Source organism: Nocardia sp. NPDC005745 (assembly GCF_040630775.1).
GTDB lineage: Bacteria > Actinomycetota > Actinomycetes > Mycobacteriales > Mycobacteriaceae > Nocardia.
On the sequence record NZ_JBEXYF010000008.1, the window covers coordinates 115,082 to 227,384 of the forward strand.

Annotated in this window: 107 protein-coding genes and 2 pseudogenes (2 of these 109 cut by a window edge); 56 read left to right on the plus strand and 53 right to left on the minus strand. The window is 69.1% G+C overall.

Annotation, left to right across the window (positions count from 1 at the left end):
- The 5 genes in view from ABZ420_RS11215 to ABZ420_RS11235 are tightly spaced (at most 21 nt apart) and all read left to right on the plus strand, a layout consistent with a single transcriptional unit that may run on beyond the window.
- Positions 1-241, plus strand: partial view of a form I ribulose bisphosphate carboxylase large subunit gene (locus tag ABZ420_RS11215; protein WP_357031017.1) — the end only. It extends 1,202 nt beyond the left edge of the window; only the last 241 of its 1,443 coding nucleotides appear in the window; the start codon falls outside the window, past its left edge; its stop codon occupies positions 239-241.
- A gap of 21 nt (positions 242-262) precedes the next feature.
- Positions 263-685 carry a ribulose bisphosphate carboxylase small subunit gene (locus ABZ420_RS11220; RefSeq protein WP_357120267.1) on the plus strand — a complete coding sequence of 141 codons (423 nt, stop codon included), beginning with the start codon at positions 263-265 and terminating at the stop codon, positions 683-685.
- Positions 675-1,679, plus strand: a complete 1,005-nt coding sequence (locus tag ABZ420_RS11225) for an AAA family ATPase (protein ID WP_357120270.1) — start codon at positions 675-677, stop codon at positions 1,677-1,679. The genes ABZ420_RS11220 and ABZ420_RS11225 overlap by 11 nt, the downstream gene beginning before the upstream one ends.
- Before the next feature lie 15 nt (positions 1,680-1,694).
- A complete protein-coding gene (locus ABZ420_RS11230; protein ID WP_357120273.1) occupies positions 1,695-2,783 on the plus strand; it encodes a class 1 fructose-bisphosphatase in 1,089 nt (362 codons plus the stop codon).
- 11 nt (positions 2,784-2,794) lie between these two features.
- On the plus strand, positions 2,795-3,673 hold the full coding sequence (locus ABZ420_RS11235; protein WP_040866760.1) for a phosphoribulokinase: 879 nt from the start codon (positions 2,795-2,797) through the stop codon (positions 3,671-3,673).
- Between the two features lie 42 nt (positions 3,674-3,715).
- On the opposite strand, the gene dinB is transcribed toward ABZ420_RS11235, so the two are convergent.
- Positions 3,716-4,951 carry a DNA polymerase IV gene (gene dinB / locus ABZ420_RS11240; RefSeq protein WP_357120277.1) on the minus strand — a complete coding sequence of 412 codons (1,236 nt, stop codon included), beginning with the start codon at positions 4,949-4,951 and terminating at the stop codon, positions 3,716-3,718.
- Between the two features lie 100 nt (positions 4,952-5,051).
- Positions 5,052-6,269 (minus strand): erythromycin esterase family protein, encoded by a 1,218-nt coding sequence (locus tag ABZ420_RS11245; RefSeq protein ID WP_357120280.1) that lies wholly within the window; start codon positions 6,267-6,269, stop codon positions 5,052-5,054.
- A gap of 113 nt (positions 6,270-6,382) precedes the next feature.
- On the opposite strand from ABZ420_RS11245, the gene ABZ420_RS11250 reads away from it, so the two are divergent.
- The 4 genes from ABZ420_RS11250 to ABZ420_RS11265 all read left to right on the plus strand — a co-directional run bounded on the left by ABZ420_RS11250 (position 6,383) and on the right by ABZ420_RS11265 (position 9,688).
- Positions 6,383-7,093, plus strand: a complete 711-nt coding sequence (locus ABZ420_RS11250) for a MerR family transcriptional regulator (RefSeq protein ID WP_357120528.1) — start codon at positions 6,383-6,385, stop codon at positions 7,091-7,093.
- Positions 7,094-7,232: 139 nt separating this feature from the next.
- Positions 7,233-7,613 (plus strand): BlaI/MecI/CopY family transcriptional regulator, encoded by a 381-nt coding sequence (locus ABZ420_RS11255; protein ID WP_040866763.1) that lies wholly within the window; start codon positions 7,233-7,235, stop codon positions 7,611-7,613.
- Positions 7,610-8,560, plus strand: a complete 951-nt coding sequence (locus tag ABZ420_RS11260; RefSeq protein ID WP_040866764.1) for a M56 family metallopeptidase — start codon at positions 7,610-7,612, stop codon at positions 8,558-8,560. The genes ABZ420_RS11255 and ABZ420_RS11260 overlap by 4 nt, the downstream gene beginning before the upstream one ends.
- An 18-nt stretch (positions 8,561-8,578) precedes the next feature.
- Positions 8,579-9,688 carry a crosslink repair DNA glycosylase YcaQ family protein gene (locus ABZ420_RS11265; RefSeq protein ID WP_357120284.1) on the plus strand — a complete coding sequence of 370 codons (1,110 nt, stop codon included), beginning with the start codon at positions 8,579-8,581 and terminating at the stop codon, positions 9,686-9,688.
- Between the two features lie 265 nt (positions 9,689-9,953).
- Here ABZ420_RS11265 and ABZ420_RS11270 read toward each other — a convergent pair whose 3' ends face one another.
- Both ABZ420_RS11270 and ABZ420_RS11275 read right to left on the minus strand, forming a co-directional pair.
- Entirely contained in the window at positions 9,954-11,384 is a 1,431-nt protein-coding gene (locus tag ABZ420_RS11270) for an MFS transporter (protein WP_357120287.1), read from the minus strand.
- Positions 11,385-11,397: 13 nt separating this feature from the next.
- Positions 11,398-12,198, minus strand: a complete 801-nt coding sequence (locus ABZ420_RS11275) for a thioesterase family protein (RefSeq protein WP_357120290.1) — start codon at positions 12,196-12,198, stop codon at positions 11,398-11,400.
- A gap of 54 nt (positions 12,199-12,252) precedes the next feature.
- On the opposite strand from ABZ420_RS11275, the gene ABZ420_RS11280 reads away from it, so the two are divergent.
- From ABZ420_RS11280 to ABZ420_RS11290, 3 genes are read left to right on the plus strand one after another with little or no spacing between them, the layout of a single operon-like run.
- Complete coding sequence (locus ABZ420_RS11280) at positions 12,253-12,726, plus strand: helix-turn-helix domain-containing protein (protein ID WP_357120293.1); 474 nt, start codon at positions 12,253-12,255, stop codon at positions 12,724-12,726.
- A 53-nt stretch (positions 12,727-12,779) separates the two neighbouring features.
- The gene (locus ABZ420_RS11285) at positions 12,780-13,193 is read left to right on the plus strand and encodes an NUDIX domain-containing protein (protein ID WP_357120296.1); all 414 of its coding nucleotides are present in this window, start codon (positions 12,780-12,782) and stop codon (positions 13,191-13,193) included.
- A 32-nt stretch (positions 13,194-13,225) separates the two neighbouring features.
- Positions 13,226-13,723 (plus strand): hypothetical protein, encoded by a 498-nt coding sequence (locus tag ABZ420_RS11290; protein ID WP_357120299.1) that lies wholly within the window; start codon positions 13,226-13,228, stop codon positions 13,721-13,723.
- Between the two features lie 39 nt (positions 13,724-13,762).
- Here the strand turns inward: ABZ420_RS11290 and ABZ420_RS11295 are convergent, their stop codons facing one another.
- Genes ABZ420_RS11295 through ABZ420_RS11310 form a run of 4 tightly spaced genes read right to left on the minus strand, consistent with a single transcriptional unit; the run spans position 13,763 to position 17,499 of the window.
- Positions 13,763-14,362: an ATP/GTP-binding protein gene (locus ABZ420_RS11295; RefSeq protein WP_040866767.1), complete on the minus strand. Its 600-nt coding sequence runs from the start codon at positions 14,360-14,362 to the stop codon at positions 13,763-13,765.
- On the minus strand, positions 14,343-14,717 hold the full coding sequence (locus ABZ420_RS11300; protein WP_040866768.1) for a DUF742 domain-containing protein: 375 nt from the start codon (positions 14,715-14,717) through the stop codon (positions 14,343-14,345). Before ABZ420_RS11300 ends, ABZ420_RS11295 begins: the two co-directional genes overlap by 20 nt.
- An 8-nt stretch (positions 14,718-14,725) precedes the next feature.
- The gene (locus ABZ420_RS11305) at positions 14,726-15,139 is read right to left on the minus strand and encodes a roadblock/LC7 domain-containing protein (RefSeq protein WP_040866769.1); all 414 of its coding nucleotides are present in this window, start codon (positions 15,137-15,139) and stop codon (positions 14,726-14,728) included.
- A gap of 2 nt (positions 15,140-15,141) precedes the next feature.
- On the minus strand, positions 15,142-17,499 hold the full coding sequence (locus ABZ420_RS11310; protein ID WP_357120302.1) for a nitrate- and nitrite sensing domain-containing protein: 2,358 nt from the start codon (positions 17,497-17,499) through the stop codon (positions 15,142-15,144).
- Positions 17,500-17,749: 250 nt separating this feature from the next.
- Between ABZ420_RS11310 and ABZ420_RS11315 the strand changes: the two genes are divergently transcribed.
- On the plus strand, positions 17,750-19,303 hold the full coding sequence (locus tag ABZ420_RS11315; RefSeq protein ID WP_357120305.1) for a succinic semialdehyde dehydrogenase: 1,554 nt from the start codon (positions 17,750-17,752) through the stop codon (positions 19,301-19,303).
- A gap of 64 nt (positions 19,304-19,367) precedes the next feature.
- Here ABZ420_RS11315 and ABZ420_RS11320 read toward each other — a convergent pair whose 3' ends face one another.
- Positions 19,368-19,772 carry a DUF779 domain-containing protein gene (locus tag ABZ420_RS11320; protein WP_357120308.1) on the minus strand — a complete coding sequence of 135 codons (405 nt, stop codon included), beginning with the start codon at positions 19,770-19,772 and terminating at the stop codon, positions 19,368-19,370.
- A gap of 158 nt (positions 19,773-19,930) precedes the next feature.
- A complete protein-coding gene (locus ABZ420_RS11325) occupies positions 19,931-21,145 on the minus strand; it encodes a transcriptional regulator (protein ID WP_357120311.1) in 1,215 nt (404 codons plus the stop codon).
- A 142-nt stretch (positions 21,146-21,287) separates the two neighbouring features.
- On the opposite strand from ABZ420_RS11325, the pseudogene ABZ420_RS11330 reads away from it, so the two are divergent.
- A pseudogene (locus ABZ420_RS11330) lies at positions 21,288-21,470 on the plus strand (hypothetical protein); the annotation flags it as partial.
- A gap of 28 nt (positions 21,471-21,498) precedes the next feature.
- Here ABZ420_RS11330 and ABZ420_RS11335 read toward each other — a convergent pair.
- The 4 genes from ABZ420_RS11335 to ABZ420_RS11350 all read right to left on the minus strand — a co-directional run bounded on the left by ABZ420_RS11335 (position 21,499) and on the right by ABZ420_RS11350 (position 24,084).
- Positions 21,499-21,822 carry a hypothetical protein gene (locus tag ABZ420_RS11335; RefSeq protein WP_062969045.1) on the minus strand — a complete coding sequence of 108 codons (324 nt, stop codon included), beginning with the start codon at positions 21,820-21,822 and terminating at the stop codon, positions 21,499-21,501.
- Between the two features lie 79 nt (positions 21,823-21,901).
- The gene (locus tag ABZ420_RS11340; RefSeq protein ID WP_357120314.1) at positions 21,902-23,041 is read right to left on the minus strand and encodes an alkaline phosphatase family protein; all 1,140 of its coding nucleotides are present in this window, start codon (positions 23,039-23,041) and stop codon (positions 21,902-21,904) included.
- Positions 23,042-23,084: 43 nt separating this feature from the next.
- Positions 23,085-23,396 carry a nuclear transport factor 2 family protein gene (locus ABZ420_RS11345; protein ID WP_357120317.1) on the minus strand — a complete coding sequence of 104 codons (312 nt, stop codon included), beginning with the start codon at positions 23,394-23,396 and terminating at the stop codon, positions 23,085-23,087.
- A 58-nt stretch (positions 23,397-23,454) separates the two neighbouring features.
- A complete protein-coding gene (locus ABZ420_RS11350; protein ID WP_357120320.1) occupies positions 23,455-24,084 on the minus strand; it encodes a TetR/AcrR family transcriptional regulator in 630 nt (209 codons plus the stop codon).
- A 108-nt stretch (positions 24,085-24,192) separates the two neighbouring features.
- Here ABZ420_RS11350 and ABZ420_RS11355 point away from each other — a divergent pair, with 108 nt between their 5' ends.
- The 3 genes from ABZ420_RS11355 to ABZ420_RS11365 are packed head-to-tail and all read left to right on the plus strand — an operon-like array spanning position 24,193 to position 26,413.
- Positions 24,193-25,269, plus strand: a complete 1,077-nt coding sequence (locus ABZ420_RS11355; protein ID WP_357120322.1) for an aldehyde reductase — start codon at positions 24,193-24,195, stop codon at positions 25,267-25,269.
- A gap of 10 nt (positions 25,270-25,279) precedes the next feature.
- Positions 25,280-25,480: a hypothetical protein gene (locus ABZ420_RS11360; RefSeq protein WP_357120325.1), complete on the plus strand. Its 201-nt coding sequence runs from the start codon at positions 25,280-25,282 to the stop codon at positions 25,478-25,480.
- A 48-nt stretch (positions 25,481-25,528) separates the two neighbouring features.
- Positions 25,529-26,413, plus strand: a complete 885-nt coding sequence (locus ABZ420_RS11365) for an LLM class F420-dependent oxidoreductase (RefSeq protein ID WP_357120328.1) — start codon at positions 25,529-25,531, stop codon at positions 26,411-26,413.
- A gap of 15 nt (positions 26,414-26,428) precedes the next feature.
- Here ABZ420_RS11365 and ABZ420_RS11370 read toward each other — a convergent pair whose 3' ends face one another.
- Positions 26,429-26,821 carry a hypothetical protein gene (locus ABZ420_RS11370; protein ID WP_357120331.1) on the minus strand — a complete coding sequence of 131 codons (393 nt, stop codon included), beginning with the start codon at positions 26,819-26,821 and terminating at the stop codon, positions 26,429-26,431.
- Positions 26,822-27,376: 555 nt separating this feature from the next.
- Between ABZ420_RS11370 and ABZ420_RS11375 the strand changes: the two genes are divergently transcribed.
- Complete coding sequence (locus ABZ420_RS11375; RefSeq protein WP_357120334.1) at positions 27,377-29,662, plus strand: excinuclease ABC subunit UvrA; 2,286 nt, start codon at positions 27,377-27,379, stop codon at positions 29,660-29,662.
- Here ABZ420_RS11375 and ABZ420_RS11380 read toward each other — a convergent pair.
- The 3 genes from ABZ420_RS11380 to ABZ420_RS11390 form a co-directional block, all read right to left on the minus strand.
- Positions 29,659-30,516 carry a helix-turn-helix transcriptional regulator gene (locus ABZ420_RS11380; protein WP_357120337.1) on the minus strand — a complete coding sequence of 286 codons (858 nt, stop codon included), beginning with the start codon at positions 30,514-30,516 and terminating at the stop codon, positions 29,659-29,661. The two genes, ABZ420_RS11375 and ABZ420_RS11380, sit on opposite strands and share 4 nt — an antisense overlap.
- A gap of 227 nt (positions 30,517-30,743) precedes the next feature.
- Positions 30,744-31,361 carry an HAD hydrolase-like protein gene (locus ABZ420_RS11385; protein WP_357120340.1) on the minus strand — a complete coding sequence of 206 codons (618 nt, stop codon included), beginning with the start codon at positions 31,359-31,361 and terminating at the stop codon, positions 30,744-30,746.
- Positions 31,362-31,563: 202 nt separating this feature from the next.
- A complete protein-coding gene (locus ABZ420_RS11390) occupies positions 31,564-32,514 on the minus strand; it encodes an Lrp/AsnC family transcriptional regulator (protein ID WP_357120343.1) in 951 nt (316 codons plus the stop codon).
- 85 nt (positions 32,515-32,599) lie between these two features.
- Between ABZ420_RS11390 and ABZ420_RS11395 the strand changes: the two genes are divergently transcribed.
- The gene (locus tag ABZ420_RS11395; protein WP_357120346.1) at positions 32,600-33,475 is read left to right on the plus strand and encodes a VOC family protein; all 876 of its coding nucleotides are present in this window, start codon (positions 32,600-32,602) and stop codon (positions 33,473-33,475) included.
- A gap of 1 nt (position 33,476) precedes the next feature.
- On the opposite strand, the gene ABZ420_RS11400 is transcribed toward ABZ420_RS11395, so the two are convergent.
- Positions 33,477-34,898, minus strand: coding sequence for an amino acid permease (locus ABZ420_RS11400; RefSeq protein WP_357120349.1), 1,422 nt, complete (start codon positions 34,896-34,898; stop codon positions 33,477-33,479).
- 100 nt (positions 34,899-34,998) lie between these two features.
- On the minus strand, positions 34,999-36,144 hold the full coding sequence (locus tag ABZ420_RS11405) for an LLM class flavin-dependent oxidoreductase (RefSeq protein ID WP_357120352.1): 1,146 nt from the start codon (positions 36,142-36,144) through the stop codon (positions 34,999-35,001).
- Positions 36,145-36,391: 247 nt separating this feature from the next.
- Between ABZ420_RS11405 and ABZ420_RS11410 the strand changes: the two genes are divergently transcribed.
- Positions 36,392-37,900 (plus strand): NAD(P)/FAD-dependent oxidoreductase, encoded by a 1,509-nt coding sequence (locus tag ABZ420_RS11410; protein ID WP_357120355.1) that lies wholly within the window; start codon positions 36,392-36,394, stop codon positions 37,898-37,900.
- 84 nt (positions 37,901-37,984) lie between these two features.
- Here the strand turns inward: ABZ420_RS11410 and ABZ420_RS11415 are convergent, their stop codons facing one another.
- Entirely contained in the window at positions 37,985-38,593 is a 609-nt protein-coding gene (locus tag ABZ420_RS11415; RefSeq protein WP_357120358.1) for a helix-turn-helix domain-containing protein, read from the minus strand.
- A gap of 35 nt (positions 38,594-38,628) precedes the next feature.
- Here ABZ420_RS11415 and ABZ420_RS11420 point away from each other — a divergent pair, with 35 nt between their 5' ends.
- Positions 38,629-41,835, plus strand: a complete 3,207-nt coding sequence (locus ABZ420_RS11420; protein ID WP_357120361.1) for a carboxyl transferase domain-containing protein — start codon at positions 38,629-38,631, stop codon at positions 41,833-41,835.
- A 117-nt stretch (positions 41,836-41,952) separates the two neighbouring features.
- Here ABZ420_RS11420 and ABZ420_RS11425 read toward each other — a convergent pair whose 3' ends face one another.
- The 3 genes from ABZ420_RS11425 to ABZ420_RS11435 form a co-directional block, all read right to left on the minus strand.
- Positions 41,953-43,116 carry a serine hydrolase domain-containing protein gene (locus ABZ420_RS11425; protein ID WP_357120364.1) on the minus strand — a complete coding sequence of 388 codons (1,164 nt, stop codon included), beginning with the start codon at positions 43,114-43,116 and terminating at the stop codon, positions 41,953-41,955.
- 128 nt (positions 43,117-43,244) lie between these two features.
- On the minus strand, positions 43,245-44,579 hold the full coding sequence (locus tag ABZ420_RS11430) for a lipase family protein (RefSeq protein ID WP_357120367.1): 1,335 nt from the start codon (positions 44,577-44,579) through the stop codon (positions 43,245-43,247).
- 153 nt (positions 44,580-44,732) lie between these two features.
- Complete coding sequence (locus tag ABZ420_RS11435; RefSeq protein WP_357120370.1) at positions 44,733-45,263, minus strand: phenolic acid decarboxylase; 531 nt, start codon at positions 45,261-45,263, stop codon at positions 44,733-44,735.
- Positions 45,264-45,371: 108 nt separating this feature from the next.
- On the opposite strand from ABZ420_RS11435, the gene ABZ420_RS11440 reads away from it, so the two are divergent.
- From ABZ420_RS11440 to ABZ420_RS11470, 7 genes are all read left to right on the plus strand, one after another.
- Positions 45,372-45,857, plus strand: a complete 486-nt coding sequence (locus ABZ420_RS11440; protein WP_357120373.1) for a MarR family transcriptional regulator — start codon at positions 45,372-45,374, stop codon at positions 45,855-45,857.
- A gap of 135 nt (positions 45,858-45,992) precedes the next feature.
- Entirely contained in the window at positions 45,993-47,615 is a 1,623-nt protein-coding gene (locus tag ABZ420_RS11445) for a carboxylesterase family protein (RefSeq protein WP_357120376.1), read from the plus strand.
- 132 nt (positions 47,616-47,747) lie between these two features.
- Positions 47,748-48,392 (plus strand): pentapeptide repeat-containing protein, encoded by a 645-nt coding sequence (locus tag ABZ420_RS11450; RefSeq protein ID WP_357120379.1) that lies wholly within the window; start codon positions 47,748-47,750, stop codon positions 48,390-48,392.
- A gap of 156 nt (positions 48,393-48,548) precedes the next feature.
- Positions 48,549-49,589, plus strand: a complete 1,041-nt coding sequence (locus ABZ420_RS11455) for an AraC family transcriptional regulator (RefSeq protein WP_357120382.1) — start codon at positions 48,549-48,551, stop codon at positions 49,587-49,589.
- Between the two features lie 287 nt (positions 49,590-49,876).
- A complete protein-coding gene (locus ABZ420_RS11460; RefSeq protein ID WP_357120385.1) occupies positions 49,877-50,914 on the plus strand; it encodes a protein phosphatase 2C domain-containing protein in 1,038 nt (345 codons plus the stop codon).
- A gap of 35 nt (positions 50,915-50,949) precedes the next feature.
- Positions 50,950-51,810 (plus strand): SDR family oxidoreductase, encoded by an 861-nt coding sequence (locus tag ABZ420_RS11465; RefSeq protein ID WP_357120388.1) that lies wholly within the window; start codon positions 50,950-50,952, stop codon positions 51,808-51,810.
- 53 nt (positions 51,811-51,863) lie between these two features.
- Positions 51,864-52,391, plus strand: a complete 528-nt coding sequence (locus ABZ420_RS11470; RefSeq protein ID WP_357120391.1) for an AAA family ATPase — start codon at positions 51,864-51,866, stop codon at positions 52,389-52,391.
- A gap of 36 nt (positions 52,392-52,427) precedes the next feature.
- Here ABZ420_RS11470 and ABZ420_RS11475 read toward each other — a convergent pair whose 3' ends face one another.
- From ABZ420_RS11475 to ABZ420_RS11495, 5 genes are all read right to left on the minus strand, one after another.
- Positions 52,428-53,933 (minus strand): FAD-dependent oxidoreductase, encoded by a 1,506-nt coding sequence (locus ABZ420_RS11475; RefSeq protein WP_357120394.1) that lies wholly within the window; start codon positions 53,931-53,933, stop codon positions 52,428-52,430.
- A gap of 52 nt (positions 53,934-53,985) precedes the next feature.
- Entirely contained in the window at positions 53,986-54,921 is a 936-nt protein-coding gene (locus ABZ420_RS11480; RefSeq protein WP_357120397.1) for a glycosyltransferase family 9 protein, read from the minus strand.
- Positions 54,922-55,223: 302 nt separating this feature from the next.
- Positions 55,224-55,541: a hypothetical protein gene (locus ABZ420_RS11485; RefSeq protein ID WP_062969099.1), complete on the minus strand. Its 318-nt coding sequence runs from the start codon at positions 55,539-55,541 to the stop codon at positions 55,224-55,226.
- On the minus strand, positions 55,538-55,996 hold the full coding sequence (locus ABZ420_RS11490) for a hypothetical protein (RefSeq protein WP_357120400.1): 459 nt from the start codon (positions 55,994-55,996) through the stop codon (positions 55,538-55,540). The genes ABZ420_RS11485 and ABZ420_RS11490 overlap by 4 nt, the downstream gene beginning before the upstream one ends.
- An 85-nt stretch (positions 55,997-56,081) precedes the next feature.
- Positions 56,082-56,423, minus strand: coding sequence for a hypothetical protein (locus ABZ420_RS11495; RefSeq protein WP_357120403.1), 342 nt, complete (start codon positions 56,421-56,423; stop codon positions 56,082-56,084).
- 196 nt (positions 56,424-56,619) lie between these two features.
- Here ABZ420_RS11495 and ABZ420_RS11500 point away from each other — a divergent pair, with 196 nt between their 5' ends.
- A complete protein-coding gene (locus ABZ420_RS11500) occupies positions 56,620-57,039 on the plus strand; it encodes a CBS domain-containing protein (protein ID WP_357120406.1) in 420 nt (139 codons plus the stop codon).
- 13 nt (positions 57,040-57,052) lie between these two features.
- Here ABZ420_RS11500 and ABZ420_RS11505 read toward each other — a convergent pair whose 3' ends face one another.
- The 3 genes from ABZ420_RS11505 to ABZ420_RS11515 are packed head-to-tail and all read right to left on the minus strand — an operon-like array spanning position 57,053 to position 58,611.
- The gene (locus tag ABZ420_RS11505) at positions 57,053-57,772 is read right to left on the minus strand and encodes a metallophosphoesterase (protein WP_357120409.1); all 720 of its coding nucleotides are present in this window, start codon (positions 57,770-57,772) and stop codon (positions 57,053-57,055) included.
- 5 nt (positions 57,773-57,777) lie between these two features.
- A complete protein-coding gene (locus tag ABZ420_RS11510) occupies positions 57,778-58,047 on the minus strand; it encodes a BON domain-containing protein (RefSeq protein WP_357120412.1) in 270 nt (89 codons plus the stop codon).
- Positions 58,048-58,611 carry a nucleotidyltransferase gene (locus tag ABZ420_RS11515; RefSeq protein ID WP_357030856.1) on the minus strand — a complete coding sequence of 188 codons (564 nt, stop codon included), beginning with the start codon at positions 58,609-58,611 and terminating at the stop codon, positions 58,048-58,050. It abuts the gene before it with no gap.
- 143 nt (positions 58,612-58,754) lie between these two features.
- Here ABZ420_RS11515 and ABZ420_RS11520 point away from each other — a divergent pair, with 143 nt between their 5' ends.
- Positions 58,755-59,180 carry a ChaB family protein gene (locus ABZ420_RS11520; protein WP_357120415.1) on the plus strand — a complete coding sequence of 142 codons (426 nt, stop codon included), beginning with the start codon at positions 58,755-58,757 and terminating at the stop codon, positions 59,178-59,180.
- Complete coding sequence (locus ABZ420_RS11525) at positions 59,167-59,679, plus strand: DUF6328 family protein (protein WP_357120418.1); 513 nt, start codon at positions 59,167-59,169, stop codon at positions 59,677-59,679. Before ABZ420_RS11520 ends, ABZ420_RS11525 begins: the two co-directional genes overlap by 14 nt.
- 28 nt (positions 59,680-59,707) lie before the next feature.
- On the opposite strand, the gene ABZ420_RS11530 is transcribed toward ABZ420_RS11525, so the two are convergent.
- The gene (locus tag ABZ420_RS11530; protein ID WP_357120421.1) at positions 59,708-60,919 is read right to left on the minus strand and encodes a glycosyltransferase; all 1,212 of its coding nucleotides are present in this window, start codon (positions 60,917-60,919) and stop codon (positions 59,708-59,710) included.
- A gap of 391 nt (positions 60,920-61,310) precedes the next feature.
- On the opposite strand from ABZ420_RS11530, the gene ABZ420_RS11535 reads away from it, so the two are divergent.
- The 4 genes from ABZ420_RS11535 (at position 61,311) to ABZ420_RS11550 (ending at position 63,867) form a co-directional block, all read left to right on the plus strand.
- Complete coding sequence (locus tag ABZ420_RS11535) at positions 61,311-61,727, plus strand: STAS domain-containing protein (protein WP_062969118.1); 417 nt, start codon at positions 61,311-61,313, stop codon at positions 61,725-61,727.
- 84 nt (positions 61,728-61,811) lie between these two features.
- Positions 61,812-62,495: a PAS and ANTAR domain-containing protein gene (locus ABZ420_RS11540; RefSeq protein WP_040866803.1), complete on the plus strand. Its 684-nt coding sequence runs from the start codon at positions 61,812-61,814 to the stop codon at positions 62,493-62,495.
- A gap of 219 nt (positions 62,496-62,714) precedes the next feature.
- Positions 62,715-63,092, plus strand: coding sequence for an ATP-binding protein (locus tag ABZ420_RS11545; RefSeq protein ID WP_245659811.1), 378 nt, complete (start codon positions 62,715-62,717; stop codon positions 63,090-63,092).
- Positions 63,082-63,867, plus strand: a complete 786-nt coding sequence (locus ABZ420_RS11550; RefSeq protein ID WP_357120425.1) for an RNA polymerase sigma factor SigF — start codon at positions 63,082-63,084, stop codon at positions 63,865-63,867. The genes ABZ420_RS11545 and ABZ420_RS11550 overlap by 11 nt, the downstream gene beginning before the upstream one ends.
- 12 nt (positions 63,868-63,879) lie before the next feature.
- On the opposite strand, the gene ABZ420_RS11555 is transcribed toward ABZ420_RS11550, so the two are convergent.
- A complete protein-coding gene (locus tag ABZ420_RS11555; RefSeq protein WP_357120428.1) occupies positions 63,880-64,176 on the minus strand; it encodes a hypothetical protein in 297 nt (98 codons plus the stop codon).
- A 168-nt stretch (positions 64,177-64,344) separates the two neighbouring features.
- Between ABZ420_RS11555 and ABZ420_RS11560 the strand changes: the two genes are divergently transcribed.
- The 7 genes from ABZ420_RS11560 to thpD all read left to right on the plus strand — a co-directional run bounded on the left by ABZ420_RS11560 (position 64,345) and on the right by thpD (position 70,213).
- A complete protein-coding gene (locus tag ABZ420_RS11560) occupies positions 64,345-64,692 on the plus strand; it encodes a hypothetical protein (protein ID WP_357120431.1) in 348 nt (115 codons plus the stop codon).
- A gap of 445 nt (positions 64,693-65,137) precedes the next feature.
- Positions 65,138-65,848: a response regulator transcription factor gene (locus ABZ420_RS11565; protein ID WP_040866806.1), complete on the plus strand. Its 711-nt coding sequence runs from the start codon at positions 65,138-65,140 to the stop codon at positions 65,846-65,848.
- Entirely contained in the window at positions 65,835-66,944 is a 1,110-nt protein-coding gene (locus ABZ420_RS11570; RefSeq protein ID WP_357120434.1) for an ATP-binding protein, read from the plus strand. Before ABZ420_RS11565 ends, ABZ420_RS11570 begins: the two co-directional genes overlap by 14 nt.
- A gap of 83 nt (positions 66,945-67,027) precedes the next feature.
- Positions 67,028-67,630 carry a diaminobutyrate acetyltransferase gene (gene ectA, locus ABZ420_RS11575; protein ID WP_357120437.1) on the plus strand — a complete coding sequence of 201 codons (603 nt, stop codon included), beginning with the start codon at positions 67,028-67,030 and terminating at the stop codon, positions 67,628-67,630.
- A complete protein-coding gene (gene ectB / locus ABZ420_RS11580; RefSeq protein ID WP_357120440.1) occupies positions 67,627-68,904 on the plus strand; it encodes a diaminobutyrate--2-oxoglutarate transaminase in 1,278 nt (425 codons plus the stop codon). The genes ectA and ectB overlap by 4 nt, the downstream gene beginning before the upstream one ends.
- Positions 68,901-69,299, plus strand: coding sequence for an ectoine synthase (locus ABZ420_RS11585; protein ID WP_040866808.1), 399 nt, complete (start codon positions 68,901-68,903; stop codon positions 69,297-69,299). Before ectB ends, ABZ420_RS11585 begins: the two co-directional genes overlap by 4 nt.
- Positions 69,300-69,307: 8 nt before the next feature.
- Positions 69,308-70,213 carry an ectoine hydroxylase gene (thpD, locus tag ABZ420_RS11590; protein WP_357120443.1) on the plus strand — a complete coding sequence of 302 codons (906 nt, stop codon included), beginning with the start codon at positions 69,308-69,310 and terminating at the stop codon, positions 70,211-70,213.
- 98 nt (positions 70,214-70,311) lie between these two features.
- On the opposite strand, the gene ABZ420_RS11595 is transcribed toward thpD, so the two are convergent.
- The 3 genes from ABZ420_RS11595 to ABZ420_RS11605 form a co-directional block, all read right to left on the minus strand.
- Positions 70,312-71,475 (minus strand): lactate 2-monooxygenase, encoded by a 1,164-nt coding sequence (locus ABZ420_RS11595; RefSeq protein ID WP_357120446.1) that lies wholly within the window; start codon positions 71,473-71,475, stop codon positions 70,312-70,314.
- A gap of 62 nt (positions 71,476-71,537) precedes the next feature.
- Entirely contained in the window at positions 71,538-72,350 is an 813-nt protein-coding gene (gene erm, locus ABZ420_RS11600) for a 23S ribosomal RNA methyltransferase Erm (protein ID WP_357120449.1), read from the minus strand.
- Positions 72,351-72,654: 304 nt separating this feature from the next.
- Positions 72,655-74,724, minus strand: coding sequence for a hypothetical protein (locus tag ABZ420_RS11605; protein ID WP_357120452.1), 2,070 nt, complete (start codon positions 74,722-74,724; stop codon positions 72,655-72,657).
- A 225-nt stretch (positions 74,725-74,949) separates the two neighbouring features.
- Between ABZ420_RS11605 and ABZ420_RS11610 the strand changes: the two genes are divergently transcribed.
- The gene (locus tag ABZ420_RS11610) at positions 74,950-76,032 is read left to right on the plus strand and encodes a dihydrodipicolinate reductase (RefSeq protein ID WP_357120455.1); all 1,083 of its coding nucleotides are present in this window, start codon (positions 74,950-74,952) and stop codon (positions 76,030-76,032) included.
- Entirely contained in the window at positions 76,029-76,520 is a 492-nt protein-coding gene (locus ABZ420_RS11615; protein WP_357120458.1) for a carboxymuconolactone decarboxylase family protein, read from the plus strand. Before ABZ420_RS11610 ends, ABZ420_RS11615 begins: the two co-directional genes overlap by 4 nt.
- 16 nt (positions 76,521-76,536) lie before the next feature.
- Here ABZ420_RS11615 and ABZ420_RS11620 read toward each other — a convergent pair whose 3' ends face one another.
- A complete protein-coding gene (locus ABZ420_RS11620) occupies positions 76,537-77,244 on the minus strand; it encodes a hypothetical protein (protein ID WP_051175207.1) in 708 nt (235 codons plus the stop codon).
- Between the two features lie 77 nt (positions 77,245-77,321).
- Positions 77,322-78,884 (minus strand): amino acid permease, encoded by a 1,563-nt coding sequence (locus ABZ420_RS11625; RefSeq protein ID WP_357120461.1) that lies wholly within the window; start codon positions 78,882-78,884, stop codon positions 77,322-77,324.
- Positions 78,885-79,036: 152 nt separating this feature from the next.
- On the opposite strand from ABZ420_RS11625, the gene ABZ420_RS11630 reads away from it, so the two are divergent.
- Positions 79,037-80,410 (plus strand): FAD-dependent oxidoreductase, encoded by a 1,374-nt coding sequence (locus ABZ420_RS11630; RefSeq protein ID WP_357120464.1) that lies wholly within the window; start codon positions 79,037-79,039, stop codon positions 80,408-80,410.
- Between the two features lie 5 nt (positions 80,411-80,415).
- On the opposite strand, the gene ABZ420_RS11635 is transcribed toward ABZ420_RS11630, so the two are convergent.
- Complete coding sequence (locus ABZ420_RS11635; protein ID WP_357120467.1) at positions 80,416-80,808, minus strand: ankyrin repeat domain-containing protein; 393 nt, start codon at positions 80,806-80,808, stop codon at positions 80,416-80,418.
- Between the two features lie 31 nt (positions 80,809-80,839).
- A complete protein-coding gene (locus tag ABZ420_RS11640) occupies positions 80,840-81,469 on the minus strand; it encodes a UdgX family uracil-DNA binding protein (RefSeq protein ID WP_357120470.1) in 630 nt (209 codons plus the stop codon).
- A 167-nt stretch (positions 81,470-81,636) separates the two neighbouring features.
- Between ABZ420_RS11640 and ABZ420_RS11645 the strand changes: the two genes are divergently transcribed.
- A complete protein-coding gene (locus tag ABZ420_RS11645; RefSeq protein WP_357120473.1) occupies positions 81,637-82,944 on the plus strand; it encodes a glycosyltransferase 87 family protein in 1,308 nt (435 codons plus the stop codon).
- 30 nt (positions 82,945-82,974) lie between these two features.
- On the opposite strand, the gene ABZ420_RS11650 is transcribed toward ABZ420_RS11645, so the two are convergent.
- Both ABZ420_RS11650 and ABZ420_RS11655 read right to left on the minus strand, forming a co-directional pair.
- Positions 82,975-83,421, minus strand: a complete 447-nt coding sequence (locus ABZ420_RS11650; protein WP_357120476.1) for a nuclear transport factor 2 family protein — start codon at positions 83,419-83,421, stop codon at positions 82,975-82,977.
- A 73-nt stretch (positions 83,422-83,494) separates the two neighbouring features.
- Complete coding sequence (locus tag ABZ420_RS11655) at positions 83,495-83,686, minus strand: hypothetical protein (RefSeq protein WP_040866818.1); 192 nt, start codon at positions 83,684-83,686, stop codon at positions 83,495-83,497.
- Positions 83,687-83,842: 156 nt separating this feature from the next.
- On the opposite strand from ABZ420_RS11655, the gene ABZ420_RS11660 reads away from it, so the two are divergent.
- Positions 83,843-84,607, plus strand: coding sequence for a trans-aconitate 2-methyltransferase (locus ABZ420_RS11660; protein ID WP_357120479.1), 765 nt, complete (start codon positions 83,843-83,845; stop codon positions 84,605-84,607).
- A 452-nt stretch (positions 84,608-85,059) separates the two neighbouring features.
- Positions 85,060-85,338 carry a hypothetical protein gene (locus ABZ420_RS11665; protein ID WP_040866913.1) on the plus strand — a complete coding sequence of 93 codons (279 nt, stop codon included), beginning with the start codon at positions 85,060-85,062 and terminating at the stop codon, positions 85,336-85,338.
- A 48-nt stretch (positions 85,339-85,386) separates the two neighbouring features.
- Here ABZ420_RS11665 and ABZ420_RS11670 read toward each other — a convergent pair whose 3' ends face one another.
- The 5 genes from ABZ420_RS11670 to ABZ420_RS11690 form a co-directional block, all read right to left on the minus strand.
- Complete coding sequence (locus ABZ420_RS11670) at positions 85,387-85,587, minus strand: hypothetical protein (protein ID WP_040866820.1); 201 nt, start codon at positions 85,585-85,587, stop codon at positions 85,387-85,389.
- A gap of 173 nt (positions 85,588-85,760) precedes the next feature.
- Positions 85,761-86,186: a MerR family transcriptional regulator gene (locus tag ABZ420_RS11675; RefSeq protein WP_357120482.1), complete on the minus strand. Its 426-nt coding sequence runs from the start codon at positions 86,184-86,186 to the stop codon at positions 85,761-85,763.
- 9 nt (positions 86,187-86,195) lie between these two features.
- Complete coding sequence (locus ABZ420_RS11680) at positions 86,196-86,750, minus strand: class I SAM-dependent methyltransferase (RefSeq protein WP_357120485.1); 555 nt, start codon at positions 86,748-86,750, stop codon at positions 86,196-86,198.
- Positions 86,751-86,837: 87 nt separating this feature from the next.
- Entirely contained in the window at positions 86,838-87,596 is a 759-nt protein-coding gene (locus ABZ420_RS11685) for an NAD(P)H-binding protein (RefSeq protein WP_357120488.1), read from the minus strand.
- Between the two features lie 247 nt (positions 87,597-87,843).
- Positions 87,844-88,011, minus strand: coding sequence for a hypothetical protein (locus ABZ420_RS11690; RefSeq protein WP_169332575.1), 168 nt, complete (start codon positions 88,009-88,011; stop codon positions 87,844-87,846).
- Between the two features lie 552 nt (positions 88,012-88,563).
- Here ABZ420_RS11690 and ABZ420_RS11695 point away from each other — a divergent pair.
- Both ABZ420_RS11695 and ABZ420_RS11700 read left to right on the plus strand, forming a co-directional pair.
- Positions 88,564-89,322 (plus strand): hypothetical protein, encoded by a 759-nt coding sequence (locus tag ABZ420_RS11695; RefSeq protein WP_357120490.1) that lies wholly within the window; start codon positions 88,564-88,566, stop codon positions 89,320-89,322.
- A gap of 91 nt (positions 89,323-89,413) precedes the next feature.
- A pseudogene (locus tag ABZ420_RS11700) lies at positions 89,414-90,085 on the plus strand (phosphoribosyltransferase); the annotation flags it as partial.
- Here ABZ420_RS11700 and ABZ420_RS11705 read toward each other — a convergent pair.
- The 3 genes from ABZ420_RS11705 to ABZ420_RS11715 all read right to left on the minus strand — a co-directional run bounded on the left by ABZ420_RS11705 (position 90,066) and on the right by ABZ420_RS11715 (position 92,986).
- Complete coding sequence (locus tag ABZ420_RS11705; protein WP_357120493.1) at positions 90,066-91,169, minus strand: CapA family protein; 1,104 nt, start codon at positions 91,167-91,169, stop codon at positions 90,066-90,068. The pseudogene ABZ420_RS11700 and the gene ABZ420_RS11705 sit on opposite strands and share 20 nt — an antisense overlap.
- 126 nt (positions 91,170-91,295) lie before the next feature.
- Positions 91,296-91,826, minus strand: a complete 531-nt coding sequence (locus ABZ420_RS11710) for a hypothetical protein (RefSeq protein WP_040866827.1) — start codon at positions 91,824-91,826, stop codon at positions 91,296-91,298.
- A gap of 443 nt (positions 91,827-92,269) precedes the next feature.
- Positions 92,270-92,986 (minus strand): MBL fold metallo-hydrolase, encoded by a 717-nt coding sequence (locus tag ABZ420_RS11715; RefSeq protein ID WP_357120496.1) that lies wholly within the window; start codon positions 92,984-92,986, stop codon positions 92,270-92,272.
- Positions 92,987-93,404: 418 nt separating this feature from the next.
- On the opposite strand from ABZ420_RS11715, the gene ABZ420_RS11720 reads away from it, so the two are divergent.
- Positions 93,405-94,181 (plus strand): MHYT domain-containing protein, encoded by a 777-nt coding sequence (locus ABZ420_RS11720; RefSeq protein ID WP_357120499.1) that lies wholly within the window; start codon positions 93,405-93,407, stop codon positions 94,179-94,181.
- Positions 94,182-94,353: 172 nt separating this feature from the next.
- Positions 94,354-95,322, plus strand: coding sequence for a TIGR03557 family F420-dependent LLM class oxidoreductase (locus ABZ420_RS11725; protein WP_357120531.1), 969 nt, complete (start codon positions 94,354-94,356; stop codon positions 95,320-95,322).
- 105 nt (positions 95,323-95,427) lie between these two features.
- Here the strand turns inward: ABZ420_RS11725 and ABZ420_RS11730 are convergent, their stop codons facing one another.
- Both ABZ420_RS11730 and ABZ420_RS11735 read right to left on the minus strand, forming a co-directional pair.
- Positions 95,428-97,059: an FAD-binding oxidoreductase gene (locus ABZ420_RS11730; protein ID WP_357120502.1), complete on the minus strand. Its 1,632-nt coding sequence runs from the start codon at positions 97,057-97,059 to the stop codon at positions 95,428-95,430.
- A 32-nt stretch (positions 97,060-97,091) separates the two neighbouring features.
- A complete protein-coding gene (locus tag ABZ420_RS11735) occupies positions 97,092-98,174 on the minus strand; it encodes a cupin domain-containing protein (RefSeq protein ID WP_357120505.1) in 1,083 nt (360 codons plus the stop codon).
- Positions 98,175-98,479: 305 nt separating this feature from the next.
- Here ABZ420_RS11735 and ABZ420_RS11740 point away from each other — a divergent pair, with 305 nt between their 5' ends.
- The 4 genes from ABZ420_RS11740 to ABZ420_RS11755 form a co-directional block, all read left to right on the plus strand.
- The gene (locus ABZ420_RS11740; RefSeq protein ID WP_357120508.1) at positions 98,480-107,587 is read left to right on the plus strand and encodes an amino acid adenylation domain-containing protein; all 9,108 of its coding nucleotides are present in this window, start codon (positions 98,480-98,482) and stop codon (positions 107,585-107,587) included.
- A 160-nt stretch (positions 107,588-107,747) separates the two neighbouring features.
- Positions 107,748-109,115 carry a wax ester/triacylglycerol synthase family O-acyltransferase gene (locus ABZ420_RS11745; RefSeq protein WP_357120511.1) on the plus strand — a complete coding sequence of 456 codons (1,368 nt, stop codon included), beginning with the start codon at positions 107,748-107,750 and terminating at the stop codon, positions 109,113-109,115.
- A 186-nt stretch (positions 109,116-109,301) separates the two neighbouring features.
- A complete protein-coding gene (locus ABZ420_RS11750; protein WP_357120533.1) occupies positions 109,302-109,754 on the plus strand; it encodes a pyridoxamine 5'-phosphate oxidase family protein in 453 nt (150 codons plus the stop codon).
- A 1,166-nt stretch (positions 109,755-110,920) separates the two neighbouring features.
- Positions 110,921-112,303 carry the start of a non-ribosomal peptide synthase/polyketide synthase gene (locus tag ABZ420_RS11755; protein WP_357120514.1) on the plus strand. 23,079 nt of this gene lie beyond the right edge of the window, so the window shows 1,383 of its 24,462 coding nt (coding positions 1-1,383); its start codon is at positions 110,921-110,923; its stop codon lies beyond the right edge, outside the window.

The following is a 112,303-nucleotide window of genomic DNA, read 5'->3' on the forward strand; positions in this document are numbered from 1 at the left end:
TGGCACGATCGGGCATCCGCTCGGCATCGCCGCGGGCGCGGAGGCGAACCGGGTCGCGCTGGAGGCGGTGGTACAGGCCCGAAACGAGGGCCGTGACCTGCTGAAGGAGGGACCCGAGGTGTTGCGCAAGGCGGCCGAGATCTGCCGCCCGCTCGACGTCGCCCTCGCTACCTGGGGCGATGTCACCTTCGATTACACCTCCACCGACGCGCCGGACGCCGTGCCGACGGCCAGCCGCTGACCATCCCGGAAGGACAAACCGATGTATCTACGGCACGGAACGTTCTGCTACCTGCCGCCGCTGACCGATGAGCAGATCGCCGCCCAGGTGCGCTACGCGCTGCTCAACAGCTGGCCGGTATCCATCGAATACACCGACGATCCGCATCCGCGCAACGCCTACTGGGAGATGTGGGGACTGCCGCTGTTCGACCTGGACGAGCCCGACGGTGTCTTGGCCGAGATCAACGCCTGCCGAGCCACTTTCCCGCGGCATTACGTGCGGGTGCTGGCCTACGACGCCCGCTACACCAGGCAGACGACAGCACTGAGTTTCCTGGTGCAGCGGCCGCCCGACGAGCCAGGCTTCGCGCTGACCCGCACCGAGGGCCCGGACCGCAGGCAGACCTACGGCCTGCACTCGTATGCCACGACCGTCCGCCCGGGAGACCGGTATGGCGGCTGAGCCCAACGGCTCGGGATTCCGTCTGCACCGGCCGGGGACCGACGTTCCCGGCGCGGTGCGGACGGCGCCCGCCGAAACGGAGGCGCCGGAGATCCTGGGCGAGGACGCGGTGCTGGATCTGTCGGCCGACCTCGCAGGCCACGACGTCGAGGAGACGCTGCGCAGACTGGACGCGGAACTGATCGGCCTGGCCCCGGTGAAGCGGCGGGTGCGCGAGATCGCGGCGCTGCTGCTGATCGACCGCGCGCGGCAGCGATTCGGGCTGACTTCGTCGCGGCCGACCATGCACATGAGCTTCACCGGCGGGCCGGGCACGGGCAAGACGACGGTGGCATTGCGGATGGCGCAGATGCTGCACGCGCTCGGCTACATCCGCAAACCCAAAGTGCACACCGTCACTCGGGACGACCTGGTGGGCCAGTTCATCGGGCACACCGCGCCCAAGACGAAGGAGGCGCTGGCCAAGGCGGCCGGCGGCGTGCTGTTCATCGATGAGGCCTACTACCTGTTCCGGCCGGAGAACGAACGCGACTACGGGCAGGAGGTGATCGAGATCCTGTTGCAGGAGATGGAGAACGAGCGCGCCAGCCTGGTGGTGATCTTCGCGGGTTACCCGGACCGGATGGATCGCTTCTTCTCCGCCAATCCCGGCCTGTCCTCGCGGGTGGCCCACCACTTGGAGTTCGCCGACTACACCCACGCCGAGCTGCTGGACATCGCCGGACTCATGGTGGCCGGGGAGAACTTCCATTTCGACGACGCGGCGCGCAGCGCGTTCGGGGAGTACCTGGAACGCCGGATGGCCCGTCCGCGCTTCTCCAACGCGCGCAGCGTCCGCAACGCGCTGGACCGCTGCCGGTTGCGGCAGGCCAAGCGGCTCGTCGAGCTGCGTAGACCACTGACCAAGACCGATTTGATCACGCTCACCGATCAGGATGTGTACGGCAGCAGCGTGTTCACCGACCCCGGGCCCACCGCAGGAGCCCCCCGGTGACGAGATCGAGGCGCCATGCCAGAAGGACTGAAGACCCTCACCCGTTACACCATCGAGCAGGAGCATCGGCATCCCGGCTCGTCCGGTGAGTTCTCCGCCCTGGTGAACGTGATCGCGACCGCGACGAAGATCATCGCCAATCAGGTCACCCGCGGCGCGATCGTCGGATCGCTCGGCCCCTCGGGGCCGGATAATCCCCCGCCGACGGTGCACCGCGAATTGGACGCGATCGCCAACGACATCATGGTCGCCGAAACCCAGTGGACCGGCCATCTTTCGGCGTTGCTCTCCGAACAGATCACCGAGATCCATCCGGTGCCCGCCACCCATCGGCGCGGGAAATACCTGCTCGCGTTCGATCCCCTGGACGGTTCGTCGAACATCGACGTGAACCTTCCGGTGGGCACGATCTTCAGCGTGCTGCGCGCGCCCGCGCGGGACACGGGGTCGCAGGACGGTCCGGTCGCGGATGACTTCCTGCAGTCCGGTGTCGAGCAGGTGTGCGCGGGGTTCACGCTGTACGGGCCCGCGACCATGCTGGTGCTGACCACCGGTAGCGGCGTGGACGGGTTCACCCTGGACCGGGAGATCGGCGCGTTCGTGCTGACTCACCCGCGGATGCGCATTCCCGAGGACACCTCCGGTTTCGCGATCAACGCGGCCAACGAGCGCTTCTGGGAGCGACCCGTGCGCCGCTATGTGCACGAGTGCCTGGACGGCGTGGACGGGCCACGCGAGCGGGATTTCAACATGCGCTGGGTGGCATCGCTGGTCGCCGACACCTTCCACATCCTCACGCGCGGCGGGGTGTACCTGTATCCGCGCGACACCCGCCCGCCCGCGCGTCCGGGGCGGGTGGCGTTGCTCTACGGCGCCAACCCGATCGCGTTCATCGTCGAACAGGCCGGCGGCGCGGCGACCACCGGCAGCGAGCGGGTGCTGGAAGTGCTGCCCGGGGAGGTCCACCAGCGGGTACCGCTGATCTTCGGCTCCCGCAACGAAGTGGAGCGCATCGAGCGGTATCACCGCGAACCCGACGAGGGGCCCAGTTTCGACAGTTCGCTGTTCGGCAGGCGGTCGCTGTTTCGTCCGGCCCAGCGCTGAAGAGGAGAATCATGTCGGTCAAGCACCCGGTCGTCGCGATCACCGGATCCTCCGGGGCGGGGACCTCCAGCGTGACCCGGACCTTCCAGGAGATCTTCCGCCGCGAGGGGATCACCGCGGCCGTTGTCGAGGGCGACGCGTTCCACCGCTACGACCGCAACGAGATGAAACTCGCCATGGCCGAGGCCGAGCAGACCCGCAATCTGCGGTTCTCGCATTTCGGTGAGGAAGCCAACCTGCTGAAAGAACTGGAGACGCTGTTCCGCGACTACGGCGAGACCGGCGTCGGGACCGTGCGCCGATACCTGCACGACGAGACCGAGGCCAAGCCCTACGGCCAGTCGCCGGGGACCTTCACGCCGTGGGAGGAATTGACGCCGGGCAGCGATCTGCTGTTCTACGAAGGCTTGCACGGCGCGGCGGTCACTTCCACGGTCGATGTGGCCCGGTACACCGATCTGCTGGTCGGCGTCGTGCCGATCATCAATCTGGAGTGGATTCAGAAGGTGATCCGGGACAAGACCGAGCGCGGCTACTCCAGCGAGGCCGTGATCGACACGATCCTGCGGCGGATGCCGGACTACGTCACCTACATCTGCCCGCAGTTCTCCCGCACCTACGTCAACTTCCAGCGCGTGCCGACGGTGGACACGTCCAATCCGTTCATCGCGCGCACCATTCCGACGGCGGACGAGAGTTTCGTGGTGATCCGGTTCGCCGACCCGAAGGTGATCGACTTCCCCTATCTGCTGTCGATGCTGCACGACTCGTTCATGTCGCGGTCGAACTGCATCGTCGTCCCCGGCGGCAAGATGGAGCTGGCCATGCAGCTGATCTTCACGCCGCTGATCCTGCGGTTGATGGACAAGCGGCCGAAACGGTCGTACTGAGGGGTGGTGCGGCCGCTGCCCGGTACGCGAGCGCCGTCGGCGTCAGTCGGGGAGGAGCGGGACCGAGAGGCCCTCGCCCCGGTGCAGGAGGGTCGCGCGGGTGACGGCGGCGGAGCCGAAGCGCGTGCGTAAGTCGTCGAGGGTCGCGTCGAGGGTGCCGGTGGCGCGGGACTCGAAGGGCAGCGAGAGCTGGACGGTGTCGGCGTCGTCGAGATTGGTCAGCGCCAGGCCGATCAGGGTGAGGCCGCGTTCCTGGATGAGCGGCATCGCGCCGGTGAGCAGAGCGCGGGCCGCGAACAGGATCGTCTCGGTGTGGTCGGTGGCCTGGGCGAGGGTGTGGGAGCGGGTGGCCCGGGTGAAATCGTCGAAACGCAGCCGCAGCACCACCGTTCGGCACACCCGGTCGGCGGCGCGCAGCCGCCTGCCCAGTCGATCGGTGAGCCCGTGCAGGTAGGCCTCGATCTCGTCGGGAGGACGGCGCTTGCGCCCGAGGGCGCGCTGGGCGCCGATCGAACGCCGCCGCCTGCCGGTCTCGACGCGGCGCGGATCCCGCGCCCAGGACAGGGCATAGAGGTGGCGGGCGGCGGCGGGACCGAGTATCGCCCGCAGCGGGCGCTCGCCGAGTTCGGCCAGCTGACCGACGCGGGTGATGCCGTGCTCGTGCAACGTGCGCGCGGTGACGTCGCCGACACCCCAGAGTCTCTCCACCGGCAGCGGGTGCAGGAACTCCAGTTCGCCGTCCGGCTGGACCAGCCGCAACCCGTCGGGCTTGGCGACGGCGCTGGCCACCTTGGCGAGGAACTTGGTGCGCGCGATGCCCACCGAGATGGGCAAGCCGACTCGGTCGCGGACTTGCGCGCGCAGCCGCGTCGCGATGGCGACCGGCTCGCCGGCGATCCGGCGCAGCCCGCCGACGTCGAGAAAGGCCTCGTCGATGGAGATGCCCTCCACCACTGGCGTGGTGTCGCGGAAGATCTCGAAGACGGCCTTGCTCGCCTCGGCGTAGGCGGACATCCGCGGCGGCACCACGATCGCGTGCGGGCACAACCGGCGCGCCTGCCCTCCGTTCATCGGGGTGCGCACCCCGAACGCCTTCGCCTCATAGCTCGCCGCCAGGACCACGCCGCCGCCGACGATCACCGGCTTGCCGCGCAGCCGCGGGTCGTCACGCTGCTCGACCGAGGCGTAGAACGAGTCGAGGTCGGCATGCAGGATCGATGCCTCCGGCCGCGCGAGTATCCGGGGCCTGCGGGGGACGGACGCATCGGACACGAACATATGTTCGCATAAGCCTCCGTCTGGCGTGTCGAACTCCCCGGGCTGTTCGGAGTACCGCCGAGGCGCCCGCGAATTGGAATCAGAGGTGGGGGGCGAAGGTTTACCAGTACTGATGCCGCTTTCCGTCGGTGTCGGCGATGAAGATGACCGCATCGGCGCCGTCCAAGTCCGCCGGGGTGAGCGGAATGTGGCCGGGCACGAAAGGTGCGCTCGTGCCGATCGACGGAGCGAGCGCGGCGCGCAGGTCTTGGGAGGGGAACAGGGCGCGGCGGGAGGTCGCCTCGGCCAACACGCGCTGGAGGGTGCCCGGCTCACTGTCAGGACTGGCGTCGGTTGCCACGAACACGTACCGCTCGCCGAGGGTGAGTTCGACGAGCGCGCCGGCGCCGCCCCAGTTCGCCTCGTCCCGGCCGATCGGGGTGTGGGACTGCACGCGCTGCAAGTGCGCGTTGTGCGCGAACACCAGGCTCGGTCCGTGTCGCTGCTCCTGCGCGACGATCGCGAGGAGGTTCTCGGCCATCATCTCGGCGCGCACGCTGAGCAGGGTCGCGATGCGACCGGGTGCGGAACCGGCCATGGCCGCGTGGTAGCGCAGCAGGCCCTGGGCGGTGCGCGCGTGCGCGACGGCGTGGTCGTAGCCGGCCGGGTCGGCGCGACGCAGGCCGGGTGCCGCGCGGTGCAGCGCGCAGGCGAGATCGTCCGCGACGACGCGCAGGGCGCGAGCGCGGTCCGAGTCTCCGATGGACGCAGCCGGGTCGTACATGGCCGCCTGGTTCGTCCAGTCCGCGTCCTCGCCGAGTAGTGCGTCGAGGTCGCGGACCGATCCGGGCCGCAGCGCGGCGGGCAGATAGTCGGTGACCGAGAACAGTGCGCGTCGCGGACTCGGCGCGCCGGAGTGCTCCACCGGAGCGTCGAAGCCGTGGAAGCGAACCCGGTCCGACGGCGCGCGGGTGGCGTTGTGCGTGCGGAGCCATTCGACGAGTTCGCGGTTGCCCGGCACCGCGCCGAATCCGTGGCTGAACCCGGTCGCGAGCACCGTGTCGAGGTCCGCGGTGGCCCCCGCCACGTAGTCGTCGACAACGGACGCGGCGAAGACATCGGTCTCCAGCACGATCGACCGGTACCCCCGCTCGACGAGGTGACAGAGGATCTCGTTGCGTAACAACGGGAACGCCTCGACCCCGTGCGTCGGCTCGCCGAGGGCCAGCAGGGCCGTCGGCTCGGTCCGCGCGCCGAGCAGTTCGTCGAGGGCGCGGCCCAGGCTTGCCGGGTCGTCGAGTTGGCGGCCGACGGCTCGCAGTGCTGCGGCAGTGGACATGAGCACCCCTTTCCAGAAGGAACTGCCCTCGACACTATCGTTGAACATTCGAGTGAAACTTTTGTGACCGATCCCTGGTATTCAGAGATCAAAGCCTCAATCGGAGGTGTGAGCTGCGGCCGATCGACCTCGCCCGGGAACACGGGTTGTCCGCACAGGCGATCCGCAACTACGACGACGCGGGCATCCTTCCGCCCGCCGAGCGCAGTGAGGCCGGGTATCGGCGCTATACGGCCCTGCACGCGCAGGCGCTGCGCGCCTTCCTGGCATTGCGCGCGGGCCACGGGCACCGGCAGGCGACGGACATCCTGCGCGCGACCAACCGCGGTGACTCCGAGTCCGCCTACCGGCTCATCGACGCCGCGCACGTCGCGCTGCTCACCGAACGCGACACCCGCAGCGAGGTCGCGACGGCCCTGGGCGGCCTGGCCCGCACGATGCCCACCCCTCTCCACGGCCGACCGCTGACCGTCGGCGAACTCGCGCGCCGGCTCGGCGTGCACGCGGCGACACTGCGCATGTGGGAGTCCCATGGCATCCTGCGCCCCGACCGTGACCGGGCGACGGGCTACCGCCACTACGGACCGGACTGCGTACGCGACGCCGAGATCGCACGACAGCTGCGCCGGGGCGGCTACCGGCTGTCCCAGGTCGCGCGGTTCGTCGAGTCGCTGCGCGCGGCGGGCGGGGCGGACGCGTTGAGCGCCTTCCTCGACTCCTGGCAGGACCGGTTGACCATGCGCAGCCGCAATCTTCTCGCAGGCGCGGCCCAGCTCGATACCTACCTCGCCATGCTCGATCGGACGCCGCGCGACCCGGTGTGAGAGCGCCGCCCCGGTCGTGCGGGGCATCCCGCAGCCCTGATCGGCGCGGACGGATCTACTGGTTGCCTCCGTAGTAACCGGCCGTAACCGGTAACCTGTTCCCACGACGGGGCACAGCGCGGATGAGGGAGTCGGTACGGTGCGTGGATTCGGGGATCTGGAGGCGGTGATCATGGACCGCATCTGGGATCAGGACGCAGAGGACACAACGGTGCGCGAGATCTTCGACGACCTGTCGGCTCAGCGCGACATCGCCTATACGACGGTGATGTCGACCATGGACAACCTGCATCGCAAGGGCTGGCTGGCACGCGAACGCGCCGGTAAGGCCTATCGATATTGGCCGACGCTCACCAGGGAGGAGCACAGCGCCCGGCTCATGCTCGAAGCGCTGGGTTCCGGCGGACGCTCCGATCTGGTGCTCAGTCATTTCGTCGATCGGATCAGCGCCGAGGAGTCGGCCGGGCTGCGTGCCGCGCTGCGCAGACTCGCGGCGCGCAAGTCACCAGAAGTCCCGTGAACCTGGCCATCGCTCTGACGCTGTACGGCAGCGTGGTGGCGACTTTCGGTCCGCCCGTGCTGCGCAGCCTGACCCATCGCGGCATCGCGCCGCGGCTGGGCGTGATCGCCTGGGTCGTCGCGATCGTCGGCGCCCTGAGCGCCTGGGGGATCGCCGCGACGGTGGTGACCATCGAGTTCGCCACCTACTGGGGACATCCGAAGGACGCGCTGCGCTCCTGCGTGTCGTTCCTGTGGACGCCCATGCATGTGCACGGCGCCGCGGCCACCCGGGCGGCCACGTTCGCCGTGGCGGCGCTGGTGGCCACCGGCACGGTGGCGCTCATCGCGCGCGCGGTGGGTGTCGTGGTGGACATGCGCAGGCGCACCAGCGTCCACGCCAGGGCCGTCCGCCTGGTCGGCAGGCCGGTGCCGGGCATCGGTGCGGTCGTGCTCGATTCGCCGGAGCGGCAGGTGTATTGCGTGCCGGGACGGCCCGACACCATCGTGGTCACCACCGCCGCGCTGGACGTGCTGGACGACGACCAGTTGGCCGCGGTGCTCGCGCACGAGCGCGCGCACCTGTCCGGCAGGCACGCGGCGTTGTCGGCGGTGTTGCGCGCGGTGGCCACCACGCTGCCGGGACTGCGCTTGTTCACCGTCGGTGCGGCGGAGATCGCCCGGCTGCTGGAGATGTGCGCCGACGACAAGGCCGCCGACGAACACGGTTCGCTGCCGTTGCTGGGCGGGTTGCTGGCGATCGTCGGCATCGTCGAGCCCGCGCCCCCGGGTGCGCTGGCCGCGGCGGGCACGGCGGTACTGGCCCGCGCCGAGCGGCTGGCCGACCCGGTGGGCGCGATCCGGCGAGCCACCACCCGCACCGCCCTGCTCGGCGTGATCGCGATGACAGTGACCGGGTCGGCGCTGGCGGCCGCGACGGTGGCCGGTGTCGGCGCGCTGCTGAGCTGAGTGGGAGAAGGAGCACGCGTGCGGGCCACCTGGGATCAGGTCTTCGCCTGGCGGCTGGATCGTCAGTATGTCCGGTCCCGCGCGGACGAGGGTGCGGTAGCCATCGCCGGGCGTTTGTGCGGCGTGCAGGCCCAGGTCGCCTCCGCCGCGGAACTGGCGGTCGGGCTGCGCAGCACGAAACCGGAACCGGGCGGGCTGGTTCGCGCGCTCGGGGACGGCACGCTGATGAAGACCTGGGCGATGCGCGGCACCCTGCACGCGCTCACTCCGGAACTGGCCGCCGCCTGCCTCGCGCTCATCGGCTCGGCACGCACCTGGGAGAAGCCCGCCTGGCAGAAGAACTTCGGCGCCTCCCCCGCGGAGGTGGCGGCGCTGGCCGAGGCGGTCGCCGAGGTGCTCGACGACGCGGTGCTCACCCGCGAGGAATTGGTCGAGGCCCTGGTGTCCGAGCCGGGCTTCCACCGGCTCGGCGAGGAATTGCGCTCCGGCTGGGGCGCGCTGCTCAAACCCCTGGCCTGGCAAGGGGTGCTCTGCCACGGTCCGTCGCGGGGCGCCAAGGTGACGTTCGCCCGTCCGGCCCAGCTGGTGCGCGACTGGCCCGGCCTGCCCGAGCCGGAGGCCGCGGCGCCTGCGGCGATCCTCGGCTATCTCGGCGCCTACGGCCCGGCGACGCCGGAGACCTTCGACGCCTGGCTCAGCCGCAGCAGTCTGCGCAAATCAACGGTGCGGCGCTGGTTCGCCGAGCTGGGTGACCTGCTCACCGAAGTCGACGTGGAGGGCCGCCGCGGCTTCCTGCCGACCGATCAGGTCGACGCGCTGGCCGCCGCCGCGCCGAGCGCGACGGTGCACCTGCTCGGCGCCTTCGACCAGTACGTGCTGGGACCGGGCACCGGTGACACCGTCGCGCTGCCCGCCGCCCACCGTGCGAAGGTGAGCCGGACCGCGGGCTGGATCTCACCGATCGTCGTGGTCGGCGGACGTATCGCGGGCACTTGGGAACTCACCGAGGACGCCGTCGAGATCGCCATGTTCGACGATGCGCCGTTGCCGAAGCGGGGGTTGGACGCCGCTGTCGCGCACGTGGCGCTGACCGCAGGGCGCGAAAGCCTCACGGTGCGGGCCGGGTAGTGATGCGGCGGGACCACACAGATTTTCGTCGCGCCCCAGTTGATGCCCGACCAGCTGGGCTTCATCGCGGCGTGGACCGTGGCGGCGGACCTGTGGACTGTCCGGTCCGCCGGTCCGCGGCGGGGATTCCTGGCTGGAGCAGCACTCGTCGCCGATGGCCGTGGTGCGGCCACCGCTCATCACCGCGGAATTCCTGCCGTTCGCGGACCGGCGATTCCAGCGCCGCAGCCGCTGATCCGTCGCCTCACGCGGTCCCGGCGACGGATCAGGCGACGGCCGACTCGGTGGCCGATTCCGGTTGCACCGCGGCGGGTTTCGGCATGCGGGCGGCTACGCCGACCACACCGGCCAGGACGGCGACCGCTGCGGTCACGTACCACCCGCGCCGGAACGCCTCCAGTGTCGCTTCCGGATCGGCGGGCGAGCCGAGCACCGCGACCAGCACCGCGACCCCGACCGCGAGACCGATCTGGCGCGCCATGCTCAACACGGCCGACCCGGTGGCGAACCGCTGTGGCGGCAGTCCGCTGGTGCCGGCCGCGAAGGCGGTCGGCAGGGTGAGGCCGACACCGATGCCGCTGACCACCATGCCGCCGAGCAAGCCGCCGACGTAGTCCGGCGTCAAGGTGATCGCCCGCGCCCACCACAGCATGCCCGCACCGAAGATGATCCCGCCCCCCGCGATGACCGGTCCGGCGCCGATCCGTCCGATCAGCCGCCCCGCCAGGACCGCGATCACCGGCACCATCAGCGGGCCGGGCGCGACGGCCAGACCGGTGCGTATCGCCGACCAGCCCCACACGTTCTGCGCCCACAGCACCACCGACAGCAGCATCGCGCCGAAGGCGACGTTGAAGAAGACGGCGTTGCCGGTCATCCAGGCGAAGTTGGGCGCGCGCAGCAATGCCGGATCCACCACCGGGCTGTGGTGCCGGGCCGAGGAGACCACGAACGCCACAGTCAACAGCGCCGCCACGGCGAACGCGGTGAGTACGCCCGCCGACGACCACCCCCAGTCCGTACCCTTCACCAGTCCGAGCACCAGCCCGGCGATCGCGCCGACCAACAGCACCGCGCCGAACAGGTCGGGCATCCGCCCGCCGTCGCCTTCGGGATCGGGCAGCATCCGCACGCCGATGACCACCGCGATCAAGCCGAACGGCACGTTGACCAGAAACACCCAGCGCCAGCCGAATTCGACGAGCAGCCCGCCCAGCACCGGGCCGAGCGCCGCGCCGAGGCCGCCGAAGGCGACCCACAGCCGCACCGCCGCGGCGCGGCGCTGCGGCGGTGCGGCCGCGAGCACCAAGCCGAGCGAGGCGGGCGTCAGCAGCGCGCCGCCGACGGCCTGCAGGACGCGGAACAGCACCAGCGACCCGACGTCCCATGCGGTCGCGCACAGTGCCGACCCGGCGACGAATATCACCAATCCCAGCAGGAAGGTGGTTCGAATGCTGCGGCGGTCGCCGAGTCGTCCTGCCGGGACCAGCAGTGCGGCGAACACGATCGCATAGGCGTTGAGCACCCAGGACAGCCCGGAGATCCGTGCTCCGCCGAGATCGGCGGACATGTCCAGAAGGGCGACGTTGACGATGAACAGATCCAGGCTCGACAGCAGTACGCCGATCGAGACGACGGCGAGCACGACCCGGAAGTCGGCGGCGGCCCGGTTCGGCGCCGCGGTAGGGGATGGCATGATCTTCTCCGTTTCAGCCGAGCACGCGGCGGGTCTGGCGGGCGGAGGCGAGCAGCAGGCCGCTCCGGTCCCAGATCGAGGTGTCGTCTACCGACCAACCGCCGCCGGTAGAGGCGTTCACCGTGCGAACCAGCACCGGCAGGCCACCGGTGGGCGCGCCGTGCACGTGCATCGACAGCGCCACCGTGGGGATCGCGACGGGCGCGCGCAGCGTGGGAAATATGGCGGGCGGCAGAGCGTCGGCGAGGATCGCGAGGGCCGCCGCGTCCGCGGGCGGCTCGGGGCGGAGTGCGATCCAGGCGCACATCATCGGTTCGTCCGCGCCGGTGAGTGGCAGCGGTCCCGCCGCGGGGCGGATGTCGAAGTGGGCGCCCGCAGGCACGAGTTCGGGCGGGAGGGCGAACCGCGCGCAGGAATCGACATCGGGCACCCGCGGTGCCGGCACGCCCGGGTATTTCGCGATGCCCGATTCCACGGTGCGACCGAGCGTGACGGACGCCGCCGCGACCGGGCTGCCGTCCTGCTCGGCGTGCACGTCCAGCACTACGGTGCTGCGGCCGACCGTGTGCTCGGTCGCGCGAAAGGTCAGTACATCCTCGGTGGGGCGGCCCAGGAACCGCAGGTCCACGGCCCGCACCGGCAATGGTTCGGCAGCCGCCGCGCGAGCCACCTCGATGAGCAGAGCCGCGATCACGCCGCCGTGCGGTCCGGTCCATCCCCGCCAGGACCGGTCGACCCGCGCCTGCCACCGGCCCCCGCCGGTGTCGGCGAGCGCGAACTCCTCGGCGAGCGTCCGCGTAGTGAGTTGCTTCATGCAACGCACACTAGAATAGTGAGTTCTGTCAAGCAACTGAGTATGCTGACGGATATGCGCAGGACGAGCTTCGAGGACATGAACTGCTCGCTGGCCCAGTGCCTCGAGGTGGTGGGGGAATGGTGGACGCTGCTGATCGTGCGCGACGCCCTGTTCGGCGTGACGCGCTTCGACGACTTCCACGCCCGGCTCGGCATCGCGCGCAATGTCCTCACTCAGCGTCTCGAGCATCTGATGGAGCACGGCGTGCTGACCAGAGAGCCCTATCAGGACAATCCGGTTCGCTACGACTACCGGCTCACCACGAAAGGCCGCTCGCTGTGGCTGGTCGTCACCGCGATGCGGCAGTGGGGTGACGAATGGGCCGCGCCGGACGGTCCGCCGGTGCAGACGAGGCACGCCGCGTGCGGGAACCTCGTGACCGTCGAGCCGGTGTGCTCGGAGTGCGGTGAGCGCATCGCGCTGCGCGACCTGCGTCCCGTTCTCGGCCCAGGTGCCAAGGACCCCTACCTCATTCCGGCCGGGTGAGGCGGGCGCCTGCACATTCCGCGTCCGTCGTCGCGCGGCGATAGGCTGCGGCGGTGGCGGACGGGCGAGTGCGGCAGTTGATCGACACGGTGGCATGGGTGCGCATCGAGGACGGACGGATCCTGTGTGCCAGACCGCGCGGCAAGGATGTCTTCTACATCCCGGGCGGCAAGCGTGAAGGCGCCGAGACCGATCTGCAGACGCTGCTGCGCGAGATCGAGGAAGAACTCACGGTCGCGCTGCTGCCGGAGACCGCCGCGCACGTCGGCACCTATGAGGCGCCGCACGGTCCGGCGGACGGGGCGGTGGTGCGGATGAGTTGCTACACCGCGGATTACCGCGGAACGCTCGCCGCGAGCAGCGAGATCGAAGAGGTCGCGTGGTTCTCCTATGCCGACCGGGCCCTCGTCCCTCCGGTCGACCAGATGCTGTTCGACGATCTGGTGCACGCGGGCCTGCTACGGTGAATCGCGGGCCGAGTAGCGCTACCGTCGGCGGTATGTCGTGGTTTCGGGCACTCCTGCGTTACGCCGCCTACGCGCTCTGGGCGCTCCCGCTGGCGGTGCGGCGAATTCCGACCCGGCTGCGCGTGCCGCGGCGACTGCTCGGTGAATCCGTTCTGCCGCACAAATTCGCCGTCACCCGGTCGGTCTCGCACTCGGTGCTCAGTGGCGCGGTCGGCCTGACGGCCTGGTTTCTGGCCTTCCTGGCGGCCGTCGCCGCGTTCCGCGGGATCTTGTTTCCGGTCGTCGCGAGCGACAATCTCGAAGGATCCTGGGGCGGTCCCACTTCGGCGGGTGCGTGGGCGGTGCACGCGGCGCTCGGCGTCGGGCTGCTGCCGATCTGGCTGCTGGTCCTCGCCGGGCTCGGCGCGTTCCAATTGCGGCTCACCCGCGGCCTGCTCGGCCGGAACGGGCCGTGGTGGCCTGCTCCGGCCGCGGTAGTGCTGGCCGCGGGTGGCGCGCTGCTTTTCGTGGCCTGGCTGCGGCAGGTGTGAGGGTTCGCAGGTCCCGACCACCGCGCGGCTGCCGCGCCCTCAGGTGGTGGCGTGTGCGCGTTGTGCCCGCTGGATGAGGTGTTCGACGAGGGTGAGCAGGACGTCCTTGCACGACCCTCGGTCGCGCGCGTCGCAGAGCATGACGGGGGTGGCCGAGTCGAGGTCGAGGGCGTCGCGTACTTCGTCGTTGGTGTAGCGCGGTGCGCCGTCGAAGCAGTTGACGCCCACCATGAACGGCAGACCGCGGCGCTCGAAGAAGTCCACGGACGCGAAAGAGTTGCCGAGCCTGCGGGTATCGGCCAGGACGACGGCGCCGAGCGCACCGCGCGCCAGTTCGTCCCACAGGAACCAGAACCGGTCCTGGCCCGGTGTACCGAACAGGTAGAGCACCAGGTCGCGGTCGATGGTGAGCCTGCCGAAGTCCAGCGCGACCGTGGTCGTGGACTTCTGCTCGACGCCCGACAGATCGTCGATTCCGGTGCTCACCTCGGTGATCAGTTCCTCGGTGCGCAGTGGCGCGACTTCGCTGATCGCCGAGACCATGGTGGTCTTGCCGACGCCGAACCCGCCGGCGACGAGGATCTTGACCGACGCGGCCAGTTGCGGTGTGCCGCTCGGGTCAAAGTTTTCGGATTCCATCCAGTACCGCTCGCAATATGTTGAGGTCATCGGGTCCGGCCTCCGTCGGAACGGGAGCGCGGAAGATCAGTTGCCCGTCGCCGATCAGATCACCGACGAGGATCTTCGTCACCGCCAGCGGCAAACGCAACTGTGCGGAGACTTCCGCGACGGTCTGCGAAACCCGGCACAGGCGAAGGATATCGGCGTACTCGGGTTCGCTGCGTCGCAGTGTGGCCGCGGAGGAGTCCGCGATCACGGTGGTGAGCATATCCAGTTCGGGCCCCGCGCCGCTGGTGCGTCCGCGCGTGACCGCGTAGGGACGCACCAGAGGGCCGGCCGCCTCGTCGAACCAGGGCTCACGCGGATGGGTCATGGCAGGTCTTACTCGACATGTCCGACGAGGTCTTGGCGTGCGGTCGTGGACAGATAGCTGCCGACGCGCTGGACCGTCAGATTCATCTCGTAGGCCACCATGCCGAGATTGGCCGACTCCGCGGCTTGCAGTGCCAGGCAGGCGTTGTCGCCCGCGGAGGTCACGAACAGCACCGCGCGGTCGAGTTCGATGACCGCCTGGCGGACGCCGCCGCCGTCGAACCGGTTGCCCGCGCTGCGCGCCAGCCCGTAGAGCGCCGAGGACATCGCGCCGAAGTGTTCGGCGTCCTCGCGGTTCATGCCGCTGGAGCGGCCGAGTAGTAGCCCGTCGGTGGATAGCACCACCGCGTGGCGCACGCCGGCCAGCCGGTCGACGAGATCGTCGAGCAGCCAATTGAGATCACCTGCGGGAGAAGCGGACACCCCTAGCCTTCCTGTTCGTCGGGGATGGTGGCGCGGCGGCCCTGCCTGGTTCCGTTCTCGATGGCGGACATCAGATCACGGGCCTGCTCGGCGGAGCGGGGAGCCTGCGCGGAGGCGGCTTGCTGCTCCTGGGTCGACTGCGCCAATTGCGGTGCGAGATTGGTCTGTCGGTGGCGTCGCGGCAACGGCGGGCGACCGTCGGAGCCCGGTTGCATCGGAGCCTCGGTGTACGGGCGAGGGGCGTAGCGCGGGGGCGCGGCGGATTCGACCGGCAGGGTCGCGACCGACGACGACGGGGTCTGAGCGGAATTCGCCGTCTCCGTCGCGATCGCGGGCGTGGTGATGAGCTTGCGGCGACTGCCGGGATCGGTGAGCTCCGCCGGTGTCTGCGGCACGCCCGAATCGGCCGCGATGAGGGCGGACGGAACGAGCACGATGGCCTTGATGCCGCCGTAATCGGAGTCCGACAGCCGCACCGCGATGCCGTGGCGCGCCGCCAGCTGCGCGACCACGAACAATCCCAATCGGGAGTCGGCCGACAGGGTGGCCACGCCGAAATCCGGTGGATTGCGCAGCGTCTCGTTCATCTTGGCCAGGTCGGCTTCGGACATGCCCATGCCCTGGTCGCCGATTTCGACCACGACACCTTTGCCGACCACGTTGCCGGTCACCTCGACACGCGACTGCGGCGGCGAGAAGGAGGTGGCGTTGTCCACCAGTTCGGCCAGCAGGTGGATGAGGTCGGCGACCACCGCGCCGAGCACGTGGACTTCGGGCAGCCGGGTCACCCGCACCCGGGCGTAGTCGAGGGTCTCACCGACGGCGCTGCGCACCAGGTCGACCAACGGGACCGGGTTGCGCCACTGCCTGCCCGGCTTGCCGCCGCCGAGGATGGTGAGGTTCTCGGCGTTGCGCCGCTCCCGGGTCGCGAGGTGGTCGAGACGGAACAGGGTGTCGAGCAGGACCGGGTCTTCCTGTCGCTGCTCGGCTTCGTCGAGTATCTCCAGTTGCCGGTGCACCACGATCTGGCTGCGATGCGCGATGTTCAGGAACACCGCCTTCACGCCCTCGCGGGTGCGAGCCTCGGCCACCGCCGCGGAGACGGCGGCGGAATGGGCGTGCTGGAACGCCTTGGCCACTTGGCCGATCTCGTCGCTGCCGTAGTCCAGGTTCGGGGACTCCGCGGCGGGATCGACGGCTTCGCCGTCGCGCAACCTGCGCATCATGTCGGGCAGCCGCTCGTCGGCCAGCGCGAGCGTTTCTCCTCGCAACCGCTTCAGCCTGCGAATGACGCGGTTGGCCAAAGCGACCGCGACGACGAGCACCAGAACGCCGATCACGAGCATGCCGCCACCCGTGACGGCGGATCTGGTCGCCGCCGCGGCGGCCTTGTCTTCGGCGGCCTCCTGGACATCCCTGTTGTACACCGACCAGGCGTCCAGCAACCCGCGGCTGACCTCGGCTGCCGCGCGGTGCCATTCTTCGGCGCTCAGCGGAAGCGGCGGCAGGCTCGATTGCCGTGTGCCGGTGCTCGCGCTGGCCGCGGGGGGCGATGTGGTAGCGGAAGCCGCCGCGGCGCTGACGCGCTGGATGATGGCGTTCTCCATCGCGGTCAGCTGTTGCCACGCCGTGCCGGTGGACAGCGCCTGCAGGCGGGCTTTGATCGGGCCGTCCAATTCGGTGATGAGCATGGCGATCTCGGCGTGGTAGAAGCCGGTCTGGCGGGTGTACTCATCGAGCGGGATGGGCGGGGGAGTGGCGCCGTGGACGTAGACCGCGCCGAGGGCGTTGCTGCGTGACATCGCCTCGCTCACGTAGAACAAGCGGATGCCTGCCACGGTGCCCACGGCGATATCGCTCTCCGGGGCGGTGCGCACGGTGGACTGCGCGCCCGCGGAGATCGGATCGAGCAACCGGTTGTAGAACATGTACGCGTCCGGAATCGGCAGTGCGCCCGCGTCGGCGGCGGAGCGCACCGTCGTCAGGCTCTGCGTCAGCATGACGAGGTCGGCGTCCTTCTCGGTGATCTTCGTGTCGTCGACGTCGCGCAGGTTCGCGGAGGTCGCGAGCAGGTTTCGCACCGACGCGTCCACGCGCATGCGCGCGGGGCCGAGCGCGGACGTGAGAGTGTCGTCGCCGGACAGCTGGGCGAGGGTGAGGTAGCGTTCCTGCTCGATCGCGTCCATGACCTCGCTGGTCACCGCGATGGCCTTCTGGCTCGCCGCGGCCCAGTCCTTCGCCTTGGTTCCTTCGGCTACCAGGTAGCCGGCGGCGCCCATGCCTGCCAACAGCAGAGTCAGACTCGGAATGAGCGCGATAGCCAGAATCCGGGTGCGGACCCCGAGCCTCGCTCTGAACATCGGCATAACGTAAACCACGACCCGGCGATACGGACAGCCGGTCCCGGTGAGTGGGACTGGATTTGACTCGACCGGGAAAACCGTGAGCTACCGGGGGACCGTCACCCGGCCACGCCAGAACCAAGAGGTATTCGGCGCCGAGGCGGCCGCGGACGGTGTGCCGCGCATTCCGTCCGCAGTGGGTTCATGACGGGCGATATCGGGCGTAGATTGTGTGTATCTCAAAGTTACTCACAAGTAGGAGGCACCGATGCCCGCGCCGGAAGCCGATGTATTCGACCGCCTCAGCGCGCTGGCCGCGATCGAGGCGCCCGCGGAACGTCCGCGCAGGACGATCGCCGAGACGTTCACCGGAAACTCCCTGGGCAGCGTGCCGGTCGGCACGCCGGCCGACGTCACCGCCGCCTTCGGCAAAGCCAGGGCCGCGCAGCAGCGCTGGGCGGCCCGTCCGGTCGCCGAACGCGCCGCCGTGCTGGACCGTTACCGCGCTCTGGTGGTGGAGCACCGCGAATTCCTGATGGACGTGGTGCAGGCCGAGACGGGCAAAGCCCGCTGGGCGGCCCAAGAGGAAATCATGGGCCTGATGTTCGCGGCCCGTTATTTCGCCAAGATCGCCCCGAGCGTGCTGGACACCCACCGGGTAGCGGGCGCCTTCCCCGTGCTCAACCGCGCCTCGGTCCGGTATCAGCCCAAAGGCGTGGTCGGTGTCATCGCCCCGTGGAACTATCCGCTGCTGCTGTCGATCGGCGATTCCATTCCGGCGCTCATCGCAGGCAACGCCGTGGTGGTCAAGCCCGACAGTCAGACCCCGTTCTCCACGCTGGCAGGCGCCGAGCTGCTCTACCGAGCAGGCCTGCCGCGCGAGCTGCTCGCGGTCGTCCCCGGGCCGGGCGGCGTGGTCGGCACCGCGATCGTCGAGGACTGCGACTACCTGATGTTCACCGGTTCCTCGGCGACCGGCCGCACCCTGGCCGAGCAGTGCGGCCGCAGGCTGATCGGCTTCTCCGCCGAACTCGGCGGCAAGAACCCGATGATCGTCGCCGCTGGCGCCGACCTGGACAAGGCCGCCAAGGCGGCCGTGCGCGCCTGTTTCTCCAATGCCGGGCAGCTGTGCATCTCCATCGAGCGGCTCTATGTCGAGCGGCAGGTCGCCGCGGCGTTCACCGAGAAATTCGTCGCCGCCGTACACGCCGCGAAACTCGGCGCCGCCTACGACTATTCGGCCGACATCGGCAGCCTCATCTCCGAAGCGCAACTGGAAACGGTGTCCAAGCACGTCGCGGACGCCACCTCGAAGGGAGCGAAAGTGCTCACCGGCGGCAAAGCCCGCCCGGACCTGGGTCCGCTGTTCTTCGAGCCGACCGTGCTCGGCGACGTGACCGACGAGATGGAGTGCGGCCGCAACGAGACCTTCGGCCCGCTGGTGTCGATCTATCCGGTCGACAGTGTCGAGGAGGCGGTGCGCCTGGCCAACGACACCGACTACGGCCTCAACGCTTCGGTGTGGGCGGCGAGCAAGTCCGAAGGCGAGCGGATCGCGGCGCGGCTGCACGCGGGCACGGTCTGTGTGGACGAGGGCTACGCGCCGGCGTGGGGCACCACCGGCGCCCCGATGGGCGGAATGGGCATCTCCGGGGTGGGGCGCCGCCACGGGCCCGACGGCCTGCTCAAGTTCACCGAACCGCAGTCGATCGTGGTCACCCGCTTCATGAATCTCGATGCGCCGAAGCTGTTCCCGAAGGACAAGTGGCAGCCGTTCCTGATGACCGTCGCGCGCAGCCTGCGTTTCCTGCCCGGGCGCTGACACACGACGTCCGCCCGGGTGGTCGTGCCCACCCGGGCGGACGACCCGCCGGTTCGTGCAGGGGTTACGCCAACCGGTCGGCTCCGGTGCGCGGCGGCCCTCCGGCCGCCAGCGCCGCTGCTTCCTCGTCGGTGAGCAGTCGTGATCTGATGACGAAATGTGTGTCCTCGAGAGCGTCGGAAGCACGGCCGCCGGATGCTTCGGCCACATCCACGGTGAGGTGGGTGTGCTTCCAGTGCTCGTACTGCTCGCCGCTGATCCACACTTCGGTGTGCCAGGGCAGATTTCCCAGCAGGACGTCGGCGCGGTCGATACTGGACTCCCGGATGGGCAGGCACCGTGGCGAGTCGCTGTCGCGGTGTCCCGCGGACTGGTGCAGCAGCACGGCTCCGTGCTGATCGATCACGCTGCGCAAGACCGCCCTCGCGCGGTCGGTGATGTCCACCCGGTGCGTTCGATGCGTCCCCATGCCGTTCGACCGGCGTGGAGGACGTGGCCGGGCTGCGTCGGGTAGTCGGCGATGCCGCAGTCCCGCCCCCGGTCTGGTGTAGCTCATGATTCCTCGCAGATATCTCGGACAGAGCCACTATCGTCCGCGGAGGTTGGTGCGAGGTTGGTGTGAAAGTGTCAGTCGCGCAATGCCGTATGCAGCCGAGCCGTGACCGCCGCGCGGCGCACGTCGTCGGGCGGGAGCAATCGCAGCGCGTGCTCGTGTACCGCGACATCACGGGGCGCTCGTTCGCCGAAGGTCACCGCGTGCTCGGCTCGGTCACCGGCGAGCACGGCGGTCCGCACGCCGACATCGAGGTAGTCGCGCCACTGCAGCACGCCGGGCGCCTCCGATCCGGGCAGCAGCGGCCCCCGGTACAGCCACACCGCCGAGGTGGTGTCACCAGCGGTGATGGCGGCGAACAGGTCGACGGCGTCGCAGGACACCGGACCGGTCAGCGCGTAACGGCGATTGCTGATCGCACCGCCGATCGCGCGGCGCAGATGCGAGACATCGGCTTTGAGCGTGCTGCTGGACACCGACCGGTCGCCGTACAGGGCGGCGTGTAATTGCTCCGGGGTGAAGCCGTCCGGCTGCAGCGCCAGCAGGGCGAGGATCTCCAGCTGCCGAGGCGGCAGCGGCAGCGGCACCCCGTCACGTACCAGCCGTGCGGCGCCCAGGCACTCCAGCCGGATCCCCGGCTCGGGCGCGGGCTCTGCGGTGCGCAGCATCGTCTCCACGGCCGTCACCAGCGCGCGCACCGAGGTGAGCACCGCGGGATGCGAGCGGTCCCAGGAACTCGACAGATCCAGCGCGCCGACCTGCCTGCCGTCGGGTCCGTGGATCGGCGCGGAATAGCAGACCCAGCCGTGCAGTGCGGCGATCAGGTGCTCGGCGGAGAACACCGAGGCGGGGCGGTCGGTGTGCAGCGCGAGTGCCAAGCCGGTGGTGCCCATATGACTTTCGTCCCAGCATCCGCCCGGCGCGAGGTTGACCTGCTCGGCCTGCCTGCGCAGCGTGCGGTCACCGCAGGACCACAACACGGTGCCCGCGCTGTCGGTGACCACCGCCAGATACCCGGAATCCTCGGTGATGGCGCGCAGTTCACCCGCCAGTGCCGTCACCGGTTCGCGCAGTGGCGACGCGGCCCAGCGATCACCGATGTCGTCCACCCCCGGCGCGATCGTGCGACCGGGATCGACGGTGTGCAGCGAGCGCCGCCAGGATTGTGCTACGTCGTTGCGCAGGACGGTGTCCCGGGGGCGGGGTACCGCCCGTGGAGCCGTCGCCCAACGCTCCCATTCTCTTTCCAGTTCGACCCGCTGCTGTGTGAGGGCGCGGAAGCGTGCCACGTGGAAGACCCGTCGTCGTGTGAGCTCGAATTCTCCCTCTCATTCTGGCGTACGCCGACCGGCGTGGCGAGCGCCCGGAGCCCTACCGGCCGGTCGCCGGCGCTTTCGAGCGAAGTGGCCCACGACGCCCTAGGCTGCTGGCATGGCGACCGGTTTCGAGCGGGCACGCCTCGCCGATGTGCACGAGGTGGCTTCGGGCATGCCCCATGTGACACGCGCCGACGGACCGCGCGGTAACCCGGTCTATCAGGTCGGGGGCAAGTCGTTCGTGTTCTTCCGCACTCCCCGTCCGGATGCCGTGGACGCGGTGACCGGTGAGCGCTACCTGGCCGCCCATCCGCCGCGCTGAGCGGTCACTTCCGGATGAAGATCCCGGCCACGTCGGCGTTCTTGATGGGGGTATCGGTGTTGGCCTGGGCGCCGCACAGCAGGTCGACCGACACCATCGTCGCGTCCACGACGGTCCCCGCGGGCTCGCGGTCGTCCTGGCTCTGCTGCTTGACGAACTTGGTGATCGTCGTGCGCTTGGTGTCCTGATCCTGCTTGACGTACTCGCTGCACGGGGTGTCGCCACCGCGGTTGAGGGCGCGTTCGATGTCGGTGCAGCCGGTGAGGGCCATGGCGACCATCGCGAACCCGAGGCCGGTCCGACCGGTCCGTGACAGCGTGGCGTTCATGGGCTCCTCCTGAAGGGTCGGCGGCGACACCCGCCGCGATCGGACTCCAGACTAGAGCGCTGTTCACCGAAGACGGGCACTAGGCACGGAAGACGCACAGCGGCACCTCGACTTCCGCCGGAGTGAGCGAACCGTGCTGCCCGACCAGCGACGACTGCAATGGTTCGACGCCGCTGCGGATGACACCACGCCGCCCTCGCGCGAGCACGACCAGATCGCCGATGCGCTGGGCGATCGCAGGGTCGACGGTGGGGCCGAACCAGCCTCGGGCGACGGTCTCCTCCTTGCCGAGCACCTCGAAGTCCGGGCCGAGCGTGGCCTGCCAGGCCGCCGCGACGTCGGATTCGGCGCCCGGCACGGTGTAGACGTGCCGGGCCCGCGCTTCCCCGCCGAGCGCCCGGACTCCTTCTCGCAGGACGGGGGTGGTGTCGAAATCGATGCTGTCGTCCATCTGCACCATGCCGTGGTCGGCGGTGACCAGCAGCGCCGCGCCCGGGGGCAGCTCGGCGGCGAGCGCGGCGGCGAGCCGGTCGGCGTTGGCCAGTTCCAATTCCCAGGCCCGCGACGACGGGCCGCGCACGTGTCCGGTCAGGTCGAGATCGCCGTGGTAGGTGTAGACCAGTGAGCGCGGCCCGGCCCGCAATGCCTCGCTCACACCGGCGACGAGATCGCCGAACGACAGCTGGGGCAGGAACCGGCAACCGCGCAGCACCGCCTCGGTCAGTCCCGATCCGGCCTGATCGCGCGGCGACACCTGTGCGACGGCGATGCCGTCGGCGACGGCGCGCTGGAAAACGGTTGGGCGGGGCTGGAACTCCGCCGGGATCAATTCCTTGCGCAGATCGGACTTCGGCGCACCGTGCAGCCGCCAGGACAGTGGGGTGAACAGCCGGTCATAGCCGGGGACGTGGAACAGATAGCCCACGATCCCGTGCTCGCCCGGCGGAACGCCCACCCCGAGCGAGGCGAGGCTGGTGGCCGTCGTCGTGGGGAAACCGGCCGTGAGCCGGACCGGCGCGAGGCCGGACAGGAATGGCGCCGCAATGGGATCGGCGACGAGATCCCGGTAACCGAGCCCGTCCACCAGCAGAACGCAGACCTGGTCGGCATTCAGGCCCAGGCCTAGGCGGTCTTCCTCGCCCGGCACGCCCAGACCGGCGAGCACGGAGGGGAACACATCGGCCAGGGAACCGGTACCGTAACGCGGCGCGACGAACACGAAGGTCAGAATGTCAATGTCGGCGGCTGCCTGGCAAGGGTATTCACGCCTGTCCGGTCTCGAAACGGCTCACCTTGCCGTCGCGCAGGACGAATCGCCAGGTGGTCCGCATCGAGCCCCATCGCGAATTGGTGTAGTCGGCAACCAGTTCGGTGCCGTTGTCGTCGATGGACTCGATCCGCATGCGGGCGTTGCTGTCGAAGATCTCCGCCCCGGTCCACTGCGTGAGGTTGCGCTCCACACCGTCGTCGGACATGGTGGCATCGTCGGTGAGCACCGCGTAGAACCGGTCCTGATCGTTGGCGTTGAGCGCGTCGACGAACTCCTGCACCGTCGGATCCAGCTGCGCGGTCATCCGTGTCGTCCTCTCGGATCGGTGGGAAGCATCGGACAGCAAATGCCTGGCGTCTACTCTAGGTCAGCGGCGTCGTGCTCGGCTCGATCAGAGCTGCGAAGGCTCGCATGACATCGTCCACCAACGCCGCGGCGTTCGTGCCGAACTGTTCCGCGCGTTTCTCCAGTTGGCCGTCCAGCCACAGCGAGGCCAGCCCGTGGCCGAGCCCCCAGAACATGACCGCCAACGTGTCGGCCTCGGCGGCGGGCAGCGCTCCGGCGCGGACACACTCCGCGATCGCGTCGGTCAGGACGCCGAACGCCGCGTCACCCGCCCCCATGGTGTCGGGATGCTTGTCGGGCTGGGAGAGTTCGGGCCGGAACATCAAGCGGAAGTACGCCGGGTGCTCGCGGGAGAACCGCACGTAGGCGTTCGCCAGTGCGGTCAGTGCGGCCATCGGCGTTTCCGCCTCGGCCCGGGCCGCCGCCAGTCGCGTTCCGAGTAACTGGAAGCCCTGGGTGGACAGCGTCGCGAGCAGGGCGGCCCGGTCGGGGAAGTGGTGGTACGGCGCCGCCGTGCTCACCCCCGCCTCGCGCGCCACCCGGCGCAGGCTGACCGCCGCGAGTCCTTCCGTCTCGATCAATCGCAGGCAGGCGGCCAGCAGCGCGTCGCGCAAGGCGCCGTGGTGGTAACTGGTCCGCGTCACCATCCGAGCGTATGCGACGCGTCCTGGACAACCTAACTATGCGGTGCTTAGATTATCTGAGCGGCGCTCAGATGGCCGCCGCGGTAGTCACTGTAGGAGAGGGATGAGCACATGAGCACACGGGTAACGGTCACCGGCGCAACGGGATTCGTCGCAGGCCACGTCATCGCCGAGTTGCTGGAACACGGTTACGCCGTGCGCGCGACGATCCGCGACCTCGCAGGCGCCGGCAAACGAGCACACCTGGTGGAACTGGCCCGCCGCACCGGCGGCGAACTGGAGTTCGCGCAAGCCGATCTGAACGGCGACGAAGGCTGGGCGGCCGCCGTGGCGGGCAGCGTCGGCGTATTGCACGTCGCCTCTCCGTTCCCCGCCACGCCGCCCGACGACGAGCGCGAACTCGTCGACACCGCGGTCGAAGGAACTCTGCGGGTGCTGCGCGCCTGTGCCGCCGCGGGCACCGTCCGCCGCGTGGTGCTCACCTCCTCGATCGCCGCGATCGCCTACGGTCACACCGACGACGCCCTGCGCACCGAGGCCGACTGGACGGTGGTCGAGCGCAGCCCCGCGTATCAGAAGAGCAAGACGCTCGCCGAACGGGCGGCCTGGGATTTCGTCGCGCAACTCCCGGCCGCCGAGCGATTCGAACTGGTTGTCGTCAATCCGGGCATGGTGCTCGGACCATTGCTGTCGGCGGCGACGAGCACCTCGCACGAGCCCGTGCGGCGGTTGCTGGCCGGAGACGTACCCGGCACGCCCCGGGTGGGCTGGGCGCCGGTGGACGTACGCGATCTTGCCGTGGCGCACCGGCTCGCGCTGGAGACCCCGGCAGCCGCGGGCAACCGCTACATCTGCGCGGGCGAGCACCTGTGGATGGAGGATATGGCGCGCATCCTCGCCGAGGAATACCGCCCGCGTGGATTCCGGGTGCCGACCAGACGGCTGCCGAACTGGGTGGTGCGTTGTGTCGCGCTGTTCGACAGGGGCGTCCGGCTGACACTGCCGAGCCTGGGGCGCACCGAGTCGCTCAGCGCCGACAAAGCCGGGCGCGAACTCGGCTGGACCATGCGTCCGGTGCGGGAATCCGTGGTGGACACCGCGGAAAGCCTGCTACAGCGCGGGATAGTCGCAGCGCCGCGGGGCAGGTCCGGCGCGCCTGCCGCCGCGCCGCGCGCCGCGCGCGTCTGACGGGGCGGGCATGCTGATCGCGACATTGATCATCACCACGGTCGCGATGACGCGGCGCTGGTTCGCCCGCCGGTCCACACGCGGGAACTCCGCCGGGCGCGGCGTCCCCGGCTCGGTCCGGCGGGCGTGGCGCCGCCCGTTGCCGGTGGCCGCCACCCTGCTCGCACTGCTCGGCGTCGCGGTGGTGGCGGGCACGCTGGCCCAGTGCTGAACCGCCCCCGGCGTCCGGCCTTCCGGTGTGATTCGCTAGACAGAACACGTGACTGCGCAGCGCCCCTTCCGGTTCGGTGTCAACATGGTGGTCCCCGAGGGCCGGGCGAATTGGATCGAAAAGTGCCGCCGGGCAGAAGAACTCGGCTTCGACGTGGTCGGCGTCGCCGATCATCTCGGCCTGCCCGCGCCGTTCCCCGCGATGATCCTGGCCGCCGAGGCGACCGAACGGGTGCGGTTGAACACCTTCGTGCTCAACACCGCGTTCTACAACCCGGTCCTGCTGGCCCGCGACGTGGCAGGCGCCGATCAGTTCACCGACGGGCGCGTCGAACTCGGGCTCGGCGCCGGCTACGTGCAGGCGGAATTCGAGGCCGCGGGCATCCCGTTCGAAAGCGGGAGCAAGCGCGTCGAGCACCTGGAGCAGACGGTGATCACATTGCGCCGCCTGTTCTCCGACCCGGAGTATCAGCCGCAGCCCGCCCAACCGTCGGGTCCGCCCGTGCTCATCGGCGGATGGGGTGATCGGTTGCTCGCCGTCGCCGCGCGGCACGCCGACACCATCGCCTTCACCGGGGCCGCCGCCGCGCGCAACGGCGGACCGCTGCAGATGGCCGGGCTCGCCGAGATCGAGGAGCGCGTCGCCTACGTGCGGGAACTGCTCGGTGCGCGGCTGGACAAGGTCGAGTTCAACATCCTGGTGCAGCGGGTGGTCCCGCCGGAGGAACGCGCGAGCGTCCTGGAGGTCTTCGGTCCGGCGCTGCCGCCGGACGTCGCCGACTCCCCGGAGGAGCACCCGATCCTGCTCATGGGCACCCCCGAGGAGATGGCCGACCACCTGCGCGTTCGGCGCGACCGTTACGGCATCAGCTACGTCACCGTCCTCGAGGACAGCATGGAGAAGTTCGCCGCCGTCATCCCGTTGCTGCGCTGATCCGTCGCCCGCGGTTCACGGCAGCCGGTCGACGATGACGCGCGGGTCGATCTGCCGCAGTCTTCTCGGCCTGCTGGTCAGGCAGGGCCACGTGCGTGCGACCGCCTCGCGGGTGACATGACCGGCAGCGACCATGGCGTCGGCGGCAGAGCAGGCACCGCCCGGGTTCACGGTTCGGTCGAACGCCGGGACCACGGTGTGCGGCAGGCCGACCAGCACGGCGAGGATGTCGAGCCGGTCGGCCGGGATGTGCGTGCGCGCCGCCGCGAGCACGGTGCTCGGAACGACGATGGTGTTGCCCGCGTCGACCGTCGCCCAGACGATCGCCTGGGCATAGTCGGCGCGGTTGGCGAACGCGACGACCGCCGCGGCGTCGAAGACGACGCCGCCGAAGGCTCGCAACCTCACGCCGCGCCGGCGTGAGGTGGGTCCACCTCCCGGCCGGATAACGGCGGTGGCCCTGGCGCCGCGACGGATCTCGGCGCGAAAAGCCTGCCGCCGTGCACCTTTCGCGGAACCAGGCCACCCGGTTGCGGCCGCGCGACGATGTCGTCGGGCAGCGTGACGGTGGCCTTTCGCGGTCTGTGCTCCCGAAGCGGCGGCATGCCCCGACTCTAGCCGTGTGTTGCGCCTCTGGGGAGGACGCTCGAGCGGGCTTGCGTCCGGGCGGGTGCGGCGCTGCACAAACCGTCGCCGCATTCGTGACCCGAGCAGGAGATCCGCTGTGGCCGAGCGGATCTCGGAGTGTCCATCGGTGGTTCACGAATGCGCACGCTGGGCCCCGTCGGCCCCCGATGCGGGAAATTCGTCGCTCGGGCGCCGGGTGCCGCCGGTGGGTCGTGGAAGTCATCGCGCAGCGCCACCTTTCAGGCGGCGGGCACGGTGACACCATCAGGCGACAATTGTGATTTAGGTCACATTTACCGGGGTATTTCGTCGGTGCGCAGTGGCAAGGTGTGCGGTATGCCTTTCGCCGAATCCACCGCAACGCTCGACGCCATCCGGGTCCTCGGAGCCAGTGAGCACAATCTGCGCGACGTGTCGCTCGAGATCCCGAAGAACAAGATCACCGTCTTCACCGGCGTCTCCGGCTCGGGCAAATCCTCGATCGTCTTCGACACCATCGCCGTCGAATCGCAGCGCCAGCTCTACGCCACGTTCCCGGCGTTCATCCTCAATTTCCTGCCTCGCTACGAACGCCCGCACGCCGAGGCCATCGAGAATCTCACCGCACCGGTGATCATCGATCAGCAGCCGGTGGGCGGTGGCCCGCGATCCACGGTCGGCACCATGACCGACATCTTCTCGATGGTGCGGGCCATGTTCGCCCGATTCGGTTCGCCCTCGGCCGGATTCGTCTACAACTACTCCTTCAATGTGCCGCAGGGCATGTGCCCGGACTGCGACGGTCTCGGGGTCACCGTGCGCGCCGACCCCGATCGGCTGCTCGACCGGACGAAGTCGCTGAACGAAGGCGCGATACTGCTGCCGGGGTACGGCGTGGGCAGCGGAGATTGGCAACTCTATGGCAAGTCCGGCCGCTTCGACCCGGACAAGAAGCTGACCGACTACACCGGCGAAGAACTCCACGACCTGCTCTACGGCACCGGCGGCAAGGTCGAGCTGACCTTCAGCAAAGGCACCTGGAAGGCGAATTACGAAGGTCTGGCGACGAAATTCACGCGGACCCGGTTGCAGCGCGACACCTCGACGCTGAGCGAGAAGACCCGCGAGCAGATGCGGCAATTCCTCACCGAGGGCGTCTGTCCGACCTGCGCGGGCGCCCGGCTGAACCAGGCGGCCCTGGCCACGAAGATCCACGGGCGCACCATCGCGGACTGGGCGCGCTCGCAGGTCACCGATCTGATCGAGGTGCTCGACGAGATCACCGATCCGGCCGCCGTCGGCCTGGCCCGCGCCATCCGCACCGGGCTGCGGCGGGTGGCCGACATCGGGCTGGGCTATCTGAGTCTGGACCGGCCGACCTCGACCCTCTCCGGCGGCGAAGGGCAGCGGCTGAAGATGATCAAGCATCTGTCCAGCACGCTGATCGGACTGACCTACATCTTCGACGAACCCAGCGTCGGGCTGCATCCACGGGATGTGGGCCGGTTGAACGACCTGCTGAAAGCGCTGCGGGACAAGGGGAACACGGTGATCGTGGTGGAACACGATCCGGATGTCATCCAGATCGCCGACCATGTCGTCGATGTCGGGCCGCGCGCGGGCGTGCACGGCGGGCAGGTGGTGTTCCAGGGCAGTTTCGCCGATCTGCGGACCGCCGACACCCCGACCGGCGCCGGTCTGCGCAGGCCCTTCCGGGTGAAGGACTCCTTCCGCACGGGCACCGGTGAGCTGCTCATCGAGCGCGCGGCGGTGCACAATCTCAAGGACGTGACGGTCGGGATCCCGACCGGCGTCTTGACCTGCGTCACCGGCGTCGCGGGCTCGGGCAAGAGCAGTCTCATCCGGGACGTGTTCGTCAAGGAGTACCCCGAGGCGATCTTCGTGGACCAGTCGCCCATCGCGGCGTCGTCCCGGTCCACGCCCGCGACCTACCTCGGGTTGATGGACCCCATTCGCAAGCTGTTCGCCAAGGCGACGGGGGAGTCCGCGGGCCTGTTCAGCTTCAATTCGGCGGGCGCGTGCGAGCAGTGCGAGGGCCGCGGCGTGATCATCACCGAGATCGCCTACATGGACCCCGTGACCACCCACTGCGACGCCTGCGACGGACGGCGCTTCTCCGATGACGTGCTCGCCCTGACGCTGCGAGGCAAATCCATCGCCGACGTGCTGGAGATGTCGGCGGAGGAGGCGCTCGGATTCTTCGCCGAGAAGGCGCTGCACACCAAGCTGCGCACCATGAACGAGGTGGGCCTGGACTATCTCAGCCTGGGGCAGGCGATGAGCACGCTCTCCGGCGGAGAGCGGCAGCGGATCAAATTGGCGACCCAGTTGCAGAACACCGGCAGCGTCTACGTGCTCGACGAACCCACCACCGGGCTGCACATGTCCGATGTGGACACGCTGCTCGCGCTGATGGACGGTCTGGTCGACCGCGGCAATACCGTCGTGGTGATCGAGCACAATCTCGACGTGGTCGCCCACTCGGACTGGGTGATCGATCTCGGACCCGACGGCGGCAAGAACGGCGGCGAGATCGTCTTCACCGGGACGCCCGCCGAGTTGCTCGCGCATCCGTCCTCGCTCACCGGCGAATACCTGCGCCGCTACAAGGCGGGTAGCTAGCCGGCGGGCTTCGGCACTGTGAACTGCTGAGTCCCGGTCACCCGCAACAGTTCCAGCGCCGAGGCCTCCCGGCTGCCGGGCGCCGCGGAGTAGACCACGACCGCCTGGTCGGTGTCCGGGACCAGCAAGGTGTCGCAGTCCAGCCGCAGCGCGCCGAGATCCGGGTGTTCGATCGTCTTGGTCGCGCTGCGCCACTGGCCGGATCGTCGTGCGGTCCACAGCTGCTCGAAGCGTGGACTGCGGGAACGCAGTTCGGAGACCAAGCGCAGGAGGCCGGGATCGTCGGGATAGCGGGCGCGGGCGCTGCGCAGGCCGGCGACGGAGAACGACGCCGCGTTCTCCGCCTCGGCGGGCGACATAGCGACTCGTCCCGGCTCGGTGCCGAGAAAGCGCTGCCAGATGATGTTGCGCTGGGCGGGCGGCCATGCGGAGAAATCACCGAGCAGCGCGGTCGCCATCGGATTCCAGGCCAGTACGTCGGCTTTGGCCGACAGCACCAGTGCGGGCAGATCCGCCATCCGGTCCAGCAGGCGCAAGACACTCGGACGCACCACCATGTCGATGCGGCTCGCCGGCGGGGGCGCCGCGCCCGCGAGTTGGAACAGCAGCGTGCGGTCCTCGTCGTTGAGCCGCAGCGCGCGGGCGAGCGCGGCCAGCACCGCGGTGGACGGACGGGGACCGCGCCCTTGTTCCAGGCGCACCACATAGTCCACGCTGACGCCGGCGAGCTGGGCGACCTCCTCGCGGCGCAACCCCCGCACCTGCCTGCGGGCGCCCCCGGGCAGCCCGACATCGCCCGGACGCACTTGGTCGCGCGCCTGCCTGAGTAACGCGGCCAGTTCGGTTCGATCCACATGCCGATCATGCCGCAGCCGGTGGTCGCCGGGGTAGGACCGCTGCTCCCGGGAGGCGGCAGCCCTGGTGGACCGGTGCCGCGGTTGCCTGCGGTGCCCCTCGCCGTAGTGGGGCGCTACCGGATTTCCGCGCTCGGTGCCCAGCGAGAACAGCGACGGAGGTCGGCTGCACGCGCATCGTCGGCCGTTCGCCACGGCTGCCGGCGGCGCCGGAGGGGGTTGACGCGTTAGGCGGTGACCGCGCCGAACTCCGTCGCGAGCCAGGCGGGGAACTCGGTGAGGTCGGTGAGGACCACATCCGCGCCCGCCGCCCGCAGTTCGTCGGCCGAGCACGGTCCGGTGCTGACGCCGACCGCGAAGACATCCGCGGCCCGCGCGCCGTTCATGTCACCGACATGGTCGCCGACGAAGAGGTCCGCGCCCTGCTCGCGCAATGTCGCCGCCTTGGCCGCCGACCAGAGGTCGCCCGCGAGATGGTCGATGCGCCAACCCAGTTCGGCGATGTGCAGCTGTGCCAGCGGGGCATGCTTGCCGGTGACCACGAGTACCCGTCCGTTGCGGGCCTCGACGGCCGCCAGCGCGGACTGCGCGCCGGGCATCGGGGGGATGGTCGACACCAGCGTCGGATACAGCGCCCGGTAGCGGGTCACCAGTGCTGGGACGAGTTCCTCCGGCGCGCCCGCCTCGACGAGCAAGGTGGCCAGCGGTGGGCCGAGCCGGTCGGCGAACGTCGTCCCGCACAGTGGCAGGCCGAACTCCGCGCCGAGCAGGTCGATGGCCCGGGCGACGCCGGGCCGCGAGTCGATCAGCGTCATGTCGAGGTCGAAGCCCACGGTCCAGGTCACTTGATCGACCCTAATCGCCCGCGTGGCGGCGTGCCGGGCGGGCTGTTGTGATTCACAACTCCGCCGCACGTTGGTGTGTGGGCGGTGCGGCTGTCCGAACGGTGTGGTGGTGCCGCCGTGCTTCACGTGGAACCACCGATGCACTCGATGTCACGTAACCGGATGTGCTACCGCATTTTTCGGCATTCGACGCGAACCTGCCTCAGGTGCGGATCGGTGGCGCGGTGCGCTTGGCGTAGCCGCTGATCGGGCTGATCTCCATGCGATCTATCCCGCTCAGGGTCCCGATCCGCTCGGTTGTGTAGCGGAACAGGGCATCGGTGTCGCGGCAGACAATGCACACCAGCAGATTGTGCGGGCCGGTGATGGCGCCGACGAACGCCGCCTCCGGATCGGCGCCCAGCGTGGTAGCGACGGTGACCAGGTTTGCGGGCGTGACGGTGAGCCAGAGCAGGCTTTGCACCGTGAACCCGAACAGTGCCGGATCGATCTCCACATCGAATCCGAGCACCCGGGCGTGACGCAGTTCCTCCACCCGCCGCCGGACCGCGGATTCCGACCACCCGACGGCGCGCGCGAGCCGTGGATAGGCTGCCCGCCCGTCGGCGGCCAGCGCGGGCAGCAGACGCTGATCCAGTTCGCTCGGCACCACGGGCGTGGCCTGGTCCGCGTGCGGGGTACGGATGGCCGCGCTCTGCTCGGTGGACAGCGCCGACATCCGTTCCCGCCAGCGGTGCCGCATGACGTGCCGCAAGACGCGCTGGGCGTCCACCGCCTGGACGGCCGGATGGCGGGCCAGCTCGGGCAGGGGAGCGTCGCCGGGAACTCGGAAAAGGCAGGTCAGTTCCGCTCCACCGGCGATGACCGTCACCCACGCGGTATCGGCGCGGAGCGCCAGCGTGCGGGCCAGCGCGGCGGTGGCATCCGGCCGGACCCGCAGGCGGACAAGCCACTCGGCGTGGCCCGCGTGACCGGTATCGGCGACGCCGGTCACGCGCAGCCCTCCCGTGTCGAGCAGCCGCCGGTAGCGGCGGGCCAGCGTGCGCTCGGAGACCTCCAGCACGGGCGCGAGCCTGCTGAACGGCGCACGGCCGTCGAGCTGCAAGGCGTGCAGCAGCCCTCGGTCGACGTCGTCCAAGGTGACCGAATCCACCACGTCAGCGTAGGACAGTGCCGGATTCCGCCGAATCCGCCTCGGTGACGGGCGCCGCGGCGCCGGCGCGACCAGCATCGTCGGTGTGCAGAAACCGATCGACGCCATCCACCACACCGGAATCCTGACCCGCGATCTGGACGGCCTGGAACGCCGCTACGTCGAGCTCGGGTTCACGCTCAGTCCCCGCTCGCGGCACCTGCTGAGCGCCCGCCCGGGCGAACCCCCCACGCCCGGCTGCACGGCCAACCGGTGCGCGTTGTTCGGCGGCGCCTACCTCGAACTGCTCGGCATCGTGGACGAGTCCGCGCCGGATCCATGGCACACCAAGGCCATGGCGGACGAGTACGAGGGCTTCCGCCTGCTCAACCTCGAGACCGGTGACGCCGAGTCGGCGCGGCGGCAGCTCGCGGCGGCGGGCGTGCCCGCCTCCGGCGTGCTCGACCTGGAGCGTGAGGTCGAGACCGAGGACGGCATTCGTGCGGTGCGCGCGCGGGCCGTGCACGTGGACCCGCGTTCGACGCCGGAGGCGCTGCTGGGTGTCGCCCAGCATCTGACCCGCGAATATGTGCACCAGCCGCGCTACCTGTCGCACCCGAACGGCGCCCGCGCCATCGCCGCCGTGCTCATCGTCGCGGCCGACACCGAGTTCGACGCGATCGTCGAACGCTATTGCCGCATCTTGGCTGTGCCCGCTGCTCGCAAGGGACCGCTGACCGTGCTGGAGATGGGCGCGGGGCGGCTGGAGCTGGTGCGCGCGTCCGAGGCCCCCGCCGTGCTGCCGGGCGAACCGGCGCCCGCGCCGTCGTACCTGGCCGCCATGACCATCGCGGTGCGCGATCCGGCCGTCGCGCGCGACGTAGTCGGGAACGCGGGTGTACCGGTTCGGGAGACGGACGAGGGTTTCTTCGTCTCCGCACGGGATGCCTACGGCGCAGGCCTGTTCTTCGTGGCGGGCTGAGTCAGGCCCCAGCCTGTGGGCCTGCGGCGGGGAGTGGCTCGGCGAGTGTGGAGCGCTTGCGTCCGTATCCGAGGTAGACCGCGATGCCGACCAGGACCCACACGCCGAACCGCACCCAGGTCAGGGCCTCCAGGGTGGTCGCGAGCAGGACGCAGCCGAACAGCGCGAGCATCGGAACCACCGGCACCAGCGGGGTGCGGAACGGGCGCTCGCGCTCGGGCTCCGCCCGGCGCAGCACCAGCACCCCCACGCACACCACCGCGAACGCCGACAGCGCGCCGATGTTCACCAGTTCGACCACGATGTCGATCGGCAGCAGTCCCGCGATGACCGCGCCCAGCACGCCCAGCAGCAGCGTCAGCCGCACCGGGGTGGACCGTTTCCCGGTGGCCGCGAGGCGGTAGGGCAGCAGCCGGTCGCGGCACATCGCGAACATCAATCGCACCTGCGCGTAGACGATCAGCAGCAGGCCCTTGGTGAGCGCGATGATCGAGGCGATCACGATGACGTCGCCGATCCATCCGATCCGCACCGCGCCGAACGCGGTGGCGATCGGCGCGCCGTTGTTCAGCGTGGCGAACGGCACCATGCCGGTGAGCACGGCGCTGACCAACGCGTAGAGCACAGTGGCGATGAGTACCGTGCCGATGATGGCGAATGGTACGTCGCGGCGCGGGTTCCGGGCCTCCTCCGCCGACGCCGCGACCACGTCGAAGCCGAGGAAGGCGAAGAACGCGATCGCCGCGCCGCCGATGATGCCCCCGACGCCGAACGGCGCGAACGGGGTCCAGTTGTCCACGCTCGCGTGCGGGGCGCCGACGGCGACCACCAGCACGAGCACGCCGATGGTCACCCCGACCAGCGCCTTGGTGATGCGCGCGGTGAACGTCACCTCGCCGACCAGCACCGCGACGACGGCGGCGACGATCAGGACAGCGGGCAGGTTCACTACGCCACCTTCGCCGGGACCCGCGACGAGTGCGTGCGGGATGGTGATGCCGAACAGGGAGTCCAGCGCGGAGACCGTGGTCCCGGACCAGCCGATCGCCACCGCGGCGCCCGCGATGACGAACTCCAGCAGCAGGTTCCAGCCGACCAGGAACGCCGGTGCTTCGCCGAGGGTCGCGTAGGTGTAGGTGTACGCGCTGCCGGAGACCGGCACCATCGCCGCGAGTTCGCTGTAGCACAACGCCACCAGTGCGCACACCGCTCCGGCCAAGACGAACGACAGCACGATGGCGGGGCCGGCCTTCTCCGCGGCGGCGACGCCGGTGATGACGAAGATGCCCGCGCCGACGATGGTGCCGACACCCATGGCGGTGAGATCGAGTCGGCCGAGCCTGCGCGCGAGCGTGGGAGCGCCCGCCTCGGTCGTGGTGTCGGGCAGTCGGCGGCGCCATCGCCGGGCGGATGCGGTGGTCATGACTCCCTTACGAGAACGGTCCGTCGGTCACGGCCGGTGTGCCGAACCGATAGCCCATTCTCGCCGCGCGGCCCGCGTGGGAATAACTGGGGTGTTGCGCTCAGCTACCGGAGGACGCTGCGAAGGGCGTGGCGGCGGCGACGCGGGCCGTGCGGTGTGGATGCCGCCACAAGCCCTCGCGTTCCAGGATCGGGAGCACGCCTTCACCGAACCAGTACGCCTCCTCTAGGTGGGGGTAGCCGGAGAGGATGAAGTGGTTGATGCCGAGCCGCGCGTATTCGGCCAGCCGCTCGGCCACTTCGGCGTGTGAACCGACCAGGGCGGTGCCCGCACCGCCGCGGACCAGGCCGACTCCCGCCCAGAGGTTGGGCGCGATCTCCAGCCGCTCGGTGCTGCCGCCGTGCAGTTCCGACATGCGCCGCTGGCCCTCGGATTCGCTGCGCGCCAGATTGGCCTGCACCCGTTCGATGTCGGCGGGGTCGATGCCTGTCAGCAGGCGGTCGGCCTCGGCCCACGCCTGCTCGGAGGTGTCGCGGCTGATCACGTGGACGCGCAGGCCGTAGTCCAGGACGCGTCCGTGATCCACCGCCAGACCGCGGATCCACTCCAGCTTCCTACTCACTGCGGGCAGCGGCTCGCCCCAGGTCAGATAGGCGTCGCTGTAACGGGCCGCGATCGGGCCCGCCGGTTCGGAGGAACCGCCGAAGAACACCGGCGGCACCGGATCGGGCCGGTTGCTCAGCAACGCCTGGTGGACCCGGATGTGTTCACCGTCGAACGTCACGGGCTCGGTGGAGGTCCACAGTTCCCGCACCACGTGCAGGAATTCACCGGTGCGGGCGTAGCGCTGGGTCTTGTCCAGGAAGTCGCCGTAGGCCCGCTGCTCGTGCGGCTCGCCGCCGGTCACCACGTTGAGCAGCAGCCTGCCCCGGGAGTGCCGCTGGAAGGTGGCCGCCATCTGCGCCGCGAGCGTCGGGCTGACCAGGCCGGGGCGGAAGGCCACCAGGAATTTCAATGTCTCGGTGGTGTCGACCATCATCGCGGTGGTCAGCCAGGCATCCTCGCACCACGCGCCGGTGGGGGTGAGCACCGCCTCGAAGCCGTTGTCCTCGGCGGCGGCGCCGATCTGGTTCAGATATCGCAGGTCGGCGGGGCGGTCACCGGACATGAAAGTGCCGTGCCCGCCCGCGACCAGTCCACGGGAATCGCCGTAGGTGGGGAGGAACCAGTGGAACGACAGACTCATGTGAGCGAACTTCCTTCCGGAGACCGAGCCGGTAACGGGCAGATCGAGGTGGTGCGCCCGGGGGCGCCGCAGTGATCCATGCTGTGCGCTCGCCCGGCTCGGGTCACGGTTTGGAACCATCCCGGTTTTAATCCCGGGTCCGCGCGTGTCACGATTCGTGACTAGACGTAACCACGAATAACACGTAATCTGGCCTCAGCACGCACCCTCGGGTGTGCGAGGCGGAGCGGACGAAACGAGTACCTCAATGACGCGGCATGTCGACGTATTGATCATCGGCGCTGGGCTGTCCGGAATCGGCATGGCCTGCCATCTCACCAGAGAGCGGACCGGACGCAGTTACGCGATCCTGGAGCGCCGGACGGCCATCGGCGGCACGTGGGACCTGTTCCGTTATCCGGGCATTCGCTCCGATTCCGACATGTACACCTTCGGCTACGGCTTCCGTCCGTGGAACGGCACCAAGGTGCTCGCCGACGGTCCGCACATCCGGCAGTACATCGAGGAGACCGCCGCCGAGTACGGCGTCACCGAGCACATCCGGTTCGGGCGGAAGGTGACCACGGCGCGCTGGTCCGGTGAGACGTCCACCTGGACGGTCGAGGCGCTGGATGAGCAGACCGGCGAGACCGAGGTCTTCACCAGTAACTTCCTGGTCGGCTGCACCGGCTACTACGACTACGACAACGGCTACCGCCCGACGTTCCCCGGCGAGGAGAACTTCGGCGGGCAGATCGTGCACCCGCAGCACTGGCCCGACGATCTCGACTACACCGGCAAGCGGATCGTTGTGATCGGCTCCGGCGCCACGGCGATCACCCTCATCCCGGCCATGAGCGACGCGGCCGCGCACGTCACCATGTTGCAGCGCTCACCGACCTACATCACCGCGCTGCCCGCCGACGACCCGGTCGCGGTGGGGATGAAAGCCGCGAAGGTGCCCGAGAAGCTCGCCTACCGGATCGGGCGGGCGCGCAACATCGCGTTGCAGCGCGCGAGCTTCCAACTCTCCCGCACCAACCCGGAGGCGGCCAAGAAGCTGCTGCTGGCCGCCGTGCGAATGCAGGTCGGCTCCGGTATCGACATGCGGCATTTCACCCCGAGCTACAACCCGTGGGACCAGCGGCTGTGCGTGGTGCCCAACGGCGACCTGTTCAAGGTGCTGCGCAGCGGCAAGGCGTCCATCGTCACCGACCGCATCGAGACCTTCACCGAGACCGGCATCCGCCTGGTATCCGGCGAGGAACTGCCCGCCGACCTGGTGATCAGCGCCACCGGCCTGAGCGTGCAGATGCTGGGCGGCATGAGTCTCGAGGTCGACGGCGAGCCGGTGGTCACCCGTGACCGGGTGGTCTACAAGGGCGCCATGCTCGACGGCGTGCCGAACGCGGTGATGGTGCTCGGCTACACCAACGCGTCCTGGACGCTGAAGGCGGACTTGGCCGCCGAGTACTTCTGCCGCGTGCTCAACCACATGAAGACCAACGGTTTCACCCGGGTCGAGGCCGTGGCCACCGATGGCGATCGGGGTGCCGATTCGGTGATGGGCGGCGCGCTGACCTCCGGCTACATCCAGCGCGGCGACGCGGTGATGCCGCGCCAGGGCACCAACGGTCCGTGGCAGGTGATCAACAACTATTTCCGCGACCGCAAGCTGCTGCGCAAGGGCGCGCTCGAGGACGGGGTGCTGACCTTCGGCCGGGCCGAGCGGACGCCGACCGCCGCACGCCCGCTGGAAGGCACGCGCAGCGCCTGATCCGCGCGGTCACCACGGCGGGCACGGCGAGGTGTTCGCCGTGGGGCTCGGCCCCCGATACCGGATGTCGCGTGTCTCCGTCGGCTACAGACCCAGCAGGGTTTCGGCGACTTTCTCGATGGCGGCGCAATACTCGCCGCGGCCGGACTCGTCGGCGGTCCGACGGGCGAGGACGCCCGCGGTGAGGGTGTAGCCGATGGTCTCCGCGATCACGCGCGGGTCCGTCACCGGCGCGATGCGGCCCGCGTCGAGCTGACGCTGTAGATACCGGGTGAAGCGGCGGATCGGGCGCTCGGTGATCTCCTCGGCCAGTGTGGCCACCTTCGGGTCCACCGCCCCGCGCTCGTCGATCAGGCGCAGCAAGGGTCCGGCCGTGGCGACCGCCGTGGCGAAGGATTCTATGGTGGCGCGCAACACTACTCGCGGATCGTCGTCCTCGATCCCCGGCTCCTGGGCGGCGAGGAAGTCGTCGCGAACCCGTTCGGCCAGCGCGAGGAAGATCTCCTCTTTCGAAGCGAAGTAGACGTACATCGTCGCGCGGGAGACGCCCGCCGCCCCGGTGATCGCGGCGACCGTGGTGTTGTCGTAGCCGCGCTCGGCGAACACCCGGGCGGCGGCGTCGAGCAGGGCGTGGTGCCGGGGGGTGTGCGAACGCTCCCGCGCTGCGCGCACCGACCAGGTGGACTGGGTCACACCGGTCATCGTGCCGCATATTGACGTTGACGTCAATGTCAACGAGACTGGGCGGCATGCAGGTCGTTGTGGTCAACAGGGGAGAAGTAGCGGTTCGGGTGCTGCGCACCGCCAGGGAACAGGGCTGGCGGACCGTGGCGGTGCACACCGCCGAGGAACAAGACGCGCTGCATGTCCGGTTGGCCGACGAGGCCGTGCCGCTGCCGGGCGCCGGGGCCGCCGCCTACCTCGACGTGACGGCGGTGATCGCCGCGGCCAGGAAGGCTGGGCCGGGAGCGCTGGTGCACCCGGGCTACGGATTTCTCAGCGAGAGCGCCGAATTCGCGCGCGCGTGCGCCGCGGCGGATCTCGTCTTCGTCGGTCCGTCGCCCGAAGCGCTCGAGGTCTTCGGTGACAAGACCGCGGCGCGCGCGGCGGCCGATCACGCGGGCGTCCCGGTGATCGCGGCGACCGATCGCGGCGCCGATATCGCCGCGGTCGAGTCCCTGCTCGCCACACATCCCGACGGCGTGATGGTGAAGGCCGCCGCGGGCGGTGGAGGCCGTGGTATGCGCGCCGTGCGGGATGCGGCTCACCTTCCGCAGGTGATCGAACGCTGCCGCGCGGAGGCGCTGGCCGGATTCGGCGACTCCGGGATCTACGCGGAGGCGCTGGTCACCGGGGCCCGCCACATCGAAGTCCAGATCGTCGCCGACGGCCGCGGCGCGGCGGCCGTCGGCGATCGCGATTGCAGCGTGCAGCGCAGGCAGCAGAAACTCCTCGAGGTGGCGCCCGCGCCCGAACTCTCCGCCACGTTGCGCGAGCGGTTGCACGGCTGGGCCGTCCGGATCGCCGAATCGGTCGGTTGCCGCGGGGTTCTCACCGTCGAGTTCCTCGCGCGCGGCGACGAGGCGTGGTTTCTCGAGGTCAACCCGCGATTGCAGGTCGAGCACACCGTCACCGAAGCGGTCATGGGGATCGACCTGGTCGCGGTGCAATGCGCTCTGGCCCGCGGCGCCACCCTGGCCGAGCTGGCGCTGCCCGCTCCTGCCCGCGCACGCGGCTTCGCGGTGCAGGCGCGCCTGAACGCCGAGACCGTCACCTCGGGCGGCGACGTGCTGCCCGGCGCGGGCACGCTGACCCGGTTCGCGCCCCCGACCGGTGGCGCGGTGCGGGTCGACACCGCGGCGTTCACCGGGATGCGGCAGGACGCGCGTTTCGACTCCCTGCTGGCGAAGATCGTCGCGAGTGGTCCGTCCTATCCGGCCGCGCTGCGGCGGTGCGCGGACGCCCTGGCCGAGACCGTCGTGACCGGGGTGGACACCAATCTCGCCGTGCTGCGCGCGGTCCTGGCGGAGTTGTCGCGGGGCCGCGTCGTCTCGACCACGTGGTTCGAGCAGCACATCGGTGAATTGGTCCGGCGTGCTGAGGATTTCGCTCTCGCCTTGCCCGCCGCGCCGGTCGGAGAGCCGGTCGCGGCTGCCGAGGTGGCACTGGCCGGTGACGAGCAAGCGGTGCGTTCGCCGATGGGCGGCACAGTGGTCGCACTCTCGGAGCCCGGTGCCGTCGTCGCGGCGGGCGGCGAGGTCGCGGTACTGGAAGCGATGAAGATGCAGCACGTGGTGCGCGCCGAACAGGACTTGCGCGTGTGCCGCCACGTCGTCGCGCTCGGCGCCGTCGTCGATCCGCATGCGCCGCTGCTGACCTTCGTCGCCGCCGACTACGACGGCGCGGTCGTGCAGGACGGTGCGGTAGACCTGGATTCGGTGCGCGCCGATCTCGCCGAAGTCCACGCCCGCCACCGCGTCGGCCTCGACGAAGCCCGCCCGGAGGCGGTCGCGAAACGCCATCGGCTCGGGCGGCGCACCGCCCGGGAGAACATCGCCGACCTGGTCGACGCGGACAGCTTCGTGGAATACGGCGCGCTCGCGGTCGCCGCCCAGCGCCTGCGTCGGAGCCAGGAGGACCTGATCGCGAACACACCCGCCGACGGTCTGGTCACGGGCGTCGCCACCGTCGGCGCCGAGCGATTCGGCCCCGATCGCTCCCGCGTGGTGGTGCTGTCCTACGACTACACGGTGCTGGCGGGCACCCAGGGGATGCGCAACCACGTCAAGACCGACCGCATGCTGGAACTCGCTCGCGAGCAACGGCTTCCGGTGGTCTTCTTCACCGAGGGCGGTGGCGGCAGACCGGGCGATACCGACTACCCCGGCATCTCCGGCCTGGATGTCACCACCTTCCGTGCGATGGGTGCGCTCTCCGGCCGCGTGCCGCTGATCGGGGTCGTGTCCGGGCGCTGCTTCGCGGGCAACGCGGCCCTGCTCGGCATGTGCGACGTCGTGATCGCCACCCCCGACGCGAACATCGGCATGGGCGGTCCGGCCATGATCGAGGGCGGTGGACTGGGCGTGTACGCACCGGAGGACATCGGGCCGGTCGAGGTGCAGCGCCGCAACGGCGTCGTGCACATCGTCGCCGCCGACGAGGCCGAGGCGGTCGCCACCGCGCGTCGCTATCTCGCCTATTTCCAAGGCGACACCGCGGACTGGACCGCGCCGGACCCGCGCCTGGCGAGGCACGTGGTCCCGGAGAATCGCCTGCGCGCGTTCGACATCCGCGCCGCCATCGAAGCCGTCGCGGACGTCGGGTCGGTGCTGGAATTGCGGCGCGACTGGGCGGTCGGGATCGTCACCGCGTTGATCCGGGTCGAGGGACGGCCCTTCGGCTTGATCGCCAACAACTGCCACCATCACGGCGGGGCGATCGACGCTCCCGCCGCGGACAAGCTCGGCATGTTCCTGCGCTTGTGCGACGCCCACGGCCTGCCGATCGTCTCCTTGTGCGACACACCGGGTTTCATGGTGGGCCCGGACGCGGAGAAGGACGCCACGGTGACGAAGTTCAGCCGCCTGTTCATCGACTCCGCCGCGCTCTCGGTGCCGCTGGGCACCGTCATCGTCCGCAAGGGTTACGGTCTGGGCGCTCAGGCCATGGCTGCCGGCTCGTTCCGTGCGCCCCGATTCGTCGTCGCGTGGCCGACCGGGGAGATCGGCGGCATGGGCCTCGAGGGCGCGGTCCGCCTCGGGTTCGCCAAGGAACTGGCCGCGATCGATGATCCGGTCCGGCGTCAGGAGGCTTTCGACAATCTGGTCCAGCTCGCCTACGCCAACGGTAAGGCACTCACCGCCGCCACCGTGCTCGAGGTCGACGACGTCATCGACCCCGCCGACACCCGCCGCTGGCTCCGCACACTGCGTTGATGTGCGGCGGGCGTGCGGCTCGGCCGACGCCGGGCTCGGCGCGCACAGCCGAGCCGCCGGGTCCGCGCCGCGGCTCGACAGCAGGCCCGCAGGGCCGCTCCATGAGGGTGTGCGGCGTCAGCGCACCCCGCTCAGCGCGTCGACCAGGTCGCGGGCGCGCAGGTCCAGCGCGCCTTCGACGATGTGGTTGGTGACGTAGGCGAAGGCGAGGCGGCGATCAGGGTCGGCGAAGGCGAGACTGCCGCCACGGCCCGGATGGCCGAACGAAGCGCCCCCGCCGAGCGGCAGTTCAGGGGTGGGCAGCATGTACCCGGAGGCATACCGGCCGGGCAGCATCAGCACCCGATCGGTGCCCGCCACCTGTTCGCGAGTGGCCGCTGCCAGGGTGTCGTCGGTGAGCAGGCGCCGGCCGTCGACCTCGCCGACGAGCGCCGCATACAGCCGGGCCAAGCCGCGGGCGGTGCCGATGCCGTTGCTGGCGGGCAGCTCCGCGGCCTGGACGGTCGGGGAATCGAAGTCGATGTCCGCGGGGTCGGTGATCTGGAAGGCCCGATTGACCAGCGCCTGCGGGTCGCGCATCGCGGCGAGCAGTGGACGCAGCGACTCGGGAACGTTTTCCTCGGGCACCTCGGACAGATCGGGGGCCGGAGCGAACACCAATCGGCTCACCCGATGCTGCTCCGCCGGTGGCAGCCCGATGAAGAAGTCGATATCGAGTGGACCCGCGATCTCCTCGGCCAGAAACCGGCCCGGCGTACGACCGGACACGCGGCGAATCACTTCGCCGATCAGCCAGCCGTAGGTGCGCCCGTGATAGCCGAACGCGGTCCCGGGTTGCCAGTTCGGCGCCTGCGCGGCCAGCGCCTCGACCATCGGCGTCCAGGCCAGGGCGTCGTCCAGCGGAACGGGCTCGTCCAGCGCCGCCAGGCCCGCCTGGTGGGTGAGCAACCACCGCACCGGGATGCGTGCCTTGCCCGCCGCCGCGAACTCCGGCCAGTAGCGCGCGACAGGGGCGTCGAGGTCGAGTTCGCCCCGTTGCGCCAGCAGGTGCGCGATCGTCGCGACCACGCCTTTCGTCGCCGAGTAGACCAACTGCAGCGTGTCGCGCTGCCACGGCCGCCCGGTGCCGGGATCGGCCGATCCGCCCCACAGATCGACCACCGGCTGCCCGTCCCGGTACACACAGACCGCGCCGCCGACCTCGCCGTGTTCGGTGAAGTTCGCCGCGAACGCCTCCCGCACGACCTGGTAACCGGCGGCGACGGTTCCTTCGACTGTCATGCGGCACAGCATGTCACGACGCGGCCGAGCGGGCACCCGGCCCGGTCGCACGGACCGCTCCCGGCTCCGCCGACTCGGCGGCGCTACACGACTACTCACCCGCGGACCGGGACTGCGGTGTCGGCCGGTTATGCGGCGATGGTGCGGTCGGGGTGCCGACGCGGCCGGCGGCCCGCGGTCAGGGGCAGGCCGAACGCCGCGCGCAGTGCCGTCCCGGCCATAACGAGCAAGCCCCGCACTCCGGGCGCCATGGTCGCGACAGAACGTACCGTCCGGGTCCCTGCGGGCGGCAACTGTTTGCCTGCGAATCGGTCGGCGAGCCATTGCAGGCTGATCGGCGTCGAGAGTGGCAGGAGGGTGAAGTGGTCGCTGCACCGGTCGCGCAGGTAGGTGACGTGGACGCCGGCGCGGCGGTAACTGTCGACTTGTGCGTCGATTCCCTCGATGTGGACGATCTTGTCGCGCACGGGCTGGACGACCAGCAGCGGGCAGCGTGGAGCGGATCCGCCGAGGCGCAGTTCGTCCAGCATGCCCTGCAGTTCCGGTTCGGCCATGATTTGTTCCAAGGGTTTGTGCAGGTAGTCGTCGAATTTCTGGTTGGCCAGCCGCAGCAGCGCGGTGATGGGCGGCAGCCTCCGCGCGCGATCCAGTAGGCGGTGACCTTCGGGAGTGAGGTTGGCCTCGATGACGCGATCGAGGATCGGGTACAGCGGCCGCAGCGCGGCGATGACGATGGCGGGGAAGCCGGCGTAGCGGCCGCCGTTGAGCCGGATGAATACCTGCCCGGGATCGCCGACGGGGGAGCCGAGGACGGCGCCAACGATGTCGAGTTCGGGGGCGTAGGTCGGCGCCATCTCGACGAGCCAGGAGCTGGCCATGCCGCCACCGGAGTAACCCCAGACGCCGACCATGGTGTCGGCGCGCAGATGTAGTGGCCCGAACTGCAAGGCGGCCCGGACACCGTCCAAGGCGCGGTAGCCGGGCTCGCGCGGAGCGCCGAAATTGCCTGCGCGGCCACCGTGGTCGGCGATGCTCACCGCCCAGCCGCGCCGCAGGGCGCCGGCGACCAGCAACCATTCCGCCTGCGTGATGGACCCGCGGGCCCGGGCGCCGCGTTGCAGGACATAGGAGGGGTCGCAGCGCTCGGTGACGGCGTCGATCGCCGATTGGAACGCCAGCAACGGCCGATCGGGATCAGGTACGGCCCCCGCGGGCAGGAGCACGGTCGTGACCGCGGCCTCCGCCCGGCCGTGCAGATCGCTGCTGCGATACAACAGTTGCCATGCCGAAACCTGCTGCGGCACAACCGCGAACAGCGCCACCTCGACGGGACGGCTCCGCACGATCGCGCCCGGCCTGTGCGCGGCCAGATCGGCCGGTGGTCGGTAGAAGGGATCCTGCGCGGGCAGGAGTGGGTTGCGCTCGGCCTTCCGCCTGCCACTGATATGCGAACGCCTTCTCATCACGACCTCTTGTTTCTTCCGGCGGAGGATCGACGGAGCCGGGCGCTCGGCGACGGTGCGACCGGAGCGCACACCGTGTGCCCCCGGGCGAGTGGGCATTTCCCCGCGCCGACTGCCGGAATCGGCGTGAATGAGGATCGCTCGCGTTCGGCATCAATCGACTCGGTCTGCGTATCCGGACGGCAATTCGTCCGGTGCGCAGGAGATGACGGCGTCGTCGTTCTCGCCGACATGTTCATACCACGTGATGGTGGCGAGCTCGCTGACCACATGGATCGGGTAGGTCGGGCCCTGGTCGCGATAGGAAGCCATCCGGTCGAGGAACTCGTTCTGGAACAGCACTGTTCGCTCGGGGTGCTCGTGTACCCAGCGCGGGAAGAAGATGACCCCGTGCAGAAGTCGCTGCGCGGGCAGGATGTCCACGGCGACGCTGGTGCCGGTCGGTTCGGTCCAGGAGACCTTGAAGTGGCCGGTAGTGATCCGGACGGCGTCGACATGCTGATCTTTGACCCAGCGTCCACCGACCATGCCCGAGTGGATCCGGTAGTCGATGGTGTGGCTGTTCTTCACGTACATCTCGTACCGCCACCCGTTGTCGTAGCGGTAGATGAATCGATGCCCCACGAGGCCGGTCAACTCGGCCATCGGCGGCTCGTTGCCCTCGGTGCGAGGTGGGACGCTCATCGGAAAGGCTCCTGTGCGGGGTGGCCGGGCGGTACGCGCCCGTTCAGCTAATGCTTTTGTTGCAAAAGTAATGGCGGGTGCCGTGCACCGCAAGTGCACAATGAGTTCGTGGATGCCATCACCGTCCGGGCCCGGGCGATATCGGAGCCCGATGTCGAGGCTCGACTCAGCGCTCTGCTGGGGCCGCTGCGGCGTGCGGTGCTCAACCGCACGCGCGCCGCCGAGGGGTTGCCGGACTTGCCGGAACCTCAGATCGAACTGCTGCGGTTGCTGGTGGCCACCGGTGGCCTGACGCCCACCCGTGCCGCGAGTGAACTCCGAATGGCGCCCTCGACGATCAGCAACCTCGTCAAGACGATGGCCGAGGCGGGGCTGGTCGATCGCAAGCCGCTGCCTTCCGACCGGCGCGGCGCGATGCTGGTGGCCTCCTTGCGGGCGCGGCATCTGCTCGATCGGTACGACCAGGCCAGCGCCGCGATGCTGCGCGAAGCCCTCGACGCCCTTCCTGCCTCCGACCGCATGGCGATCGACTCCGCGCTTCCCGCGCTGCAGCGCTTGCTGACCATCCTGGCGAGTGGTCCCGACGCCGAGTAGCGGTCCGCGATCCGATTCGTCCAATTCCTCCCGCCCGCGGCACCATCCCGGTAAGTTGCTTTTGTCACAAAAATAGATTTTAGGTCGGTGTGGCGATGCGTCAGGCGCTGACCTCAGGTGTGCAGGAGTGTTCTCATGCCGGTCGACGTCGGGATATCCCAGCGTGTGCGCCCGCTACGGTGGTTGGTCGTTGCCGCGGTCCTGGTCTTCGGGGCGGTCGGCTTCCCCGCCGCCGGACCGGCAGGCGCCGACGAGGGTCCGGTCACGAGTGTTTCCGGTGGGATGATCCGGGGTGCGCGCGTCGACGGGGTGCTCCAGTATCTGGGCGTCCCGTTCGCGGCCTCCACCGGGGGCGTCAACCGTTTCGCGCCGCCGCGGCCCGCGCCGTCATGGACGGGCGTTCGCGCGGCCACCGCGCATGGCCCGCAATGCCCGCAATCCTCTCCGTTGCCGTGGACCCCGGCGGTGCAGCCCGCGAGTGAGGACTGCCTCGCCATCGACGTCTACGTACCGGAACATCCCGCCGGAACCGAACTTCCGATCATGGTGTGGTTCTACGGTGGTGCGTTCGTCCTCGGTTCCAACGCCCAGTACGACTCACCCGCCCGGCTCGTGCGGGATGGCCAGGTCATCGTCGCGATACCCAACTATCGACTCGGCCCGTTCGGTTTCCTGGCGCTGCCCGAGCTCGCTGCGGCCGAAGGCGGGATGACCGGAACCTACGGCACCCTCGACCAGCAAGCAGCACTGCGATGGATCCGCGACAACGCCGCGGCCTTCGGTGGAAACCCGGACAACCTCACCTTGTTCGGCGAATCCGCGGGCGGCATGAGTGTCTGCACGCAACTGGCCGCACCGACCGCCCGCGGTCTCTACGCCAAAGCCATCATCGAAAGCGGTTCCTGCGCACGCAGCCCCCTCGCACCTGCCTCGAAAGAACAGGCCTATCAGCGATCAGCCGATTACGCCGCCGGTCTCGGCTGCGCCGAGGCCGCAACCCGCCTGGCGTGCCTGCGCGCGCTACCGGCCGACCGGATGCTGGATTCGCCCACGACGACCCTGCACACGATGGCCGTCACCTGGGCCCCGGTGCGCGACGACGTCGTCGTCACCACCTCGCCGGAGAACGCCTTGGCGGATGGGGCCGCACGAGATATTCCGCTCGTCGTCGGCAGCAACGCCGACGAAGGGGCGACGTTCCTCGCGCTGCTCGACTTCGCTCGCGCCACCGTGCCGGACTCGGCGGACTACGTGTCTTGGGCGCGAGAAATCTTCACCGGCAACGCCGATCGCGTGCTGCAGCGATACCCGGTCGTGGCCTTCCCGACCCCGGCCGAGGCCAAGCAGCACGTGATCACCGACGGTTTCTTCGCCTGTCCGGCGTTGTTCACGACCCGAGCCGCCCGTCGCGGCGGTGCTCGGGTGTGGCAATACGAGTTCAACGATGCGCCCCTGGGGCACAACCCGATCCTGCCCGGAGCCTTTCACGGCGCCGAAGTGCCCTACGTCTTCTCCGGATTGTTGGGCGTCCCGATCCCGCTGCCACCCGCGGCGGACCGTCTCTCCCAGCGGATCCAGCAGAGCTGGGCCCAGTTCGCGCACACCGGGAATCCCGAAACGCCGGCCTTCGCCCCGTGGCCGTCGGCCTCGGACACGACCCGAACCCTCGAACTCGGCAGCGACGACATCACCGTCGCGGACTCCTTCGCCCTTCGACACCAGTGCGATCTCTGGTCGGACATCGGCCACATCGGCTAGCGGCACGTTCGGTCGCCCGATGAGCGCACGCTCCGGCCGGCAGCGCCCGACCGGTCGGATCGGCGGCGAACCTGTCGTGGGTCACCGGAATACTCGGCGCCGACCGATCATCGTGACGAACTGGAGGAGCGCATGGCGCGCGAACTCGACGACCTGCCCTACGCGCGGTACCTCACGGCCCCGGACGGCGACCTCGAGGCGGAAGGCGACTACGACTGCGTCCGGATGGACGGCGGTGAACTCGACGATCTCGATGTGCGGCACGCGCGGTTCAACGAGTCGGCGTTCACCTCGATCACCTTCACCCGGGGAAGTCTGCGCTACAGCCGGTTCACCGATGTGTGGCTGCGTCACGTCCGCTGGGTGGGCACCGAACTGGCCGACACGGCATGGCTCGACGGGGAGGTGGTGTCGGGTGCGATGTCCGGCGTCGATTTCGCGGGAGCGAACCTGCGGCGGGTGCGGTTCGAGGGCTGCAAATTCGACTCGGTCAACTTCCGCGGCGCCCACGTGCGCGAAGTGTCCTTCGTCGACTGTGTACTGCGCGATTGCGACTTCGCCGAGGCCGCGCTCACCGACGTCACGGTGCCCGGCTCGGCGCTCGTCCGGCTGTCGTTGCGCAAGACGCGGCTGGCGAAAGTGGATCTGCGCGGCGCGACCGCCCTCGACTTCACCGATGGGCTCGACAGCCTGCGTGGGGCGACGGTCACCAGTTTGCAGTTGATCGACCTGGCGCCCGCCTTCGCGCGTTCCATCGGCATCACCGTGCGGGATTGAGCACGTGCGAGCATCGGATTCCGCTGTTCGGGCGACGAAAAATACTGTGCGCCATGGTGTGGCGCATCGGCATTTCGGCGAACCACCGATGCGCGCGACACCCGATTGATACATTGCGCCGATACCGCGTAGTACCGCTCATCGAGGATGCGAGCCATGGTCGATCCGGATTCTCTCCGCAGTGCCGCGGGCGTGCGCGCTCTCGTACATATCGCCGGTGAGCGGGGCATGGCGCCTGCCGAGTGCCTGGCCGGTACGGCGCTGGGGCCCGCCGAGCTGGACGATCCGGCCGCCGAGATCACCGCGCACGACGAACTGCGGGTAGTGCACGCGGTGCTCGGTCGCTTCGGTGACGAGCCCGGGCTCGGCCTCGCGGCGGCGGTCCGGCACCGGCTGCGCTCGCGCGGGCCGTGGGGGCTCGCGCTGCTGGGCAGCCGGACACTGCGCGAGCTGATCGAAGTCGGGTCGTGCTGCGTCGGTCGTACGGTGCCGTTCGGGCGATTGACCGTCGAGGAAGCGGGCGGCGAAGCGCGGCTGGTATTCGAGGACTCGAATATTCCGCCGGGGACGCGGGCATTCTTCGCCGAAGCGAGCCTGGCCGGGTTGCCCGCCTTCGATCGTGAACTGTTCTCCGCGGGTGTGCCGGTACGGCAGGTCAGCTTCCGGCATGCTGTTCCGCGCGACATCAGGCGGTATCGCGACATCTTCGGGGTCGCGCCGGTATTCGGTGCGCCGGTGAGCGCGGTGGTCTTCGACCGCGGGGTGCTGGACCGGCCGTTGCCCCCGGCGAACGACGCAGCGCGGGACAACTGCGGGCAACTGTGCCGCGATCTGCTCGACCGGCACCGGACACGCACCGGCGTCGCGGCTTCGGTACGCGACCGCCTGGTCCGCACTCCGGGTGAGATCCCCGATCAGTCGACGGTCGCCCTCGGGCTGTATATGAGCTCGCGCACGCTGTCTCGGCGGCTGCACGAGGAAGGCACGTCGTTCCGGGCACTGTTGGACGAGGTGCGCCGAACCATGTCGGAGGTGTTGCTCGCACACACCGATATGACCACCGAACAGGTCGCCGCACGGCTCGGCTACGCGGAGGCGGCCTCCTTCATCCGTGCCTTCCGCCGCTGGCAGGGCTGTCCTCCGCAGACGTTTCGCTCGCGGGGCCGGCGCCCGCATCGCGCGCCCGAGTTGGTCTGAGCGTCAGCGGCTCCCCGCCGAGCCGGTCATCCGGTGGAGTATGCCTCAGCGCGCGGACGCGGGCAGACCGTCGGCTATCGTGCCGCCTGGCAGCTGCCGGTCGGTCCAGCACTGGGACGGAAGCCCGCGACGCTCCCGTACTATCGCGATCGGAGTCGGCCTGCCGGGGAGATGAAGGAGGACGGTGTGGAAGTTCGCACCAGCAACGAGCCACTGTGGTTACGGTTGGGCCAACGACTTCCGGAGCATGCCGGATCCGCGGCATCGTCGGCCGGGGGAGCGAACCGATGAGCGATGAAGGTGCCGACCTACGCTGCGCGGGATGCTCGGCTGTCGGATTGGACAGCCGGCGGTGCCCGTCCTGCGGTCTGGAACTCGGTTACCGGTACGTCGCGCTGCCCGGTGACGATCCGACGCCGTGCGTCGAATGCGGGGGAGACCGCTTCGACGCGGAGGGGCGCTGCGCGCAATGCGGCCGGGCCCGGACGGCGCCGGATCGCTTCGACGCCGACCTCGACGCGGTCGCGGTGCTCACCGATCGTGGCATCGCCCATGCGCGCAACGAGGACGCCGTCGCTGCCGGGGTGCTCGAAGGTGCCGCGCCCGGAGCGGCCGCATCCGTCGTGATCGCGGTCAGCGACGGGGTATCGACCTCGTCGCGCCCGCAGGTGGCTTCGGCTGCGGCGGTCCGCGCCGGCGTCGGCGCCACCGCCGCCGCGCTCGCCACCGGAGCGCCCGCGGCAGAGGCGATCATGGCCGGACTGACGGCCGCGGTGCAGGCGGTCCGCGACGTCGACGTTCCCGACGGCCCCGCGCCCTCGTGCACCTACGTGTCCGCCGTCGTCGCCCACCACGGCGAGGAAACCGAGATCACCGTGGCCAATGTCGGTGACAGTCGCGCTTATTGGTTGCCGACCGGCCGGGACGGCCGGCCGGCCGACGAGCAGGCCCAACGGTTGACCGTCGACGACTCGTGGGCACAGGCGCTGGTCGACGCGGGCGCGATGGACGAGCGTGCGGCGATGGCCGACCCCCGGGCGCACACGTTGATCCGCTGGCTGGGCGCGGACAGCCCGCCGCAGCCGTGGGCGGACAACTGCGTACGGACGGTCCGCGTCTCGGGGCCGGGCCTGCTGCTGCTGTGCTCCGACGGACTGTGGAACTACGCTCCCTCCCCGTCCGCGCTGGCCGAGCAGATGGCGGGCGCGTCGCCCGCGGCGGCGGCCCGCGCGCTCGCGGAGTTCGCGTTGCGCTGCGGCGGTGGGGACAACATCACGGTCGCGCTGGCTCCTGTTCCGTGGGGAAGCCGTCCGGCCGTTCCATAGACAGCGATGTTCATGGTTGCGTATGGTCGTCCACTATGACGAAGTTCGCGGGCAAAATCTGCCTGATCACCGGGGCGGCCGGCGGTCTCGGTCGCAGCACGGCGCTCGCGGCGGCGGCCGAGGGCGCCGCGCTCGTGCTGACCGATATCGCCGCGGAGGGTCTGGCGCGAACCGCCGCGGACGTGCGTGCCGCAGGCGCGACCGTGCACCTGGCCGAGGCGGCCGATGTCAGTGACTACGACCAGGTCGTCGCACTGGCGGCGCGGGTGCACGACGCGGTGGGCAGCGTCGACATCGTCATGAACGTGGCGGGCATCGCCACCTGGGGCACTGTCGACCGGCTGACGCACAGCCAATGGCGGCGCACCATCGACATCGATCTGATGGGTCCGATCCACGTGATCGAAGCGTTCGTCCCGCCGATGATCGTGGCCGGGCGCGGCGGCCACCTGGTGAACGTGTCGTCGGCGGCGGGGCTGTTCGGCCTGCCGTGGCATGCGCCGTACAGCGCGGGCAAGTTCGGCCTGCGCGGGGTGTCGGAGGTGCTGCGCTTCGACTTGGCGCGCCACCGCATCGGCGTGAGCCTGGTGTGTCCGGGCGCGATGGCGACACCCATGGTGGACAGCGTCGACATCGCGGGCGTCGATCGCACGGCCGAAGCGGTGCAGCGGGGAATGGCGCTGTTCATGCGGCACGCGGTGACGCCGGAAGCGGCGGCGCGGTCGATCGTGCGCGGCGTCGAGCGCAACCGCTACCTGGTCTTCACCTCACCCGACATCCGGGTGGGCTTCTGGGCGCAGCGCTACTTCCCGCCCGCATACAACGTCGCGATGCGCGGGTTGAACTGGGCGATGAACCGCTATGTCGAACAGAAGGCAGGCGCCGCCGCCAACTGAACACGGCAGGGCGCCCGGCGGCGGTCGAGCCGGAATTCGCGATGATCGTCGTCATGACATCGGCTGTCTATCTGATCACCGGGATCCAGGCGGCGGGCAAATCCACCGTAGCCCAGGCATTGGCCGAACGGCTGCCGCGCTCGGCGCACGTGCGAGGGGACGTGTTCCGCCGTTTCGTCGTGCACGGGCGGGTGGAGATGAGCGCCGATCCCTCGCCCGAGGCGCTGGCCCAGCTGCGATTGCGCTACCGGCTCGCCGCCGCGACCGCCGACGCCTACGCCGAATCCGGGTTCACGACCGTCCTGCAAGACGTCGTGCTCGGCGACTTCCTGCCCTGGCTGGCGGATCTCATCGTCACGCGCCCGCTCTATGTCGTGGTGCTCGCGCCGCGCCCGGAGGTCGTCGCCGCGCGGGAGGCCGGGCGGGGCAAGGTCGCCTACGACGAATTCACCGTGGCGGAGCTGGACACGCTGCTGCGCGAGAGTACGCCTCGGATCGGGCTCTGGCTGGACACCTCGGAGTCGACGGTCGAGCAGACGGTCGATCGAATCCTGACCGAGGCCAGGCCGCTCACGCACTGACGCGGGGGTTCGATCCGGATCCGGCGGACCGTCAGCTCAAGGGGTGTCCCGCGGCACGTGCAGGGGAGTGAGCGAACTGGTGGCCGGGCCTTCGATCAGCGTGCCGTCCGCGGCGAAACGCGAGCCGTGCAGCGGGCAGTCCCAGGTGCGTTCGGCGTCGTTCCAGTTGACGATGCCGTACAGGTGCGGGCACACCGCCGAGACCCGGTTGGTGACGCCGTCCACCGTGCACACGGCGGTCGGGTGCAGGCCCTCGCGCAGTACCGTGCCGCAGCCTTCCTCCGGAGCGGCGCCGTCGTGGCGGGTCGCGACCCGCAGCCAGCCCGCGGAGAGTTTCTGCGCCACAGCACTGTTGATCTTCGTGGCCGCCGGTAGCGCCTTGAGTTCGTCCGGGCGCCAGCTCGCCAGGGCGCCCGCCCACCGGGGCGGCTTGCCGGTGAGCCGTCCGGCCAGCGCGATGGCCGCGGCCACACCATTGGTCAGACCCCATTTGGCATAGCCGGTGGCCAGCTGAATGTCGTTCTGACCGGGCAGCACCGGACCCACGTAGGGAAGTTCCCCGATGGGCGAGTAGTCCTGGGCGGACCATCGGTGCGTCGGTTCGGCGCCGGGGAACCAGGTTCGCGCCCAGCTCACCAGATCCTCCACTTTCTCGCGGGTCGAGCCGCCGCGGCCGACGACATGGCCGTTGCCGCCGACCAGCAGGAGTTCACCGTCCGGTCCCTGCGCGCGACGCAGGGACCTGGTCGGGCTGCCCGCGCTGATGTACATGTCGCGCGGAGCGGGCCGGTCCAGACGGAGGGCCGTCAGGTAGGAGCGCTGCGGAGTCAGACGGGCGAAGAACCCGCCGCGATCGAGGATCGGCGTCCCGGTCGCCAGCACCACCCGGCGTGCGCCGAGGTCACCGTGCTCGGTGGAGACGACGAGCTCGCCGCGGCCGCCGTGGTGCACGCCGCGAACCGCGGTGGATTCGTAGATCGGCGCGCCGTGCGATTCCACGTCGGCCGCGAGGGCCGCCAGTAGGGCCATCGGGTCGAGTTGTGCCTGATCGGCGAGACGGACCGCGCCGTGCGCCGGGAAGGGGGCATCCAGCTCGAAGAGTAGTTCGGTGGGCAGACCGGCCTTCTGCGTCGCGGCGTATTCCGCTCGCACGGCGGACATCTCGTCGTCGGTCTGCGCGTAGGTGAACGCCGCGGCCCGCTCGACGGTGACGTCATGGGCGGCGCAGAAACGCAGCAGCCATTCCTGGCCTTCGCGATTGGCCGCCACGTAGTCGCGCAGGACGTCATCGGAGTGGTGCTTGGCGATCTGCTGGGCACGGGTCCCCTGTAGCAGGCTGACTTTCCCGGTGGTCGCGCCGGTCGTTCCCGCACCGACGCGCTTGCCTTCGACCACGGCCACCTCGACGCCGTTCTCGACCAGCAGCAGTGCGGTCACCAGTCCGGTGAGACCGCCGCCGATCACCACCGTGTCGAAGTGCGATCCCGGCGTCAACCGCAACCGCGCCGGAACCTGCGCGCCGTGCAACCATAGGGACGTCATAAGCCCGAGATAGCCGGTCTCGGCGGCCTGAAACGCCCGCGTCGCTTCCTCGTCACACCCGGACCTGACTGCTGAGCTGCCGATCCGCCGCGGCGAGCACCTCGGCGGCGCTGATCATCGCCAACCCGGGTGCTGGCGCGTCCGACCGGGGATCGCCGACGTGTCCGGCCCACAAGGCGACATGGGCCATCCGTTCCGGGGGCGGTCCCCACACCGCGGGCGAATCGGGGCCGAAGACGAGCACCGACGGGGTGCCGAACGCCGTGGCCAGATGGCCCACACCGGTGTCGCCGCTGAGCACGAGGGCGGCGTCGGCCACCGTGACGGCCAACTGCCGCAGCGTGAGTTCGCCTGCCAGCACGCTGTTTTCGGGCAATCCGGCCGCTTCGGCCACGGCGCGCGCGAGCGGACGGTCGGCCGCGCTGCCGACGACCCGCACCGGATACCCCCATTCCCGCAGGCCCGCCGCCACCGTCGCGAACCGCTCGGCGGGCCAGCGCCGAGCAGGCGCCCCGCCCGGATAGACGACGATCCAGCGGCGCTCACCCGAGCTCTCCGGCGGCGGTGTGAGGTCCAGCCGCGCCGGATCGGCCGCGATACCCGCCCATTCCAGCAGACGGCACCACCGCACGGTCTCGTGCAGGCCCGGCTCGAACCGCGAACCCGGCAACTGCGGAAAGTCCTTGTGGCGGAAAGTGATCGTCTGTTCGGGATCGGTCGCCAGCAGCGCGCGTATGCTGTCGGCCCCGGCGTCGTGCAGATTGACCGCGAAGGCCGGCGGCGGAGCGTTCCAGCGCAGTCCGCCCGCCATCGGGGTCGCATGGAGTTCGTCGACGCAATCGGCCAGTTCTACGACGGGACGCAGCCATCCCGGCGCGGCGAGTACGAGCCGGTGGCGCGGACGGACGTCGTGCAACGCGCGCAGCGCGGGAACCGCGGTCAGCAGCTCCCGCAGCCCGTGCGCGCGCAACGCGAGCAACACAGTCACGGAAAAGCCTCCACTTCGGCGCTGAGGGCACGGCCCCGCCGCCCGGGCCGACATCGTCGGCGGCCCGGGGCGGGTATGCCGCGTAGCTTCGAGTCGTTCGCGAGAATGCCGCGAAACGGGGCTCGAAGCCCGCCGCCGTGGTGCGGTCCTCGACGCCGTTGTCGAGGGGGACGCACGGATGACGGCGGTGCTCCCGAGGGGTTCGGCGCCTGGACACCCACGGCGGGAGCGGCATTCGGAAATCGGACGAGCAGTCCTTGCTACGTCCGAAGATGCCCGTTCCGCCTGATTCGAAACCCTCGCTATTTCGGCACGAAGATGCCGGTGAGATCGGCCTTGCGAATCGGAGTATCCGGATTGGCCTGGGCCGCGCACATCAGCTTGATCGCCGCGATCGAGGCATCGACGGTCCTGGCGTCGGGCGTGCCGTCGCCCTCGCGTTCCTGCTCGAGGAACTTCTCGGTGGTGATGCGCTGCTTGTCGTCATCCTGGGCGACGAATTCGTTGCACGGCGTGTCACCGCCCTTGTTCACGATCTTCTTCGGCTCGTCGCCGCATCCGCCCGCGCAGAGTGCCAGCGCGGCGAGCGCGGCGATGCCCATGCGGCCCGCGGCGCTCATCGGCCGAACCCCGCCAGAGCGGAGGCCAGGTCCGGCACGTTCAGCGCCTGCACCGCCTGCTCCCGGACATCGGGGCAATTCTGCGTGGTGATGGTGTCGATCGTGCCCCGGTCGGTGACGACCACGTCGTTGAGACCGCCGTTGCGGGCGGCCCAGTTGTGCACGGTGCCGTTGAACGTCACTTTGGCGACCGTCGCACCCTGGCCACGCCAGTTGTCGATGTCGGCGCGCATCATGTCGCACAGCTGCTCGGCCGCCGCGGGAGTGATCTCGTCGGTATTCGGCACCTGCGAGCTGGACGGTCCCGGCATGGTGATCGAGACGGTCGCGGGTGCGGGCGTGTCCGCGGCCGAATCGCCGTCGTCGGCCGAACACGCCGTGAGCACCGAGCCCGCCGCCAGCGCGCCCATGAGCAGCGCGAAGCGGCCCAAGGGCCGGTTGGGCTGGTTTGTCATTCTTTTCTCCTGGATGTCGAAGCCGCGTTCTCCGGGCGGCGTCACGGGCGGCCGCACGGCTTCAGCCGAGCGGACGGACTCGCGATCAGTGCCCGGCGGCGTCCCGCAGCCGCTTGCCTTCTCGCGACTTGATCCGGCGATGCTCGGCGATGATCACGAGGACGCCCGCGACGATGCAGACGCCGCAGACGACACCGGCGATCACCGCCCAGCCCGCGAATCCGTACCCGGCGGCGGTGAGTGTGAGCGCCATGGCCACGATGCCTACCGCGACCAGGATGATCCCCGGCCAGTTGCGGGCGTCCTCGATGGATTCTCCGGCGTGTGTGCGGTTGGTGCGGGTGTCGTCCGGGAACGTGTGGGTCCGGGGTGCGTGCTGCTCTCCGGCGCCGGATCCCGCGGTCGGCTCGTTCGGTGCTGGCAGCATCGGATGTCCTTTCTGCTGAGCGGCAACGTCTTCGGTGCGTGGGCGGCCCGCGGCTCGAACGTTCGAACCGGGCCCGTCCGGAGCGGCCGTACCGGTCGGATGCCCGCGTTAGCGGATCCGAAACGGGGGTACGACCTCAGCGAGCCGCCCGGTTCGGGCCGCTCCTACCGGTAAGAAAGTCCCAGGAGGGATCCCGATGACAACAGCACGGGACATCATGACCGCGAATGTGGAATGCGTCCGGTCCAGTGACACGGTGGTCGCCGCCGCGCAGCGCATGGCGGAGTTGAACGTCGGCGCCCTGCCCATCCGCGGCGAGGACGACAAGCTGAAGGGAATGCTCACCGACCGCGACATCGTGGTCGAAGTGATCGCTCAGCGCAAGGACCCGCTCGGCGTCGATGTGGGCGAACTCGGAGGCGGGGAGCTGGTCACCGTCGAAGCCGACGACGACGTGCGCAAGGTCATGTCGGTCATGTCGCAGCATCAGGTACGCCGCGTACCGGTGCTGGAGCAGGGCCGGCTGGTAGGCATCATCGCGCAGGCCGACGTAGCCACCGCCGTCGACAACACTCAGTCGGGCAGCACGGTGGAGGCGATCTCGACCGACTTCTGAGTCCGGCGTTCCCTCAGACCGTGGCCGGGTGCATGTCGTAAACCGCGTACGCCGCTCGGATCACCGGCTGGGCGACATTGCGTACCCGGATGCCGCCCGGAGTGGTGCCGCGCTCGGTCCCGGCGTGCGCGTGACCGTGCAACGCCAGGTCGGCGCCGTGTTCATCGATCGCCTCGCCGAGCAGGTAGGAACCGAGGAAGGGATAGATCTCCCTCGGTTCACCGTGCAGCGTGTCGCTGATCGGGGAGTAGTGCGTAAGCGCGACGGTGACGTCGGTGTGCAACGCGGCGAGGGCTTCGCCGAGCGCGGCGGCCACGTCCACGGTGTGCGCGGCGAACTCGCGCATCAAGGGTTCGCCGAAGACGCTCGCGCATTTGCCCGCGAACCCGCCGCCGAAGCCTTTCGTGCCCGCGACTCCGAGCGTGCTCCCGTCCACGTTCAAGGTCACCGAGGTTCCTTCGAGGACGGTGATGCCGTGGTCGGTCAGCACGGTCGCGATCTCGCGGTCGGCGTCGCTGTGATAGTCGTGGTTGCCCAGGACCGCCACGACCGGCACGCCCAGGTCGGCGAACTCCGCCGCGACCACCCGGCCTTCGTCGGAGGTGCCGTGGCGGGTCAGGTCGCCCGCCAGCAGCAGCACATCGGCTCGCTCGGAGAGGCCGTCCAGGGCGGGCCGCCATTGCCCGCGCGAATCCACGCCGAGATGTACATCACCGACGGCGGCTATCCGCATGCGGCTCAACTCCTTTCGGGTCCGTCCGGCCCCAGCGTCTCGGTCTCGACGGGTGCCGTGGGACGGTTGACATGGACGTCGTTGTGGATCCGCGCGTGCGGAAGCTGCTCGTGCACGACGGTTTCCATCTGTTGTTTGCAGTTCTCGCTGCTCACCTCGCCGCACAGCGCCACGACGTCGCCGCGGATGGTCACCTGCACGCCGAGTTCGGCGGTGCGGGGATCCTCGGCCAGCGCCCGGCGCAACCGTGCGACCAGGTATTGCGGCTGCTCCATCTATTCCACCTTTCCGGTGCGAGTGATGCCGAGATCATCGAGCAGGCCCATGAAGGCCCGCGCGTAGGGCGAGGCCTTGGTCTGTTCGCGCACCGCCTCCCAGTCCACCTGTTCCCGCAGGTCCCGCGCGATGTGCAGAATCGGGCTGAGATCCAGGCGATGTGCGTCGAAGACGAGCATCTTGTCCACCATCAGGTCGGTGCCGCTGATCACCGGGGCCTTCGCGGGCCCGATCCGCATCTCGGTGGCCCGGTCGAGCAGTTCGTCGGTCACGTCACGATCGTTCGGACGGTGGATCACATCGACGAGGATGTCGTCGGCGTAGACCTTGCGCAGCCAGTTCTCCGGCGGGTCGCACACCCGCAGACCCGCGCGGGCAAGGGTGTGGATCGCTCGCCCACTGTCCTCCGGTTTGACGAAGATGTCGACGTCGTGCTGGGAGGTGGGGCCGCCACGGGCATAGACCGCGCAGCCGCCCGCCACCGCGAATCGGATATCTGTCGCCGCCAACGCGTTCACCGTGCGGGTGAGCGCATGCAGCAGCTGATCGGTGGTAACGGCCATGCAGCGGTGGTACCCGGCAGACACCGGGTTAATCGGCATTTCACCGGGTATGCGTCCGGATATCCGGAGGGCCCGCGCGGCGGCGCACCGGGCTTTCGCACTACTCCGGACCACGGGCCTCGGGGACGGGAGAGGAGCGATATATGCCCAAGACGACAGCACGCGGCGACGTCGAGCAGTCGGAGTTGCCGAGCACGCTGCAGCGGTCGGAGGAGAAGGCTCAGCGCACCTTCGCCGAGGCGCACGACGCCGCGCTCGAACAGTACGACGGCGACGAGCAGCGCGCCTATCGCGTCGCCTACGCCGCGTTGAAGCACAGCTACGAGAAAGTCGGCGATCACTGGGAGGCCAAGGCCCGCCGCGGTCCGTCCGACCAGCGCGCCGAACACGGCGGCCCGGACGCGCGGGGCGAGACCGCCGAAGGCGTCGATGCCAACGCGTCCAAGGAGCACCTGCTCGGCATCGCCCGGCGACTGGACATCTCCGGTCGCTCGCGGATGACCAAGGACGAACTCGTCGAGGCGATCAAGAAGCGCAATCGCCGGGAGTCCGCGCGTGCCCGAGGATGAGGACGACGCCTGGGCGCGCCGCGCCCGTGGCGAGACCGAACTCGAACGACTGGACCGGAACTGGGGCAGCCTGATCCAGGAGTTGCGTGTCGTGCAGACCGGTGTGCAGTTCCTCTTCGGGGCGTTGCTGATCCTGCCGTTCCAGGCGTCGTTCGGCACGCTGTCCCCGGGTATGCGAGCGCTCTATATGGCCACCTTGGCCGCCGTTCTGGGGGCCACGGTGTTCTTGATCGCCCCGGTGTCCTGGCACCGCATCCTGTTCCGCCGCCACCGCTTGGGCAATGTCGTCGCGGCGGCGCACCGCTGCGCGATGGCGGGCGTCGCACTGTTGGGTCTCGCGTTGATCGGCGCGGTGATCCTCGTGGTCGACTACGTGACGGGGACGGCAGCGGCGGTGGCGACCGGCGTCGTCTCCGTCGCGTTGTTCGTGGTGACATGGCTCATCGCGCCGTGGCGCTGGCGCAGCGCCTCCGAGGATGTCCGCGCCGACCACTCCTGACACGGACACTCGCGAGTCAACGGGTCGATCAGCGGGCCCACGAGACGACTTCTCCCGCGTGGGCGGGGGCACCTCGGTGATAGGCGCTGAGCGTCTCGGTCGCGACCCGATCCCAGGAATTCCGGCTCGCGGCCCGCTGATACCCTGCGGCGCCCCAGGTTTCGCGGAGTGTCGAGTCCTCGAGCAGGGGGCGCACGGCCCGGACGATCGCGTCGGGTTCGGGCGGGGCGACGAAGCGCCCGGTGACGCCGTCGACCACCGTGTCGAGCAGACCGCCGACGGGCGTGGCGATCACCGGCTTGCCGCAGGCCATCGCTTCCAGGGCCACCCGGCCGAACGGCTCGTACCAGGGCGTGCAGAGCACCACGTCCGCGGAGCGGTACAGCCGCGGCAAAGTCGGCCGCGTCACCGCTCCGGCCAACCGGAGACGCTCGCGCACACCGTGATCCGAAGCGAGGCGGCGCAACCGGCGACCTTCGGCGTCGTCTTCGTCGTCGTCGGCCGGGGCTCCCACGATCACCAGTTCGGTGTCCGGGAGGTCCGCCAGCGCTCGGATGACCGGGTCGAATCCGCTGCGCCGCACCAACTCTCCGGACGCGAGCAATCGGTGTGTGGCGTGCCGATCGGCGGCCGCGCCCTCCGGGGTGAACGCGGTGAGGTCGACGCCGTGCGGCACGATCGTGGTCCGGAATCGGGGCACGCCCATCCTGGCCAGCTCGGCGACCTCGTCTGAGCAGGTCGCCACCACGTGCGCGGCCCGCGTCGCGATGAGCCGCTCGAACCGGATGCGCGAGCGCGGACTCGGGTCGGCGAGCCCTTCGCAGCGCCGCTGCACGGTGCCGAGGCCGTGGAAGGTCAGCACCACCGGGATGCCGTGGGCGCGCGAGGCCAGCTCGGCGGCGAGCCCCGATTTCCAGTAGTGCGCGTGCACGATATCCGGTCGTTCGGCGGCCCAGTGCCGCCGCAGGACCGTGCCGAAATCCCCGAGGTAGGGCAAGGTCCGATCGCTCGGCAGCGGGGTGGGCGGTCCGGCCGCGACGTGCACCACGCGATAGCCGCCCTCGGTGAGCAGCTCGGCGGGGGCACGCGGCCCGATGCGCCGGGTATAGACCGTCACCTCGTGTCCGCGGCGCGCGTAGGCCGCCGACAATTCGGCGACGTACGCACCGCGGCCGCCCCCATCGGCAGGGCTCCCTTCGGCGAGGGGGCTGGCGTCTTCGGAAACCATGGCAATCTTCACCGGGTGCTCCGTTCTCGTCGCGGGGCGCCGTGCGGACGCGCTCATCCGCGCGCTTGCCCTACGACCGGCATCGCGTGACGTTCGGGAATATGTCGGGGATATGCCCGGACGCGGGCCGCTGAAACCCCACGTCAGCGGGCAGATCACAAGCCGAACGGTCGGTTTTCCCTGATCCCGGGCCCGCCGGCGACGGGTCACGTTCTCCTACCGAACGCTGTCGGGAACGTGTGGACCGTGCCACACTGTAGAGAGGTTGAGATCACAGCCGACCCCGGTTCGACGCATTCGGCGCAGCCGGTCGATGGGACGGCACGGCAACCGATTCGCGCTCGCGCCGCCCTCGTCCCGGCCGCTGCGAAGGACTGGAAACCCCCTACACGGGAGGTTCGACTTGTCTGCCATTTCTCTGCTACGAGAGCATGCCGAGGGTGTGCATCTCAATGGTTCGGGACCGGGACGTCGTCGGGACAACCGGTTGTGGGCACAGCGGGTGGATCGCCGCCGCGAATGCGTGGTGGTCCGAGTCGAAGGCGAGTTGGACGCCGCCGTGTCGGCCGAGTTCTTCGAGACGGTCGACCGGGCCCTGCAGTCACCGTGCGATGCGGTGGTGATCGATCTGCGCGCGGCGAGGTTTTTGAGCCTGCGCGCGGCCGTGCGGCTCGGCGCGCTGCGCAGGGACGCGGTGGGTGGTCGTCCGGATCTGCGGATCGTCGCGGGCGGACCGGGGGTGGAGCGAGCACTCGAGGTGACCGGCGTGCGATCGTTGTTCCCCCGCTACTCGTCCATGCGGACCGCACTGGACGCTTGAGCCGAAGGACGTCTCGAAGCCCGTGCTCGCGGTGCGCCCCCCGATCCGGTCGCACCGGGCGCACCGGCATCGGATACTTCTGCGGTGAGTGAAAGCAGGTCGGTCCAGCCCGAGGAAGCGCTCGCGCTGGACCGGGTGATCGGTACCGGAACGCCGCAGAGCGTCGGCGGTTTCCGTTTCTGGTTCGCCGACCAGCGATGGGAGTGGTCGGACGAGGTCGCGTCGATGCACGGCTACCGGCCGGGGTCGGTGACGCCGACGACGGAGTTGTTGCTGACGCACAAGCACCCCGACGACCGCGAGGCGGTGGCCAGCGCCTTGGCGCGATCGATCGCCGACGCGGAACCGTTCTCCAGCAGGCATCGCATCATCGATACGGCGGGCGCCGTGCATCACGTGATCCTGGTCGCCGATCGGATGATCGACGAGGGGAGCCGGGTGGTCGGCACTTCGGGGTATTACATCGACGTCACCGACACCCTCGCCGAACACCGGCAGGAGACGCTGGACGACGCCCTGCCCGAGCTGTACGCCGCGCGATCGGTGATCGAACAGGCGAAGGGCGCCCTCATGCTGATCTACGGCATCGGTCCCGAGCAGGCGTTCCGGGTGCTGAGCTGGCGCTCGCAGGAAACCAACGTCAAGCTGCGGACACTGGCCGCGCGGCTGGTCGCCGATCTGCCCGGTCTTACCGGTGTCCCGCCCGGGCTGCGCACCCGATTCGACCATCTGCTGCTCACCGCCCACGAGCGCATCGACGCCGACTGACCCGCGTTTCGATCCGGTCGCGGCGGGTACGTCCTCGACGAGGAACGCGGCGGTATTTCTGCTCCACAGTCCGCGTCACCTGCGGTGTTCCGATGGTCGAGGAGAACCCGCAGCGGTACGCAGGCCACGGTGGAGTGGCTGTGAGGACAAGGTGGTGATGGGCAAATGGGGGAGTGGACTTCCCGATCCTTTACCGACACAACGACTATCGGTGTACGGGTGCCCGCCCGGCTGGAGCAGCTGACCATGCTGCGCGCGCTCGCCGAGACCGTTGCCCTCATCGCCGACTTCGCCCTGGACGAGGTGACCGACATCCGCCTCGCGCTCGATGAGGTGGCGACTTCCCTCATTCTCGACGCCGCGGCGGGCTCGACGATCGACTGCGAATTCACCTACGACACCGACAAGATGTTCGTGCATGTCTCGTCGGTCGCGGTGACCGAGTCGGTGATGGGCCATGCCGGGCTGGGCTGGCACATCGTGCGCACGCTGACCGACTCGATCGCCGCCGCGCAGGGGTCCCACGACAACGTGCTCGGGGGATATCCGACAGTGATCGATTTCAGCTGGGTGCGGGGTGCCCGCAATGGCGGGTGAATCGAGGTCGCGTGGGGACACCTACGACAACATCGAGCCGCTGTTCGAGAAGATCGCCGCCTTGGATCCCGGCGACGCGCGGCGCGAGGCCATGCGCTTGGAGCTGATCGAACGATGCCTGCCCCTGGCCGAGCACATCGCACGAAAGTTTTCCGGACGCGGCGAGAACTTCGATGATCTGCTGCAAGTGGCGCGTCTGGGCTTGGTGCAGGCAGCCGACCGATTCGATGTGTCGCGCGGGTCATCATTCCTGTCCTTCGCGGTCCCCACCATCATGGGCGAGGTTCGCCGGCATTTCCGGGACAACACCTGGGCCGTCCGGGTGCCGCGCCGGACCAAGGAGATCCAGCTGAGCATCGGGCCCACGGTCGAGACGCTGTCGCAGCGCCTGGGCCGGATGCCGCGGGCCAGGGAGATCGCGGCGGAGCTGGAGGTCGATCTGGTCGAGGTGACCCAGGCCCTGATCGCGGGCAACGCCTACCAGTCGGCGTCCATCGACGCGGTCGCCGGAGAGGACGCCGAGAGCGCTCCGCAGCCGCTGCTGGACAGCCTCGGCATCGAAGAGCCCTCCTATCACCTCGTCGAGGACGTCATGGCCGTCGAGCCGCTGCTCGGCGAACTCCCCGAACGCGAGCGTCAGGTGCTGATCATGCGATTCTTCGAATCGTTGACGCAGAATGAGATCGCCGAGCGGCTCGGGGTCTCCCAGATGCACGTCTCGCGCATTCTGTCCAGGACCTTGAATACGCTGCGCGAACAGGCGATGCGGGACTGAGCACAGGCCGGGCTACACCGGATTCGGTGGAGCCGGATCCGGTGACGGTCCGGGCAGGCCGGGGTCCGGCGAGGGGCGACCGGGGTCCGGTATCGGAGGCGTCGGTGCGGGGCCGGGTGCGGGTGGCCGTGGCGCGGGACCGGGCACCGGCGGCAGCGGATCCGGATCGGGTTGCGGCGGAACGGGATTCGGATCAGGAATGGGGTCCGGCTCGGGAATAGGTGGTACCGGGTCCGGCTCCGGGATGGGCGGCACCGGATCCGGCTCGGGTGTGGGCGGGACCGGCTGTGCCGTGCTGTGACTGGACATGCCAACTCCTTCTCGTACAGGCGAACATCGGCCGGTTACCCATCGCCCGCCGGACGAACCGGTGCACGCTCGGCCGCCCGCGGTTCGGCCGACCAGTTTGCGGAAGATCGCGGACGGGTACCAAGACAGGAACCGGACAACAGATGCCGATGGCTCGAGGAGCTCGTCATGACCGACCAGCGCCGCCCAGGCACCCGGAATCCGCGGTTCGGACCGGGTTGGCCAGGGCCGTCGCCCCATTCTCGCGGCATTTCCGTCACGAGGAACCACGACGTCATCCGCCGCTGGGCCGAGCAGCGCGGCGCACGGCCCGCCACTGTGCCGGGCAGCGAGTACGACGGACGGCTCGGGGTGCTGCGTTTCGACTTCCCCGGGTACGGCGGAGCGGTGCTGCGCCGGGTGGACTGGGACGAGTGGTTCGCCACGTTCGATGCCCGCAAATTGCGCTTCTGGTATCAAGAGCCTGGTGCCGACCGTCCGCCGAGCAACTTCAACCGGTTGGAGCCGCCACGGTAGCCGGTGGGCCGCTGGCGCTGCCGTGAGACCGCTCACCGACGAGCCGCCGCTATAGATGAATCCGAAGTATGTGACACCCGGCACGCTGCTTTGGTGAGCTTCGCACTCGGTACTGCGCGCCGCGCGGATTTCGGATCGTTCGATCGTTCGACCGAAATCACCTGTAAACAGATGCTTTTGGTGGGCCGAGTCGTCTTGTGCGTACTGCGCGCGGCGCGCGAGAGCCGAGCTGCGTCAGTGCCCCGCTGCCCGGCGAGCCGGGCGGGCGTATAGCGTCGACGAAGGACGAGGAGGTCCCGCGTCGGTCTGCCGGAGGTTTACCGGCCGGGCACCGGGGTACTCGAAAGCGAGCAAAGTTTGCTTGAAAAGCGGAAGGTCGCGTCGGTATGGGGATGCGGTTGTCCGCATCGTGACGCGCTTCCGCATGTCTGCAAGGGATAGGGTCTTGAGCGCAAACCTGATGATCGTGGAAGACGACGACCGGGTCCGTGGTGCGTTGCGGCTCGCTATGGAAGATGAAGGGTACGACGTCGACGAGGCGGAGGAAGCCGAGGACGCGCTCACTCATCTGCGCAGCAATGGTGTTCCCGATGTGATGATCGTCGATCTGATGCTCGGCGGCATGGACGGCTTCGAATGTATCCGCGAGATCCGCCGCGACCATGACGTCCCGATCATCGTGGTCAGCGCTCGCGACGACACCCACGACGTGGTGGCCGCGCTGGAGGCGGGCGCCGACGATTTCGTCACCAAGCCGTTCGAGATCAAGGAGATCACCGCCCGCATGCGCGCGGTGCGCCGCCGGTCCCGGCTTTCCGCCGAACGGGAGACCCCCCAGGAGATGGTGCTCGAGGCCGACGACACGGCTCCGCTCGTCCTCGCTCAGGACAGCGGTGTGGTGCGCCGCGGCGACGAGGAGATCCGGCTCACGCTCACCGAGTTCCGTCTGCTGTGTGAGCTGGCCGAATCACCCGGCCGGGTGCTCAGCCGCACGGTGCTGCTCGAGCGCGTGTGGGACCGCGGATTCTTCGGTGACGAGCGCATCGTCGACGTGCACATGCGCCGGTTGCGCACGAAGATCGAACGGGATCCGTCCGATCCACGCATCGTGGTGACGGTGCGCGGGCTCGGCTACCGCCTCGATGTGCGGCGCTGAGCGCTGTCTCGACGCCGAACGCTGGAATCCGAACGCTTGGAGCCTGCGCGCCCGGGTGACCGCCGTCTTCGCGACGATCGCCGCGCTGATGTCGCTGGTACTGGTCGTCTCGGTGTTCGTGATCAGCCGCGGCTATCTGGAAGCGCAGCGACCGCCCGCGGGCAGCGAATCGCCGGGAGACCTCAACGCCGATCTCGATCTGCTGCGCAATGTGCTGATCGGCTGCGCCGTGGTGGTCACCCTGATCGGCGCGGCGGTCGGCTGGTGGGCGAGCAGGCGAGTGCTGACCCCGCTGCACCAGCTCGCGGGCACCGCCGCGCGGATCGCCTCCGGCGACCTCGACCAGCGGTTGCCCGCCACCGAGGACCAGGACTTGGCGATCACCGTCGAGGCGTTCAACACGATGGTGGACTCGCTGCAACGGCGCATCGAGCGGGAGCACCGGCTCTTCGGTGATGTCAGCCACGAGCTGCGTACGCCGCTGACCACCTTGATGGCCGGTGTCGACGTGCTCAACCGGCATCGCGGCGATCTGCCGGAACGTTCGCAGCGGGCGCTCGGCCTGGTGACGGCGGAAGTCGAGCATCTGCGCAAGCTGCTGGACGATCTGCTCGCCCTGGCGCGGGTGGAAGCGCGGATGCACCACGGCGACGCCGAGCCCCTGTCGGTGCGCGACCTGCTGGTCCACACCCTGGCCGATCGCCGCTATCCGGGCGAGCTGCTCACGGTGCGCCAAGACGTCACCGTGCGCGGCCGCAAGGTGGAGCTGGAGCGGGCGGTGGCCAACCTGCTGCACAACGCCGACCGGCACGGCGGCGGTGTGGTCGCGGTCACCGTCGACCGCGACGGCACCGAAGCCGTACTCACCGTCGACGACGCGGGCCCCGGAGTACCACCCGTGGATCGCAACCGGATATTCGAACGCTTCGCGACCGCCCGCAGCGGCCGCCGCTCGCCCGACGGGACGGGCATCGGCCTCGCGCTGGTCGCCGAGACGGTCGCCACGCACGGCGGCCGGGTGCATTGCACCGATCGCCCTGGCGGGGGCGCGCGATTCGTCGTGCGGTTGCCCCGGCTCGGCGACATCCAACCGTAATACGACCGTAAAGAAGTCGACTGGTTCACCTCAAAGTCGCTTCGGAAGCCTGGATGAGTACGGCTGATCGACGAGGGAGTTGTATGTCAGTGCCAACCCTGTCCCCAGCGGAGATCGAACGATCGCGCGTCGGCAATGCCGCTGCCGCTCTCGGGGCCACCCCGTCTCGGAAGGACACCGGACCCGCCGTGGTCCTGCGCACGCCCCGCCTGAGCGACGGCGCTCCGATGTGGCGCATCGCGAAGGATACCGCGGTGCTGGACCTCAATTCGAGCTACGCGTACCTGATGTGGTGCCGCGATTTCGCCGGAACCTCGGTGGTCGCCGAACTGGACGGCCGCGTCGTCGGCTACGTGATCGGATTCGTCCGCCCGCAGGCGCCCGACACCGTCTTCGTCTGGCAGATCGCGGTGGACCGCTCGCAGCGCGGACGCGGGATCGGCGCCGAGCTGCTCCACACGTTGCTCAACAGTGTTGCCGCGCAAGGTGTCTCGGTGCTCGAGACGACCATTTCACCAGACAACGCAGGTTCCATCGCCCTGTTCACGTCGGTGGCGGCGGCCCGGGGCGCGGATCTGACCAAACGCCCCCTGTTCGACGCAGGCGTCTTCCCCGACAGCCATGCACCCGAAGACCTGTATCACATCGCCCCGACCGCCCGCACCACCGAGGAGGATCACCGATGATCAACGCCGACACCACCGTTTTCGAAAGCCTGGAGTCGAACGTGCGCGGTTATTGCCGTGCCTGGCCCACCGTGTTCACCACGGCGAAGGGCAGCTGGCTGCGCGACGAGGAAGGCAAGGAGTACCTGGACTTCTTCGCGGGCGCAGGCGCACTGAACTACGGCCACAACAACGACGTGCTCAAGCGCTCGCTGCTGGACTACATCGCCAGCGACGGCATCACCCATGGTCTGGACATGTCGACCGTGGCCAAGCGTGAGCTTCTTGAGACGTTGCGCGACACTCTGTTCACCCCGCGCGGCCTCGACTACAAGGTCCAGTTCCCCGGCCCCACCGGCGCCAACGCGGTCGAGGCCGCGCTCAAGCTGGCGCGCAAGGTGACCGGTCGCGAGACCATCGTCAGCTTCACCAACGCATTCCACGGCATGACCCTCGGCGCGCTGTCGGTGACCGGCAACGCCGCCAAGCGCGCGGGCGCCGGTGTGCCGTTGGTGCACGCCGCGCACATGCCCTACGACGGCTACTTCGACGGCACGACCGCCGACTTCCAGTGGATGGAGAAGGTGCTCGACGACACGTCGTCCGGCTTCGACCGCCCGGCCGCGGTCATCGTGGAGACGGTGCAGGGCGAGGGTGGCGTCAACGTCGCCCGCGCGGAGTGGCTGCGGCACCTCGCCGGCCTGTGCGGGGAGCGGGAGATCCTGCTGATCGTCGACGACGTGCAGATGGGCTGCGGCCGCACCGGGCCGTTCTTCTCCTTCGAGATCGCGGGCATCACGCCCGATATCGTCACGCTGTCGAAGTCGATCGGCGGCTACGGCCTGCCGATGGCGCTGGTGCTGTTCAAGCCGGAACTCGACGAATGGTCGCCCGGTGAGCACAACGGAACGTTCCGCGGCAACAACCCCGCGTTCGTCACCGCGACGACCGCCCTGCGCCACTACTGGTCCGACGACGCCCTCCAGAAGGCGACCGAGGTCAAGGGCGAGAAGATCGGGCGCACCCTCGGTGAACTCGCCGGATACTTCCCCGGTGTCTCGACCCGTGGCCGCGGATTGGTGCAAGGCGTGGTGTTCGACGATCCCTCGCAGGCGGGCAAGGTGTGCCAGATCGCCTTCGAGCGCGGGCTGCTGGTGGAGACCTCCGGTTCCACCGACGAGGTGGTGAAGCTGCTGCCGCCGCTGACGGTCACCGACCAGGAACTCGACCAGGGTTTGCAGATCCTCACCGGCGCCGTCGAGTCGGTGTGCGGCGGAATGGGGGCGATGGCATGATCGTGCGCAGCACCGCGGAGATCACCGGCACCGAGCGTGACGTGGCGGGCGAGGGCTGGCGCAGCAAGCGCATCGTCCTCGGCGGCGATGGCGTCGGCTTCTCCTTCCATGAGACCACCATTGACGCGGGGACGGTGCACGAGTTCCACTATGTGCATCACGTGGAAGCCGTGTGGCTCGTCGAGGGCGAGGGCACGCTGACCGATCTGGACAACGGCGTCACCTACGAGCTCGCACCCGGCTCGATGTACCTGCTCGACGGACACGAGCGGCACCGCTTGGAAGTGCGCACCACGATGCGGATGATGTGCGTGTTCAATCCGCCGGTCACCGGGCAGGAGGTTCACGACAGCAACGGCGTCTACCCGCTGGTCGCCGCGAACATCGGAGGTTGAGAACACCAATGGTTCTGCAGCACACCGAAACCCGGCCCGAGGCGGCCCGCTACGATCGCTACCCGACCCGTCTCGGCACGCCCGCTCCGCATCTGGAGCGCGCCGACCCCGCGGTGTGGGGAGAGATCGAGAGCCCGGAACTCGCCTCGTTCGACGCCGACGGGTTCGCCATCATGGACCAGTTGCTCACGCCCGACGAAGTGGCCGACTTCAGCGGCGAGATCAGCAGGCTCGCGAACGACCCGGCCCTGCGCGACGACGACCGGGTCATCGTGGAGAAGTCCTCGAACCGGGTGCGCTCTGTCTTCGAGGTGCACGAGCTGAGCGAGGCGATCGCCGAACTGGTGCGTCAGCCGCGGGTGCTCCGGCTCGCCGAGCAGGTGCTGGGGTCGCCGGTGTACGTGCACCAGAGCCGGGTGAACTACATGCCCGGATTCCGTGGCACCGGGTTCTATTGGCATTCCGATTTCGAGACCTGGCACGCCGAGGACGGCATGCCTGCGCCGCGTGCGGTGAGCCTGTCGATCGCGCTGACCGACAACTACCCGATCAACGGCAGTCTCATGGTGATGCCGGGCTCGCACCACACCTTCGTGCCGTGCCTGGGCAGCACCCCGGCCGAGCACTATCGGGAGTCGTTGCAGGAGCAGGAGATCGGCGTGCCGACGACCGACGACATCACCGCGCTGGCGAACCGCTACGGGATCAGTCAGTTCACCGGCAGGGCGGGCTCGGCGCTGCTGTTCGACTCCAATCTCATGCACGGGTCGTCGAACAACATCACGCCGTTCCCGCGATCGAACATCTTCGTGGTGTTCAACAGCGTGCACAACACGCTGGTCGAACCGTTCGCCGCGCCCGCCCCGCGACCGGGCTACATCGGCAGCCGCGACTTCACGCCGCTGTCGGCCTGAGCCGGAGCGGCCCCGCGCGTGCGGCTCGCCCAACCGCTGGGCGAGCCGCACGCGCGGGGCGTTTCGCACGGCAGCCGCCGACCTCGCGCACCCACAGGTCAGGCAAGCCGCCGGATCGCTTCCGGACCCAGGTCCGCGATCGTCGGGTACCCGTCCACCGCCATCAGCAGGTCCGCCTCGGCGAGCAGTGAACGCACCACGTGCACGAGGCCGTCGACGCCGCCGAGGGCCAGTCCGTACGGGTAGGGACGGCCGATCCCGACGGCCGTCGCACCGAGCGCCAGCGCTTTGACGATGTCGGCGCCGGTGCGGACGCCGGAGTCGAACAGCACGGGCAGACCGTCGGCCGCCGCGACCACCTCGGGCAGATGCTCGATCGCCGGGATACCGCCGTTGGCTTGCCTGCCGCCGTGATTCGAGCAGTAGATGCCGTCGACGCCCGCGTCCTCGGCGCGCCGCGCGTCGTCGGGATGACAGATGCCCTTCAGCACGAGCGGCAGCGTCGTCAGCGACCGAAGCCATGCCAGGTCATCCCACGTCAACGCGTTGCCGAAGAGCGAGATCCAGGTCAGGATGGCGGTTTTCGGGTCTTGCTCGGGTGGGCTGGACAGCAAGCCGCGGAACACCGGATCGCTGAAATAGTTGGCCAGGCAGTGTCCCCGCAACTGCGGGAAGTTGGATATCGCCAGATCGCGTGGGCGCCAACCGGGCACCCAGGTGTCCAAGGTGACCACGATGGCCTTGAAGCCCGCGGCCTCGGCCCGCTGGACCAGGCTCTGCGCGAGGTCCCGGTTGGTGGGGGTATAGAGCTGGAACATTCCGGGGGTGTCACCGAACTCCGCCGCCACCTGTTCCAGCGGATCCACGGTGAGGGTGGAGGCGACCATCGGGACGCCGGTGCGCGCCGCGGCCTTCGCGGTGGCGATGTCACCGTGCCCGTCCTGGGAGCACAATCCGATCACCCCGACCGGGGCCAGGAAGACCGGCGTCGGCAGCGTCATCCCGAACAGTTCGATCGAGAGGTCTCGCGTCTTGCTCGCGCGCAGCATGCGGGGGACCAGCCCCAGTTTCTCGAAAGCCGCCACGTTGGCACGCTGGGTGCGTTCATCGCCTGCCCCACCCGCGACATACGACCAGACGCCAGGAGGTAGCGCCGCCTGGGCCTTCGCTTCCAGTTCGGCGTACGTCATCGGGAAATCGGGCAGCACACCTCCGAGGCCTTGGAAATAGATCTCGTTCTGATAGTCGCCGAAGTTGGTCACGCCGCTCCTGTCCTCGTCTCGATGCATGAATGTATCCGATACGTTCCTGTAGCGAGCCTGGTTCACACCCGCAGCACCTTGTACAAGATCAGCCAGCGATCGGGAGAGACCAGCCCTACCGGCTGTTCGAGCGAGATTCCGGCTGCCCGGCAGGCGCCGCGCACCGCGCGAGCGGGGAACTCCCGCCGCAGCGACGCCGCCACACTGCCGCCGACCCCCGAGAAACCCAGCTCGACCAGTCTGCGGTACTCACCGATCCGCTCGCGCGGCAGCAGCGGAGCCGGCCGGGTGCGCAACCGCAGGATGGCCCCATCTACCCGTGGAACCGGATGGAAGCTGTGCCTGCCGACGCGCGCGCCCAGCTCGATCGCCGTCGTCGGCCAGTGGGCGACGGTGAGCTTGCTCCAGCGCCCGTAGTCGCCGGAGTGCTTGCGGGCGAATTCGAGCTGGGTGAGCAGAGTGGCGGAGGTCAGTCCGCGCGCGGCCAGACACCAGCGCACGATGTCGGTCGTGCTGCCGAACGGCACGTTGGCCACCACCGCGAACGGTTCGCGCGGCGGGCGCACCGTGCGGAAATCTCGGTGGTACAACCGAATTCGCGGATCGTCGGCGTAGCGGCGGCGCAGCAGTGCCGCGTAGCGCGGATCCTTCTCGTACGCCTGCACCCGGCCGCACGCCTTCAGCAATTGCCTGGTCAGCATGCCGTCGCCGGGTCCGATTTCGAGGACGAGATCCTCGGCGGTGATGCCGGAGGCGCGCACGATCAGCCGTGCGGCGCCGACATCGGTGAGGAAATTCTGCGACAGAAGTTTTCGCGTGTTCGAGGAGACGGCCGCGCTGCCGCGGGCACGCGAAAGGGAACGATGGTGGGACATGGGTGTCCTCCGAACGGAGTGGTCGAATCGGGAAGGTCGATTCGCCCGGACCCATGCCGGGGCACGAAGAACCCGGCGGCCGCTATCGGCCGCCGATGCGGATTCCGCTCGAACGGATCAGGAGATCGGAGCGATACGGTGCGCCGGCAGAGCCCGGGCCTCCGTACGCAGCCGGATGTGATACGCGCCGACCGCGTACGTTCCGTTCACGCCAGGACTGCCACACATGTCCCGCAACGTATGACATCCGCGCTTCCAGGTGCCACTTCTTTTCCCGCGCGATCGCGAGTGGGCGGGCTGGGATTCAGAGAGATGTCGGCTGACCCACCACGTCCGGGTCTTGCAGCTCGGCGGCGAATGTCCGCCAGGACTTGGCCTCCGCGGATTTGCCGAGCTGGTCGAGCAGATCGGCGAGTTCGGCGATGGCGCGCGGCTCGCGGCGATCGGCGGCGGTGCGCCACCAGGATTCGGCTCCGACCGGATCGCCGCGCCGTAGTCGAACCATGCCGAGTTCGTATGCGGCGCCCGCGTGCCCGGCCTCCGAGGCTTGCGCCCACAATCCGCACGCCTGGTCTTCCTCGCCCCGGCGGTACATCGCTACGCCCAGGTCGTAGAGCGCACCACGATATCCGGGATCGCCGGACTGCCTGGGCTCGCTCGACCGCCGCGGCGCATCGACCGGCGCAGAGTGCTCGGCGAGCCCCGGCAGTCCGTCCGAAGCCGGAGCGGCGTCGGGAAGAATGCCGGGCGCGGGGATCGGCGTACTCGCCGCGGGAGGGGTGCTCTTCACCGGCGGGCTGATCTCCGGAGCCGGTGTATTCGCTGCGGGCGTCGTCCGCGACACCGGTTCGCCGGAAGATTTCGACACGACCGGTGCGGGATCCGGCTTCGCGGCGCCGGAAACGGCGAGCGCAGTGTCCGCCGCGGGTTTCGGGTGCGTGCCGACCGGCACGAATGCGCGAAATGGGGCCGCCGCGGTCCGGGGGTCCGCGACCGGCGAGCTGGTATCGCTGTGTGGCGCTTCCGTCGCCGGTCGAGTGATGGCAGAGCCGGGAGAGGATTCGGTGGGATGCGGATCTTCCTGCGCAGGTACCGAAGCGGGAGGCGAGATCTCCGCCTGGGACCGGGTGTGCCTGCCGTTGCGGGCGAATGCGTGAAAGGGGTCCGGTGCGCTCCAGGGGTTCGCGACCAGCGGGCTGGATCCGGTGCGCGTCCCGTCGGCCGCGGGGCGAGGGATGGGCGGGAAGTCCGGGGCGGGTGGCGTAGTGCCGGTTACCGGGCGTGCCGGGTCTTCGGGCGGATGCGTATGCGCGACCGGGGGGCCGAAGGCGCCGTACGAGTCCGCCCTGGATCTCTCGGTGCGGGGACGGATGTAAAGACCTTGCGCGGGTACTTCGGCATGCGTCTGCGGATTCTGCGGGACGCCATTCGCTTCGGACCGGCTGTCGGCGGCGCGTGGAACGGGACCACTGTGGGCGGCGTCGGTCACGGATTGCCCGGCGAGCGGGCTCGGCGCCGGGTGCGGGTTGTCCGGGCCGCGGGAGCCGGAAGCGGAGTGCGGAATTTCCGGAGTGGATCGCGCGGCGCGGGACGACTGCAGATTCAGGAAAAGGCTGCCCGCTCGCTGGGGTGGCGTGCTCTGGGACGCTTGTCCGTTCCCGCCACCCACGGCGGCGGACGGATCGGCGGCAAGCCACTCGGCCGCAGCCGCGGGTTCGACCGCGGAAGCAGTGGCGTCGATCCGCGGAACCGGCATGGTCGGCGCGGTGGGCGGACCCGCCGAAGAGGCGGGAAGCGAGGCGGGCGGGCTCATGCCGATCGAAGTCGTCGCCGGTGTGGCGGTCGCCGGCGGCTCCGGCGCGACAGGTGTGGGAGCGGTGGAGACTTCCACCACCAGGTTCGCGAAGTTCGGCGGTCCCTCGCCGATGCTGCACCACAAAACGACGCGACCGTTGGGCCGGTGCTCGACAACGATGCCGTAGTTGCCCGCCCAGGACTTCTGCGTGCCGAATTCGTCCACCCAGACCGGTGTCAGGGTCACCAGGGTCACCGGCGCGGCGGGCGTGACGTCGAAGCTCACACCCGCGGCCAGCGCGTCGCTCCACGCGTCGACGCCGGCGAGTGAACGTCCGTGCAGGTCCAGATAGCCGTCGACGACCGAGAGCCCCATTCCGAGCCCGCGCAGTCCGGCGGGTGGCGCCGCCGAGATCATCGTCAAGGTGACGGTGGTGGGTGCGGGACCGACCTGCTCGGTGTACATCGGGTAGACCATGCTGCCGTGCCAGCGAATCGGGTCCGCGCTCTGGTAGCGCGCGGCCAGCGGCAGCTCTTCGGGCGTATTCCGGGCAGCCCACGACGAATACCGCTCGTTCACTGTCGCGCGCCTGCCTTTCCACCCGATCCCGACCGCCGCCCCCGCGCCGGGCGGCGGGGTATACCGTACTCGCCGCGAACCACGACTGCGTTGCGATCCCTTGGCCGTAGGTAATGCCCCGAGGCTCAACGCTACCGGGGGGTTCGTCTCATTTCCCAATGGTGCGCAGCGCGCCGCTTCCACGGAACGCCGAACAGTCGACCAAGCGCTTGCTACGCTCGATCGATGATCTCCACGGTGGTCTGGGGGACCGGCAATGTCGGCCGGGCGGCCATCCGGGCCGTCGACGCCCACCCGGCGCTGCGTTTGGCCCGGGTGCTCGTGCACGATCCGGCGAAGATCGGCCGCGACGCGGGCGAACTCGGCGGCCTCGGCCATGACCTCGGCGTTCCGGCCACCGACGACATCGGCGGCGTTCTCGACACGCACCCGGACGCGGTGGTCTACGCGGCCTCCGGCGATATCCGTCCCGACGACGCGCTCACCGATATCCTGCGCGCACTCCGCGCGGGCGCGGTGGTCGTCACCCCGGCCCTCTACGCCCTCTACGATCCGCGCAACGCACCGCCGGAGGTCCGCGACCCGGTGCTGGCCGCGATCGCCGAGGGTGGTGGCTCGCTGTTCGTCTCCGGCATAGACCCCGGTTGGGGCAACGATGTTCTGCCCCTGCTGATCAGCGGGCTCGGCAGCACCGTGGAGACGATCCGCTGTCAGGAGATCTTCGACTACTCCACCTACGACCAGCCGGACTCGGTGCGCTACCTGGTCGGCATGGGTCAGCCGATGGACTATCAGCCGCCGATGCTCGCGCCGTCGGTGCCGACGATGGTGTGGGGCGGGCAGATCCGGCTCATGGCACGGGCTCTCGGCGCCGAACTCGACGAGATCCGCGAGACGCTGGACCGGCGTGCCCTGGACGCCACCGTCACCACGACATCCATGGGCGAGTTCGCGGCGGGCACGCAGGGGGCCGTGCGATTCGAAGTCCAGGGCATCGTCGATGGGCAGCCGCGTCTGATCATCGAGCACGTCACCCGAATCCATCCCTCCTGTGCGCCCGATTGGCCCACACCGGCCGACGGCGGCGCGGGTGCGCACCGGGTGATCATCGAGGGTCACCCGCGCATCGAGGTGACCGTCGAGGCCACCGACGAAGACGGCAACCGCTCCGCGGGCGGGAACGCCACGGCCGTCGGCCGCCTGGTCGGCGCCATCGACTGGCTGATCGCGGCGCGGCCCGGACTCTACGACGCACTGGACATCCCGCTGCGGCCCGTGGCAGGCAAACTCGGAAGGAAGCACCCATGATCATCGACGTCCCCGAGGGGAAGGATCCGATCGGCTACGTCTGGGGCGAAATGGTTCCCGGTATCGGCGTCGCCGCCTCGAATTTCTCGCTGTCGGTGTACTCGCACAGCACGCTCGGCCTGCGCGAATTCGAGGCCGCGCGGCTGCGGATCGCCCAGATCAACGGGTGCCTGTTCTGCATGGACTGGCGCACGGAACGGGACGGCGCCAAAGTCGAGCCGGAATTCGCCGACGCGGTCACGCAGTGGCGCACCACCGACGCCTTCGACGAACGCACCAGGCTCGCCGCCGAATACGCCGAACGCTACGCCACCGACCACCACGATCTCGACGAAGAGTTCTGGAACCGGATGTTCGCCCACTACACCCAGGTGGAAGTGGTGGAACTGAGCATGAGCATCGGCTCATGGCTCGCTTTCGGCCGGCTGAATCGTGTGCTCGGCCTCGATTCGGTCTGCGTACTGCCCGATCATTCCGCCGGCCGATGAATCGACGCCGGAGAAGCTAAGCCGGGATTCTCGACACCCACGCGGGCTGCCCGTCGACCAAACCCAATTCGAACTCCTCGGGAGCATCCAGCACGGCGCCGAGTTGACGGAGCGCTCGATCCGCCGAGATCTCCGCCGGAAAACGAATGTATTCGAGGGTCGCGCCGGATATCCGGGCTCGGAATCGGTACCGGAATTCGACGTGACCCGCGTAGGTGAGCGCGATGCGGCCCTGCCAGTCGATGTCGTGCCTGCCGTCGGGACGCCGGGTGAAGAACACCTCCTGGTCGGCGACCGAGTCGTGCCCGAGCAGATAGATGTTGAACGCCAGGCATTCGACGTCGTCGGCGTGCGCGAGGGGCAGTGGATCGACCGTGAGACGTTGCGGCTGTTCGGATCTCAGCAGGAAAGGACGGCCGGGGGCCGCGGCGCGCAGCCCGGTGGCGTCGTCTTCGCCCCAGTACGTGGACGACAGCGTACAGCTGTGATAGTTCTGCCAGGTGATCGGCGACATCCAGCTCTCGCCGTTGTCCTCGTCGTCAGTGGCGTCGCGTTCGGCGTTGTACGCCGCGGAGCGCAGATGCAGATCGAACCACAGGCTGCCGGCCTGGTCCATGCGGCCGGTCCACGCGAACTCTTCGATCGCGTGCCCTTCCGGCCACGGATTACCCGGGAACACAATTCTCCCGGCGGGCGAGAAACGCACCAGGTCGGTCCTTTCCATGCCGACACACCCTAGCGACCGAGACCGACAAACTCGACATGCCAGAACCGGGAAGCCGCGCCGTGCCGGGTTCCGCCTCAGGCCTTGGCCGGTGTCTCCTCCTCCGGTCGAGCGGCCGGAGGCTCGTCCACCGTCCGCTTCGGCCCGGTGAACCAGGTCCGGGCCGACACCAGCCACCAGATGCCGATCGCGCCCACCACGCCTACCAGGGTGATCGGCGCGTAATTCACAGCGCTCCACGTGAATTCACTGTGCCACGGATACCCGCGGGCGTCGGTGGGCAGGATGAACAGCACGCTGATCAGCGCGATCCAGATCAGCGCGACCGATCCGACCGGGCGGTACCACGACCCCAGTTGCCATGGACCCGTGCGGAATCGAGCCCCGTGGCGCTGCCGCAGCAGGATCGGGATGCCGTAGGCGATATAGAGCCCGATGGTCGCGATCGAGGTGGCCGCGGCATAGGCGGTCGGTGCGTTCGCCGGGGGCACCAGCATCGAGGGAATCAGCAGCACGAACGCGAAGAACGAGATGAACAGCACGGCGTGCACCGGCACCTTCCGCGGGGACAGCCTCGACCAGAACTTCGACCCGGGCACCGCGCCGTCGCGGGCGAACGCGAACAGCATCCGGGAAGCGGAGGTCACCGAGGCATATCCGCAGAACAATTGCGCGACCGCCGCGATGATCAGCAGCAGCCCCGACCAGAACCCGCTCAGCGAGTTCTCCAGGATGTAGATGACGGGATAACCGCTGTTCTTATCCGGGTCCAGCGCGTCGTCCAGATTCGGAACGGCGAACGTCACCGCCATGATGAGCAGATATCCGGCGATCGACGATACGACGATCGTGTTGATGATCCCTTTCGCGGCCATTCGGGACGCGTCGTGCGTTTCCTCCGACATATGCGCCGAAGCGTCGTAGCCGGTGAACGTGTACTGCGCATGCAGCAGGCCGAGCAGGAAGCTGAACGCGACCCCGCCGAATCCGATCGCGCTGTTGTCGACGGTCTCGGTGAAGACCCATCCGGCGCTCTGGTGGTGTTGCGCCCCGAATCCGAGGACCACTACGAAAATCGCCACGCCACCGACGTGCCACCACGCGGACACGTTGTTGATCACCGCCGACAGATGCGGGCCGAGCGCGTTCAAGACCGCGTGCAAGACAAGAATGGCGGCGAACACCAGGAAGATCGCGGTGCGGTCGGTGCCGATCTCGATCCCGACGACGTTCAGCACGACCGTGGTGAAGATGGCCGCGCCGTAATCGATCGCCGCGGTGACCGCGATCTGTCCGATCAGGTTGAACCACCCGGTGAACCAACCCCACACCGGTCCGCCCAGTTCGGCGGCCCACCAGTACAGCCCGCCCGAGGTGGGGTAGGCGGAGGCCAATTCCGCCATGGCGAACCCCACGAACAGCACCATGATCGAGACCAGTGGCCATCCCCAGGACATGGTGATCGGGCCGCCGTTCGCCAAACCGATGCCGTAGCTGGCCAACCCGCCGGTCAGGATGGACACGATGGTGAAGCTGATGGCGAAATTGGAGAAGCCCGACCAGGACCTGGCGAGTTCTTGTTTGTAGCCCAGTTCGGCGAGCCGACGTTCGTCGTCGGAAGGGGGTCGGGTGTCGGTCATATCGTGCTCCCGGGTGAAAACGCTGCCCTCATACCGCGTTTGCCAGAAGATCAGTGTGCGGCACCGACCGGTCGACCGCAGGGCAACCAGCGAATTCGCGAAACGGCGGCCCAGGCGCCCACCCGGGGGACGCCGAACGTAGCGTGAGGGCCATGAGCGAGCGACTGGTGGTCATCGGCGGTGACGCGACGGGCATGTCGGCGGCCTCGCAGGCACGCCGGATGAAGGACGCGAGCGCGCTGGAGATCGTCGTCTTCGAACGAGGCGGGTTCACCTCGTACTCGGCCTGCGGCATTCCGTATTGGGTCGGCGGGCACGTCGCCGAGCGGGACGCCCTGATCGCCCGCACACCCGAGGAGCACCGCTCCCGCGAGATCGACCTGCGGCTGTACAACGAGGTGACCGAGATCGACGTCGACGCGGGCAGGGTGCGCTACCGCGACCGGGAGACCGGCGCCTCGGCGTGGATGCCCTACGACCACCTGGTGATCGGCACCGGTGCGCGCCCGGTCCGGCCACCGCTGCGCGGTATCGACGCGCAGGGTGTGCACGGAGTGCAGACCCTCGACGACGGGCAGGCACTGCTCGGGACGCTGGAGCAAGCGCGCGGTAACCGCGCCGTCGTGGTGGGCGCGGGCTACATCGGAGTGGAGATGGCGGAGGCGCTCATCCGGCGTGGTTACGACGTCACCATGGTCAACCGCGGTCCCGAACCGATGTCCACGCTCGATCCCGACATGGGCGCGCTGGTGCGCGAGGCGATGTGCGGGATGGGCATCAAGGTTGTAGGCGACGCGGAAGTGGCCGGGCTGCGGACAGCCGAGGACGGCCGGGTCGCCGCGGTCGTCACCGATGCCGCGGAATATCCGGCGGACGTCGTGGTGCTGGGCATCGGCGTGCACCCGGAGACCGAACTGGCCCGCGCCGCCGGACTTCCGCTGGGGCAGCACGGCGGGCTGCGGACCGATCTCGCCATGCGGGTGCGCGGGCACGAGAACATCTGGGCCGGCGGCGACTGCGTCGAGGTGCTGGATCTGGTCTCGGGCCGGGAACGTCACATTCCGCTCGGCACCCACGCCAACAAACACGGTCAGATCATCGGCGCGAACATCGGCGGGGGGTACGCGATCTTTCCCGGCGTCGTGGGCACCGCGGTCAGCAAGGTCTGCGAACTCGAGGTGGCCCGAACGGGTCTGCGCGAGAAGGACGCGCAGGCGGCCGGTCTGCAATACGTGACCGTCACGGTGGAGGCCACCAACCGGGCGGGCTATTACCCGGACGCGGCGCCGATGACGGTGAAGATGCTCGCCGAGCGTTTCACCGGCCGCCTGCTCGGCGCGCAGATCGTGGGTCGCGAGGGCGCGGGCAAACGCGTCGACATCGCGGCGGTCGCGCTGACCGCCCGGATGACCGTCGAGCAGATGACGATGCTCGACCTCGGCTACGCGCCGCCGTTCTCCCCGGTGTGGGACCCGGTTCTGGTGGCCGCGCGCAAAGCCGTCACCGCCGTGCGCGAGCGTCGGTAGCGCGCTCAGGCGCCGAAGAGTTCGAGCAGTTCGTTCTTGCCGAACATGACCGCGGCGTCGCGGGCCGACGGAGTGCCCGCGTCGGGGTCGGCTCCGGCCGCCGTGAGGTGCCGGACGATCTCGGTCTCGCCCTTGAAAACCGCCCCCGCCAGCGGGGTTTGGTTTTTGTCGTTCGCGCGGTTCGGATCGGCCGACCGCTCCAGCAGCGCCGCCACGGCCTCGGTGTGCCCGTGGTAGGCGGCGAGCATGAGCAGCGTGTCGCCCGCGTCGTTGGTGAGGTCGACCGGCACGCCCGCGTCCACATAGGCGGCCAGCCGCGCGGAGTCACCTCGGCGAGCGAAGTCGAACACCTTGCCGGCCAGTTCGAGCAGTTCCGGATCGATCTCCTCGGCGCTCATCCGCTCACTCCTCTCCCGGGCCGCGCTCCGGTCAGCGCGTTGCCGCGGGCTTTCCCAGTTGCTCGCGCACTATGCGCAGATCGGCGACGAACGCATCGTAGGCCGCGGTGCGGTCGGGCGCGCGCAGCACCGACGACGGGTGCACCGTGGCGATCGCGCGGAACTCCGCTGTCTCGACAACTTCGCCCCGACGTTCGCTGACCTTGAACGACGGGCCCAGCAGCGCCTGCGCGGCGATCGCCCCGAGGCACACCACCAACCGCGGTCGCAGCAGAGCGAGTTCGGCGTCGAGCCATGCCGAACAGGCGACCACCTCGGTGCGGCCGGGTTGTTTGTGAATTCGTCGTTTGCCGCGCTCGACGAACTTGAAGTGTTTCACCGCGTTGGTCACGTAGACCGCGTCGCGATCGATGTCGACGTCCGCCAGCGCCCGGTCGAGCAGCCGTCCCGCCGGGCCGACGAACGGCTGCCCCGCCACGTCCTCCTGATCGCCGGGTTGCTCACCGATCAGCACGACATCCGCGTCCGGGGGACCGGCACCGAAGACCGTCTGCGTGGCGTGGCGGTAGAGATCGCAGCCACGGCAGTCGCACGCCGCTTCGCGCAGCCGCGCCAGGTCCGCGTCCTCGGGGACGAACATCGCGGCGCCGGGCGCCTTCATCGCTGTTCTCCTCCTGCCCTTCGCGGGGCTGCGACCGCCATTCGCCGACCTCCTCCGCCGACCGATGCTGCTGGCGGCTTACCCGTTTGCGCGGCCCTCACGCGCGGGTCGCGAATCTCCCTCCCACGTGCTGAACGACCGGGCATGGGTCGGTATAGTCGCCGCGGATGAGTAGTGTCACCGCCACCGCCGCAACGCCGATGTCCCAGAACCGTCGACTCGGGCGTGTGCTTCGGCTGGCGCCGGTCCTCTCGATCGCGTTCTCCGCGTTCTGTCTGCTGACACCGGTCTGGCCGTTCCACAAGATCACCGGCGGGTTCATCGATTTGCAGGTGTATCGGCTGGGCGTGGACGCCATGCGGCACGGCGCCGACATGTACGGCCAGCTGCCGCAGACCACCATCGGGGCGGGCCTGCCGTTCATCTACCCGCCGTTCGCCGCGCTCGCGCTCGGCCCGTTCGCGATGCTGCCCTGGGACGTGGCCGCACCGAGCTTCTTCGTCTCCTCGGCGGCCGCGCTCGCTCTCACGCTCTATCTGGTGGCGCGGCGGGTATGGCCGCACGAGTCGCAGCGCGGGCTGGCGGTCTGGGCCACCGCGTGTGCCACTCCGTTGGGACTGCTGCTCGAGCCGATCCACTCCACGCTGGACTTCGGTCAGGTCAACCTCCTGCTGATGGCCTTGGTCGCGGCGGATTGCCTCACCCACAAGCCGCGCTGGCCCCGGGGCATGCTGGTCGGCATCGCCGCCGCGATCAAGCTGACACCCGCGGCGTTCGTGCTCTACTTCCTGGTCCGCCGGGACTACCGTGCGGCCGCGACCGCCGCGGTCACCGGTGCGGCCGCGACGGCGCTCGGCTTCGCGATCCTGCCGAAGGAATCCGTCAAGTATTGGTTCGGCGGTCTCGGCAACGTGTCCGGGCTGAGCGGCTCGGCATTCCACACCAATCAGTCGATTCAAGCGGTGTTCGCTCGGTTCGAAGTGCCGGAGCCCGCCTTCACCGCGATCTGGTTGGTGCTCGGCGCCGTGGTGCTCGCGCTGGTCGTCACCGCGATGCGCCGGGCCGCCGACTTGCCCGCGCTCGCACTGGCCCTCAACGCCGTCTTCACGCTGCTGGTCTCGCCGATCTCTTGGTCGCACCACTGGGTGTGGATCGCGCCCGCGTTGTTCTCGGTCGTCGGGTACGCGACCCGCCTGCCCGTCCGGCGTGCGATCGGTTGGTGGGTGACGTTCGTGGTCACCGCCGCGGTGTTCGTCGTCGGCCCGCACAACTGGCTGCCCGACGGCGAGCACCGGGAGACCGCGTGGACGCCCTGGCAGCACTTCATCGGCAACACCTACGTCTGGTTCAGCGTGGTGCTCGTCGTGCTGTTCCTGATCAGCAGCAGGCGCAGCGTCGCTCGGGTCGCGAACCCGTTACCGGACGAACCGGTTGACGCGTCCGATGCCACTCCTTCGGCGTTGACCGCACGCTGAGTCGGCGAGCGGCGGCTCCCTCTCGCCGCGTCAGCCCATGCCTGGCGCGGACGGCGCGACGAATAGGAAGCTCTTCTCCTCGACGCGCTTCTTGATACGCCACTGCCCGTCCGCACGGACGAACGTGTCCAGGTACCACAGTCCGCACAGCATCATCGTCGGCGGCCCGTCACCGCCGGATACCAGCATCGGGTTGTGGCACATCGTCCGCCCGGTGGCCGTGTCACCGTCGACCGTGATGGACGAGTTGCTGATCAGATGTTGGAAGGCCGGGAAGTTCGGGAGGACGGAGGCGAGGAATTCCTTCGTTGCCGCCAGATCGCCCACCGAGCCGCCCATGGCCGAGTAGTCGATGTGCGCGTCGGGGGTGAACACCTCGTCCAGCAGGTCCCACTGCCGAGTGTCGACCGCGTGCGAATACCGCACCATCAGGTCTTCGATCTCGAGTCGATCCGAAATCTCCTGCAACGACAGCATGCCTGCCTCCGATTGACGTCGATAACCGGTAGATGCCACCAGGATTCGGCGTGCGAGGCAAGGGGTCGTGTGGTTACGCCCGGTGCGGCAGGATGTTCAGTACCAGCGTGAGCCCCGCCACAATGCTCACGCACGCCACCAGGGTGGTGAACGCGGATTGGGTGATCGTCGCGATGCCGATGGAAAAGGCAAGGCACGTGGCTAAAGCGAGCGCGCCGGTTCCCGGTTCCACACCGGCGATCCGGGTTGGTCGGTGATCCGTCATAGCTATGTAATACCCAGAGCATGCCGTTACGAAACCGTGATAGACGGCCGGTTTTCCGGCCCGGGCGTGTTGGCAGGTCGGGCGTGTCGAGCGCGGCTGCGGGCGACGGGCGTACAGTACGTACGTACGGTTTGGTAGCGCGTCTCGGAGTGGCCGATGTGGGATCCCCAGCAATACCTCGCGTTCGACGACCACCGGTCCCGGCCCTTCTTCGACCTGCTCTCCCGGGTCACGGCGGCCCGGCCGAGGGAAGTCGTGGATCTGGGCTGCGGTCCCGGGCATCTCACGGGCATTCTCGCGCGGCGCTGGCCCGAGGCGATCGTGCGAGCGCTCGACTCCTCGTCGGAGATGGTCGCGGCCGCGCGTGAGCGCGGCATCGATGCGACGCTCGGCGCGGTGCAAGAGTGGCACCCGGGCCCGGAGACCGATGTCGTCATGTGCAACGCCGTCCTCCACTGGGTGCCCGGCCACCCCGACCTGCTGGTGCGGTGGATGCGCGCGCTGTCCTCGGGCGCGTTCCTGGCCGTTCAGGTGCCCGGCAACTTCGACGCGCCCTCCCATCGGGCGATCCGTCGAGTGGCTGCCCGCGACGAGTGGCGCGACCGTCTCGGCCGAGCGGGCATCCTCGAACCGCGAGCGGTGCTCGATCCCGCCGGATACGCCGACCTGCTCGGCACCGCGGGTGCGGCGGTCGACGCCTGGGAAACGACGTACTTGCAGCGCCTGACCGGTGACGATCCGGTGCTCGAGTGGGTCTCCGGCACGGCGCTGCGGCCCGTGCGCGGCGCGCTCGACGACCCGCGGTGGCAGGAGTTCACCGCGCAACTCGCTCCGCTGCTGCGCAGCGCCTATCCCCGGCGCGCCGACGGCACGACTTGGCTGCCGTTCCGGCGGGTCTTCGTCGTCGCCCGGAAGCGGTAACCGACGCGGCGGCGGCGGACGAGACCGGACAATCAAGTGTCCGCGTCCGGCGTCGGAGCTGCTCGCGCGCCGGCCCGGCTGTCCATGCTCTCGTCGGTGCGCCGGGCGTCGATGGGCTTGCTGGTGCGATGTGGACAGCAGCCGCTCGACGCGGTCGCGTAGTGCGCCGGACACGGCGGGAACGCCGATCGACGGGAATTCTGCGGCTATGCGTCCGGGTGGCTACCGGATCGAGATCCCCGGCTGCTGTGCCGTCACCGTCGTCGCTCACAGTGACGCACTACCCGCCCGCGGTGGTCCGACACGGCCTCGCGGCGGGAGGAACGACGACACCGCTGATGTCCTCGGCCCCGCGGGAGGGTTGACGCGGGCCGCGCGGATCGCGATACTTCGAACGTCATATCGATTGCGTATAACTCGTCCTGCGGAAACGCGATGGAGACAGATCAATGATGATCCATACGGCAGTCGAAGCATTTCTTCTGGCTCAGGTGGACGACCCGGTCCCCGAAGCCCCGCCGAACTCGGAAAAAATTCTCCAGCTGTTCCGGTATTTCACCTGGTTCGTGATTCTTTCGGGTGTCACCGGAATCGCCTACGCAGGCGGAAGATTCGCCTGGGAGAAGTGGAACGGCGGTCCGCTCGCGTCGGCGAAAATGGTCGCGGGCGGCATGCTCGGCGGCGTCATCGCCACCAGTGCGGGAACGATCATGAACGCGTTGATCGGGTGAGCCGGCCTGCGCGGTGCGGCGGGAGCGATGATCCGTCCGTGGCCGCGGTTATTCGGTGACCTCCAGTTCCACCAATTGACCTGGCGTGAAAGACTTCTCGCGCCGATTGGTCTCCACGCCGAAAACCGCGACCACGAGGTCGCCGCCCGGCTGGACCACTCCCGCTTGGGTGAGGGTGCCGTACCCGACGACGGATTCGCCGACATGATCGGCGAGTTCCGCCGCGGGAATTCGAATTGTCCTGCTCACGGGGCACCTCTATCGAGTCGAAGTGTCACTGGCTGCTGTGTGACTGTTCGCAGGAATCGATCCTAATCCGAGAAAGCGGACGCAGAACCCTTCGATCGCCACCGAAGCGCAGCGCGCCGACGCCGTGGCCGCAAACTCCGTCGTCAAAGCGGAATTCGGTGCGCCATAACGATTTACCCTCGCGGCCTTGACCGGTTCGTGACCAGCGCGAGCGCGTCGGCGACCTCGGCCTGGAAGTGCGGGCATTCGCGAAAGTCCTCGGAGGCGCAATCGAGAGCGTGCGAGACGGTGTCCAGCGCCGCGGTGGCCGCGGCGATGCGTCGGACGAGCCGAGCGCGGTGCGCACGCAACAGCTCGCGGCGAGCGGCCCGGTCGGACGCCCCGGCGAAGAGCGCGGCGAGTTCCTCCAGCGACAAACCCACTTGCTTGCCGAGCAGGATCATCGCCACGGTCTCCGCGTCGTCGTCGTGATATCGACGCCGGCCCGCGCCGTCCCGCCGCGGCGCGAGCAATCCCACCTCCTCCCAGTGCCGCAGCACGTGGGGGGCCAGACCGAAGCGCGCCGCGAGTTCACCGATGGACATGTCACCGCCCGCCATACCCGCACTCTAGGCGGCGCGGGCGGTGAGCCGCATGTACAGCCCGATCGGATGCCACCGCGGACGTACCGGCTCTCGCCGTACCGTCGCGGCCTCGAACGACCGGCGCAACGCGCTCTGCGCGGCCGCCGAGCGCACGAACCGGAAATCGTAGATCGCCGCGGTGCCGCCGGGGCGCAGCACGCGTGCCAGTTCGGTGCTCGCGCGGTCGACCTCCGGCCCGTCGTGCATGCTGAGGCTCGAGACGACCACGTCGAAGCTGTCCTCGGGGTAGGGCAGCGCGGCAACGTCACCCACCGAGAGCTCCGCCGCGCCACCGGGGAGCGCCGCATCGGCGAGCTCGATCATGTGCGGTGAGAGGTCCACGCCGTGCAGCCGCAGGTCCGGCCGTCGAGAATGGAGCTGCGCCAGTAGTTTTCCCGGACCGGTGCCGACGTCGAGTATGCCCGCGCCCGGTCGCGCCGCAGCGTCGATGTCGGCGGCGATCCGCCGGTACAGACCGCCGAGCAGGCGAGCAGCCCGCTGGTCGTAGTCTCGGCTCTGCTTTTCTCCGAACGTTGTCATGTTTTCCTCTCTCGCAGTGCGTTCAGCTTGCGAGTTGAGGTCGACCTGAAGTCAAGGGAAAGCGAGCCCGCGGTCCGGGTGCGCAGGTTACGGCTGTGCCGGGTACTTCTGCTCGAGCCACTGCTCGAAAGTAGGGCCGGCGAGGATCGCGCCCGGCCCGGCCAAGAGCGCACCACCGGCCAGCAATTCCTGATCCGGGTCGCCGGTGTCGACGATCTCTTCCACCCGAGCCGGTTCGCCCCGCCGGGCGGCCACCTCGGCTACGGCCGCGGCAAGGTCGAACTCCTCCGGCCCCGCGATCTCGACGCGCTCTGGCGCAGTCTCCGCGACGGCCAGTCGCGCCAAATGCTCGGCGACAGTTCGCGCGGCGACGAGCTGAGTCCGGTACTTCGGGACGTAAGCGGTGTCGCCGCGAGTGGTCCAGTCGAGCATCATCTCGGTGAATTCGTGGAACTGGGCCGCGCGGAGGATGCGCACGGGCACCGGACCTTCGCGGTAGGCGTTCTCCTGTGCCAGTTTTCCGGCGTAGTGCCCGGCGGTGAAAGAATCGATGCCGATGATGGAGACCACCGCGATCCGGCGTACCCCGGCGGCGGCCGCCGCATCTTGCACGTTGCGCGCGATGGTGCGGAAGAAATCGGTCACCGCATGGGTCTCGGTGGTCGTGGCGTTCACCGCGTCGATCACGACATCCACCCCGGTCAGCGCCCCCGCCAAACCGTCTGCGGTGTAGACGTCCACGCCGGTCGCTCGGCTGATCCGTACGACCTCGTGACCGTGGTTCGCCAAGACGTCGATCACGTCCCGGCCGATCCGCCCGCTTGCACCGATGACCGCTATCCGCATCGCCTACTCCTTCGTCTCATTGGTTCATCGAGTGGACGAAGCGGCGAGGCGGGGTGTGACACAAGGGGCGTGCGTCACAGTGCCGCCGCGACGGTCGATCCACGTGCGGCGGCAACTACTGTGCTGTGCCTCCCTACTTCGATTCGTGCTGGAGCCGGCGGGACATCGCCGGTTGTCGAGATGGAAGAGGCTTCGGGCCGAGGAGTGCGACCCGCCTCGCCTCGGCGCGGCCGCACACCAGGTGCTGTCAGATGCACCAGACGACGCTGCCGAGCGGGAAGCAGAGCACTACGGAGCCCCAAACCGGCGTCGCCAGATCCGATGGCGTTTCGGCGGAAGCGGCGGGAGCCGCGAGGACACCCACGGAAACGGCCATTGCGGTCGCGGCGAGAACTTTCGTGATTCTGGTGGTCATTATGCATCCTTTGACTCGAGTGAAACTTATCTCTGACTCACGGATTTCATGCTTCACCTTAAGCCCGGTGAACACCAGGCAAAGAAATGTCAAGGTCCCCGGCGATGCGTAACAGGAAGATCACCATTGGTGCGTTTTTCGGGGGAGTGGACCCGAATGTCGGCCTGAAACATACCGAAAGATTTCTAGGTCCCCATCTCGCGCCCTAATTGTGCACGCCCATGAACATACGCGGATGTTTGCACAATGGAGACCGGCGTTGCCAGGTGGTGGCGTGTGCGCGATGGTCTCCGGTAGGTGCGGCTGCTGCGGTCGGAGTCGGTGGATGGCGGATCGGCGAGGGGGCGACGCACGATAACGGGGATCGTTACCTAACCGATGCGGCCCGCACCCTGCCGTACCAGGTTTCAGCCTGGGTGCGTCCCCGGTTCGCTGTCGACGCCAGAAGCCGGAACTCTCGGTCGGTAGGTCGGGGGCACCGCATTGCGACACTTCCCACTGGCGGTGAGTCGTGCCCGAAATCCTACGGTTGCGCGACCCTAAACTGAGACAATGGTGCAGCCAACGCCCTGGCAGTCGAAGGAAACTCCAGACGGCCAGCCCGCCAAGCAGAACTGGGCGGAGAGGGGCGCCGTACCGGCAAAGGCGATTTCGGTCGCGCTGCGCGGGTATTGGGGCTATGTCTGGGCCGCGGTCGGAAGCCTCGTGACGCTGATTCTGCTGTTCCAGCCGTGGATGACCGCGCGCGGCGCGGATGGCAGCGTGAGCACCAACGCCTTCGGCCGGATGCAGATCACCACACGGTTCATGAACGTCTGGTCCCGCTCCGGCCCGCGTCCTGCCCAGATCACCGGCTTCTGGGCCCTGCTGGCCTGTGCGGCCATCGTCATCACGATTTTGGTGATCGTGATCAACCTGCGTCTGCGCCTCGCCGCCCTCAGTCGGCTCGCGACGCTGTCCTCGCTGGTCTCCGCGCTGCTCGTGTTGTTCACCGTGCTCTACATCAACAGCAAGGGCGGTGACCTGAAGGCCATGGTCGGACGCCGTACGGATCTCGGCGGCCAGATCGGATCGCTGATGAGCTGGGCGTTCGGCAACGGCAGGCTCGTCGTGCCGGGAATCGGGCAGGTCGCGTACTCGTCGGCGGGTCTGACGCCGTGGGCGTTGATCGCCGGCGCGACCTCGCTCAGCTCGGCCGTAGCCGCGCTCGCGCAGTGGATCCGCAACAGATCCGGCGGTCTTTTCACTGTTCCGTGGCGTGTCCAGGTCATTTCATCGAAGCCATCGGCCGAACCCGAAGACACGGAATAACCGTCGGCTGTCGGCGGTAGCCGAGCCATCCTGCGATTCCTTCCTCTTGCGCACGACGGGCCCGTGGAGTACCCCGGATACCAGGAGGTGTTCGATGCCGTCCGCACCCCGGTTCCCGACGCGGACAGAAGAAGTCATCGTGCCGTCGGGATACGCCCGACCGGCCGGGATACTGGCCGTGCCGGCGGACAGCACCGCCCTGATCGCCTTCGCGCACGGCAGCGGCAGCGGCAGGCGAAGTCCGCGAAACCGGTTCGTCGCGGAGCAACTGAACCGGGCGGGGTTCGCGACGATGCTGGTCGATCTGCTGACCGCCGAGGAGGAGGGCGACCGCGCGCGCGTCTTCGACATCCCGCTGCTGGCACATCGCCTTGTCGAGGTGACCCACTGGTTACGGACGCGGCCGGACGTCGGCGGCCTGCCGACCGGATATTTCGGGGCGAGCACCGGCGCGGGCGCCGCACTGTGGGCGGCGACGGAACCCGGGACCGAGATCGCGGCGGTCGTCTCCCGGGGCGGTCGACCGGACCTGGCGGGTCCGCGTCTGGGGTCGGTCCGCGCACCGACGCTGCTCATCGTGGGTGGTGACGACAAGTGGGTGCTGGAGGTCAACCGCGAGTCCCAGCTACGGATGCCGTGTCCGAGCGAGCTGGACATCGTCCCTGGCGCGACACACCTGTTCGAGGAACCCGGCGCGCTCGAACAAGTCGCCGACCTGGCGGTCGGGTGGTTCCACCGCCATCTCACCGTCGTGCTGCACTGACCACCACCGGCAGACCGTCGGATCGGGGCGCTACGCGGGTGCCGAAGCCACGGCTGATGTCCTCGATCTTCTCGCACAACCAGCGGGATTCGCTGCGCGGAGCCCATTCCAGGCGCATATGCCGCACGCGCAGCGGAATCAGCCGGACTTCCGCCGAGCCGGTATCGAGTGATACCAGATACAACGGATGCAGGTCGGCGTGATAGCGCTCGTGGCCGCGGATGCCTTCGTAGTCGTCGATGACGTCGCCGCACCCGTACAGGATCGGTTTGCCGCGGTAGATCTCGATCGGACGCGGATGATGGGCGGAGTGCCCGTGCACCACGTCGACTCCCGCCTCGATCAATCGATGCGCGAACTGTATTTCGGTTCGCGTGACTTCGTAACCCCAGTTCGGTCCCCAATGCACGGAGACGATGCCGATATCGTTGTCGCGCTTGTGTGCCGCCACCTCGGCCGCGACATCCTCGGCGGCCGCGGCCCCGGGAGAGTAGCCCACTCGCCACAGCCCCGGCCGGTTGTCGCGCGCCGACCAGGATTCCGGCACCCCGCTCGAACCGGCGGCGACCGAGACGATCACCACGCGGCGACCATCGGTGAGTTCCACCGTGGCGGGCGCACGGGCACCCGCCAGGTCCGCCCCGGCCCCGGCACGGCCGATCTTCGCGGCGTCGAGCGCCGCGAGCGTGTCGGCCATCCCGGGGATTCCGAAATCGAGGACGTGATTGTTGGCCAGCGCGCAGACCACCGGTGCGATCGCGGTCAACGCGGGCATGTTGTCCGGATGCATCCGGTAGTGGATGCCTTTCGCGGGCGCGAACGCGCCGTCCGCGGTGATCGAGGTCTCCAGATTCAGCAACCGCACCTCGGGGGCGATCCGGGCGAGGATAGGCAGGACATCACCCCACAGTTGCCGGTAGTCGACCGGATGGGTGAACTCGCCGTACGCGCGTTCGGCCAACTCGACGTAGGTTCGCGCGTCGTCGACATATCGTTCGCGCAGCCTCGGGTCGCCGGGGTGCGGCAAGATCTGGTCCACACCCCGCCCCAGCATGACGTCGCCGCCCAGCAGCACGGTCGCCATAGAGACCATTCTCGATCATCGCGATGGCGATGTGAACGCGTGCTCGTCGACTTTCACGAGCCGGTTGCGGCTGCCGAAGGGTGCTGTGTCATCGCCGGGTCTTCCGGGCCCGCGTCGCCGGGTGGATCACCTGCTGGACATCGAGAGCAGCTGTTGCGGGTCCTCGGCGTAGACGGTGGCGATGACGTTCGCTCGCGCGGCGAGATCCCGGGCGAGGTCACGGATCTCGTCCGATGCGTCCGGGTCGGTGTCGATCCGGGCCAGTAGATCGCGGGTGTGGATCGCCGTTGTCTGCGCGCAGCGCCGCAGGCGGGCTTTCGCGACGGTATCCAGCGCGACGGGACTGAGGTAGCGCTGAATGTGCTCACCACGGTCGGTGATCTGGTTGACGACCGGTTCGGTCGCCGCGTCGGTGAGCCATCGTTCCGCGTCGGCCGTGATCTCGAAGACGAGATCGTGGTCTCGGATGTCGGTGGGATTCGCGGATGTGGTCAGCAGGGCCATGCTCGCTCGCCCGATCGCCAGGAACCCGCTCATCGCGTGCGCGAGCAGGACATGCGGGTTTGCGGTGGGCAACTGATGTAGACGTTGCCCGACGACGGTGACCCAGCAGGCGAGGTGTTCGGCTCCGGTGTCGATCGACGTCGCAGTCGGCATAGCGCGACAATACGCCGTTACCCGGGTGAGACATACGAAGAAACGCTGGAAGTTCGCCAGATGTCGTCGATCGCATGACGGAAAGGTTCGGCCGACCGCTGAGTCCGCTTGTCGCGCGGCGAAACCAGCGTCTCGCCCGTCCCATCATTCGTGTCTCCGCCGGACAGCGGCCCTGCGTGTTCCCTAGTGTGGCAGGGAGTGCCGGAGCGGTCGCGGGCTGTCGCGGCGAGGTGATGGCAGTGCTCCGCCGAGGGGTTAACTGCAATTGTGCCCGTCGCCGTCTGTCGAAAGAGTCGGCCGCTGTTCACGAATCGACATGTGCACGTGCATCCGGAAACGAGTTCGTCTGCCGTTCGCGGCGCTTCGACGTATCACCTGAGGCCGGGGCCGGGGTGTGCCGAGGTCGGATGCGGCGAGAAACCGCGACAGTGATCCGATGGTGCTCAGGAGTCCAGACGGGCCTGATAGACGCTCGCGAGGTCGCGCAGGGCGGTGGCCCCGTCGCCGGCGAAACTCGAACCGTGCATGATCGCCAACGTGGTCGGCGCCAACCCGGCGAGCCGATTCAGGGCGGCGGGCACAGCGGGCCCCAGCGACGTGGGATGGAAGACGTCCTCCGCGACGCCCGCCTGCTCCACCACATCCGATGAGGTCAGCGCTGGTCCGTTGCCGAGTTGAGTCATCAGGTCGCCGCAGAACAGCACGCCGGTGGTCTCCTCGTAGAGCACCCGCGCCTCCCAGTTGTGCGGCGCGTGCGGGGTGTCCAGATGCCGAATGCGACGGCCGCCGAGATCGATCACCTCGCCGTCGGACAACCGGCGTGGCAGCCGGTCGGCCAGATCGTCGAGTGAGACGAGGCATCCGACCACGCCGTGGGCCACCTGGGCGTGCGGTGCGGCAGCGAGGAAGAGGTTCATCGCGCCGCATTCGTCGGCTTCCACGTGTCCGAACGTGATCCAGCGCAACCGCTCCACCGGCATGATGCGCGTGATCGCCGTGGACACCACCGGGAACAGCGCGCGCATGCCGCAGTGGAACAGCAACGGTTCCTCGGCGTCGAGAAGGAATTGGTTGAACGTGAAGCCGGTGGGACCCACCTCCGGAATGAAGGTGGAGATGCGGTAGATCTTCTCGGCTATCTCGTCGGTGTGGGTTTCCATGGGAAGTCCCTGGTCGAAGTGGTCCCCCTATTGTCGTGGACCACCGGCTGCCACGTGGCAAATTCCTGGTTCTCCCGGGGCAACCGGATCGACAGCGGGGATGTCGTCGCAGATGTGGTCGTCAGGCGAAAACCGGCGGCCGTGCGGTGGCGGGACCCTTCGCCCGTATGACATGCGCGCTCGTGATGACACGCGGAAGCCAGCTGCTAGCTGATGGGGGCTTCCGCGGTCGGGTGGTGCAGAGGGATCGGCGGGCGAACGTTTCCGCTGAGCTTCAGCGCATTTCCCGCTATCCGAGACTCATCCTATGTTTTTAAAGAGGATAGTAGTACTCTAAACCATCTACCTGCAGTTTCACTATGTTAGATTCGGGGCGTCCTCCGGACGATGCTCGAATCTATCCAGCGAGGAGTGTCGCGTGCTGGAAATCGACCACTTCAGCTACGGGTGGCTCACACCCATCGTCGCCTATGTCATGTCGTTCACCGGTTCATTGCTGGGATTGCGATGCATGGCCAGATCTCGCAGCGGTTCCGCCCGCGACGGCTGGTTGCTCGCCGCGGCGGTCGCGATCGGCGGCACCGGGATCTGGGTCATGCACTTCATCGCGATGCTGGGTTTCGCCATCGACGGCGCATCGATCCGGTACGACGTCCCGATCACCCTGATCAGCGCACTGATCGCGATCGCGGTGGTCTGGTTCGGACTGCGCATCGCCCATCAGCGGACGCTGGGGCCGCTGGCGCTGTTCTCCGGCGGCGCGATCACCGGTCTGGGCGTCGGCGCGATGCACTACGCGGGCATGTACGCGATGAAATCCGACGCGATGATCGGCTACGACGGACGGATCGTCGCGTTGTCCATGGTGATCGCCGTTGTCGCGGCGACCGCCGCGTTGTGGTTCACGTTGCACGTGCGAGGCACGGTCGCCACCGTCGGCGCGGCACTGGTGATGGGTGTCGCGGTGTCGGGCATGCACTACACGGGCATGTTCGCGATGCATGTCCACGAAACCCAGTACATGCATCCACCGTCCGGGGCCGGCGCGACGCAGTTGCTCACCCCGCTGATCGTGAGCATCAGCCTGGTTACCGTGCTGCTACTGCTCCATCTCGGGGTCACCGAGGTCGACGACGAGAACACTTATGTCCCGCAGGGCAGGCACGCCGCCAGTTACTGGCCGACTCGCGACTGAACGAACCGAGCGCTCCTGTCGTCGGTCCTGTCGGGTGACGCGGTAGCTGCCGCCGGGAGCGGACCTGCCGCGTACGGGCGCGGGGAAGTTTTCGCTGCCGGATGCGGGGTAAGCGCGCCGAGAGCCGGTTGCCGAGATGACCGGCCGCTCCCAGCCGAAGCAGGAGGTGGCGATGCGCATCGGGTACAAACTGGCGGCCGAGGCTTTCGGCCCGAACGAGCTTGTCCGCCAAGCTGTCGGGGCGGAGGAGGCCGGGTTCGACTTCGTCGAGATCAGCGACCACTTCCACCCCTGGCTGGACAATCAGGGGCATTCGCCGTTCGCCTGGACCGTGCTCGGAGCGATCGCGGCGAAGACCGAGCGGATCCAACTCGCGACCGGCGTGACCTGCCCCATCCTGCGATACCACCCCGCGATCATCGCGCAGGCCGCGGCCACTCTGGCGATCATGTCCGACGACCGTTTCACCCTCGGCGTCGGTTCGGGCGAACGTCTCAACGAACATGTCGTCGGCCGTGAGTTCCCGCCTGTGCGTATCCGGCAGCGGATGCTTCGCGAGGCCCTCGAGATCATCCGTTTGCTCTGGAGCGGCGGCTACCAGTCCTACGACGGTGAGTTCCTGACCGTCTCCGAGGCTCGCGTCTTCGACCTGCCCGAGACGCTCCCGCCGATCGCCGTCGCCGGTGGCGGGCCGGACGCGGCGCGGATCGCCTCCGAACTCGGTGACGGCCTGTTCGCCACCGAACCGAAGCCCGAGCTCGTCGACAGCTATCGCGCGGCGGGCGGCACGGGGCCCCGATACGCGGAGGTCGGGATGGCGTGGGCTCCCGACGAGGAGACGGCCGCGAAGGCGGTGCTCGATACGACGCGCTGGGCGGTGACGGGATGGAAGGTGATGAGCGAGTTGCCCAACCCGGTCAATTTCGCCGCCGCGACGACCACCGTCCGGTTGGAGGACATTCTCGACAATTTCGCCTGCGGTCCCGACCCGGCCCGCTACCTCGAGGCCGCGAAACAGTACACCGACGCGGGCTTCGACCACCTCGTGATGCAGAACGCGGGCCCCGACCCGGACGGCTTCCTCGACTTCTACCGCCGTGAACTCGACAAGCCGCTCCGGGCTCTGACGCCGAGCGCCTGAGGCCGAGAGGTCCGGACGCGTCGATCGCGACGCCGACGCTCCGGCCGGGGTCGCGGCGCGGTGTACCCGGTCGCTCGCGCGGCGCTCCTTCGGTGCCCGGCCTGCTCATCGGGCCTCCGGTGCGGGCAGGCGAGGGGCAGGGTCGATCAGGACGCCGGGATTGAGTATGCCGGCGGGATCGAGCGCGGATTTCGCCGCCCGCAGTGCCGCGACGAAAGGTTCGGGCCGCTGGCGGTCGTACCAGGGGCGGTGGTCGCGGCCGACGGCATGGTGGTGGGTGATGGTCGCGCCGCCGACGTGCAATGCCTCCGAGACGGCGGTCTTGATCTCGTCCCACTGCTCGACGGTCCGGCCCCAGCGGCCTGCGGCGTAGATGCCGAAGTAGGGCGCGGGCCCGTCCGGGTAGACGTGGGTGAACCGGCAGGTCAGCACGCCGGTCACCCCGGCGGATCGGAACGCGGCCGTGGTCGCTTCCCGCACTGCCGCGCGCAGGGCCTCGAAGCGATCCCAGGTGCACGCGGTTTCGAAGGTCTCCACGATCATCGACTGTGCCGCGAGCGCGTCGCGCTGGTAGGGCATGCGGAGGAACGACGAACGCCACGTGTCGGCCGCGCCCGCGCGCGCCGGGTCTCTCGCCGAGTCGGTGGTGCGGATCCCGCCCGGAACGGCGCCGCCGTGCTCGCGGCAGATCTGCGCCGCCCGGCGCATCGGTTCGTCCACGGGGTGGTCCGCGGACTCGAATCCGAGGACCAGCACTCCACCGGCCGCCTCGACGCCCGCGTTGATGAACGCCTCCATCGGATCGAGCAGCCTGCAGTTCGCCGGATACAGCGCGGACTGGGCGATGGCGCGCGTCGCGGCCACGGCCGCGCCGTAGTCGTCGAACACCACCGAGGCTCCGGATCGCCGGCGCGGACGATCCTGCACGCGCATCCACGCCTCGGTGATGACCCCGAGGATGCCCTCCGATCCGAGGAACATCCGGTCCGGCGAGGGGCCCGCGCCCGACGCGGGAAGCCTGCGCGATTCACTGATCCCGGCCGGGGTCACCACCCGCATCGATTCGACCATGTCGTCGATGTGGGTATAGACGGTCGCGTAGTGGCCGCCCGCCCGGGTGGCCAGCCAGCCGCCGAGCGTCGAGAACTCGAACGACTGCGGGAAGTGCCGAAGGGTCAGGCCCTCCGGCCGTAATCCCGCTTCCAGCGCCGGACCCGAAATGCCCGCTTGAATCCGCGCCGCCCGGCTGGTGCGGTCGAGTTCGATGATCCGGTCCATGCGGCCGGTGTCGAGGGCCACGGCCCCGGCGTAGGCGTCGGCGCATCGGGGTTCGACACCGCCCACCACCGACGTTCCGCCGCCGAACGGCACCACGGCGACGCCGGCGCTCGCACACCAGTCCAGGATGTCGACCACGTCCTGCTCGGCACGTGGCCGCAACACTTGATCGGGTACGTGATCGACTCGGCCGAGCAGATTTCGTACCACGTCGCGAAACGCCTGCCCGTTGCCGTGCGCCACGCGATCGCCGAGGTCTTCCGAGGCCAGCGCGGCCAGGGAATCCGGCACCCGGACGCGGGGCGCGGGCACATCCAGCGACGTCGGGTCCGGCGCGTCGTGCACTGTGAGATCGGCCGTCGGGAGCAGGGCCGCCACGCGCTCGGTCAGCGCCTCTCGTTCGCGGCCGGTCACCGCGTCTTCCCGATTGCCCCATCCCCACCATGACCTCGTGGCCATCTCGGCTCCATTCGCAGAACGCGCGGCCTCGGCTACGGGGCGAGCGCGTTGTTCCGGGTGACGATCAACGGGTCGGTGGGAGTGAAGGGCAAGTCGGGGAGTGCGTCGAGGGCGACGCCGAAGGTCGCGGCGAGCACCTTGCGGGAGTAGGCGCTCATCGAGGCACGGTAGCCGATGTCGGCGGGTGTGGGTTGGTCGAAGAAGATCAGCAGGTGGATCTCCGGTGCGTCAACGACCTCGATGTGATGCGGATAGGCCCGGGGGACGAAGTACACCTCGCCTTCGTGCACGGTGTAGGTGTCCAAGGCGCCGTCGGGATCCATGATCGTCATCCGTGCCGAGCCTCGGTGGACGTAACCCATCTCGGCAGTCACGGGGTGCCAGTGCGGCTCGCGCATACCGTCTTCCCGGACCCGTAACGAGTACATCGATATGTCGTGCAATGCCGGCCAGAACTGTGCGCGGGCCGTGCGTGCGGAGCCGACCGGCGAGTCCACCGGCGCGGGCATCGCCTCGAGTGCGAAATGGTGCGGGTCGCCGAAGTGGGCGGTGGATGGGATGTCGGGGTCGCCGTCGCGTTTCACCACGTACTTCGCGGTGGTGTCGCGCCGGATCGCGGCGAAGTCCTCGGCGGGCAGGTCGTAGGTATTCCCGAGAACCGAATCGGTCATCGCGCCGAGGGCGGCGCTGAAGCCGAAGTCCTCCGGTCGTTCGTGGCGGAAGGCCAGGATGAATTCCGCGTCGGTGTCTCCGACGTTCTCCACGTGGTGCAGCGCGCCGGAATCGATGTGGAACATCTCGCCCGCGCGCACCAGGAACGAGGAGAATCGGCTGCCGTCGTCCAGGACCGAGACCAGTGCCCGTCCCGCGGTGCAATAGGTGAGTTCGGTGGCGTTGGCGTGCCAGTGGGGTTCGCGGATCGCCCCCGGTGCGAGCGTCAGGCGTTTGATCGACAGCCCGCTGAGGATCGGGAAGCTGTCGGCGGTGAGTCGCGTGAGTGAGCCGAGTTCGCTGCGGTAGATCTCTTCGCCCTCGCGTAGAGAGGCGACATGAAGGGATGGGCTTCGCACGGTTCCTCCTCGCTCGCGGTCAAAGGATCGTTCCGGTTCGATCATGCCGGTCTCGGCGCGCGAGCCCCCGGGAAACCCGGAGTCGGAAGGCGGAAAACCTCGGCATTCGTGGTGATTTAGCTCACAGTTATTACGTGCAGAAATGAATGTACTTCACATCACACCATGTCGTAGCCCAAAGTGTGCCGGGGTACTCCTGTTACCTTTCCCAACCTGAGCGCGCCGATCCGCGCCGAGTTCGCTAAGGTCCCATCCGCACGCTCGGGTCATGGTTCACGCATTTGAGGCACTGCTTCTGGCTCCATAGCCAGAGCGGACAGTGATCGACCAGAGAGTGAACTCGCCGCCGTATGACCACGACACGCCGTTCCGCACGTCGCGCCCAACATTCACGAGCACGCAATCTCCTGTTCCCCCAACTGCTTACCGCCGCGGTCGATACGGCGTTCGATTCCGCAGCTGTCCGGTATAATCCCACGGGCGATCCGGCGGATCAGCGTGAGCTCAGCTACCGCGAGTTGGACGAGACGTCCTCGCGATGGGCCCGCTACCTGATCGGGTTCGGTGTGGGGCCGGGAGACTCCGTCGCGGTGGCCATCACCCGCTCGGTCGAGTCCGTGCTGGCGGTCTGGGCGGTCGCGAAGACCGGCGCCGCCTACGTGCCCATCGATCCGTCGTATCCGGCGGAGCGAGTCGCGCACATGCTCGCGGATTCCGGCGCGGCCGTCGGCCTCACCACCTCGGCGCACCGGGCCGCACTCACCGCGCCCGGGATGGAGTGGATCGAACTCGACGACGAGGTCCACCGGCGGCGAGCCAACGCTGAGCCCGGTCATTCGGTCTGCTATCTGGATCGGTCGCGTGCGCTGACCGAACAGCACCTCGCCTACGTGATCTACACCTCCGGCTCGACGGGCAAGCCGAAAGGCGTCGCGGTCACCCACGCCGGCCTCGCGAGCCTGGTCGAGCACGAGATCGCCGCGCGGGCGGTGACCAGCCACTCGCGTGTCTCGCACCTGTGCACACCGAGCTTCGACTTCTCGGTGATCGAGATGCTGCTCGCCTTCTCGGCGGGCGCGACTCTGGTCGTGGCGCCGCCCACGGTGTTCGGCGGGGTCGAGCTGGCCGATCTGCTACGGCGCGAGCGCGTCACGCATCTGTGCATCACCCCGGGAGCGCTCGAATCCATCGAGCCGGCCGGACTAGACGATCTGAAGGCCATCTTGTGCGGTGGCGAGCGGGTGCGCCCCGAACTGGCCGCCCGGTGGGCGACCGGCGACCGGTCGTTCTACATCGTCTACGGCCCCACCGAGACCACCATCTTCGCCACCGGCACCGAGGCGCTGCGCCCGGGCGGCGCGACCCATATCGGTACTCCGGTACCGGCGCTTGGCGTCCATGTTCTCGACGCGCGGTTGCGGATGGTGCCCACCGGGGTGATCGGCGAGCTGTATCTGTCCGGTCCCGCGCTGGCAGAGGGGTATCTCGGCCGACCAGCGCCGACCGCCGACAGGTTCGTCGCCAATCCGTTCGCGGCGGTACCCGGCGCGCGCATGTATCGCACCGGTGATCTGGTACGGCGCACCTCGGCGGGACTTCTCGAACATCACGGCCGGGTGGACTTCCAGGTCAAGATCCGGGGGCTGCGGATCGAGCTCGGTGAGATCGACAACGCGCTGACCGCCCACCCCGACGTCGACTACGCCGCGACCCTGGGCGCGACGCTGCCCTCCGGTGGCGCGGCGCTGGTGTCCTACGTGCTGCCACGGGTGGAGCCCACTCCGTGCGGCAGCGGCCGGGTGGCGCTGGACACCACCGAACTCATCGAACTGCTCGCGAAAACCCTTCCCGCCTATATGGTTCCGGCCGCGATCACGGTACTCGACGAACTACCGCTGACGCCGGTCGGCAAGCTGGATCGCGCGGCGCTGCCGGAGCCCGTGCTCACCGCCAAGCAGTTCCGGGCGCCCGGCACGCCGACCGAGCGGTTGGTGGCCGAAGTCTTCGGCTCGCTGCTCCTGCCGCAGGGCGCCGCCGAGCCCGGCCGCGTCGGCGCGAATGACGACTTCTTCGAGCTCGGTGGCAATTCGCTGATCGCGACGCAGGCGGCCGCGCGGCTGGGCGCCGCACTGGGCGTCCGCGTTCCGGTCGCGCTGCTGTTCGAGGCGTCGGTGGTGGCGAAACTCGCCGGACGCCTGGACGAACTGGGCCCGGGGTCGCATTCCGTGCCGCGGCCGATGGTTCGACCGGAGCGGGTGCCGCTGTCGTTCGCGCAGCGGCGGATGTGGTTCCTCAACCGGTTCGACCCGGCCGGAGCGAGCAACAACATCCCGCTGGCGGTGCGGTTGAGCGGGCAACTGGACGTGGACGCGCTGCGGGCCGCGATCCGGGACCTGGTGCAGCGCCACGAGGTGCTGCGGACCAGCTACCCCGAGCACGAGGGGATGGGCAGCCAACGGGTGCACCCGATGACGGATCCGGTCGCGGTACCCGAGCTGCCGGTGCTCGACGTCGCCGAAGCCGAGATCCCCGAGCGTACGGTCGCCGCGGTGGTCGAGGGCTTCGATGTCACGGCGGCGCCGCCGATCCGGTTGCGCCTGCTGCGCTCCAACGAGACCGAGCACGTACTGGTCGGCGTGGTCCACCACATCGCCGCGGACGGCTCCTCCATGGGCCCACTGACCGCCGACCTGATGACCGCGTACTCGGCCAGGGCCGCGGGCCGCGCTCCCGCCTGGACGCCGCTGCCCGTGCAATACGCGGATTACACGCTGTGGCAACGCGAAATGCTCGGTGCGGAGAGCGATCCGGACTCGCTGTTCGCCCGTCAGCTCGGGTTCTGGCGGGAGCGGCTCGCCGAGCTGCCGCCACGGCTGGACCTGCCCGCCGACCGGCCGCGCCCCGCGGTGTTCTCGGGCCGGGGCGCCACGCACGAATTCAAGATCGACGCGACGGTGCACGCGGCGCTGAACCGGCTGGCGCACCGAAACGACGCGACGTTGTTCATGGTCGTGCACGCCGCGTACTCCGTCCTGCTCGCCCGGCTGTCGAACACCCGCGACATCACCGTGGGCACGCCGGTGGCCGGCCGCGGCGAGGCCGCGGTGGACGGCCTGATCGGCATGTTCGTCAACACCCTCGCGCTGCGTACCGAGATCGATCCTGGCCACACCTTCGCCGAGCTGCTCGAGCGGGTGCGCACCCGCGACCTCGAGGCGTTCGGGCAGGTCGACGTGCCGTTCGAACGCCTGGTGGAGGTGCTGGACCCGGTGCGGTCGAGCGCCCATCACCCGCTGTTCCAGACGATGCTGACCTTCCAGAACTTCGCGCAGGCGACGCTGGAACTGCCCGCGCTCTTGGTCTACGCGCTGGACTTCACGCTGCCGCTGACGAAATTCGATCTCGAACTGACCATGGTGCCGCACGAGGACGAGCGGACGCCGCTGGGGATCTCGGCGGCGTTCACCTATTCCACCGAGCTGTTCGACGAGGCGACGGTGGCGGGGTTCGCCCGGCGGCTGTGCGGGATCCTCACGGCCGTCGCCGATTCGGCGGATCAGGTGGTCGGGGAGATCGAACTGCTCGATGCCGCGGAGCGCGCCGCGATCCTGGGCAAGTGGAACGAGACCCGCCACCAGGTCCCCTCGGGCCTGGTGCTCGACGGGTACCGGCGCGCGGTGCAACGGCATCCGGACGAGGTGGCGGTCGTCCACCTGGACCGGCAACTGACCTATTGCGAGTTCGACGAGCGGGTCAACCGGCTCGCCCGGGTGCTCATCGACCACGGTGTCGGCGCGGAAACGCTGGTGGGACTGTCGGTTCGGCGTTCGCTGGATCTCGTGGTCGGTATGTACGCGATTCTCACCGCCGGTGGCGCGTACGTTCCGCTGGACCCTGATCATCCCGCCGAGCGGATAGCGCACGTGCTCGAAGCCGCGCGCCCCGTCTGTGTGCTCACCACATCCGCCGACGCGGTGCCGATGCCCGGCCACGTCGCCGTCCTGCGGCTGGACGCCCTCGGGGCCGATCAGCGCTCGGGCGCTCCGCTGCGTTCCGAGGAGCTGACGCGCACGGTGCTGCCGGAGCACCCGGCGTATGTGATCTTCACGTCGGGCTCGACCGGACGCCCGAAAGGTGTGGCGGTCTCGCACAAGGCGATCGGCAACCAGATCGAATGGATGCTCGCCCAGTACCCCATGGGACCGGGGGAGGCGTACCTGCAGAAGACCGCTGCCACCTTCGACGTCTCGTTGTGGGGCTACCTGATGCCGCTGCGGTCGGGCGCGAAGCTCGTCGTCGCCGAACACGACGGGCACCGCGACCCGGCCTGTCTCGCCGCGACCATCGCCGAGCACGGCGTCACCGTCACCGATTTCGTGCCGTCGATGGCGACGGAGTTCGCCGCGCACGCGGCGGCGGAAAGCCTTGTGACACTGCGGCATCTGTTCCTCATCGGCGAAGCTCTGCCGCCGGAGACCGTGCGCGCGATCCGGTCGGTCACCGGTGCGCAGGTGCACAACCTGTACGGCCCCACCGAGGCCGCGGTGTCGGTGACGTACCAGCCCGCCGGGACGGGCGACGCGACGACGGTGCCGATCGGCAGGCCACAGTGGAATACTCAGGTCTACGTGCTCGATTCGCGACTGCGGCCGGTGCCGCCCGGTGTTCCCGGCGAGCTGTACCTCGCCGGGGACCAGCTCGCCCGTGGATATGTGCGCCAGGCGGCACAGACCTCGGGCCGTTTCGTCGCGAACCCGTTCGGCCGCGGCAACAGGATGTACCGAACGGGCGACCTGGCCCTCTGGCGCGCACCCGGCCCGGACGAGCCCCAGCGACTGGAATATCTCGGGCGCACAGATTTCCAGGTGAAGTTCCGCGGACAGCGGATCGAGCTCGGGGAGATCGAGACCGCGCTGCTCGCACAACCGTCGGTGAGCCAAGCGGTCGCGGCGGTGATGTCCTCGGCGTCGGGGGAGCGGCTGGCGGCGTATGTGGTCGCGTGCCCCGGGCAGGTAGTCGACCGCGACGAACTCACGGCCGCGATCTCGGCGGTCCTGCCCGCGTACATGATGCCGTCCGCGCTGGTGGAACTCTCCGCCCTGCCGCTGAACGCGAGCGGCAAACTCGATCGCAAGGCGCTGCCCGCACCGGCGGTCGAGCTCAGGGAGTTCCGAGCCGCTCGCAACCCCGTGGAGCAGGCCGTGGCGCAGGTGCTGGCCGATCTGCTCGGCGTCGAGCGAGTGGGCATCGATGACGACTTCTTCGCGCTCGGCGGCAATTCGCTGCTCGCCACCCGAGCCGTCGCGCGGGTCAACGAGGCGCTGCGATCGCAGGTCACCGTGCGCGACCTGTTCGAGGCGCCCCTGGTCGCGGCGCTTGCCGCGAGGGTGGAGGCCGGTGGCGCGGGCACTGCTCGTCCGCCTTTGGCGCGGTCACGACGGCCGGATCGCATCCCACTCTCGCTCGCCCAGCAGCGGATGTGGTTGCTCAACCGCATCGACCCGGACTCGCCCGCCTACCACCTGCCCTTCGCCGTCCGGTTGACCGGCGTCCTCGACCCGACCGCACTGAGCCGCGCGGTCGCCGACGTGATCGAACGGCACGAAGTGCTGTGCACCCGCTACCCGGTCGACGCCGACGGACAGCCGTATCAGGAGATCCTTCCGTCGTGCGCGGTCCTTCCCGGCGGCCTCGCGGTCGAGCACGGCGTCACCGATGTCGCCGACATGGTGAACGAGCTGATGTCCGCGGGCTTCGACGTGACCGCGGCCGCACCCGTTCGGCTCCGGCTGTTCAGTTCGGGCCGTGATCATCTGCTCGTCATCGTGACCCATCACATCGCGGCGGACGGATCGTCGCTCGCGCCGCTGGCCCGTGACCTGGTGACCGCATACTCGTCCCGTCTCGCGGGCACTGCGCCGGACTGGCCACCCCTGCAGGTCCAGTACGCCGATTTCGCGATCTGGCAGCGCGCCGCCGTGGGATCCGAGGACGACAGTGAATCCGTCGCGGCACAACAATTGTCGTATTGGCGCGGCAGGCTGGCCGGTTTCGCGGGGCCGCTGGAGCTACCGACCGATCACCCGCGCCCCTCGACCGCATCGACCCGCGGCGCGTCGATCGGCGGCACCATTCCGGCGCTGATCCATGATCGGCTGACCCGGATCGCGCGCGACCACGACGCGACGCTGTTCATGGTGGTGTACGCGGCGCTCGCCACGCTGGTCGGACGCCTGTGCGGCGCCACGGACGTCGTGATCGGTACCCCGGTCGCCGGGCGCGGCGACCGGGCACTCGACGACCTGGTCGGGATGTTCGTCAACACGTTGGCGCTGCGTGTCGAGGTCGATCCCACCGCGACCTTCCACGATCTCGTCGATCGGACCCGGGACACGGCTCTCTCGGCGTTCGCCAACGGTGACGTGCCGTTCGAGCGTGTGATCGAGGAAGCCGCCCCCGCGCGCACCGGAGCACACAACTCGCTGTTCCCGGCGATGCTGTCGTTCCAGAACATCGAGCTGCCCACCCTGGAGCTGCCGGATCTGACGATCACCGCCGTCGGCAACGGCGAGGTCACCGCGAAATTCGATCTGCACGTCGTCGTCGAGCCACGGCTTCGCCACGACGGCCGGTCGGAGCTGGCCGTGACCTTCACCTACGCCACCGAACTCTTCGACGAGCCGACCGTGCGCGCCTTCGCCCGCCGGTTCGAGCGCATCGTGTCCGCGGTCGCGGAAGATCCCTCGGCGCGGGTGTGGGACATCGACATTCTCGACGAGGACGAAGGCTTTCCGGCGATAGCGCGATCGTCCGAGGCAGCGAATGCGCCGACAGCGACGCTGCCCGAGCTGATCGGTGAGCAGGTCAGGCGCAGGCCCGAGGCGGCGGCCGTCCGATTCGGTGCCGCCACGCTCGGCTTCGGGGCGCTGCAGCGGCGCGCGAATCGCATCGCCCGCGCGCTGATCGCGGCCGGAGCGGGCCCCGAAACCGTTGTGGCCGTCGCGGTGCCGCGCACCGAAGACCTGCCGGTCGCGCTGCTCGGGGTGCTCACGGCAGGCGCCGCCTACCTGCCCATCGACCTCACCTACCCGGCGCAGCGGCTGGCCTTCGTCCTCGCCGACGCGGCGCCGGTGTGCGTGCTGACCACCGCTGCCGAGCGCCCGGCGCTCCCGGACGGCGAACTGCGCACCGTCTTGCTGGAGCAGACGGCGGAGTTCGCCGACGATCCGATCACCGACGCCGACCGGATGGCGCCGCTGCGGGCGGACAACCTGGCCTACGTCATCTACACCTCGGGCTCGACGGGCGTGCCGAAGGGCGTCGGTGTGACGCACCGCAATGCGGTGCGGCTGTTCACCGAGGCGCAGCCGCTGTTCGCCTTCGGCGAGGGTGACGTCTGGACGCTGTTCCACTCCTTCGCCTTCGACTTCTCGGTGTGGGAGCTGTGGTGCGCGCTCGTGACCGGCGGCACCGTCGTCGTGGTCGACTACGCGACATCGCGGTCACCGGAGCTGTTGCGCGAACTGCTCATTCGCGAGCGGGTGACGGTGTTGAACCAGACGCCGTCGGCCTTCCGCCAACTCGTCGAAGCCGATCGCGACGCCTCGCCCGCCTCCGGGGAATTCTCCCTGCGGTACGTGATATTCGGCGGTGAGGCGCTGGATCTGCGGCACCTGCGTCGCTGGTCCGAGCGCCATCCGGGGGACACGCCGCGATTGGTCAACATGTACGGCATCACCGAAACCACCGTGCACGTGTCCTTCCTCGAGGTCGGTGCGCACCTGATGGACAGTCCGGCCAGCCTGATCGGCCGGGCGCTGCCCGGGCTGGACACCCACGTGCTGGACCTCCGCCTGCGCCCGGCGCCGTTCGGTACTCCCGGTGAGATCTATGTCGCGGGCGCTCAGCTGTCCCGCGGTTACTCGGGGCGGCCCGGGCTCACCGCGACGCGGTTCGTCGCGAATCCGTTCGGCCCGCCCGGATCCCGGATGTACCGCTCGGGCGACCTCGCGCGCTGGGGCCGATTCGGCGACGAGGCCGGGCTCGCCTACGCCGGTCGCGGCGACCAGCAGGTGCAGTTGCGCGGCTTCCGTATCGAGCTGGGCGAGATCGAAGCGGCGCTGCTGCGTTGTCCCGGCGTGTGCCAGGCCGTCGCGCTGGTCCGGACCGATCCCACGCTCGGTGATCAGCTCGTGGGCTACGTGCGACCCGAGCCGGGCGCGCGGCCGGACCCGGCCGAATTGCGCGGTCGGGTGGCCGAATACCTGACCGGTTACATGGTGCCCGCCGCGATCGTCGTGCTCGATGCCATCCCGCTGACCCCGAACGGCAAGCTCGACCGGCGGGCCCTTCCCGCGCCCGCATTCCGTACGCGTGAATTCCGCGCGGCCGCCACCCCTGTCGAGGCGACCGTCGCCGCCGCCTTCGCCGCCGTGCTCGGCGCCGAGCGCTTCGGCATGGACGACAATTTCTTCGAACACGGCGGAAACTCCCTGCTCGCCGCGAAGCTGACGCTTCGGCTGTCGACCGCGCTCGGCACCAGGATTCCGGTGATGCGGGTCTTCACCGCACCCACGCCCGCGCAGCTGGTCGCCGACCTGGTCCGCCGTGCGAGCGGCGCGGTGGAGACCGAAGCGGCCTTCGACATGCTGCTGCCGCTGCGCCCCGCGGGTTCGGCCGCGCCGCTGTTCTGCGTGCACCCCGTCTCGGGAATCTCCTGGTCGTATGGCGGCCTCGCCGCCTACCTCGACCCCGAGCGACCCCTCTACGGTCTGCAGACGCCCGTGCTCGCGACCGACGAGATGATGCCGGCTTCGATCGAGGAATGGGCCCACCGCTATATCCGGCTGATCCGCTCGAAACAACCGGCCGGTCCCTACCATCTGCTCGGCTGGTCCTTCGGTGGCGTCCTCGCGCACGAGATGGCGGTGCAGTTGCAACGCGAGGGCGAGCAGGTCGCGTTGCTCGCGGTGATGGACAGCTACATGGCGGACCCACCGGGCACCCCGCCCGGCGACGCGGGCAAGGTGCCGGTGGCCGAGTTGATCGGCGGTTTGCTCGGTGAGCAGGCCGGCGACCTCGGCAATGTCGCGGATGTGGACTGGGCCGCGCTTCCCCAGAAGATGACCGAACTCCCCGAGCCGTTCGCGTCGTTCGGCTCCGACCGCGTCACCCGGATCCTCGACGCGGCGGTGCACTCGGTGGCGCTGCGCAGCGCCTATGACCCGCCCGTGTACCGGGGCGACGTCGTCTATTTCACCGCCGCGCTCGACGATCCGACCGGAACTGTCGGGGCGTCGATCTGGAGCGAGGTCATCGACGGGCAGGTGCACAACCACGCTGTGCCGACGACGCATTGGCGGATGACCACGGCATCGGGTCTGGCCCGGATCGCCGAAGTGCTGACCCGGGCGTGGCATGCGGGCGAACCGGAGGGGGAACACCCGGTTCGCCGGTGATTCAGTGGCGCGGCCGGGCTTCGGCGGCGGCATTCGGCGGGATCCACCGACGGTGCGACCGGAGCGGAAGCCGGAGTGCCCTGCTTTCGGTGACCTTCGGCCATCATCTCGCCCGGCGCTTCGCGCCATGCTGAGAGGACGAACCGGAATGAGCATGCCCATGACAGAACTACGGCCCCTCGATTCGGGCTTCATGGAACTAGAGGACTCCGACCGGCATATCAGTCTTGGAATCGGCGCGGTGGCGATCATCTCCGGCGCTCCGCCGGGCAGGGGTGAGTTCGGCCGCATCCTCGCCAGGGGAGTGGAGCAGAACGCACGCCTGCGCCAGAAGGTGCGGCGGGCGCCGCTCGACCTGGCCACGCCGGTGTGGGAGGACGACCCGAATTTCGACCTCGCACACCACATCCGATGGACCGCGCTGCCCACGCCGGGTGACGAGCGCGCGCTGTGTGAACTGGTGGCCACGGAGCTGGAGGAGCGGCTCGATCGCGACCACCCGCTGTGGCAGTGCGTCGTCGTCGAACACCTCGCGGGGGACCGCTGGGCGCTGCTGGTCAAAGCGCATCACAGCCTGGTGGACGGCGTGTCCGGTCTGTCGGTGTTCCGGAGTCTGTGCGACGCCGTACCGGGAGAGGCCGAGAACGCCGCGCCCGCGCTGCGAAGTCGTGGCGAGATGCGGTGGCTCGACGTGGTGCGAGGTGTGACGCGGCTGCCCGTCGTGGTGCCGCGCTCCGTGGCCGCCATGACGCGAGGTCTGACACCACTGGTGTCCGCCGTCGTGTCGCCCGCCGCGGAATGTTCGCTCAACGGACCCATCGGACGTCAGCGCCGGTACGCCGTGGCCCGGGCCGCCCTGTCGGACATCCACGAGATCCGCGCGGCGTTCGACGTCACGGTCAACGATGTCGTCCTGGCCGCGGTCGCCGCCGCTTATCGCGACCTGCTGGTCGGCCGCGCTGAGCGGCCCGCTCCGGACAAACTGCGCGTTCTCGTCCCCGTGTCGATGCGATCCGAGCAGGCGAGATCGACGCTGGACAATCGTGTTTCGGCGATGCTGCCATTCCTGCCGATCGATGTCGCCGACCCGGTGGAGCGGCTGGAGGTGATTCGGCGGCGGATGACCGGACACAAGTCGCGAGGCGAAGCGCAAGCGGAGAACTCGGTGCTCGCGCTGGCGGGCCGGCTCCCGTTCGCCCCCATCGCGTGGAGTCTGCGTCTGCTGGCGCGGTTTCCGCAGCGAACCGTCGCCGCGCTGGTGACGAACGTGCCCGGCCCACGCGAGCGGTTGACCGTGCGGGGGCACGCGGTAACCGAACTGCTGCCTGCCGCGCCCATCGCCATGCGGTTGCGCACGGCGATCGCGGTGCTCAGCTATGCGGGGCAACTGACGTTCGGGATTACCGGGGATTACGACACCGCGCCCGATATCGCGGTGCTCGCCGAGGGCATCGAGCGGGAGATCGAGCGGCTCCGGGAGCGTGCGGGGATCCCGCGACCGTCCCGGCCGGAGGTGACCGGGCCGTGAGGAGTATCGGTCGGCGGGTGGCTCGGGCCGCCGCGGCGCCTGCCGGGAGAGGACCGATCGGGGACTTTCTGCTCTGTCCGGCAGTGGGACCCGGTGATGGTATGGGAGGCCGTGGTGTCGAGTGAAGACCGGATAGCGAGGTCGTTGCCAGGTGGAAGCACGCGCGATGTGCCCGGGCACGAGATCATGATCGCCTCCGGCGGCCGCGTCGCGGACAACGGCATCCCCGGCCGCACGATGGTCGAGATCGACCGTGACGAGGCGCTGCGGCTGCTGGCCGGTGTGGCCTACGGGCGCGTGGTGTTCACCCGCGATGCGCTGCCGGCGATCCGCCCGGTCAACCATTTCGTCGACGGTGGCGCGGTGATCGTGCGTACCCGGGTCACGTCGCGGCTCACCGGCACCGTCCGTACCGATCCCTCCGTCGTCGTGGCCTATGAGGCCGACGACATCGACGGGGTGAGTCATGTGGGCTGGTCGGTCGTCGTGACCGGCCTGGCCAGGACGATCACCGACCCCGCCAGGATCGCGCGCTATACGCGGCTGCTGCGACCGTGGGCCGAGGGGATGATGGATACGGTCATCGCGATCGAACCCACCATCGTCACCGGCTTCCGGCTCGTCGAGGAACAGCGTTAGGCCGCAGCGGGCGAAGGTGGTTCGGATTTACCGAACCCTCATCCCGAGAATTATTTGTGGGCATATCCGGCGAGGTCCTGCGCGGGTTCCGCCTCTCGAGCGCGAGTTCGTTGCGGGAATAACGCACTCCATGGCGGTGGGCACGATCGGCGCAGGCGCGGTGGGCGTTTGTGCCTGCCGGACGCCGGTCGCGCACATGCGGACTCGCGTCGATCGGCGGAGCCGAATCGCGGTCTGACCGGCCGAATACCCCGCGGCGGCCTGCCACCGACCGGCACCCGCTCTCGATTCGCGCGCCGAACCGTGCGAAACCTGAGCGCTGAAACGCCCGTATTCGGCGGCATCCTCTCGGAGAGCACGCCGCCCCCAGACGCGAAATAAGAATAACCATGTACCTGATTCCAGGCGGAACTATGCGATGAGAATTTGCATTCCGAGATGTACTTTGGATCGAGTTGCATTCATGAGTATTCGGAAATGTGCACGCCGGATCGGAATGTAGTAAGGGCGCGGAGGTAGTACCGGGATGGGTGATTGCCAATATATTGCTATTGGGATGTACATTCCCTTGTGGTGCCATCTATCGAGCTGGTGGATCGGCTGTCGGCGGACGCTGTCCACCCGGTGGATCACGATGGCCCTCCCGGCTTGATTCCGGCTCCTGCCCGGCATGTACGATGCCCGATCGCGGGTGTTTCTGTCTGGATCAACCCGCTTGCACCAGGCACTTCTACGAGCGATACGGGCGCGCGGCGGCTCCATCACGCGGGCGGTGGCACGGCCGCATTGCTCGAAACGAGATTCGAAACGCCCGGGCTCCGTGCGGAGCTGGGAGGTTTGATACCACTAGACTGACCCGAGCTGCTGTCAGATAGCTTGTCCCGCCAGAGTGTCGATGCTTCACGGTAGATTCAAAAGTTCTGTTTTCAGATTTTGAGACGACTGAAATGCCGACAAACGGGAGGTGTGGAAGTCGCCGTAGATGTCCGATTAGTGCCGGACACCGGCGGATCGAGCTACCCGCGAAACCTGAACGGCGCGGCGCAGAGCAGGGGTTGCGCCGCTTCGAAGTAGACGAAGTGCATACAAAGCCAGATTTCGGATGCGGTGGGCCGACGTCCTTCCGTCGTGCCTTCGCGCGTCCGGTAGGAATAAGGGGTCATGCGATGAATCTGAAGTCAGACGGAACCGCCGATGGCGATCAGGGGCTGATTCCGCTCTCGAGTGCGCAGTACGGTATGTGGCTCGCGGACCATATGCCCGGTGGACCGGCTGTCAACATCGCACACTGCGTCGAGATCAAGGGCCCGGTGGACCACGACGTGTTCACGCGGGCGGTGAACGACGGCGGCCACGAAACCGAGTCCCTCGTGGTGCGCGTGGTCGAATCCGACGGTCGGCCGTATCAATTCGTCGACCGCGGCATCATCTACGACGCGCCGGTGCTGGACTTCAGCGATGCGGAGGATCCGGTCGCGGCGGCGATGGAATGGATGCGCCGCGACTACAACACCAAGGCAGTCGACCTCGGCCGCGACCGGCTCACCGAGACGAGGCTCATCCGGGTCGGTGCGGACCACTACTTCTGGTACGGCCGCGCGCACCATCTGGTGATCGACGGGTACGGCGCCTTCAACAGCCTGACCCGGATGGCCGAGCACTACAACGCGCTGCTGGAGGGCAGGCCTCCGACGCGACTGGATGCGGCGAGCCTGCGCGACATCGTCGAAGCGGAGCGTGCCTATCGCGCCAGTTCGCGCTACGAGGCGGACAAGACATTCTGGCTGAACAAGGTTTCCGACCTGCCCACGCCGGTCAGCCTGTCCGGCCGCACGGCCCGTTTCGGCAAGGTCGACCGCGTGGCCGGCTTGCAGCTGCCCGCCCACCTGTCCGACCGGCTCGACCGTTTCGCCGACGAGGTGAACGCGTCGGCCGCGCAGGTGGTGATCGCCGCGTTCGCCGCCTTCCTCGCCCGGATGACCGGCACCGAGGACGTGGCGCTGTCGCTGCCGGTGACCGCCCGCGTGACCAAGCGCCTGCGCAACGCCGCCGCGATGCTGGCGAACATGGTGCCGATTCGTTTCGCCGTGCACCACTCGACCACCGTGGAGGAACTGGTCCGCGCCTCGGTGTCCGAGATCGTCTCGGCGATGCGCCATCAGCTGTACCGGTTCGAGGATCTGCGCCGCGACTCGGCCGCGATCGACTCCGCCGCGAATTCGTTCGGCCCGATCGTGAACATCCTGTTCTTCGACTCCGAGATTCGTCTCGGCTCGGCCGTCGGCCGCTACCGCGCACTGACCTCCGGCGCGCTCGACGACCTCCAGCTCAACCTGTACCGCTCGGGCGCGGACGCCCCGTTGCTGATCGAGCTGCACGGCAATCCGAACCTCTACGGGCAGGACGAACTCGAGTCGCACGCCGACCGGTTCCTCGATTTCCTGCACCGGATGATGGACTCGCCCCTGGACACCCGCATCGGTGATCTCCAGCTCGTCGGACCCGCCGAGGAATTGCGCATCGTCGAGGAACTCGCCGGCCACGACGGC

Excerpts from the sequence above, each read along its gene's own strand:
- ABZ420_RS11715 (WP_357120496.1), bottom strand. The coding sequence starts at position 92,986 with ATGGAAACCCACACCGACGAGATAGCCGAGAAGATCTACCGCATCTCC.
- erm (WP_357120449.1), bottom strand. The coding sequence starts at position 72,350 with ATGTCCCACCATCGTTCCCTTTCGCGTGCCCGCGGCAGCGCGGCCGTC.
- ABZ420_RS11490 (WP_357120400.1), bottom strand. The coding sequence starts at position 55,996 with ATGACAAACCAGCCCAACCGGCCCTTGGGCCGCTTCGCGCTGCTCATG.
- ABZ420_RS11435 (WP_357120370.1), bottom strand. The coding sequence starts at position 45,263 with ATGAGCGTCCCACCTCGCACCGAGGGCAACGAGCCGCCGATGGCCGAG.
- ABZ420_RS11430 (WP_357120367.1), bottom strand. The coding sequence starts at position 44,579 with ATGAGAAGGCGTTCGCATATCAGTGGCAGGCGGAAGGCCGAGCGCAAC.
- ABZ420_RS11450 (WP_357120379.1), top strand. The coding sequence starts at position 47,748 with ATGGCGCGCGAACTCGACGACCTGCCCTACGCGCGGTACCTCACGGCC.
- ABZ420_RS11405 (WP_357120352.1), bottom strand. The coding sequence starts at position 36,144 with ATGAGTCTGTCGTTCCACTGGTTCCTCCCCACCTACGGCGATTCCCGT.
- ABZ420_RS11655 (WP_040866818.1), bottom strand. The coding sequence starts at position 83,686 with ATGACGGATCACCGACCAACCCGGATCGCCGGTGTGGAACCGGGAACC.
- ABZ420_RS11345 (WP_357120317.1), bottom strand. The coding sequence starts at position 23,396 with ATGACCGCGCAGCTGGATCCGACGGTGCAGGAGTTCGTCGACGCGCTC.
- ABZ420_RS11630 (WP_357120464.1), top strand. The coding sequence starts at position 79,037 with ATGAGCGAGCGACTGGTGGTCATCGGCGGTGACGCGACGGGCATGTCG.
- ABZ420_RS11650 (WP_357120476.1), bottom strand. The coding sequence starts at position 83,421 with ATGCTGTCGTTGCAGGAGATTTCGGATCGACTCGAGATCGAAGACCTG.
- thpD (WP_357120443.1), top strand. The coding sequence starts at position 69,308 with ATGGTTCTGCAGCACACCGAAACCCGGCCCGAGGCGGCCCGCTACGAT.
- ABZ420_RS11400 (WP_357120349.1), bottom strand. The coding sequence starts at position 34,898 with ATGACCACCGCATCCGCCCGGCGATGGCGCCGCCGACTGCCCGACACC.
- ABZ420_RS11475 (WP_357120394.1), bottom strand. The coding sequence starts at position 53,933 with ATGACGTCCCTATGGTTGCACGGCGCGCAGGTTCCGGCGCGGTTGCGG.
- ABZ420_RS11230 (WP_357120273.1), top strand. The coding sequence starts at position 1,695 with ATGCCAGAAGGACTGAAGACCCTCACCCGTTACACCATCGAGCAGGAG.
- ABZ420_RS11320 (WP_357120308.1), bottom strand. The coding sequence starts at position 19,772 with ATGGGGACGCATCGAACGCACCGGGTGGACATCACCGACCGCGCGAGG.
- dinB (WP_357120277.1), bottom strand. The coding sequence starts at position 4,951 with ATGTTCGTGTCCGATGCGTCCGTCCCCCGCAGGCCCCGGATACTCGCG.
- ABZ420_RS11625 (WP_357120461.1), bottom strand. The coding sequence starts at position 78,884 with ATGACCGACACCCGACCCCCTTCCGACGACGAACGTCGGCTCGCCGAA.
- ABZ420_RS11640 (WP_357120470.1), bottom strand. The coding sequence starts at position 81,469 with ATGAAGGCGCCCGGCGCCGCGATGTTCGTCCCCGAGGACGCGGACCTG.
- ABZ420_RS11470 (WP_357120391.1), top strand. The coding sequence starts at position 51,864 with ATGACATCGGCTGTCTATCTGATCACCGGGATCCAGGCGGCGGGCAAA.
- ABZ420_RS11275 (WP_357120290.1), bottom strand. The coding sequence starts at position 12,198 with ATGAAGCAACTCACTACGCGGACGCTCGCCGAGGAGTTCGCGCTCGCC.
- ABZ420_RS11570 (WP_357120434.1), top strand. The coding sequence starts at position 65,835 with ATGTGCGGCGCTGAGCGCTGTCTCGACGCCGAACGCTGGAATCCGAAC.
- ABZ420_RS11660 (WP_357120479.1), top strand. The coding sequence starts at position 83,843 with ATGTGGGATCCCCAGCAATACCTCGCGTTCGACGACCACCGGTCCCGG.
- ABZ420_RS11560 (WP_357120431.1), top strand. The coding sequence starts at position 64,345 with ATGACCGACCAGCGCCGCCCAGGCACCCGGAATCCGCGGTTCGGACCG.
- ABZ420_RS11680 (WP_357120485.1), bottom strand. The coding sequence starts at position 86,750 with ATGACAACGTTCGGAGAAAAGCAGAGCCGAGACTACGACCAGCGGGCT.
- ABZ420_RS11585 (WP_040866808.1), top strand. The coding sequence starts at position 68,901 with ATGATCGTGCGCAGCACCGCGGAGATCACCGGCACCGAGCGTGACGTG.
- ABZ420_RS11455 (WP_357120382.1), top strand. The coding sequence starts at position 48,549 with ATGGTCGATCCGGATTCTCTCCGCAGTGCCGCGGGCGTGCGCGCTCTC.
- ABZ420_RS11740 (WP_357120508.1), top strand. The coding sequence starts at position 98,480 with ATGACCACGACACGCCGTTCCGCACGTCGCGCCCAACATTCACGAGCA.
- ABZ420_RS11495 (WP_357120403.1), bottom strand. The coding sequence starts at position 56,423 with ATGCTGCCAGCACCGAACGAGCCGACCGCGGGATCCGGCGCCGGAGAG.
- ABZ420_RS11675 (WP_357120482.1), bottom strand. The coding sequence starts at position 86,186 with ATGGCGGGCGGTGACATGTCCATCGGTGAACTCGCGGCGCGCTTCGGT.
- ABZ420_RS11350 (WP_357120320.1), bottom strand. The coding sequence starts at position 24,084 with ATGGTGACGCGGACCAGTTACCACCACGGCGCCTTGCGCGACGCGCTG.
- ABZ420_RS11485 (WP_062969099.1), bottom strand. The coding sequence starts at position 55,541 with ATGAGCGCCGCGGGCCGCATGGGCATCGCCGCGCTCGCCGCGCTGGCA.
- ABZ420_RS11360 (WP_357120325.1), top strand. The coding sequence starts at position 25,280 with ATGCTGATCGCGACATTGATCATCACCACGGTCGCGATGACGCGGCGC.
- ABZ420_RS11355 (WP_357120322.1), top strand. The coding sequence starts at position 24,193 with ATGAGCACACGGGTAACGGTCACCGGCGCAACGGGATTCGTCGCAGGC.
- ABZ420_RS11225 (WP_357120270.1), top strand. The coding sequence starts at position 675 with ATGGCGGCTGAGCCCAACGGCTCGGGATTCCGTCTGCACCGGCCGGGG.
- ABZ420_RS11710 (WP_040866827.1), bottom strand. The coding sequence starts at position 91,826 with ATGCCGACTGCGACGTCGATCGACACCGGAGCCGAACACCTCGCCTGC.
- ABZ420_RS11290 (WP_357120299.1), top strand. The coding sequence starts at position 13,226 with ATGTCGTGGTTTCGGGCACTCCTGCGTTACGCCGCCTACGCGCTCTGG.
- ABZ420_RS11735 (WP_357120505.1), bottom strand. The coding sequence starts at position 98,174 with ATGATCGAACCGGAACGATCCTTTGACCGCGAGCGAGGAGGAACCGTG.
- ABZ420_RS11685 (WP_357120488.1), bottom strand. The coding sequence starts at position 87,596 with ATGCGGATAGCGGTCATCGGTGCAAGCGGGCGGATCGGCCGGGACGTG.
- ABZ420_RS11300 (WP_040866768.1), bottom strand. The coding sequence starts at position 14,717 with ATGACCCATCCGCGTGAGCCCTGGTTCGACGAGGCGGCCGGCCCTCTG.
- ABZ420_RS11310 (WP_357120302.1), bottom strand. The coding sequence starts at position 17,499 with ATGTTCAGAGCGAGGCTCGGGGTCCGCACCCGGATTCTGGCTATCGCG.
- ectA (WP_357120437.1), top strand. The coding sequence starts at position 67,028 with ATGTCAGTGCCAACCCTGTCCCCAGCGGAGATCGAACGATCGCGCGTC.
- ABZ420_RS11220 (WP_357120267.1), top strand. The coding sequence starts at position 263 with ATGTATCTACGGCACGGAACGTTCTGCTACCTGCCGCCGCTGACCGAT.
- ABZ420_RS11705 (WP_357120493.1), bottom strand. The coding sequence starts at position 91,169 with ATGGCGACCGTGCTGCTGGGCGGCGACGTCATGCTGGGGCGGGGTGTG.
- ABZ420_RS11620 (WP_051175207.1), bottom strand. The coding sequence starts at position 77,244 with ATGGAAAGGACCGACCTGGTGCGTTTCTCGCCCGCCGGGAGAATTGTG.
- ABZ420_RS11420 (WP_357120361.1), top strand. The coding sequence starts at position 38,629 with ATGTCAACGAGACTGGGCGGCATGCAGGTCGTTGTGGTCAACAGGGGA.
- ABZ420_RS11745 (WP_357120511.1), top strand. The coding sequence starts at position 107,748 with ATGACAGAACTACGGCCCCTCGATTCGGGCTTCATGGAACTAGAGGAC.
- ABZ420_RS11550 (WP_357120425.1), top strand. The coding sequence starts at position 63,082 with ATGGCGGGTGAATCGAGGTCGCGTGGGGACACCTACGACAACATCGAG.
- ABZ420_RS11375 (WP_357120334.1), top strand. The coding sequence starts at position 27,377 with ATGCCTTTCGCCGAATCCACCGCAACGCTCGACGCCATCCGGGTCCTC.
- ABZ420_RS11425 (WP_357120364.1), bottom strand. The coding sequence starts at position 43,116 with ATGACAGTCGAAGGAACCGTCGCCGCCGGTTACCAGGTCGTGCGGGAG.
- ABZ420_RS11315 (WP_357120305.1), top strand. The coding sequence starts at position 17,750 with ATGCCCGCGCCGGAAGCCGATGTATTCGACCGCCTCAGCGCGCTGGCC.
- ABZ420_RS11510 (WP_357120412.1), bottom strand. The coding sequence starts at position 58,047 with ATGGAGCAGCCGCAATACCTGGTCGCACGGTTGCGCCGGGCGCTGGCC.
- ABZ420_RS11410 (WP_357120355.1), top strand. The coding sequence starts at position 36,392 with ATGACGCGGCATGTCGACGTATTGATCATCGGCGCTGGGCTGTCCGGA.
- ABZ420_RS11505 (WP_357120409.1), bottom strand. The coding sequence starts at position 57,772 with ATGCGGATAGCCGCCGTCGGTGATGTACATCTCGGCGTGGATTCGCGC.
- ABZ420_RS11515 (WP_357030856.1), bottom strand. The coding sequence starts at position 58,611 with ATGGCCGTTACCACCGATCAGCTGCTGCATGCGCTCACCCGCACGGTG.
- ABZ420_RS11335 (WP_062969045.1), bottom strand. The coding sequence starts at position 21,822 with ATGAACGCCACGCTGTCACGGACCGGTCGGACCGGCCTCGGGTTCGCG.
- ABZ420_RS11750 (WP_357120533.1), top strand. The coding sequence starts at position 109,302 with ATGATCGCCTCCGGCGGCCGCGTCGCGGACAACGGCATCCCCGGCCGC.
- ABZ420_RS11245 (WP_357120280.1), bottom strand. The coding sequence starts at position 6,269 with ATGTCCACTGCCGCAGCACTGCGAGCCGTCGGCCGCCAACTCGACGAC.
- ABZ420_RS11690 (WP_169332575.1), bottom strand. The coding sequence starts at position 88,011 with ATGACCACCAGAATCACGAAAGTTCTCGCCGCGACCGCAATGGCCGTT.
- ABZ420_RS11645 (WP_357120473.1), top strand. The coding sequence starts at position 81,637 with ATGAGTAGTGTCACCGCCACCGCCGCAACGCCGATGTCCCAGAACCGT.
- ABZ420_RS11270 (WP_357120287.1), bottom strand. The coding sequence starts at position 11,384 with ATGCCATCCCCTACCGCGGCGCCGAACCGGGCCGCCGCCGACTTCCGG.
- ABZ420_RS11295 (WP_040866767.1), bottom strand. The coding sequence starts at position 14,362 with ATGGAATCCGAAAACTTTGACCCGAGCGGCACACCGCAACTGGCCGCG.
- ABZ420_RS11520 (WP_357120415.1), top strand. The coding sequence starts at position 58,755 with ATGCCCAAGACGACAGCACGCGGCGACGTCGAGCAGTCGGAGTTGCCG.
- ABZ420_RS11695 (WP_357120490.1), top strand. The coding sequence starts at position 88,564 with ATGGTGCAGCCAACGCCCTGGCAGTCGAAGGAAACTCCAGACGGCCAG.
- ABZ420_RS11665 (WP_040866913.1), top strand. The coding sequence starts at position 85,060 with ATGATCCATACGGCAGTCGAAGCATTTCTTCTGGCTCAGGTGGACGAC.
- ABZ420_RS11280 (WP_357120293.1), top strand. The coding sequence starts at position 12,253 with ATGCGCAGGACGAGCTTCGAGGACATGAACTGCTCGCTGGCCCAGTGC.
- ABZ420_RS11465 (WP_357120388.1), top strand. The coding sequence starts at position 50,950 with ATGACGAAGTTCGCGGGCAAAATCTGCCTGATCACCGGGGCGGCCGGC.
- ABZ420_RS11555 (WP_357120428.1), bottom strand. The coding sequence starts at position 64,176 with ATGTCCAGTCACAGCACGGCACAGCCGGTCCCGCCCACACCCGAGCCG.
- ABZ420_RS11460 (WP_357120385.1), top strand. The coding sequence starts at position 49,877 with ATGAGCGATGAAGGTGCCGACCTACGCTGCGCGGGATGCTCGGCTGTC.
- ABZ420_RS11615 (WP_357120458.1), top strand. The coding sequence starts at position 76,029 with ATGATCATCGACGTCCCCGAGGGGAAGGATCCGATCGGCTACGTCTGG.
- ectB (WP_357120440.1), top strand. The coding sequence starts at position 67,627 with ATGATCAACGCCGACACCACCGTTTTCGAAAGCCTGGAGTCGAACGTG.
- ABZ420_RS11610 (WP_357120455.1), top strand. The coding sequence starts at position 74,950 with ATGATCTCCACGGTGGTCTGGGGGACCGGCAATGTCGGCCGGGCGGCC.
- ABZ420_RS11445 (WP_357120376.1), top strand. The coding sequence starts at position 45,993 with ATGCCGGTCGACGTCGGGATATCCCAGCGTGTGCGCCCGCTACGGTGG.
- ABZ420_RS11725 (WP_357120531.1), top strand. The coding sequence starts at position 94,354 with ATGCGCATCGGGTACAAACTGGCGGCCGAGGCTTTCGGCCCGAACGAG.
- ABZ420_RS11635 (WP_357120467.1), bottom strand. The coding sequence starts at position 80,808 with ATGAGCGCCGAGGAGATCGATCCGGAACTGCTCGAACTGGCCGGCAAG.
- ABZ420_RS11730 (WP_357120502.1), bottom strand. The coding sequence starts at position 97,059 with ATGGCCACGAGGTCATGGTGGGGATGGGGCAATCGGGAAGACGCGGTG.
- ABZ420_RS11235 (WP_040866760.1), top strand. The coding sequence starts at position 2,795 with ATGTCGGTCAAGCACCCGGTCGTCGCGATCACCGGATCCTCCGGGGCG.
- ABZ420_RS11500 (WP_357120406.1), top strand. The coding sequence starts at position 56,620 with ATGACAACAGCACGGGACATCATGACCGCGAATGTGGAATGCGTCCGG.